We start from the raw sequence: 90,216 nt of genomic DNA, 5'->3' as shown, positions 1-90,216 counted from the left end.
CCCCCCCGCCCCCTCCCCTCGACTAGGCCCCCGCCCCCCCACTCCCCCCCCCCCCCCCCCCCCCCCCCCCCCCCCCCCCCCCCCCCCCCCGCGCTGGGGGCCCCCCCCGCCACTACCTCTCCAATGGCCGCCGCCAGGGCAACTATTGGACCGTCGGCGACGTCCGCAACGCGCCGGGTCGCTCGATGTTCGTTCGTCTGCGGCCATCCCCGAAGGGACCGCCAGGCAAATGGACCGACGCCGCTACCGGCGAGCATGGCGACCTGCTCGATGTCATTCGCGAATCCCTCGGACTGGTCAACTTCCGGGACGTCGCCGACGAGGCGCGTGTGTTTCTCGCTATGCCAGATGCCATGCCACCCCGACCGGCCAAGCCGATCACGCAGGTCCCCATTGGATCTCCGGAAGCGGCTAGCCGACTGGTCGCCATGTCGAAGCCCATTATCGGCACCCTCGTGGAAACGTATTTGCGTGGACGTAGCATTACGACTTTGTACGACACCGGATCGTTGCGGTTCCATCCGCGCTGCTACTACCGGCCCGACGATCATGGACCGACCGAGACCTGGCCGGCGATGATTGCCGCCGTTACCAATCTGGATGGACATCTGACTGGCGCTCACCGCACCTGGCTCGCACCGGACGGCGCCGGCAAGGCACCCGTCGACACGCCGCGTCGGGCAATGGGTGACCTTCTCGGTAACGCCGTCCGCTTCGGCGTACCCGGCAGCGTCATGGCGGCAGGCGAAGGCATCGAGACGACGCTATCGCTCAGATGCGCCTTGCCCGACATGGCGATGGCTGCGGCACTCTCGGCAGCCCATCTTGCCGCCATCCTGTTCCCTCGGAACCTGCGGCGGCTCTATGTCATCCGCGACAACGATCCGGCCGGTGACGGTGCCAGAGACAGCCTGATGGAGCGCGCGACGGACGCCGGAATCGAGGCGATCGTGCTGTCGCCAGAGAGGGAGGACTTCAACGACGACCTCCACCATTTCGGACTTGCCGCCTTCCGTGCCTCGATTGCGGACCAGCTCATGCGCAAAGATCGCATCCGCTATCTGACACAGGCGGCATGAGCCGTGAGGGGAAGCGCGCAGCGCACCGTGCCGGCTGCACCGCATGGATGAGTGACCCGCCGGCAGAGAGCCGCGACCCGGCCTTCGAGAGGGCGATCGGGCCCGCGAACTGGCCGGCCAGGCAATGGCGGCGGCCGACTATTTTCCGGCGGCGCGCGACTGCTCGCGAATGGCAGCGATTGGTCGCGGCGCCTTTCCATCGCGATGCAAAATAGCCGGCCGCCGCCATCCTCCGCTGCGCTCCGGCCCTCCGCTTCGCTGCGGGTGTCGGGCCAACCCGCCCGTGGGCTCTCGTCGCCATGAAGGCCGCGAGGGTCGCGGTCAAACCGACGGGAGCATCCCATGGCCGAGCACGACGACACCGAACCGCACCACGCCGCTTCGCCGACCGATCACATCCTCACCGAGCTCCAGCTCTATGGCTGGCGCCCATTTGCTGACGAGCCCGATCCGCGACCGCTCCCCGGTGGTGACCACGTGGCCGGAGCCGTGGCCGACATCTTTGACGCCCTCATCGCCACCCTGGCCGACACGCGCCTCGAACCCGACCTCGATGACCTCCTCTGGTCCGTCACCAATGTCTTCCACCGCGCCGTGCTGCGGATCGAGCGGCAACTGGACGACAACGAGCAGGCCCAGCGCCGCCTGCAGCGCGAAAAGGACGGCACCGAGATCAAGGCGGTCGAAATGGAGAACCTCACCGCCCAGGGCCAGACCATGATCGAACGGCGCGACGCCTTCGAGTTGATGCGTGACCAGGCCGCCGACCACTACGATCAGCAGACCGGCTCGGCGTGGCGACCGCGCGCGGGGTCGATGGTCAACCACCATCATCTCACCGCCGCAATGATCGATAGCCGCGACTTCCTCGCAGCCAGGCGGTGCGCCAAAACCGAGGTCATGTTGCCCGCCGGCCCCAAGATCGCCTTCTCCGGCGGCGATGCCGCCGATCACGAGCTGATCTGGGCAAAGCTCGACCAAATCCGCGCCAAGCACCCCGATATGGTGCTGATGCACGGCGGATCACCGAAAGGGGCCGAAACGATCGCCGCCCGCTGGGCCGATCATCGGAAGGTGCCGCAGGTCGCCTTCAAGCCCGACTGGAGCAAACATGCCAAGGCCGCTCCCTTTAAGCGCAACGACCAGATGTTGGCGGTCATGCCGATCGGCGTCATCATCTTTCCGGGCACCGGCATTCAGGAGAACCTCGCCGACAAGGCCCGCAAGCTTGGCATTCCGGTCTATCGGCTCGGCAACGGCGGCGCGTAAGCGCCGCCGGTACCTACCGGCCTAACAAATACCCGGGTAGGCATGGCATGCTTCAAGCCATGTCGCTCGTATCCTTTCCCCAAAGTTTCACGCCGGACATCGCGCTCGCCGACACCTTCTTGCGCAATGCCGCCGCGCATCTCGATGGTGCTGACTGGGCGGCGGATCGAGGCACGCACAATGCGGCCCTTCACGCCGTCGCCATCGCCATTGAATTGCTCCTGAAGTCGCATCTCCTCAGAACAGCGACCAATGATCGCTGGAACCGCCGCCATATCAGGCACGATCTCGACAAGGCGGCTCGTTACGCCGAGAGAGCTGGATTGGGCCTGCCACCACAACTGCACAGCGTCATCGCCCAGCTTCATCCTCATTTTCAGCGTGGCGACTTCCAACGGGACCCAGCGTGTTCATGGCCGTCCGGTTTCTCGCTTGACGCCCGCCACATCGCGCGGCGGCTTGCTCAGACTCTCATGGAACATCAGCGTCGCGCCAACGACGCCCGCTGCTCCTGACTTGAAGATGACCGCACCCCGCGATCCATTGCGCTGATCCTTGGTCCTGCCGACGGCCTGAAGCCATCAACCCGCAAGGGGTCGGACTACGCGAAGCGTGCCGCCGCTGCGGCTTCACCTTCGCGGTGATTGCGGCCATCGGCCGAACACATCGGGCGCCTGTCAGCGGGGGAGGGTCCTCCGCTTCAAGCAGGAGCCGGGTCGATGTCCTTCGCCGACGCACATGCATTCGCCTTCAGCCTCGCCGCCACTCTCATGGTCACCATCGTCATCTTTCGTGCCGGCGACGGCACTCTCTCGGTCGTGCCGGCAAACGAGTATGACGGCGATGACACCGCCATCATCGGCGAAATCGACCCGTTCGCTCCTTGACGGGGGAACATTGCCGCTGGCGAAACAGATCTTCGAGTTTTCGCCAGTGGTTTTCGTTGCTATGCTCTGCACTGCGCCGAGGTGGTGGTGGAAGGCGCAATCGCCAGAGCTATTTCTCTCGGAGACACCACCATGATCATCCTCGGCATTCTCCTTTGCATCGCGGCCATCGGCATCTTGTGCTGGTTGCTCTTCACGCTTGCTATCTTCGCCCTCCCGTTGTTCGTCGGCGTCAGCGCAGGTACGTGGGCATTCAACACCGGCGCCGGCTGGCTTGGCGCGATCCTCGTCGGCATCCTCGCAGCCGGGTTGACGCTCGGCGTCGGCCAAATGTTCCTCGGCGTTGTTCGTCCTACGTGGGCGAAGCTGGCGATCACGCTGGTCTTCGTCGCGCCTGCGATCGTTGCCGGCTACCATGCCACCCATGGCTTCGCGAAGCACATGATACCTTCGGAGATCTGGCAGATCGCCTTTTCCGTCATTGGCGCGACCGCCGTCGGCATCACGGCATATCTCCGGGTCGCGGGCATGACAGCCGCCGACCAATCCGGCAGGGACGTGGTTCGAGCCTAGACCCGCGTGAGCGAGGCGGGTGGACCAGACCGACGAAGGCCCGGCCTCCTCATTATCGGTGGTTGGAGCAAATCGGGCTAGATGCCAAGCATCGAGCAACGGCCACGTGCGGCGCGGCCTCGTTTGTGGCCTTGAACTCTGTTCGGTCGATGCTGCAAGGCAGGTCCGGCCATTCGGTGGCAGGACGGCAGCGCGACCGGTGACGGGGGCGTTGCAGGTGCACCGCATCTGGTGCCTGGAATGCGTGGGCGATGCCAATGAAGCTCGTAGCGATCCGCTGGCGGCGCATTGGACGCCAACGTCTCCGTTGCCAATCCGTCCCAAGAGCGCTCCAAACGGCCTCTTCAATGGGCTGATCTGGCCGAAGGACGGCTGAAGCCTCGACCGCCTAGGCCGCAACGGCGCGTCCGACTTTCTTCCCCTGCCGGCGCCCACCCCATTGCCGCAAGCGGATGGGGACCCCGAGCGCCGCCATTCCTCGCGAGACAAGAAAGCCGTTCCTGCGCCGTCCTCCGCGTTGCTCCGGTCGCAAGCGATGCGTCGTCGGTCGCCTCCGGCCACCCGATCGCCATCGAGGCCGCATGGTGCGGGCTCGGAACAGAAAACGGAGACTTACAATGGCTACCATCGGCACCTTCAAGAAGTCCGCCTCGAACGAATTCACCGGCGAAATCGTCACCCTCAGCGTCCAGGCCAAGAACGTGCGCATCGTCCCAGACATCCGCGCCACTGGCGAGAACGCTCCCAGCCACCGGGTGCTGGTCGGCCGCGCCGAGATCGGCGCCGCATGGTCGAAGACCTCCAACGAGGGCCGCGACTACCTCGGTCTCAAGCTCGACGATCCGAGCTTCAACGCCCCGATCTACGCCAACCTCTTCGACGACGAGGAAGGTGAGGGTTTCTCGCTCATCTGGTCCCGCCCGAGCGCGCGGCGAGGCGACTGAGGACCCGCGCAGGCCCCGGCCGGAAGGCCGGGGCCTTCTTCCGCGGACGGTCCGGTTCGATTCACCCAAGCCGAGAGCGATGCCGAAACCGCATCGCCTGATGCTTATCAGCTATCCTCCGTCGGCGCTGTTGTTTCTATAAAATGCTTTCACTCTGTGAAGACGAGGCAAGCGATGATCGAGCCGTTTGACGAAACCGCGCCGACCAGTGACGAACTCACCGAATACGATCGGGAACACGTCAAGCTCTATATGCGCCTGCTTGACGCCGCCGACGACGGCGCGGACTGGCGCGAGGTGGTCGAAATCCTCTTCGGCATTGATCTGACGAAGGAGCCACAACGCGCCCGGCGCATCCATGACAGCCATCTGGCGCGAGCGCGCTGGATGGCGCGTGCAGGCTACCGTTATCTCTTGCGTCGACCCGGCAACTAGCACCACAGCGCCTGTGGTTTCGCGGGTGATGCCGAAGTGGCATCACCCGATGCCCGGCAAGGGTCTTCCGCCAATCGCTACAACCCGGAATCGTTTGGAGGCGGGGTCTACGCGTTTTTTGCGAGGAGCTCTTGGATGAGGCCGGATACGTCGCATTGGCGAGACAATGACAGCTACGATTATTTCGATACTTTACCCATCGAAGGGCTCGCCTGGGAGTGTCTGAGGCGTCACGAACCCTATCAACGGCACTACCAAGCGCTCCTGACCACAAGAGCTGAAAACGCACCCTTCCACCCTGAGGCACAGCGGCAGTGGGGGTTGCGATTTTCCGGCCAGGCCGGATTTGTCCGCCTTGGCGCAGGACGTTCTGTGGTCGCCTGACGTCGACCCAGCTGTGGTTTCTCTCGTGCCGGCGCCGGAATTCCTGTCGTCCTTGCGATCGGCGCCTTTGACCGGCCTGGGCGTGCTCCACGACAGCCCGGAAGGACGCCACACTGTCCATAGTGCAGGTGTCGTCACTCAACTTCTCCTTCTGCCCGGTAGTGAGCCGCACGGCCATCTGGCGGCGTTGATCCCCTTGGATGCAGAAACGTTGGGACGGATCGAAGCACTCACCCGTTTCTGGCGTTCCTTGCAGGGGCGCCCCACACCTTCGGACACGCGGATGACCCCGCAGCAGCGCCGCCGCTTTCGACTGATGATACAGGCCGCTGACGGCCACTCGAATGGCGCTAGCTACCGCGACATTGCGATCGCCCTTTACGGGTTTAAGCGCGTCGCCGCCGATCCTTGGAAAACCTCCGCGCTGCGCGATGCGGTGATCGGTCTCGTCGAAGGCGCCACCGCCATGATCGGCGGCGGCTATTTGCAAATCCTGCGTCATCGCCGTCGATCCTAGCGGGTCTGGCCGCGCAAAAGGGGTGGAGTTTTAGCCCCCCTCAACTTCCCCATCCCTGACGAAGCTTACTCTCCGCCACCGTGGTCTCCGTCCACCGCTGAACGCCAGCGGCTGCCCAAAACCCCACGGAGGCTCGACCCATGCGACCCGATATCGCCGTTTTGCCGCCGCGCTTCCTGCGCACCAAGGAAGCCGCGGATTTCCTCAGCCTGTCCGCCCGCACGCTCGAAAAGCACCGGACCTATGGCACTGGTCCTTCCTACCGCAAGCTCGGCGGCCGTGTCGTCTATGCCGTCGACGATCTTCAGGCCTGGGCCGAACGCGGCGCCGTCACCTCTACATCCGATCCGCGTGGGTCGGTCCTGCCCGCCAAGCGGCACACACCGGTGCCGCCGGCGCATGGCGGACGATACGCACGCTGACCGCGCGCGGATTTCCAAATGGTGGCGCGAAACCAATCCCTTTCGGAGCGCGGGCAGCTCGACCTGTTCCAGGCGCTGCCTGGCGAATTCGCCCCACGAGACGCGCAGGATCTCATGGCCTATCCATTCTTCTCCCTTTCCAAGACCCATCGCATCACCCCGATCGATTTTGCCGCCGGCAACGTCACGATCCGGGTCGAAGCCGTACCCGATCATGGCATGGCAACCATCTGGGATGCCGACATCCTGATCTGGGCCGCGAGCCAGATCGTCGAGGCGCGCGACGCCGGCCTTCGCACCTCGCGCCTGATGGCCGCCACTCCCTATGAGATCCTCATGTTCGTTGGCCGCGGCAAGAGCCTTCGCGACTATCAGCGCCTGAAGGCGGCGCTTGACCGGCTTCAGTCGACCACCGTCTCGACGACCATCCGTCAGCCCGCCGAAGGCCGGCGTCACCGCTTTTCATGGATCAATGAGTGGCAGGAGCGCATCGACCGCCATGGTAAACCCGCGGGGATCGAGTTGATCGTTCCCGACTGGTTCTACCAGGCGGTCCTCGATGATGCGCTCGTGCTGACGATTGATCGCACCTATTTCGACCTGACTGGCGGGCTGGAGCGCTGGCTCTATCGGCTGGTGCGCAAGCATGGCGGACGCCAGCGCGACGGCTGGCGCTTCGACTTCCGTCACCTTCACCAGAAATCCGGCAGCCTGTCGCCCTACAAGCGCTTTGCCTTCGAGCTGCGCGACATCATCCGCCGCCAGCCGCTGCCCGGCTACACCCTTGCGCTGGAAGTGGAGATTGGCGGCCGGGTTCTGCTTGCCTTCGAGCGGATCGGCTCCTGTGGAAAGCCTGTGGACGGCCTCGTGCTATCGGGAACCGGACCTATCGTGCCATCGGGAACCGCAGGCTCGTGCTATCAGGAACCCAAACGGGGCCTAACCTCCAGAAAGCAAAACCGAAATCGCGCCCTTAACTTAGAATCTAACCAAGATTCTAACTTTGAAGAGCGCGCGCGCAATGTGCAGAGGCTCATCCGACGAACCAGCGACGCACTCAGCATAGACACCGACAAGACCTCGAATGGGCCATCGGTTTCTGGCGGCAGCAGCACGGCAACCATCGGCTCCGAAGTCCCGAATCCGCCTCTTGATCCGCGCCCGGGAGCCACCCGATGATCGCCGCACTGCTCAATCAAAAGAGCCGTGTCGGCAAGGCAACTTTGACGCTGCATCTCGCCGGTGAATTGACCTCCAAGGGAAATCAGTTCGCGACCTTGGTCGTGCGCCCGACCACCGACATGACGACTCAGGAGCGCGACCGCATCGCCGCCTTCGAGCACGACGTCATCGTCGCCAACACTCGGCGCGAGATGCTCGTCCCAGCAACATTAGGAGAACCCTCATGACTGGCATCGCGGCTCCCCGCATGCGCGGCACGTTCCCGGCCACGCACCACGCTACCGACAATCTCATCCATGTCGAACTGACCTGGGTCGAGAAGAGGATTGAGAACTGGATACGGTTCGGCACGCACGCCCACGAACAGATCGTCGATCGTCGCCGGCGCATCCTGTCCTATCGTCCCGGCGCGGTCTTCGCCTTCGTGCGCTGGGCGGCGAACGATTTTGGAACGATCATCTCACGTGTCGACATCGTGCGTGCGGTCGCGTCTGGCGAACACTATCAGACACTGCCCTTCGTGCGCCCCGGAGGCGACATCCTCCTGAAGGTCGAGAGCTGGCCCAAGGTCGAACGCGTGCTGCAGGCGATCGATGCCATCCAGCGCCTCGACATCGAGCCTGAGTTGGTGTCGCCCGATCATTGGCGGCACATCCACAACCGGATAACCGCCGGCCACGCGCCGCGCCGCTACACACTCGACCAACATCGCGCGTTCCTGCTGCGCAAGAGGACCGAGCCGTGACGCGCGCCGGGATCATCCTCGCTAGCGTTCTCGCAACCATGGGCGTCGGTTATCCCGGCCTCACTTCGATGCCCACGAAGCTCATCTGGAATGCGTCAGCTAGCGCACCGATCGGCTTCTACACGATCGACTTCGACGGACCCTTCGAGGTCACCGATCTTGTCGCCGTCGACGCGCCCGAACCACTCGCGGCGTTCCTCGCCGATCGCCATTATCTGCCGAAGGGCGCGCCGCTCTTGAAGCACATCCTTGGCATGTCCGGGCAACGTGTCTGTCGCTCGAACCTCACCATCACTGTCGATGGTATCGAGGCGGGCGTGGCGTTGAAGCGTGATCGGGCCGGCCGCGACCTGCCGGTCTGGCAGGGCTGCCGCCGCATCGCGAGCGACGAAGTGTTCCTGATGAACCGGCAGGTCCGCGACAGCCTCGACGGACGCTACTTCGGCCTCCTTCCCACCAGCCAGATCATCGGACGCGCCGTCCCACTGTGGACAGACGAGGACGGCAACGGCCGCTTCGAATGGCGCGCGCCAACGCGGTGAGCGCGCGACCGGCGGCGCGCGTCGTGCCGCCAGCCCTCATCACCGCACCACTCCAAAACAGGAGCCTGACATGCAGCAGATCGGAGAATTCACGCGCCAGAAGACTGGCTATAGCGGGCGCATCCACACGCTCAGCCTCAACCTCGATGTCGCCATTGTGGCGGCAGAGGCGAGCGATACGGAGAATGCGCCTGACTACCGCGTTCACGCCGGAAGCGAGGACGGTCCCGAGATCGGCGCGGGCTGGAAACGCTCCAGCGAAAAGGCCGGAGACTATCTCTCGATCCAGCTCGACGACCCGACCTTCGCGCAGCCGATACGCGCGAACCTCTTTCGCAACGGCGACGACAAGACGTCCTGGTCGCTGCACTGGTCGCGCCCGCGCGATCGCAGCGAGAAGGATTGAACGATGCGCGCTCGCCGTCCGTCGACGAGCCATCGCGGTGCGCCCGGGCCGCTTCGTGCTGCCCGGCGCATCGCTCTGCTCCTCCTTTGCGGCCTGTCCATCGCGACCGTCATGCCGGCGGCGACAGTGGCGCAGGACTTGGGCGTCCCACGGTCGTCCCAACGCGATCCGTTTGGCGTGCATATCACAGAAGCCTCGCACCGCTTCGGCGTTCCGACCGCGTTGATACGCGCCATCATGCGCAAGGAGAGTGCGGGCGATGTGCGCGCTGTGTCCAGCGCAGGCGCCCGCGGCTTGATGCAGATCATGCCCGGCACATGGGATGATCTGCGTGCCCGCTGGTCGCTCGGCCACGATCCGTTCGATGCCCGGGACAACATCCTGGCAGGAACTGCGTACCTGCGCGAACTGCACGATCGCTTCGGCTCACCGGGGTTTCTGGCCGCCTACAACGCTGGACCCGCACGCTACGAAGCCTACCTCGCTGGGCGTCCGTTACCGGACGAGACCCGCGCCTATGTCGCGACGCTCGCCCCGCTGATCGGTGAAAGCGAGGGTATGCGCCCTTTCGCCGTTACGTCTGTCGAGGCCATTCCGTGGAATCATGCCTCGCTCTTTGCAGGCCAGCCGAGTCGCCAACAGGCTGTCGCTCTCGTGCCGACCGAGCGACCACCAAATGACGTGATCTCCGCACGCACCACGCGGGATATCTCTGCCATCGTGCCGCTGTCCGAAGGCCTCTTCGTGGCGTGGTCAGACGAAGGGATCCGGCCATGAGCGCGCCTGGGCGTTTTCGCGCAACCGCAAGCTCCAGCGCACCGTGGCGTGAAGGGAGGCGGAAGGTGCGCAGGACAACCGGAAGATGGCGAGATAAAAGGCCGCGAGGTGCGGCGTCGATCGGTTGTGTTGTTTCAAGAGGTTATGCAGTATTTCCGCGAGGTGCGAAGGTTTCGCGCACCTCGCCGAAACACCGTTTTCCCCGTGATTTCCGTGCCTTGGCTCGATGTGCGGGGTCTTCGCTATGACCAGCGAGGATGGCTTCCGAATCCGGCCTGGACGTATCCGCTCGCCCAGTGCCCAGCGCGCCAGGCCCTTCATCGCGCAGGCGCTTGCCGCCGCCCAGAAGGCCGGCGCCCGCATCTCTCGCTCCGGCCGGATCAGTGCGGGCAATCGCTCGACGTTCGGGCGTGGCCGCTCGGCGAGCGTGCGCGCCAATCGTCTCCTCACCGGCCGCTCTCGCGCCGTGATCATCAAGACACGGCTGGTGCATCATCACGCGCGCGCCGCGCCGCTTGCCGCCCATCTCACCTATCTGCGCCGCGAGGGCGTCACCCGTGACGGGGAGAAGGCAAGGCTGTTCGGGCCGGAGACCGGTGAGGTGGATGGGGGTGCTTTCGCCGAGTGGTGCGGCGATGATCGCCACCACTTTCGCTTCATCGTCTCGCCGGAAGATGCTGTAGACATGGCGGACCTCAAAGCCTTCGCCCGCGATCTAATGGGCCAGATGGAAAAGGACCTCGGCACAAAGCTCGATTGGGCCGGCGTCGATCACTGGAACACCGACAACCCGCACCTTCACATCATCCTGCGCGGTCGCACTGATGACGGGCAGGATCTCGTGATCTCCCGCGATTACATCAAGGAGGGAATGCGCGCCCGCGCCGCCGATCTCGTTACCCAGGAACTCGGCCCGCGCACAGATCTCGACATCCGCCGCAATCTGCAGCGCCAGGTCGAGGCCGAACGCTGGACCCAGCTTGACCGGCAGCTTGTTCGCGATGGCCGCGACACAGGCGTTGTCGATCTTGCGTCCCCGACGAACGCCCAGCCCGACGAGTATCACGTGCTGAAGGTCGGGCGGGTGCGCAAGCTCCAAACCCTCGGCCTTGCCGAACAGGTCGGCCCGGGCCAGTGGATCATCGACGACAAGGCCGAGGCGACGCTGCGCGAGCTTGGCGAACGCGGTGACATCATCAAGCGGATGCACCGCGCCCTGACCGAAAAGGGCATCGAGCGCGGCTCGGCGACCTATGTGCTGGCGGCGGAGCGCCTCGACACACCGATCGTGGGTCGGCTGGTCGACCGCGGTCTCGATGATGAGCTGAAGGGCAGCGCCTACGCCGTGGTCGATGGCACCGACGGTCGCACACATCACATCAAGCTGTCCGATCTCGATGCCGCCGGCGACAGCGCTCCGGGTTCGATCGTCGAGCTGCGCAAGTTCCATGACGCGCAGGGACATTCGCGCGCAGCACTTGCCGTCCGTTCCGATCTCGATATTGAGCGGCAGGTTTCCGCCGCCGGCGCGACCTGGCTTGACCGTCAGAATATCGCCCGCGAACCGATTGCGCTGTCGGAAGGCGGCTTCGGCGCCGAGGTGCGGCAGGCAATGCAGCGCCGCGCCGACCACCTCGTCGAACAGGGCCTCGGCGAGCGGCAGGGCCAACGCATCAGCTTTACGCGCAATCTGATCGACACGCTGCGTCGCCGCGAGTTGGAGGCGCTCAGTGAAAAGCTCTCGGCCGAAACCGGCCAGCCTTTCAACCGCACCCGCGGCGGCGAATATGTCACGGGTTCCTACCGGCAGCGCTTCACGCTCGCGTCGGGCCGCTTCGCCATGATCGATGACGGCCTGGGTTTCCAGCTGGTGCCTTGGACGCCGTCTCTCGAAAAGCATCTTGGCCGCCACGTCTCTGGCGTTGCTCGCAATGACGGCGGCATCGACTGGAGCTTCGGCCGCAAGCGAGGCCTCGGCCTCTAACCTCACGTTGAAGAAAGGACCGTGACTATGTCCGCCACCAAGATTCTCTGGGGCCAGATCCTCGCGGTCTTGATGATCGTGCTGATCACCACCTGGAGCGCGACACAATGGGTGGCCTGGCGCCTGGATTTCCAGCCCGAGCTCGGCAGGCCATGGTTCCATGTCCTGGGTTTTCCGTTCTACCTTCCGCCGTCCTTCTTCTGGTGGTGGTATGGCTTCGATGCTTACGCGCCGTCGATCTTCGTGGAGGGAGCCTTTATCGCGGCGTCGGGCGGTTTCGCGTCCGTCGCCGTCGCCATCGGCATGTCGGTATGGCGGGCTCGCGAGGCCAAGAAGGTCGAGACCTACGGCTCCGCCCGGTGGGCAGACAAGCAGGAGGTCAAGGCATCTGGCCTTCTCGGCTCCGATGGAGTGGTGCTTGGGCGGTTTGACGGCGCCTATCTGCGCCACGACGGACCGGAGCACGTGCTGTGCTTCGCGCCCACACGTTCGGGCAAGGGTGTCGGCCTCGTCGTCCCGTCACTGCTGACCTGGCCGGGCTCAGCCGTCGTTCACGATATCAAGGGCGAGAATTGGCAGCTCACCGCGGGCTTCCGCGCCAGGCATGGCCGTGTCTTGCTGTTCGATCCAACCAATTCGAGATCCTCGTCCTACAACCCGCTGCTTGAGGTGCGTCGCGGCGAATGGGAGGTCCGCGATGTTCAAAACATCGCCGATATCCTGGTCGATCCTGAAGGCTCGCTCGAGCGGCGAAATCATTGGGAGAAAACCAGCCATGCCCTTCTGGTCGGCGCGATCCTGCATGTCCTCTACGCCGAGCACGACAAGACGCTTGCCGGCGTTGCCGGTTTCCTCTCCGATCCAAAGCGTCCGATCGAATCGACGCTGTCCGCGATGATGAAAACTGCGCATCTGGGTGAAGCGGGTCCGCACCCGGTCATCGCCAGCGCCGCGCGGGAGCTCTTGAACAAATCAGACAACGAGCGCTCGGGCGTGCTGTCCACCGCCATGTCGTTCCTCGGCCTCTATCGCGATCCTGTCGTGGCCGAGGTCACGCGCCGCTGCGACTGGCGCATCACCGACCTTGTCGACGACGACCATCCGACGACACTCTACCTCGTCGTACCGCCGTCCGACATCAACCGGACCAAGCCGCTCATTCGCCTGATCCTCAATCAGATCGGTCGCCGCTTGACTGAAGATCTGCAGGTGAGGGCCAAAGGGCACCGGCTGCTCCTGATGCTCGACGAGTTCCCGGCGCTTGGCCGCCTCGACTTTTTTGAGTCGGCGCTCGCCTTCATGGCCGGCTACGGCCTGAAAAGCTTCCTGATCGCTCAATCCCTCAATCAGATCGAGAGGGCGTACGGCGCCAACAATTCGATCCTCGACAACTGCCATGTCCGGGTAAGCTTTGCCACCAATGACGAGCGCACCGCCAAGCGCGTGTCCGACGCTCTGGGAACAGCAACCGAGATGAGGGCCATGAGGAACTATGCCGGCCACCGGCTGTCGCCGTGGCTCGGTCATCTCATGGTGTCCCGTTCGGAGACGGCTCGTCCGCTGCTCACACCTGGTGAGGTGATGCAACTCGCGTCCACCGACGAGATTGTCATGGTTTCGGGTGCGCCGCCGATCCGCGCCAAAAAGGCGCGCTATCATGAGGATGCTCGCTTCCGGGAGCGTATCCTGCCGCCGCCGGTGCTTACGGCGGCGGCGGAGGAGGGGAGGCCCGACGACTGGACCAGACTGCCTCTGCCTTCCCGTCCGGAGATTGCCGAAGCCATGTCGGCGCCGTCGGCCACGGATGACGACACGACTGATTCCGAGCGTCGTCGGCAACCCGAGCTTAGTCGCGTCGAGCAGGTCGTGAAGCCTTCGACCGAGAACGAATTCGAGATCGATCACCTGGATGACGTGGAGGACGAGGTTGCCCGCAACCGTCGACTGACGCGCCTGATGCAGGGCATTGCGCGGCAGGCGTCGCTCGACCCCGGCGACGGCGTGGATATGTGAGGCTCCCATGATAAAGGCACCCCGCAAACAACGTCTGTCCGTCTATCTCGATCCGAAGGTCATGAGCAGGCTGGCCGAACATGCGGCGCGACGAGATCTTTCACGATCACTCGTTGCCGAGGCGGCCATCGAGTCGTTCCTCTCGCCCGATGCCGCCGAGCGCCAGGAGGCGGCGATCACCAAGCGGCTCGATCAACTCGATCGCCGAATGGCACGCCAGGAGCGCGATCTCGGGATTGCCGTGGAGACGCTCGCTGTTTTCGTCCGCTTCTGGCTGGCGACAACACCAGCGTTGCCCGAGCCCGCGGCACAGGCAGCCCACGCCAAGGCTGGCGAGCGCTATGATGCCTTCGTCACCGCGCTCGGCCGGCGCCTGGCGAGAGGTCCAAAGCTTCGGCAGGAGATCTCCGAGGACATCGATGGCGGTCTGGACACAAACCAGCCCGGCACGCCCGCGCGCTAAATGGACTGGCGGACCGAGATTTCGCAAGCATCAATATGTAAAATATATCAAAGCGTTGGAACGATATGTTGTCATGGAACGCGATTTGCCAACCTGTCGGGTTTGGCAGACGAGAACTAGACAGCCGCAGGGTGGGGTCGCTGATACCGGAACCATGTTGGGCGCGAAATCCGCAAATTAAGATCCGTGATTGCATGAGGGACCACCCCTTCATGAGCTTCTATGATCACTTGGAAAAAACAGCCGTCTGAGCCGAATCAGTTCTTTTTCAGGGGCTGAACGGTGTCAGGATTTTCGTTGAAAATTATAGTCTGTATGCTATAAAGCAAAGGGCGAATGAGAAACCAAAAGCCCACGATATGGATGGGGTCGTCGAAGGACGACCTGCGCGAGTTTCCGGTCGAGGTTCGCCGGTTGATGGGTGTCGCAATCAACGACGCCCAGAATGGTGAGGAGCACCCGGCTGTCAAAGCCCTGAAAGGGTTTGGGGGCCGCAGCATCCTTGAGGTGGTCGACGACTTCGACGGAGATACCTACCGGGCCGTCTACACAATCCGTTTCGCTGGTGTCATCTACGTGCTTCATTGCTTCCAGAAGAAGTCGAAGAAGGGCAGGGAGACGCCCAAGCACGAAATCGATCTCGTCACAGTGCGATTGAAGGCGGCCGAGGCGCATTATCGCGAAAACTATGGGAAAGGAACAAATTCATGACAGAAGATATTACCGCCGAAGTGAGCAGCGGCAACGTGTTTGCGGACCTCGGCTTTGACAATCCCGAAGAGGAATTGCTCAAGGCCAAGCTGGCCCGCGAGATCCGCGCCATTATCAAGCGCCGGCGCCTGACCCAGGCGAAGTCGGCTGAACTGCTTGGAATGAAACAGCCCGACGTCTCCGCGATCGCCACCGGACGCACCGGTAAGTTTTCAATAGACAGGCTGGTTCGCTGTTTGGACCGGCTCGACTACAAGGTTGACGTGGTGGTTCGCCACAAGCCTCGACGGTCAACTCGTGCTGAAGCCGCTTGATCAGACGGCTTTGCCGACGAGCGGACAATTAATTTTCCAGGTTTGGATGGGCGCCACCGCGACCAGGACGGTAGGATAAGAAAGCACGGGAACACGAACGTGGACACCCTTCGTCAGACCTAAGCGGTCATCTTAATCTCCCACCTGTGATAAGGGATACTGACCCGGGACTCCGGCCCGCGGGCGGGCTAGAGGTGCGCGGCAAGCTCGCGTTTCAGTGCTTGGATTGCATCTGCGAAATTCCTGCGTATCCTGCTTTTGCGCATGTGAGCATAAGGTGGCGCCTGGCGCCCTGTTTGGCCACCACACTAAGAACCACCGTCGGGATGGCGACCGACAGGCTGATGTCACGGAACGCCACTCCAAGAAGGATGATCCTCTCATGGATTCCAATGCCATCATTACGTCCCTGCCAGTCGCCGGGGCTGACCGATTTGTGCTGATTGAGGCCGCTAACGCCGCGTTCGAGGCCGTCATTGAGCGGATTGAACCGAACAACGAGGAGCTGACCCGAAGCCTTTGGGATGCCGGCGATTACATCGACAATAGCCTGTTCACAGACCTCAAACTGCCGATGCCACGGGACGAGGTTGCGTATTATATCGATGTATTCCTGGTACATCATGTCATTGGTCTGGCGGTTGAGGCAGACAGAGAGGCCGCCGAACCGCAGCCTTGAACGCCGCAAGGCGATAATCAGCTCAGACCTTGTCAGTTGCGGCCGCGTCAGCCTGTTGCACCGTTCTTAAGGATGGCGCGATCAAAAAGGTAACCTTTACCGCCACCTCTTCGAGGGTGGCGGTAAGCCGGTTGATCTGCGAGGTGGTTGCCGCCAGTTCCGGGCCGTAGCGGGTGACGAGATATTCCCGGTTCTGGCTGAGGGACTGAAGATGATTGGCGGTTTTCGCGCGAAGGCGCAGCCCCACTTCCAGGGCGCGCTCCGTACGCTCCGCCAAGTTGTGCTGCATCTTCCGGATTTGATTGGGATTGTGCCCGCGGTGGAGCAAAAGCGCGGTCAGATAGAGTTCGATCGCGTGGATGGCGGAGAGTCTGAACGGCGCCCGAGTAAGCGGCTTGCCTGATCGGCCGAGCTGAAGGAGCAGGGCTGCCGCCTTGCGGTACTCTTCGGCCAGTTCATGGATCTGCTGCGGGGAGGCCAGCTCTCCCGGATAGTTGGGTTCTGTCATCACCATTTACGCAATGTAGAGGGTTACCGGTTGCGGTAGTAAGCATCTCACGCCAACCCAACATCAGCAAATGTTGTCCTAGCTCAGCGCTCTCTGGAACGGATGTGCCTCAAGGTCGTCAGCTTTGATTGCCAGGCGGCACCGCCGATCTCCTGTATTTGCACGCTACGCCACTATGCCTCGACATAGGTGTTGAAACCACTCGAGATGTGGCTCTCTTAATCATCCCCGTCCGGGGATCGCTCATGTCCCCCGGATCGAAACGGGGACAGGATGGCAGCTTCCCATCACAATTCAGAAGGTCTGGCGCGCGGCGCACGCATGTTGCGCACTGCGCTCGGACCTGCGATCGCGAGCTATCTCGACGACGCGGGCGTCGTTGAAGTGATGCTCAACCCCGATGGGCGCTTGTGGATCGACCGGTTGTCCGACGGGTTGTCCTACACAGGAGAGCGTCTATCGGCGGCGGACGGCGAGCGCATCGTTCGACTCGTCGCTCATCATGTCGGTGCCGAAGTCCATGCCAGCGCCCCACGCGTCTCGGCCGAGCTGCCCGAGACGGGGGAGCGGTTCGAAGGGCTTCTTCCTCCCGTCGTCGCGGCGCCCGCCTTCGCGATCCGCAAGCCCGCCGTCGCCATCTTCACCCTCGAAGATTATGTCGCGACCGGAATCATGTCGGCGCAACAGGCGGACGCGCTGCGCGAGGGCGTTGCCACCCGCGCGAACATCCTCATTGCAGGCGGAACATCCACCGGCAAGACGACGCTGATCAACGCGCTGCTCGCTGAAGTGGCCAAGACCGCCGATCGCGTCGTGATCATCGAGGATACGCGGGAACTGCAATGCGCCGCGCCGAATCTCGTGGCGATGCGCACGAAAGACGGCGTCGCATCGCTCTCCGATCTCGTTCGTTCATCGCTGCGCCTGCGCCCCGACCGCATTCCGGTCGGCGAAGTGCGCGGAGCCGAGGCGCTCGAGCTGCTCAAGGCCTGGGGCACCGGCCACCCCGGCGGCCTCGGCACGATCCACGCCGGCAGCGCCATCGGCGCGCTCCGGCGGATGGAGCAACTCATCCAGGAAGCCGTCGTCACCGTCCCCCGCGCGCTGATCGCCGAAACGATCGACCTGGTTGCCGTCCTTTCCGGCCGCGGCTCCGCGCGCCGGCTGTCCGAACTCGCCCGCGTCGATGGCCTTCGCCCGAACGGTGATTACCGGGTCGCGCAAGCCGTCATCGAGGGCGACGAGAGCCCGACCTTGCTCATCCAAAGCCACGAAGGAGAAAATCCGTGATCCAACGCCTGCGCCTCGCGCGCCATCGCCTCGCCATGACCGTTTCCGTTCCCACGCTCATCCTGGTGATGGCCGCGCCCGCTTATGCCTCCGGCTCATCGATGCCGTGGGAACAGCCGCTGCAACAGATCCTGCAGTCGATCGAAGGCCCGGTCGCCAAGATCATGGCGGTGATCATTATCATCGTCACGGGCCTGACGCTGGCCTTCGGCGACACGTCGGGCGGCTTCCGCCGGCTCATCCAGATCGTGTTCGGCCTGTCCATCGCTTTCGCGGCGTCGAGCTTCTTCCTGTCGTTCTTCTCGTTCGGCGGCGGAGCGCTGGTCTGATGGCGGGCGCTGTCGAACAGGGCGGCCCAATGCCGGATTATACAGCAGTGCCGGGTTATACGGTCCTCGTGCACCGCGCGCTGACCGAGCCGATCCTGCTCGGCGGCGCCCCGCGCGCCATCGCCATCATGAACGGGACGCTCGCAGGCGCCGTGGGGCTGGGGTTGCGTCTGTGGCTCGTCGGTATCGCCATCTGGGCGATCTGCCATGTTGCCGCCGTCTGGGCGGCCAAGCGCGATCCGCTTTTCGCCGACGTCGTTCGCCGGCACCTGCGCATCCCGGCGCATCTCACGGTCTAAGCGAGGTCGCATCTATGATGAACCTTTCCGAATATCGCAATCGTAGCAGCCGGCTCGCCGACTTCCTGCCCTGGGCGGCATTGGTCGGCCCTGGAATCGTTCTCAACAAGGACGGCAGCTTCCAGCGTACCGCGCGCTTTCGCGGTCCTGATCTCGACAGCGCCGTCCCGGCCGAACTGGTTGCCGTCGCCGGCCGGCTCAACAATGCCTTCCGCCGTCTCGGCTCCGGCTGGGCGATCTTCGTCGAGGCGCAGCGCCATGCCTCGACCAGTTACCCCGACAGCCACTTTCCGGATGCGGCCTCAATGCTGGTCGATGCGGAACGAAAGGCGGGATTCGAGGAGGCTGGCGCGCATTTCGAGTCCAGCTACTTCCTGACGCTCACCTATCTCGCGCCCGCCGAAGACAGTGCGCGTGCGGAAAGCTGGCTCTACGAAGGGCGCCAGAAGAAGGGCCTGGACCCCAATGAGGTACTGACCGGGTTCGCCGATCGCAGCGACCGCGTCCTGCGCCTTGTCGAAGCCTTCATGCCGGAGTGCCGCTGGCTCGATGACTCCGAGACATTGACTTACCTGCATGGCTGCGTCTCGACCAATCGTCACCGTGTCCGCGTTCCCGAAACGCCGATGTATCTCGATGCCATGCTGGCCGACCAGCCACTGACCGGCGGGCTTGAGCCGCGGCTTGGCGCATCGCATCTGCGCGTTCTCACGGTCACGGGGTTCCCGACCGCTACCACGCCGGGTCTGCTCGACGAACTGAACCGGCTGGCCTTCCCGTATCGCTGGTCGACACGCGCGATCCTGCTCGACAAGACCGATGCGACCAGGCTGCTGACAAAGATCCGGCGTCAATGGTTCGCCAAGCGCAAATCGGTCGCGGCGATCCTCAAGGAGGTGATGACCAACGAGGCGTCCGTCCTCGTCGACACCGACGCCGCAAACAAGGCCGCCGATGCCGACATGGCGCTGCAGGAGCTCGGCGCCGACTATGCCGGCATGGCCTATGTCACCGCGACGGTGACGGTGTGGGACGATGATCCCGGAACCGCCGACGAAAAACTACGCATGGTCGAAAAGGCCATCCAGGGCCGCGATTTCACGGCGATCATCGAAACCATCAACGCCGTCGACGCCTGGCTCGGCAGCCTGCCGGGTCATGTCTACGCCAATGTCCGTCAACCTCCCATCTCCACTCTCAATCTCGCCCACATCATCCCGCTTTCCGCTGTGTGGGCGGGCGAGGTGCGGGACGAGCATTTTGCAGCGCCCCCTCTGCTCTTCGGCAAGACCGAAGGCTCGACCCCGTTCCGGCTTTCGCTTCACGTCGGCGACGTCGGCCATACGCTGGTCGTCGGCCCAACCGGCGCCGGCAAGTCCGTGCTGCTGGCGCTGATGGCGCTCCAGTTCCGCCGCTATGCGGGGTCACAGGTTTTCGCCTTCGATTTCGGCGGTTCGATCCGCGCGGCCGCACTCGCCATGGGCGGCGACTGGCATGATCTCGGCGGCGATCTCAGCGATGGGGCAATCGACAGCGTCAGCCTTCAGCCGTTAGCGCGTGTTCATGATGTCCCCGAACGCGCCTGGGCCGCCGACTGGATCGTGGCGATCCTGACGCGTGAGAATGTGACGATCACGCCTGAGATCAAGGAGCATATCTGGACGGCGTTGAGCTCTCTGGCGTCCGCGCCTGTCGAGGAGCGTACCATGACCGGTCTGGTCGTCCTGCTGCAATCAAACGATCTCAAGCAGGCATTGCGCCCCTATTGCGTCGGAGGTCCCTATGGCCGCCTGCTCGATGCGGAGCGCGAGCATCTCGGATCGGCGTCGGTCCAGGCATTCGAAACCGAAGGGCTGATCGGAACGGGTGCTGCGCCCGCGGTCTTGTCCTATCTTTTCCATCGCGTCGAGGACCGGCTCGATGGCTCGCCAACCCTTCTCATCATCGACGAAGGCTGGCTTGCGCTGGACGATGAGGGCTTTGCCGGCCAGCTCCGCGAATGGCTGAAGACGCTGCGCAAGAAGAACGCCAGCGTCATCTTCGCCACGCAGTCGCTCAGCGACATCGATGGTTCGGCGGTCGCGCCTGCGATTATCGAGAGTTGCCAGACCCGGCTTCTGCTGCCCAACGAGCGCGCCATCGAGCCACAGATCACGGCGATCTATCGTCGCTTCGGCCTCAACGACCGGCAGATCGAGATCATCGCGCGGGCGATGCCGAAGCGCGACTATTACTGCCAGTCCCGTCGCGGCAACCGGCTGTTCGAGCTCGGTCTGTCGGATGTGGCGCTCGCACTCTGCGCTGTATCCGCCAAGACCGACCAGGCCGCGATCGCCCACATCCTCGCTGAGCACGGCCGCGACGGTTTCCTCGCAGCCTGGCTGACCCACCGCAATTTGCGATGGGCGGCTGAACTCGTTCCCACCCTGACCAGCCCCGCACTCACCAACAAGGAGAAGTCCCCATGAAAATGCGCCATTCACTTGCCGTGCGGCTCGCTGCTGCCCTGCTTGTCGCTCCCGCCGCGCTCTCGCCCATGCTGGCAACACCCGCACAGGCCTTGATCGTTTTCGATCCCTCGAACTATTCGCAAAACGTCCTGACGGCAGCGCGCTCGCTCGAACAGATCACCAACCAGATCACCTCGCTTCAGAACCAGGCGCAGATGCTCATCAACCAGGCCCGCAATCTCGCAAGCCTGCCGTTCTCCTCCCTGCAACAGCTCCAGCAGTCCGTGCAGCGTACGCAGCAATTGCTCGGTCAAGCGCAGAACGTTGCCTACGACGTGCAGCAGATCGATCAGGCCTTCCAGCAGAAATACGGCAACGTCTCGCTGTCGGCTTCGGACCAGCAACTTGTCGCCGACGCGCGCTCGCGATGGGGCAACACGGTTGGTGGCCTTCAGGATGCCATGCGTGTGCAGGCGGGAGTCGTCGGCAACATCGACACCAATCGCAGTGAGATGTCGGCGCTGGTCGGCCAGAGCCAGGGTGCGACCGGCGCGCTTCAGGCAGCACAGGCCGGCAACCAGCTCCTCGCGCTTCAGGCTCAGCAGCTCGCCGATCTCACCGCTGTCGTCGCCGCGAACGGTCGGGCGCAGGCATTGCAATCGGCCGAGCAGGCCACCGCCGCCGACCAGGGCCGGGAGCAGCGCCGCCGCTTCCTGACGCAGGGCTCGGGCTACCAGCCCGGCAGTGCGCAGATGTTCTATGGCAAGAATTGAGGTCCGCGCGATGGAAGGCAAGCTCCTAGCTCGCATCGGCGCAGTCGTCTTCATCGCGGTCGCTTTGACAGTGACCGCAATCGAGATGAGCAGAAAGGACGATGAGCCTGACGCCCTGGCGACAGGGGACCGTTCCATCGCGCCACAAGATCCGCTCGCGGCCGAATTGCGCCGCTGTTCCGGGATCGGCGAGGCCGGTCCTCGCGATCCCGGTTGTCTGAAAGCGTGGGCAGACAGTCGGCGCCGGTTTCTCGGTCAACGTGACTCGGCAACCGCGCCTGCTCCGGTGGCGCCGACAACGCTGTTTCCGAATGTGCCGGCGTCAGCCGACCGGAAAGAAGGGGAGTCGACGGATGTGACCGCTCCGGCGATGCAGGTCGAGCCGCCCCGGCCGGAGATTCACTGACATGGGCGGTATGGGCGTCATCGACCATTTCCTCGAAGTCTTCACGCGCTACATCGACAGCGGCTTCGGCCTGCTCGGCGGCGAGGTCGGCTTCATCGCCACAACCCTGATCGTCATCGACGTGACGTTGGCTGCGCTCTTCTGGTCCTGGGGTGCGGACGACGACATCATGGCGCGCCTCGTCAAGAAGACCCTGTTCGTCGGCGTCTTCGCCTATCTCATCTCCAACTGGAACAATCTCGCCCGCATCGTCTTCGAGAGCTTCGCCGGGCTTGGCCTGAAGGCCTCGGGTACGGGTTTTACCGTCAACGATCTCATGCGCCCGGGCAAGGTGGCGCAGACCGGGCTCGATGCCGGCCGGCCGTTGCTGGACTCGATCTCGAACCTGATGGGCTATTGGGCCTTCTTCGAGAATTTCATCCAGATCGCCTGCATGTTCTTCGCCTGGGCGCTGGTGCTGCTCGCCTTCTTCATCCTGGCAATCCAGCTCTTCGTCACCTTGATCGAGTTCAAGCTGACGACGCTCGCCGGTTTCGTGCTGATACCCTTCGGTCTGTTCGGCAAGTCTGCCTTCATGGCCGAGCGGGTGCTCGGCAACGTCATCTCGTCCGGCATCAAGGTGCTGGTGCTCGCCGTCATCATCGGCATTGGCTCGACCCTTTTCTCCGAGTTCACCTCGGGATTCGGCGGGACCACGCCGTCGATCGACGACGCCATGGCGATCGTGCTGGCCGCGCTGTCGCTGCTCGGCCTTGGGATCTTTGGACCCGGCATTGCCAACGGTCTCGTCTCCGGCGGTCCGCAGCTCGGCGCGGGTGCGGCGGTCGGCACCGGGCTTGCCGCCGGCGGCATGGCAGCAGTGGGCGCGGCGGCCGCCGGTGCCGTCGTGTCCGGCGGCGCGGCTGTCAGCGGCGGTGCTGCGGCGGCGGCCCGTGGCGGTGCCGCCACCGCGGGCAGGGCATCCACAGGCTACGGCCTCGGCGCCGCCGGACAGTCAGGCTTTTCCAGCGTTGCATCCGGGCTCGGCGGTGTCATCAGCGCCGGTGCCCAAGGTGCCATCTCACCGCTCAAGCGCGCGGCCAATAATGCGGCAGGCAGCATGAAGCAGAGCTACCAGTCCGGCGCTCGCGCTGCCTTCGAGACGACGGGCGGATCATCCACCGCCGGCACAATCGGCGCGAACGCTGCCGAAGCCGACTCCGCTCCCGGCGCGTCCTCCGCAACCGAAAGTCAGCCCGCCTGGGCGAAGCGCATGAAGCGCTCGCAACAGATGACCCATGGCGTCCAGGCCGCCGCTCACGCCGTTCGCAGTGGCGACAGCCATGGCAGCGGCTCCTCGATCAACCTCTCTGAAAGCGACTGAGCATGTTCAAACGACCGTCCACGCACTACGGCAAATCCCCACAACCCGAGACGCCCTACCAGCGCGCTGCCCAGGTCTGGGACGAGCGCATCGGTTCGGCTCGCGTGCAGGCGCGCAATTGGCGCACCATGGCCTTCGGTTGCCTGGCGCTCGCCGCCGGCTTCTCCGCCGCGCTCGTCTGGCAATCCGCCAACGGGTCGATCGTGCCCTGGGTTGTGCAGGTCGATCGTCTCGGGCAGGCGCAGGCTGTGGGGCATGCGATCGCCGACTATCAGCCGAATGATCCGCAGATTGCCTTCTACCTGGCGCACTTCATCGAACAGGTGAGGTCTATCCCCGCCGATCCGGTCATCGTGCGGCAGAACTGGCTGCGCGCCTACGACTTCGCGACGCAGGGCGGGGCGCTGGCTCTCAACGACTATGCGCGCGCCAATGACCCGTTCACCAAGGTCGGCAAACAGCAGATCGCCATCGACGTGTCGTCGGTTATCCGTGCATCGCCGTCGAGCTTCCGCATCGCCTGGGTCGAACGCCGCTATCAGGATGGCTCACTCGCTTCCACGGAGCGCTGGTCCGCCATTCTCACCATTGTCGTCCAGCCCCCGCGCGACGCCGACACGCTGAGGAAGAATCCGCTTGGCATCTACATCAACGCCATCAACTGGTCGAAGGAGCTTGGACAATGACGCCCGCACTCTACAAAGCCGTCCCTCGGGGGTGTCCGGCTTTCCTCATCCATGCAATGCCGGCCTTCCGCAAAATGGCCTTTCCAGGACTTCTGCTTTGCATGTCGGCGCTTGCAGGCTGTGCCACCAGGCAGAAGCCGCCGGAGATTTCCTATGACGATCCGGTCCCGGCCGTGCAGGCCTTCGATCCGCCCCCGCCCGTCAAGGTGGTAGAGCTGTCAAGGCCGCTGCCGCTTCCCGGCCAGTTGAAGCCGGTGGGCAAGGACGCAAAGCCCGAGCCGGAACCAACCGATCCGGCCGCGCGCGTGAACCTGGCCAATGCTGCCGCGCGCGTCCAGCCGGTCCGCAACGGCTTCATCAACTCGATGCAGGTCTATCCGTTCGTCGATGGCGCGCTCTTTCAGGTCTATGCATCGCCGGGGCAGATCACCGACATCGCGCTCCAGCCCGGCGAGCAGCTCGTCGGCTCCGGTCCCGTCGCCGCCGGCGACACCGTGCGCTGGATCATCGGCGATACCGAGAGCGGTACGGGCAGCGCCAAGCAGGTCCACATCCTCGTCAAGCCGACGCGCGCCGATCTTCTCACCAATCTCGTCATCAATACCGATCGGCGTACCTATCACATGGAACTGCGCTCGACGCCGTCGACCTATATGGCGTCGGTTTCCTGGCAATACCCGCAGGACCAACTCATCGCATTGCGCAGGCAGAACCAGCAGGCTGAGGCTGCACAGCCGGTCTCGACAGGCATCGATCTTTCTCGCGTCAATTTCCGCTACGAGGTGACTGGCGATCGCGCACCGTGGCGGCCGTTGCGCGCCTTCGACGATGGCAAGCAGGTGTTCATCGAGTTCCCGCGGGGCATCGGCCAGGGCGAGATGCCGCCGCTCTTCGTGGTCGGGCCGGAAGGCGACACGTCCGAGCTGGTCAACTATCGCGTGCGCGGCAACTACATGATCGTCGACCGGCTGTTTGCCGCCGCCGAGTTGCGCTTCGGCGCCGGCAAGAACCAGCAACGCATCCGCATCTCCCGCACCGATGGGGTGCGGAGCAGTCGATTTTCATGGATGCGTGGCCCTGGTGAGACCCCGCCGGCGACGAACCTCCGAACAGACAGGGGAGGGCCGTCATCATGAGCGACAGATTGGATCCCGGGAAGGAAGAAGGCCTGGGGCCGATTAATGACGCGGAAAGGGCGGAGTCAGCCGAAGATGACGCCCGGCCGTTGACAGGCGAGCCGGCCGCAGCCATGCGGCTGCGCGCCGAGCCGCCGCGCGTGACGCGTCTGTCCCGAAAGGCGCTAACCGGCTTGGGGCTAGTCGCAAGCCTCGCTGTCGGCGGTGCGTTGATCTACGCTCTGCAGAACCGTCAACAAGGCCAGGGTCAGGAGCTGTATTCAACCGACAATCGTTCGACACCCGATGGGCTTGCCGGCCTGCCTAAGGACTATACGGGCGTTCCGAAGCTTGGCCCACCGCTTCCCGGCGATCTCGGCCGTCCGATCCTCAACGCGCAAAATGGCGGCCCCGCGCCATCGACAGGCGCCGTTGGACCGGACCCGGAGCAGCAGCGCCGGGAGCAGGAACTGGAAGCGGCAAGGACCGCGCGTCTGTTCGCGTCCACGCAAACGCGGCCCGCAAGTGACACGGCGGCCGCTCAGCCTGGAACAGGCACGACAGCCACCTCGGCACAGACCGATCTCGCCAGCCTTGGTCTCGCGCCGCAGCCAGCGCCGCCCTCGGTGCAGGACCGGCAGCTTGCGTTCCTCGATCAGCCTCCGGACAAGCGCACCGTCTCCCCGGATCGTGTTGCGGCGCCGCCGTCGAAGAACGTCCTGCAAGCGGGCGCCGTCATCGCAGCCGCGCTCATCACCGGCATTCGCTCCGATCTGCCGGGTCAGATCACCGCGCAGGTGACAGAGAATGTCTATGACAGCCCCACCGGCCACATCCTTCTCATTCCGCAGGGGACGCGCCTCATCGGCCAGTATGACAATGGCGTCGGCTTCGGCCAGCGTCGCGTGTTGCTGGTATGGACCAGACTGGTTTTTCCAGACGGCCGCTCCATCGTTCTGGAACGTGAGCCTGGAACGGACGCGGAAGGCTATGCTGGCCTCGAGGATGGCGTCGACTATCACTGGGGCGAGTTGTTTAAGGCTGCCGCGCTCTCCACGGTTCTGAGCATCGGCGCGCAGGCAGGCTCATCAGGCCAGGAGAGCGACATCGTGCGCGCTCTGCGCCAGGGTGCGTCCGACAGCATCAGCCAGACAGGCCAGCAGATCGTCCAGCGACAGCTGAACATAGCGCCGACACTCACCATCCGACCGGGATACCCCGTGCGCGTCATCGTCACGCGCGATCTCGTGCTCGAACCTTACGGAGGCTGAAATGGCGAAGCTGAAACTGGGGCCAATTGCCGACGACAAGCCGGTCAAGGTCATGGTGGAGCTTCCCGCGGCATTGCACCGTGACCTGACCGCTTATGCCGAGATACTCGGCCGCGAAGCGGGGCAACGGCCCGCCGATGCGCCGCGCCTCATCGTCGCGATGTTGGAGCGGTTCATTGCGACGGATCGGGGCTTTGCCAGGGCAAAGCGTTCGGAGGGTGGTTGAGGGCCGGACGACCGAAGTCGAACCGCGTTAGTCGCGCCTCCCAGTCATGGCGTGACGTCAGAAATCGCGCCGCGGCGTTCCGTATGTCCGGCATTCACAGGGGTAGCCCCGGGTCGCGTTGCTGTCGCCATGTTTCTTGCGGTCCCAACCAGCCGCAGAAGCGCACGCTTTGGGTTCGATTCCAGCCACACTGCCTTGATCGAACTGAGGCTGCTCTGGCCACTGATCGGTTTCCACACCGTGGCGTCGATGGCGACTGTCCTGGCAAAACCCTCGCCCGCCAGAGTCACGCCTTGACCGAGTTGCACCTTGAGGATGACCGTTGCTTCGCTGGCGCGACATATCTGGACAGTGGGGCCACCATTCGCAGCGATATGCTCCAGCAAACGCAGATCCCGGGAGGATCCGCCTGAAACCAGCAGACACGTACCTGCAAGATCTGCCCATGTAACCGCAGCCCTTTCAGCAAGCGGATGGTAACAGGGCAGGAGAACGAACAAGCGCTCGTGCGCAAATATCTCGCTACGGCATAAAGCGGCGTTCTCAAGCCCATGCGTGAAGACGATGTCAAGGCGCCGGCGGCGTATTGCCGCCAGGCACTGTTCGAGTGGAACGTCTTCGATTGCGACGCACACATCCGGATGCAGACGGCCAAAACGATCGATGAGACGTGCCACGAATGTGCGCCCCATCTGGCCGCATAACCCTATCCTGACCGTTTTGGCATCCTGGTGACCGCGACTACCTCCGGCCAGGGCATCCTGCAAGCCTTCATAATGAGCCCGGACGAGATCGACCCAGGCCCGGCCCGCCTCGGTCAGCCGAACGCCATGGGCGTCGCGGTCAAACAACTGCATGTCCAGCAATTGCTCGAGAGCAACGATGTTGCGGCTGACACAGGATTCCCTCACTTTGAGAACTCTTGCGGCCTGCCTCAGGCTACCATGGTCGACAGCTGCGAAGACATGGTCCAAACGGCGGAACGTGTTGTCGACCTGTCTCAAGGCGCAGGAGCCTATTCCTGCGCGGCGGGGACCCTAACGGGCAGGCTCGGATACAAGCTCGTTTCGTAGACGTACTCGTGCGGAATGGCTGGAGTGGCCATCTGGGAGAGGTATCGGTTTAGATTTTCCTCGCTATTGCTTGCCGCGAGGCTACAGAAATTTCCGCTGTTCCACGTCATGGAGCAGTAGCTGAAATGCGCGCGTATTGCGTCAGCCATCTCTGCCAAGGTCACCTCATTGCCGAACATCGTATCCAGAACGAGGGTCTGCTTCTTCTCGATTTCTTCTGGGGGAAAATAGCGCGCCTTGAAGCCAAAATCCTTCTGGTATTCGCGACGCCTGTAGTCCGGCTCCTCGGTTGCCCGGAACTTCTCGACGAAGACGAAGATTCCGTCCGGCTTGAGGTGCTGGGTCACGAACTCGATCTGTCCCGTTCTGTTGGGCGAGTACATCTGGAAGGTCGTATCTTCGAGAATGATATCGAACCCGTGCGCGAAATTTGCCAGTCGCGGATCCGAGCCCAGGACGTCCTTGGTCAACTTATGGAAGGGGCCGATGAAGAAGTCGGCGTGCAGTGGTTGGCCATAGGCCATGAAGCATTTGTAATTCTCCGCGTTCGGGCTGCACGACAGCGAGCGTACCTTTCCATCGGACAGTTCCGACAGTGTTCTCGCCATCGTGCCTTCCGCTGTTCCAAGGCTGTATAGCGCAAGCGGAGCGCCACGGTGCCGTGCGTATTTCAGCACTGCGTGGGCCATCCGGCACTCTTCCTCCAATCTGTAAGGAATGCTGCCGTGATAGTGCTGGTCGAAAAAACCCTGTCGTGCCGCATGCAGGCTGACCAGGTCGCGCAGCAGGTCATCGCTCGGCAGAAGGCGGGCGTCGGCGACGGGCTTGCGGATTGGCATTCCGCTCTTGCCAGCGGCGGTCGCGGCGAAAAAGCCGGCTAGTCCGTTGATCCGTGGGCCATGGTCGCACTCTGCCAGAAAGTCGTCGAGTCCACGCATCGCAGTATGCCTCCAGCACCGTTCCATTGGTGAGATGCCGATACGTCGATGGGGGAAATTCCACTAAGATAAGTGTGGTCTAATATTTCACCGGTCTCAAGTATTGGCTAAGCCAACTGGTATGGCTGCCGGATACAGGCGGCTTTCACTCGTTTGCCATTTTTTCGCTAAAGTCACATCTTCTACCAATCCAGAGTTATTTGCGTGTTGTTCAGCAACCCATGGTTCGCCACATCATGCGGCGACTGGCCACTCGCCAGTAAGGAGGCTGTGGATACGTGAATACTCTTGCCCTCGACCCGACCCAGAATCGCCGGTCACGGCACCAATCGCTTGACCACAAGTATGAGAGTTGGGGGAACGTGCGGGCGGACGTGGTCAAAAGAACCGGGCTTGAGCGCCAGGAGACAAGACTCCTCCAGCCAAACCATGTGTTCTTGATGAACCTGAAGGGCACGGCGTGCCGCGGAGAAGACATTGTGGACGGGCGCCGGATTGCCTTTTTGCCGCGCCGGGCCGGTTCGACAATCTTCATGCCCGCCGGCAGTGATTGGAATGGGTGGGACGAGGGGGACGCGACCGCTTCCTACCTCCTGGTCTCCATTGAAAAAGGGTTCGCCGACGACGTTTTCACGGGAATGGCTCGCCATCGCGCGGCAGTGCTGCCGCCTTCGATCGGATTTCGGGACGGCACTGTAGAGTTGGCGTTGCACAGGATTGCCTTGGAGCTCAAACAGCCTGACCCCATCAGCGCAACGATGGTGGAGTGCCAGGCCACGCAATTGCTCGGACAAATGTTCAGGTTGAACGGCGTCCATAAGGAACCGGCAAAAGGCGGTCTGTCATCGTTCGATCTCAAGCGCGCGGTGGGAATGATCGAGGCGTTGTCGGACGTCAGACCTACGCTCGCCGATCTGGCAAAAGAAATTGGGGTTAGCCGTTTCCATTTCTGGAGGGCTTTCAAGCAGTCGACAGGCATGACGCCGCACGCATTCATTGCGCAGCGACGGTTGGAGCAGTCCGCGGACATGCTGCGATTGACCAATCTGTCGGCGACGGAAATCGCGATGGAATGTGGTTTCGGCAGCTCGAGCCATTTCACGACCGCCTTTAAGCGGGCTTTCGGCTACGGCCCCACGGAATTTCGTCGTAAGTGCAGAATCTAGGTCGCCGCCTGTCGGTTCTCAGCAAGTATCGGAAATCCCCAACATCACAGTAAAGCAGGCTTGGCGGAAGAAGGTATCCATCGGCGGTCAGCCCGGATACGCCGCTCATGTCAAACCTGATTCGAATTCATCATGGCAAAGGACGGCCCACCCGGGCCAAAACCTGCCTCGGATTCCTGGCCAGCACGCTATCGGCGGCTGTTGCCCGAAACGGCTACTACGTCGCATCCGCCTGGATTCTCGTCGGGCGAGGGTACGGAACTGCCGGCGTGGCGACGTTCCTTGCGATCGCAAGCTTTGTCGAATTCATCGCGAGCCCTTTGGCCGGCGTAGCGGCGGATCGATTTGACAGGCGATGCTTGAACGTTGCGGCAGACCTCAGCCGCTTCCTCGTTATGCTGGCTACCGCTTGCGCGCTCCTCTACATGGACGTGTTTCTGATCATCTGCCTGTCAGCGGCCCTCTTTTCGTTTTGCGACCGTGTCGCGCTAACGAGCTCTCAATCAATGATCCCCGTGATCGCTGACGGCCGCGATCTTGTAGCCACGAATTCCGCCGTCTTCTTCGTCATGCAGTTCGGCAACCTCGGCGCAGCTCTGCTTGCAGGGCCGTTGTTGCATGAACGCTCCCCAGCCCTGCCATTCACCGTTCTTGCTGCCTTCTTCCTGTTTTCAGCGGGCTGCCTGACCATGATGCGGCTGGAACCGGTTTCGCGCGATGTCCGCATCGCCAGAAACTCTGCAGCGCAAATCGATCCGAGCCTGCGTCGTCTCATTGTCGTCTACGCGCTTCTCTACACGAGCGCGGTGCTTGTCAGCGTCATGGGATCTAGCTTCGTCTTCCAGGAGCAGAAGGGTACCGCCGTGGACTTCGGCTACCTCGAGGCTGCATGGTCGGCGGGCTCACTGATCGGCGCGGTCTCTCTATTCCGGATTGAAAGAGCGATGAGTACCCACGCGCGGCATCTCATGCTTTTGGGCTTAACGGCGCTGGTCCTCATGGCGCTGACATCTCTGCGCACGCCTTGGACAGTGATCCTTTTTGCAGCGCTCGGATTTCTATACAATCTTGGACGCGTCAGCGTTGAAGTCACATTGCAGTCGCGTGTGTCGGTTTATCTGTTGGGCCGGGCAAAAGGCATTATGCACAGTGTGGCAGTGGCGCTCGGATTAATCGTCTTCGGCGTCGCCGCCGCTGTAGGAGATCGAGCATTTCCTTCGACGATTTTCTTCAGCTTCGGAGTGGTGCTCCTCATCAGTATTTCGTCTTTGAGCGTCGGTGTAATTCAGACACAAGAAAAAGGTGAATCGTGAGGTGGAAGAGCTAACAGCAGGCGTAGATGCGAAACAGGCAGTCCTGGGGTCGCTGACGGCACTCTACCCCTGGATGAGCCCATACCATTCCCGGCCGATCCGCGATTATGCGTTTCGCCTGTTCGAGGCGCCAGCTTCCAGGTCCGTACCAGAAACCCGGTTTCGCGCCTTCACCAAACTCCTCGACATCATCAGGAAGGCGGCGACACGAAACGGGTTGTCTGCCGATACCGCCTCGGAAATCTGCAGGGATTTCGAAAGGAGCCGCGTGTTGCAGACAGGCCCCCATTTGTTTCTCCTCATGGAGCCGGAAGCCTATTACACGCATATCTTCAGCCTCCTTGGTCTCTCGGCGCATGGTTGTTCGACCTATGTTTCCTACGCCGTTTCAACGGTGAACCTTGTTGAAAAGCCACGGAAGGGGCCAGGCTGGCTCACCGTTGGCGGGACGCCGGTCAACGTCTTTGGTCTAAGCCGAAGCCGGATGATCGGATACAGCCTGCTAGCCGGGCCGGGACCCTATAGGTTCGAGTTGTTGCCGACGGAGCCAAACACTGGGGGAGACGCGCTCACGCTGCTTCGTAGCTTTCTGCCGAAGACGCAATTCGAGCGGCCCGCGCACGCCATCAAGGCAGCCAATCTCAAGCTTTGGCCAAAAATGTTCGGAGGCCGCTTTGCCTTCCTGCAGATCGACGACGAGGATATCGCCGACTTGGTGGCCGACCATCTGTCGGACGAAAATTCCTGGCTACGCATGAGACTGCTGGAAGAACCGAAATTCGCCTCCAATATCCTTGCCGGTCTCGACGGGCTTGCGTCCGGCCCCTGGAGTGGCTGGCTCGCGCGCGGTACTGATTTCTTCTGGTTGTATGAAAATGGAAAACGCCTTCCGCTGCGCCTGGTCGCCGGAGAACTCATCGATCCTGCGACCGGTATGAAGGTGGCCTATTTCACAGCCCCCGACATCCTCGAGCGGCTGGCAAACCGCAGCCTTGTCCCGAATCTCCTGCTGATGTTTCTGGTTTTGTCGATCCTACCCGGCGTGCGCGCGCTTGGAGGCAGCTATCAGCCGATCTACTATCCCCTGATGCGCTACGTCATCTGCCGGGCGCTTGAGGCCGCAGGTGTGGATGAAGATCTTCGGCAGGCTCTCGCAAACGATGACGTACCGGGTGCTTGGGGACATCGGGTAATTGAGTGTGATGATGATCCGCTCGAGCTATTCCTAAATGGCAGGAACGGCGGATCGAGTAATCTTATCGACCGTCTGGGCGACATTTCCTTCGCCGAGGCATGTGGAAGCATGAAAGGCTTCGTGACTGACCCGTCGTGGCATGACCTTCACAGCCGGCTGCGGCAGGGGTTGGTTACGCCGGCCGACGAGGAATGGGCCTTTTCGTGAAATGTTTTATACGCTTCCAGCGCATGTGTACGCCGGATTGCGAATGGCTGCTTCGCGCCTCAAGTCAGCCATCGAGAAAAACTCCGTCGGACCTTGAAAGCGGACATCTATTGAGACCGCCAGAGATAGTCATTGCACTAAACTCCGGCGATATCCGAATGAAAGCGCTCACAAGCCAAAGTTGACACTAGTCGAATCCACATCCCAATCGGATTCGATTTCATCCCGATCCTTAACCCCGATAGCGTCTCAAAGGATCGCCGTAGATGTTCATGGCGAGTGACTTGGCCGGTTCTGCGCCGAGCATCTTCGCAACATACTGGTTGGCGAGAAAGTTTGCTATCGCCAGGGGCTTACCTGCCATCCAATTGTCTAGGAATGTCGGCAGCCATTGGTATGTCACGACGGAATCGAGTGGCCAGGGTGAAGCCACGACCGCGGAACAGCCCTGATCGAGAATTGCTTTCGCCAGACCTGTTGTCGTGACGGCATCCGGAACCTTATCCGCGCGCCCGCCGCTGCAAATGAACAGAACGACGACTCCCACGTTGCGGAGCGCTGCGGCAAGCTCTCTGCCTGTCGCGATAAGGTTGCCCTCATCACTCACCCGTTGAAAAAATCTTCCATCGAGACCAAGACCACCGTGAGCTGTGACGATTACCAGCTCGGATTCGGCAAGATCGCCGGGAATCTCAGCTCCGGTATCGAGTTCAATGCCGTGCTTGTTCAGTGTCTCGCTTACCCGTGTCGCTATCGCGACGAATGTCTGACCAAGTCTCTCCTCTTGCGAGATCCATGCGGTCATTCGGCCGCTCGTTTTGGGGGGATTGTCGCGAGCGGCCTTGAGCCAGGACAGGGAGGGTGCCGAAGCCATCGGCCTGCTTTGACCCGCGAACTCGTCATTGACCCGGATGATGTTGCTAGGAAGTTGTTGCAACTCGGCGTCGGAGACGATCAGCACTGGACCTTCAGGCAAGGCGCTTAGACGAAGCTGCTCCGTGGTTATGTAGAACAGATTTTGCGTCTTCTCGTCGATCCCGTACGTGAACGGGAACTCGTCTTTCCACCTCCGAAAGTCAGCCACCGAGAAGATGTCGGTGGGTTCACTCACAACGCTCTCACGTCCATCCACCCAATCAACCCGCGTCAACCGCTGTTCGGAGTCAATTCCGAGCAGCACTACCGACATACCTTCTGACGATAGGTTTCTGGCGATGTCAGCCGCGTCTCCGATTTTCTGCAGCGCAGGGAGCGGCTTGGATGTGACTTGCCAACCCGGCGGTGGGATGGCTCTGTCGGCCAGCATTTCAATGGCGAAGGCCGATATTGTTGCATCACTCCTCGCAGCCTTCGACGCCAGCAGACGGTGCGCCGCCATCGCGGTGAAACGCGCGTCAAATCCGCCATCATCGGCATAGCGCGCGCTCTCGATGTTTCGGTGCAGTTTGAGAATCCCGTCAGCATCCGGTTCGCTTGATGAGAAGGTGCGAGCCAATTCCGCAACCGGACCGCTAGCCTTTTCCAGTAGCTGGTTGAAGACATCGAAGCTGAGTTTAGGAACATCCACATTCGCCAAGCGCGACCAGAGGATCAGCTGGCCAAGCAAGATCGTGGCGGGATCAACAGCATCGCGATGATCAACCGCTTCCTGCGCACCTTGTGTCGCGCGATCGAGGAGGGTGGGGAGCTTTGAATTCAGGTCCTCACTAGTTCTTGTCGCTTCGGCGACGTCGATGGAGAGCGACATGAAGCGATGTCGATGCGCGTTTGCTTCCCCCAACTCCATGCGCTCCAGGATTTCTCCGCCCTTGGCGTGAATTTGACGGGCGATGGCGACGAGACCGAGGTCCCTCAACAGGCGTACAAGGCCGTTCGTCTCATGCCAGGCTTCCTCGCCGCTCACAGCGGTGTCACCCGCCGCAGCGCATGCGAAAGCAATCAGACTTTCAAGTCTGTTACCCAGCCGTTGATGGATATCCGCCACGGCGAACCAGCTTACACGCATGCGCGCCGGAGAATCCCCACCCATTCGCAAAACCTGTTCGGCCAGGTCGCGGGCGAGCTAAACGCGCCCGGCCGTGGCGAAAGCGCCCGCCGCAACGCGGATCATGGGAAGGTCGTGGTCGCGTGTTTCCGTGTACGGGTTCATTCCGATGCCAAGGCCGAGCCACATCATCATTTGATTGATGTCGGCATCGTCACGAATGCCGCCGCTCAAATGCTGGATCATTCGCATGATGGCGGGCGCCATATCATCAGCGGGTTCGGTTAGCAGCTCTTTCGGAAGCACAATCCTTTCAAGCGCAATCGGCGCTTCCTTCGAAAGCCATTTGAACGCCTCTTTGATTGCGCCCAGCTTCGCGGAAAGCTCTTCGGCGGAGTATCCTTCCCTATGCCCGCTATCAACGAGGTCAAGCGGCCGTCTCATGAAGTCGAGGGCTATTGTCGCGACCAGAGCAACGCCCAAGGTTCCCGTGACGTCGAGCGAAAGCACGTGGGCCAAGCGCGTGCGCGTATGCGCGTCGGTCGTATTTCGAGCTAGATACTCAATAACCTTGGCGATCGCTGATTTGAGTTGTTCGGCAGGTACCCGGAGCTGTCCGGTTGCATCGCGATCCAAGGCCAGATTCTCGACGATGCTAAGAACCAGTCGCGCGGTGATCGGCGAATCAATCGCCCGCCGCGTCGCAATCTCCAGCGCATGCATCGGCAATTGTCGTCGCTGCGCGTCGCGGGTCAGGATCGCATTGACCTGTTGAAGTTGATCCTCATAGCGTTTCGACAAACTCGCTTCGATTCCGGCGTAGTCGGGGACACCTTGTTTCGGCAGCAATGCAGAAAGTTCCTTGAAAAGGTCGCGCGTCCGCGTCTCCCCTTGGCGCTCGGCCAATGCGGCGAGACCGTCATAATCCCCCGCGCGGCCCAAAAGTCGCCAGTTTCTTCCCACAAGCACAGAATGGTCCGGGAACAGTTTTTCAAGACGCGCCGCTGCTCGCGCTTCGATCTCTGGCTCCGAAATATTGGAGGCGGTGTCAACGGCCAGGGCAAGCCCCTCGACATTGCTCATCGTATCGATGGCCGGTCTGAGAAATCGCGCCGCCAAGAAGGTCGCGCCGGCATCCGATGCGATGCGGGCCAACTTGGTCAGGACAAGCGGCGCGCTCGAATTAATCGGGAACCTCTCTATTTCCTCGAGCGCTTGGCCGTGCAAGCCACCGCGATGAAACACCTGAATGCGCAGGAACGTTTTTTCGTCCGCCCCCGAAGTCAGCTCGTCGATGTCTCGTATGACAATCCCGATACGTCCCGAGGCAAGAAGCTGATCCCAGCGATCGAGGTGGTCGCCAAGGATTGCGTCCATGTCACCCACCATTTCACCTGCCACGAAGCCTACATCGTCCAGCGATTTCAGGATTTCAATATTTGCAGGCCGTCTGGGTACTAGCTCGCCCGTGTCGAGCACGACGTAGGCATTTCTCCCGCGTGTGGCAGCCAGCACTTCCGCGCACAGGGAATGAACCTGTGGCACCCAAAAATCCTCGCGCAGGCTCGGCTTGTCTGGTTCCAACTTGCCATCGGCGTTTCTAAAGACAGCCGCGTCATGAATAATGATCGCGCTTTTCTCCGGAACGTCCTTGACCTCGGCTATGACCGAGGCCGACCGAAGGTCGGACAATTCGATGAACCGGAATCGCTCACTCGCTTGTGCAGAGGCAGGCGGGCGTAATTCGCCTTTTGCCACCCCGTCGTTCAGCTTCGCCTCCAGGCGTTTCAGTTCAGACGCCGAACCCGGCGGCGCTATGACCACTATCTGGCTGAGCGGTGATTGTCCGCCATCGACGTGGAAAGAAAGAAGAAGGAGTATGAGCTCTCCGACACGGGCAGGTATCGAACCGCCGCCGATGCAGAATATATCGCCTCCGCCAAAACCCAAGTAGTTCTCGCGATAGTACGCCTCCAGGGTTAAGCCGGCGGATTCGGTCTTCTCTCGATCTGGTTCTTGCTCTGCCATTCCCACCCGTTTCCTTCACCCTGTGCATGACGATTGTGCGCCGTCCAGTTGTAGAGCTGCAAGTCATTCAAGGGGTATGCTATTTTCCGGATTCTTCCCCAATGACACACACACCGAGTACGCCCGAGTACGCGCAAGTCGTGTGCTGTAATACAGCACCGCCTTGGCAGGGAGCCCGCTGCGCGCTCCCGTGCACCCTCCGGCCGTGGCGCCTGATCCGGCATCGAACCGGAAAATGCGCCATCAAGCGTATCGCAGCTTGACCACTCGCCGGACTTGGAGACTTCCCTCTCCACGGGCACCTATCCATGGACGAACGGATGTCCGTTCGATCGCCAGCTAAGGGAGCCTTCACGCTCCCCAAGCATCCCCATGATCGGCGTCTTGCCGCTGAACCACGCGCCGGGAGATTTCGCTCTCCCGGCACCCATCGAGGCCCGGACGCCATTCGGAGTCTTATCGATGGTGCGCGGTGGGCTTGCCAGAATCCGCACACCAATCGACTTGGCCGCCGCGTATCCAGAAATGCGCGTGCGACCCCGCCATCTGCCAGACGGACGGTTGAATGGTCGGCCGGTCGGCCCAATCGCGCGTGAGCCGCCAATGCGGTCGCCGACTGGTCATCAAAGAAAGCTGGATGACCTCCATCGGGTCGGCCGGACAAAGGAAATACGCCCATTTCATATGTCCGCCGCTCGTCACGACATAAACGCGCCCCGGCTTCATGGCGCTCTCGTCGGGATGATCGCTCACGATAAGGACCGTGAAATCGGGCCTGCGCGCGAGGCCTAACGCGACGAGGAGCCAGAGCAAGATTGAGCGAAGCATCACCATCTCACCCCGCCCGGCCTAGGAACGGATCTTCATCGCCTCGTCCCCAGATCGCCGATGAGGAGCAAACTGGGCAGCCCTCGCGGGGGCGATGACCGGGATGCCGGTCTTCTCCGAGATGAAATTTACGCACGCGATTGGCGGCAGATCCTCCCGCGCCCCGGAAACCTTGCAGCCGGTGGATCATCTCGTTCACCGCCATGCAGGCAAGTTCCGTCGTGAACGTGACGACCGCCGGTGCGGGATTTCCTTCGCCGGCGACATACGCCTCGATCTTGCGACGCTCGTACTCCTCGGGATTGGTACGGCGAAGCGCCTCCGCGCTGGCGATCACTGGCCGGATTACATCCCGGCAGATCAGGCAGGTATGGCCTGGAAAGAGAACGCTCACGCGGCCATCGAGCGCGTGGATCGTCGGTATGTCATCGTCGCCGACATCGATGGACAGCCCCATGTCGATGACGGGTATAAGATAATAGTAGGCGAGGCGGTTCAGAAACAGCCTGCCATCGTGATCGTCAGTGGCGCCGAAAATGACATCGCACGATCTGAGAGCGTCGCGGCATCCAGGATCACCGACCCAGGCTTCCATGGGGATAACCCGAACGCCAAGCGCCATCCGCGCGATTTCGCGCGCGACAACCTCGACCTTTGGCGTCATCGCATCCGCGTCGGCTTGTGTCGAGCCGTGCAACCTGTTCAGGTTCGTGCGATCAACGATGTCGTTGTCGATCAGTACGATTTGACCGACGCCAAGGCGCGCGAGCAGCATGGCGGTGGCGCTTCCGGTTCCGCCGCAGCCGACGACGCCGACCCGCATGGAACGCAAGTCGGCGTTCAGCGCGTTGCCGAACGCGAGCGCCTGGCGCTGGAAGGCGGTGGGAGTTTCGCCTTTTCCTCTGCCCGGATAATGAAATCCCATCCTATCGCCGATCACGCGTATCGATCTTAGAGGGACGAAGGCACCCGGCGTGGGGGCCAGCCACATACGTCCCGCGAACTTCCCGTCAGTCGTCAACAGCAAACTGAAGAATCTCGATTGCGATCCGTTCCGATTGACGGCGATACGCATAAGGTCGGGCTCGTTCGCGTCGTCTTGCTCCGAGAACCAGTCCATCCCCGCCGGATGATTGTGAATGATCCCGACCACGTATCCTTCCGCCTCCGCCTCCTTGAGAAGGCGAACGAAGGAGGCGGTCTGCCATGAGATGATCATGGGTGTTGATTCAATGATATGCTCGTCTGGAACGGGAACAATCCTTACGACAAGCATCCGTTCATGCGCCTCGCCATCCCACGGATCGCGCCGGACCCGCGAAGGCCGGCACACCACGTAGGCGGCATGTTCGTGACCGTTTGGCCGGAGCAGGTGATCGTGCAATTCGCGCGAATGCGTCTCCGTCATAGTGAGGCTGAACGTCGTCATGCCGCCCTCGCCAACGCGTCCTCGACGCGCTTGAGCATCGTCCAGATGCCGTCGATGCCGGGGCGCCATTCGCTGTTGTGACGCGACCAGCGCTGCCAGTTCTGCCCCTTGAACATCACCGGCTGATCCGCCGCGTTCGGATATTTTCCGGCTGGAACGAGCCGGACCCAGGGCATGAGATGGAACATATCAGGGGCCACGTCCGGATAGGCCGGTGGCAGTATGATGAGAATGTCAGCCACCGGCGCGTCGAAACGTCCCGACGGCAACGGAACGGATTTTAGGATGATGGCTTTCTGCCCGCCATCTTGCACTTCCTCGAAGGTAACGCTCTTCGATTCCAGATATTCACGATCGGGCGAGGGCAGAAAGCTCATGGGTCAGCCCTCCGTCGTCGTCTTCTTGCCGGTGAAGAACTTTTCGGTGCCCCTCTCGCGCAGATCGACCTTGCGTTCGTCCGCCACGAGAACATCCTCGGGGCCGGGCACGTCCTGCCACGCGTCGAACGTGGCCTGATCGACGCCGGCGAGCCGCTTGATCTCGGATCCCGTGATGAATGGCTCGTGCCAATCATGCGGCCGGCGATCGACGATGATTTTGTAGGTCTCCTTCTTTTTCTCCTCGGACATGACGTTGCTCCTTTCTAAGGGCTGGTTGGTTCGTTCAGTTCTTTGGGGGATAGGGGTCGTTGCCGTGGCTGTCGCGCTCCCGGATGCGGCCATCGCGGCCATGCACGAGCAACTCGCTATTCTGGTTGCGCGCGACATCACGGGCGCGATCGATCGCCTCGCGCTGCGTGTCATGAAGCGACGAGGCACGGTCCGACCCGGCCGGCTTCACGGCCCAGCCGCGAGGGTGAGGGACAACATGCTGGTTGCGGTTCTTGGTCATCATCAATCTCCTTTCCGGTGAGCGACGCTTATCCGCCGATCTGCTAAAAAGCGTAGTCTCAGACATGCCGCCGAGTCAAGTGGCATGTCGAAGCTGTCCACGGACGTCTAGCGGGCTTTGTCGAACAGCGAGGGGCCGGCGCTTGCGGGCCCAAGGATTCCAAGCTTTAGGAGTCGGATGCGAGCGGCATCGCCCGATACTTGAAAGGCACTCTTGAGGATCTCGATCAGAGCGCGACCGTGCGCATCATACTGGCCGATGACGCCAAAAAGCCCGTGCGATTCGCAGTAGGCGCGGACGATCGCGCGGACGCGGCTGAGCGGCATGAGCAGCGCGCCGCAGACATAGCCCGCCTGCCATTCCATCCAATCCGTCTGCGCCGCGTCAAGCATACGGTCGCGATAACATATCTGTATGTTGGCATTGGGATTGCGCCGGAGCAGGTCCGGCCCAGGCGGTTCCGCCTCCCAAAGATAGGCATGGAACCGAACATGACCGTATTCATGAGCAAGCGTCGTCCGGAGCCGGTTCTCCCGATGCTCGTCCAGTTGCAATTTGTCGGAAATCAGCACGCGCGGCTTACGCCCCGGCTGAAAGATCGTGGCGCCTTCGACATTCGCCCCGTACCTGGAAAGATCGGCATAGGCATCGAGCGATTCCGTATCGCGTTCTATCAAGATAGTCAGGTCTTCCGTCGAAACCGGAAACTCCGCCCTGCCATGACGACCCTTGAGAAACGTCGCGATAATGGTCTCGCACTCCCGGTCCAACTCCTCCGGCTTGTAGTGCGGCCGCTGCGAGAAGCGTCCAGTCTTGTCGGCGACATATTTGACCATCGAAGCTAACCGCCCTTTCCCCTTCCGGGTCCGCCGCGAAATGCGACCATGAGATCGGACACTTGTTTCTGGGAAAGTCCCTTGTCGCGAACGTCGCTCGGAAACCGCCCCGCGAGATAGTATAGCCAGTCTTGGTTTATCCCGAGCGCTTCGGCGAATTGTTGCACCATTCTGTCCGAGGAAGGGCTGCGCCGATCGTGCTCAATGTCGTTAAGATATTGAGGCGAGATGGCATCGCCATCCTCGCGCAAAACCCGTGACGCAAGGTCCTTCAAGCTCCACCCCTTTGCCTTTCGGGCTTCGGCTATTGCTCCGCCAAAGGTCTTGTCGTCCGACGCCATCATACTTCCTTTCGTAACGCTAATACGCTGATTAGCGTAACGTCGTTCTTGAATCTGGTCAAGTTTGTGGACTGTCGATCTATGAGTCCGCTATCGAAGATCCGAGACCCCAAGCTTTCGGCGGCGGGTTCAACCGATCGCTGCAACACACTCAGCGACCTTCTCGCAAGCTGCCGTCAGTTTATGGTGGCACTGTTGGCTGTATCATTGGCGAAGGGGTATGTGATTGCTTTGCCGTTCAGAATGGCTACTAGCTTGCCGGACGCTCGGCTAATCGCCCATGCCGGAATCGCTGATGAGAGCCTCTAATGACCCCGCACGAATTCCTCATGAAATGGCGCAATGTCGAGTTGAAGGAACGCTCCGCCTCGCAGAGCCATTTCAACGATCTGTGCGCGCTTTTAGGAGTGCTTGATCCGGTCTCCGCCGATCCCACCGGAGAATGGTTCACCTTCGAGAAGGGCGCGAGTAAGACAAGCGGCGGTGAAGGCTGGGCCGATGTATGGCGTAGGGGGCATTTTGGCTGGGAGTATAAGGGTCGGCATGCCAATCTCGACAAGGCATATAACCAGCTGCTGCAATATTCGGTCGCGCTGGAAAATCCGCCGCTTCTGATCGTATCCGACATGGCCCGGATAATCATCCGGACCAACTGGACCAATAGCGTACAGGAGAAGCACGAATTCGCGCTCGATGATCTGATTGATGGCGCCGTGCGAGACCGGCTGAAAGCGGTTTTCCTCGATCCTGATACCTTCAAACCGAAAAAGTCTCGGCAGGAATTGACCGAGGAAACCGCCGGAGAATTTGCGGAGCTGGCGCAGCGCTTGCGGGACCGTGGCCACGAAGCGCATCAGGTAGCGCATTTCGTCATCCAACTGGTATTCTGCATGTTCGCGGAGGATGTCGGCTTGCTGCCCGACAATCTGTTCACGAAAATGCTGGAGGTGAGCCGGAACAACCCGACGGAATTAGCCGAAAATGCGTCGACTCTGTTTGGCGCGATGGCACACAAAGGTGGCAAGGTCGGCTTCACGGTGATCGATTGGTTTAACGGCGGCCTCTTCAAGGACAACCATGTCCTACCGGTGACCGCCGATGACATCGTCAAATTGCTCGTGGCTGCCGGACGTGACTGGTCGCAGATCGACCCATCACTTCTCGGTACGCTGTTCGAGCGTGGGCTGGATCCCGCCAAACGCAGCCAGTTGGGCGCGCATTATACCGACCGTGACAAGATCATGATGATCATCCGGCCGACGATCATCGAACCACTCGAAGCCGAATGGGCTGAGGCGCTGGCGAAGATGACCGCGCTGGTCGAGTACGCCCCACGTCAGACGAAAGACAAGCTGTTACGAGGCTCAGACCTTGCTAAACGCACAAGGGCAATCACTGAAGCGGAAACAATCCACAACGCTTTCATTGAGCGACTGGCGAACTTCCGTATACTCGATCCCGCTTGCGGTTCGGGCAACTTCCTGTACGTCGCGCTGCGGTCGCTCAAGGACATAGAGCATCGCGCCAATCTCGACGCCGAAGCTCTCGGCCTCCCACGCGGCTTTCCGCGTGTAGGACCAGAATGCGTGCTTGGAATTGAACTCAACCCCTATGCAGCGGAATTGGCGCGCGTTTCAGTCTGGATTGGCGAAATTCAGTGGATGCGGCGCAATGGCTTCGACGCTGCGAAGAACCCGATCTTGCGGCCCTTGGAGACAATCGAGTGTCGAGACGCGCTCGTAGATTATGATCCCGAACGGGGCGATTGGGTGGAGTCGGTGTGGCCAATGGTAGATGTGATCGTTGGCAATCCGCCGTTTCTCGGCGGGAAAAGCATGAGGCGTAACCTCGGGGACAAGGCCACCGAAACTATCCGTCGTGTCTATTCCGGGAGGATCGCTCCATTCTCTGACCTAGTTTGCTACTGGTTTGAGAAGTCGCGCGCGATGATTGTCGAGGGGAGACTGCGCCGTTGCGGCTTGGTCTCTACAAAGGCAATCGCAAAGAACGCCAATCTTCCAGTGTTAATACGATTGAGCGCTGACACTAGAATCGTTGATGCTTGGCAGAATGAGCCGTGGGTGGTTAACGGGGCAGCGGTCAGGGTGTCCGTTGTCTGCTTTGCTGGCAAAGATGAGCCTATCGGGCGCATCAGCCTAAATGGATCTCAAGTCGAGCGCATCAACCCGAATCTTACCTCTGGTCTTAATACAAGCAGCGTCAAACGACTTGGGCAAAATACTGGTTCGGTCTTTATCGGCGTGCAACTTAGCGGACCTCTCACCGTCACTCGTGAGCAGGCGGCGACATGGTTGAAATCGCCGACGAACCCCAACGGAAGGCGCAATTCGGAGATTCTTTCAGCTTATGCCTCAACCGACGACGTCGTTGGTCGTCCCACGGAAGAGTTTCTCATCGATTTCCCTGTAGGGATTAACAAAACGTCGGCAAGCGAATTCGAGCTGCCCTTCGAATACCTTCACCGCGCGCAATATGATCCCCACAGGGATGGGGAGCCAGTCAGCTTTACAAACTACCGCGCCTCTACATCCGGTCAAAACCCCTCCTGGTGGGAACCTCACAGATCGCGGCCAGCAATGAGGGCAGCCCTTCGGACGGTTGGAAGCTACTTGGTCACGGCCGAGACTACGGAGCACCGAGTGTTTCGGTTCCTTCCCTCGACTATGATTCCAGATAAGACTCTTTATGCCTTCCCGTATGCAGGTTTGACTGGATTTGGTATTTTGCAAAGCTATATTCACGAAGCGTGGTCCACATATTTTGGCAATCGCATCGGTGCTGGAAATCAGCGTCGATACAATGCCTCGTTTGTTTACCTGACCTTCCCTTTCCCCGAAGGGCTGACCCCTGATATCCCCCCTGCCAATTATGCGGATGACCCTCGCGCACATGCGATCACGACGGCGGCTTCACGACTTGATGAATTGCGCGAGAACTGGCTCAATCCAGCCGACCTGATCGTGCGCGAGCCGGACGTCGTGCCCGGCTACCCCGACCGCATCCTGCCGAGGGACGAGCGCGCTGCGAAGGAACTGAAGCAACGCACCTTGACCGACCTCTACAACGCACGGCCCCAGTGGTTGGCGAACGCTCACGCCGAACTCGATGAGGTGGTGGCCGAAGCTTATGGCTGGGGCGACGACTGGCGCGCCGGGTTGCTGACCGACGAAGAAATAGTGGCCCGCCTGTTTGGCCTCAATCAACAACGCTCTTCCGCACCATCAATCTGAATTGAATGTCAGCTTTCCGATCTGATCACCTAAACCTGCCGGTCCGCAAACGGCCCAAAGGCTGCCGGGCGGCAATGCGCCTCATATCGGCGGTTCGGACCCTCTTTGCCTTCGCATAAAAGCGGACGGTCGCGGGCAAAGCGGATGGCGGTAATGCAACCCTTTTTCAGCCATCACAAGGCGCCAGTCGATCTCAAAAAAGTGGTCGTTCATGTGGGGCCTATTCAAGGGCGCAACCCCAAAAGGGAAGTAGGTTCGGCTCGCTGCCTTATCGGTTAGTTTCTCGCAGCCGAACTTCTGCGCCGTTACGACAGGGCGCCCATCTCTTTCGGTTCCCGAGCCGCTTGCCCCAGGTGCGAGAAAAGCCCGAAGCTCCGCTCCGGGAGTATTTTACTTGCCGAAATCCAGTCATAACATGTGCCGCAGAGGTAGATTCGGGGGACGGCATGTATCTGTGTGGTGAAGGCATTGATGAGATACTGATAGAACTGTACCCGATCCTTCTCGCGGAGGGAGCCGCGAATGTCGGCACCCGCGGCCAAATGCGAGAAAGGCTTGGGGTGTCGTTCCGAATGACTAACCCCAGAGCTCGGATCAGTCGATCACAGGACCGTGGCAAGCCTTTCAGCGCCTTGGGGGAACTGCTTTGGTATCTCGGAGGCCTCGATACTCTCGAGTTCATCAAGGAATACATCCCGGATTACGCCAAGGATGCCGAAGATGGCATCCTCGCTGGCGCCTACGGTCCGCGGATCCATGCGATGCGCGGAAGCATCAACCAGCTTGAGAATGTCACCAGGCTTCTGAAAGAGAAATCCACGTCCAAGCGCGCTGTGATCCAACTTTACGATGCTGCGGACATCGCGGTCCATCACGAGGAGATTCCGTGCACGACTGCACTGCAATTCGTAGCGCGCGACGGCCGTCTTCACATGTCCACCACGATGCGGTCGAACGACGCGTACAAGGGCCTGCCGCATGACGTGTTCTGCTTCACTATGCTCCAGGAGATGATGGCAACTCGCCTTGACCTCGATCCGGGGGATTACCTTCACTACGCCACCAGCATGCACGTTTACGACGGCTCGATCGAGCCGATGAAGAATTACGTGAATGAAGGACATCAGAAGACCGTGCAAATGCCCGCGATGCCTTCCGGAGACGCATTCTCGATTACCGACGCCCTGTTGCAGGCTGAGGGGGAGATCCGGGCAGAAAAGAAAATTCGGGCCGAAGACTTTGCGAGAGAACCATATTGGGCTGACATCATTCGCCTTCTCCAGGTGTTCTGGGCTACTAAACGGCGGGGTGCACCAGGATTCGAAGGTCTCGACGAGTTGAAGGCCGAGTTTCATGACGAGGTTTATCGAACATATCTCGAGCGAAGGCTGAAGACCCGAGTCCTGCGAGATACCAAAACAAATGGAGCTGCCTGAAATGTGGCCGACCAGGCAGCTGCAGCATGCGCAGATCTCTAGCGCCCTTCAGACCTTCTCCGCCAGCGTTCGTAATCTACCAGGTGCCTCGGGGAACCTAGCGCGCGACACACTCGCGATGCAGCTCGTCGCGAGCCTAAGACGCGAAGATTACTACAGGCGAGTACAGGAAAGGCCCGTCACTGCTAGGAGAGCAGATCCCAATTCGGGCACGTTCGATGCCGAGCGCGCGGTTGCATATCATATGCAGAACGGCAACGTTGAAGAGGCCGCATGGCTTGTGTTCCTCATGACGCATTTCGCTCGACCTGCGTCTTCCGGATGGCTTCGACTGCAGCAGGTATACGGCCGCCTCGGGGCTGGGGTGTGGGACTGGCAGACTGTTTCGAACAACCCACAGGCAATGATCTCATGGCTCGCCGCGAATTGGATGAACATCGGGGGAAAATTCGGCAATCACCGTAAGTACGAGAGTCTGCGGCCGAATTCCAACAGGAGCTTCGGCGACGTCCTGCTCAGCTACGTCGGTTGGATAGGGCCCACGGGACATCAAGCGTTCTTCGCTGCAAAGATCCAGCAAACAGGCAACAATCCCGCAACGATCTTCGATGCTCTTTATCGGAGCATGAGCGTGAAGACCTTTGGGCGCCTTGCGAAGTTCGATTACCTTGCGCTGATCGGGCGATACGGTATCGCTCCGATCGAGCCAGGATCCGCCTACTTCAAGGGCGCCACGGGTCCCGCTTCCGGCGCACGCCTCCTGTTCACAGGTTCACGCACTGGCGCGGCGACGGAAGCTCAGCTTCAGAGCTGGGTGGATGAGTTGGATGCACACCTTCACGTAGGAATGGCCGTGATGGAGGATGCCTTGTGCAACTGGCAGAAGACCCCGACCGCATTCGTCCACTTCAAAGGATAGCGATCCTAGACGGTGGCGGGATTGATCTGCCTCCAGTCCCACGTACGCTTAAGATAGTTCAACTTGTCGGGCTCCAGCATTCCACGGTGCTGCATCTGTCCGACGGTTAGGCCTGGAGCCACTCCAATCGAAACGCTGAAGCGAACGATGTCGTCTCGTTTCGGCCTGACGCGTTCGAATTCGGACTCCCGAAGGGCAGGAATGACGCATTCCGCCGCAAACTCGTTGGCCTCGTTTTCCCGATCTGCGTCCCCCGGTAGAGCATCATCGTCAACGAAGGTGTTCGCCTTATGGAGCACCAGGTGTCCGATCTCATGGAAAACCGTGAACCAGAACTGATCATCCCGCTTGTAGCGGAAGCTCAGCAGGAGCATTGCCTTGTCGGGATCGACCATTCGTATCGCGCCGCTGGCGCGGCAGCCATCGGGAGCCTTGACGACTACAAGCGCAACACCCGCTTCCGCGCAGAGCGTCCTCAACCTCGGTAGAAAGAGCTGAGGATGGCGGATCATAGAAAGCCTTCGGATGTCCCGCAGCCGATCCATCAGATTCCCGGAATTCCAGGCACGTGTCTGGATCATGTCGGCCTCAAGTTCGCCGCGCCGGAGCCACAGAAGAGTGGCATCTTCCTTTGACGCGAATGCCTTGGAGGTACGATAGTCCGTTTCGCCTACCAGGCGCCCATATCGACCCGTCCACGATTCTGCGTCCGGAACGTTGTAGAACACCAATCTCTTGCGGATTTCGGCCGCACGGCGCTCTAGGGATAGCTTGCCACGCGCCTTCTGGCCCGGAGCGGGGAGGCGCAGCAGCAGATCCTCATGTCCACTTTCTCGGACTTGAACCACAGCACGATCGACCGCTGTATCGAAGTTCTCCTGCCGCTTCAGCCAGAATTTCGCCGTCGCTCCCAGGACCGCCGACAGCGTCGAAGCGGAAGACTCGTCGATCTGCCGCGATCCGTTTATGAGGCTGCGGACAGCATCAAGCCCATCCTCGAAGCGCTCGGCAAGGTCGTGCGCGGAAATGTTGCGTCGTTGCATGATTGCGCGGATCGAGTCGCCAGGTTTCGAAAACCAGTTGGCTGTAGAGTGCTCATCGATCATCGTACTTCCGATATGGCTGTCAGCTTCACGAATTCAACACTGGCCCAGTCAATCCGTCCATCGTTCGTCAGTGTGACGTTCTGATCCACGCTCACGAAGGTTGCGGTGTAGCTCGAACCGATGGCGACTTTAAAGCTCTCATCGTCATTGATGGTCACGTTTCCCCCAAGGATCTCATGCCACCCCTGAACATTCTCGAAAGCTTCCGCATCCGCAAGCTCGGTGACCAGGCGATCTGCATATGTTCTACCAAACCGTTGTTCCGCCACGTCCCGGTTGAGGCAACAATGCTTTAGGTCGGCCGTCCCATACGAAATCTGCATCCGCGAATCAGCGTCCGCTCGCGAAATACTGAATGGCGAGGCTTGCGCCATCCTGATCGGCCAAGACTACCTTCATTGAGGACGAGCCGATCCCTGAGGTTTGTCCGCTTGCTTGGCGCGGATACGACCAATGCGGGACCAGTTCCTGCCCAGTTCCTGTTCGGCGGCCTCATTCATGTCGACGCTGGTGGCGTTGCAGAGGGCTGCGAGCGTAACGAGGACGCCCCCAACTTCTTGGCGCACGTCACCTTTCGCCCTACCGAACACGTACTCCACCAATTCGAGTGCCTCCTCCTTTGTGCAGGAGTTCGCCTGAGCGAGTTCGAGCGCCTCTTCAAGGAAGCGATGATTGCGCTCCTGTACATCGAGGTGCGCCGACGTCGGAAAGCACGCGACAATCCATTGCCACACGCGGTGTTGAAACGAGCCTGAAGGCATGTCCACTCCCAGAGGTTACCCTAAGAAGACACTGAGTCTGAGGTAGATTCAAGTTTCAGGGGAACAACGAAGCCGGCTGGACAATAAAGGTTGTGCATAAAAGCCGTGACTTTTTCTTGCGGCCGGCCTCGTTCTCTTCCAACAGAAAATCAATCTCGTCACGATGCCGTCAGACGGATGCCGGATGACAGCTTCTCGCCAATAGTAATCGAAAAGCGGACAGACCGCTCGGCCCTTTTCGGTCGTTCAATATCACCTATACGTTTGGCCGCACCTGGCGCAAAGCGGCCGGAAGTCGCTGTCAGATTTGGACGATCGCTCGAAGCTGGGCGTTCGGCGTTCGCTATTGCCGTTTGGCCAAGCGCACGCCAGCGCCACCGCCGTTTTCCGAAATGAACTCGATGCCCGCCCTTTCAAGGGCACCACGGATCGCGTTCCGATTTGCTATGGTGATCGGTGGGACGCCATCCGCAGCTTCTGCGCGCCTAACTGTGGCCACTCCCACGCTCGCCGCATCGGCCAAATCTTCGGCACTCCAACGTATCAACCCTCGCGCTCCTCTGATCTGGGCGCCGATAATTTCTTTCATATCATCTAATTTCAAGTTGATCACTTATGGCTCACATGATATGAAATCACTCACTTAAGCCTTTCTGCGCCAAAGCTCATAGGGGCAGGGGCTCACGTATGGACTCGGCTGAGGGACGTGCGTCGGCAGTCATCCCGGCCTGACTATAGCCAAGCTTTAGGGAACTCGGATTATCGCTGATTCCGACAATACCACGACTTTGCCTCTCGTCACCCGCAGGAGGGTACTTGTGGCAAATTCAATTGCAAAAACCTGTCTTTCAGCCAACGGGACATTCAAACCAAAGGATCTAAGAGCCGAACACCTTCACCCTTTTGACCAGCAGACAAGAATTCGACACCTGCTTTTATCAGAGCCGCCTCAATGGCCTGCAGAGTGCTGATCCGGGAATCTACCTTGCCATTTTCCAACCGGGCAAGCGCATTTAGCGATACAATTGCCTTGTCAGCCAGCTCCTGCTGCGACCAACCAAGCAAAGCCCGAGCGGCTCGAATCTGTCGTGGACTGACCATGAGTCCACAATCGGCAGGCAGATTTTCTTTGCCACCTATAGGGTTATTTTGCACCCTATAAGGTATATTAAATGGCGAAGTGACCTGCCGATAACATCGGTGCGAAGAGCCCGGAGCGTACGCGACAGACCCTCTATCCGTTGACTAGTGGAGCATCGAAAGGCCTTGTTGAAGCCGCAACGCTCCGTCCTCTTTCGGACGGAGCCGAAGCTAAATATCGATAGTGACCCTCATCCCGCCGATCAGCACGTCGGCAGGCAGATTGCGACGGTTCGCGTCCAATCAGATGTCTCGCAAGCCCAACTTGCCCGATCCATCGGCATCAGCTTCCAGCAGCTCCAGAAATACGAGAATGCGAGAAACCGTGTGAGCGCGTCGATGCTCTACGAGATCGCTACGTCGCTGAACGTTCCCGTCAGCCGCTTCTTCGACGGCCTGCCGGGAAACGATGAGAAGACCTGCGTCGAGGCGCGGCCCCTGCCGGTCGATGAGCGCCTGGATTTCATCGCCAGCGCGGAGGGTCGGCGCCTGATCGAGGGGCTAGTGAATCTTCCGCCGCGTGTGCGCGGGCGCGTCTCGTCCCTGATCTCAGCGTTAGGGGAGGAGTTGGCATTGCTCGACGCGAAACGCGACAATGAAACGGCCGGCGAAGCCGCGCCGGCCGAACACAAGACGGCCTGACGGCCGGCGGCTTGTCAGCCGAATTTTCGGGCAGCGGGCAGGGCGATGCGGCCGCAAGCCGAGGACACTTCGATTTCGACGCCGAACGCCCGCGAGCGGGTCGCGAAACCCTCGAGGATGTCTCTCGCCGCGCTTCCAGTGACGGCGACTGGTACCAATCTGCCCGTTGCTGATCCGAGAGACTGAGCTTCCGCGCCGATTACGACGGGCAGGAGATTTATTTCTGCGAGGTTTCCGCCAGCATCATAGCGGCACGCGGCGATGATGCTTTGCCAGACTTCCGGTGGATCCCATTCGGTTTCGTCTGGGTGGACGTGGAAGAGAAAGTTTCCGAGGCCGTAGAAGATCGGCGAGCCCTTATAGATTTCCACGGCCTGCAGCACCGGCGCGCCGTGGCTCACGAACAGGTTCGCGCCGGCGTCGACGCACATCCGGGCAAAGGTCTGAACCCAGCGCGGTACGTCCTGCCAACCTGGTTCCCAATGATGGTGGTGCAGATAGGCAATGACGAAATCGCCTTGTGCCGCCGCGAGCCGGATGGCGGACAGATGGACACTCGCGCTCCGCTGGTCGACTTCGATCAGACGGCCGAAATCGGCGGCTTGCGTGAACACGGTGCCGTAGAAATTAATCTCCGTGTCGGCCGACACCTCTACCGGGTCCTCCGGTTGCGCATAGTTGGCCAGTTCAAAGGGGGAGCTTTGCAAATGAGCGCCCAGCCTTGCCAGCCTGCGGAAATGTTCGTCCGGGACCCCCATCTTGCGAACGGTGTTCAGACGATTGACGCCGGGCCGAGCCGGCCGGAAGGCCGTGCGGTCTTCGGCATACATGTTGGCCGGGCCGGGGCCTGCATCCATTGCAAGAAGCGCGACCTCGCGCGCACCCAGCCGGCGGCGACCCGGGTTCCTCGCTTCCGTCTCGTCGGCCCCGATGCCGGCGTGGAGGACGCCGCGCGCCTTCACTTCCTCAAGCGTCGAGAGGATACCGCCGGCGGCGAGATCGAAGGCGTGGTTGTTTGCGAGCGCAAGCGCGTTGAAACCGATCGCCTGCAATGCGTCGAGCACTTCAGCCCTGGAATATCCGAAGTATTTGCCCTTGGTCGGCCACCCGCCATGCTTGCCGAGGATCGTCGACTCGAAGTTGGTGAAGACGACGTCGCCTTGGCGCAGGAAGTCCGTAACCGCGATGAAGCGTTCGTCTTTGAGGTCACGGATGTCGTGCTTGATCAGGGATTGGCCGGTAACGACCGCGCAGAACTGGTCTTTCATGGGGCTCGCCTTGAAGGAGGGGAGGGCGCTGACGTTCCGGCCAGCGCCGCGTCAATGTTGAAGTCGGGTGCCGCCTATTGCGAGACGGCCGGTGAGATATCGCTTTTGAACCATTTCAGGCTCAGCGCCTTGATCGTTCCATCCTTGGTGGCCGCGTCGATGGCCCCGTTGAACTTGGCGAGAAGTTCGGCATCGTCCTTGCGCATGCCGGCGCCGACGCCCGGCCCCCAGAGCCCACCCTTCAGTTCCGGCCCGAAAAACACCGCATCCGAACCGGAAGGCGTCTCCAGAAAATCCCGCCAGGTGAAGTAGTCGGCGAGACCGCCGTCGATGCGACCCGCGGCTAGATCGAGCTTCATGTTGTCCAGGCTGTCATAGCTGCGGATGGTCACGACATCGCCCAGGATTTCCTTCACGACGGCTTCCGAATTTGACGAGCGCAGGGCCCCGATCGCCTTGCCGGCGAGTGTCGATCTGAGGCGTTCGATGGTCGCCTTCTCTTTGTCCCCGATGGTGGAAAGGTTGACCTTTTCCTTGGTGTCGCCGGCGTCGAGACCCAGGTCCTTGCGCACCACGAACTGGTTGAAGCCGGTGCCGTAGGGGATCGAGAACGCGATCGACTGCTTGCGTTTTTCCGTGATCGCCATCCCGGACATGATGACGTCGAACTTGCCGACAAGCAGTGCCGGGATGATCCCGTCCCAATCCTGCGGGACGAAGGTACATTTGATCTGGATGCGACGGCATAGCTCCTGTCCAACATCGATATCGTAACCGTAGAGTTGACCGTTGGCGTCAGTGCCATCCCAGGGCGGCGAGGCGCCTTCAGTGGCGATCGAAATGACGCGCTCGCTTTCGGCGCCGGCGGGGAATGCCGACATCAGGGATGCAATAGAAACAGCAATAGCTAGGGGTATGCGCATGATGCACCTCTTCGTTGGTTTGGATGGAAAGGGGAGCCCAGAACCTGCGGCGTCAGGGCAGGGGCGTCGTGATCTCTGGGTCAGGTAGGGCGGAGCGCACTCGCGCCTTCCGTCGACGCACCGGATGGCCGTCGGTCGAAAGCCATCGCTCCAGCAACTGGATCGCTTTCACCGCGATCGAGGTGAGCGATAGGTAGATCGCTCCGGCGACGATGAAGATCTCGTACGGCGCGAACGTGGTCGACACCATCTGTCTCGCCATGCCGGTGATCTCGAGCAGCGTCACGGTGCTCGCGAGCGACGAGCCCTTGATCATCCCGACGATCTCGTTGCCGTAGGCTGGGAGCGATATCCTGAAAGCGATCGGGAAGGTGACCAGGCGAGCGATCTGGAAGCGTTTCAAGCCGAGAGACGTGGCCGCCTCGGTGACACCCTTAGGCACGGACTGGAGACCGCGGCACAGGATCTCGGTGGTGTGTGCCGCGCTGTTCAGCGAAAATGTCAGAAGGGCGCACCAGAAAGGATCCCGCAGGATCACCCAGAAGATGCTGGCTCGCACCGCCTCGATCTGAGCGAGGCCGTAGTAGAGCAGAAAGAGCTGAACGAGCATCGGCGTCCCGCGGATCACATAGGTGTATGCGAGCACCGAGAGCGAGAAGCCGGGGCGTCCAAACGCGCGGATGAAGGCCAGCGGCACGGACAGAAGAAATCCGGCCGTCAGCGACAAGATCGTCAGGGTCAATGTGAGACCGACTCCCGAAGGTAGGACAACCATTGCGTCAAACATCAAGCCGAGGTTCATGGTTCGCTCCCTCCTACCCGCCGAGTGCCGGATAGCGCCGCTCAGCCAGCCGGATCGACAGCAGCGTGACGGTGGTCAGCGAGAGATAGAGAACGGAGGCCGCAAGGTAGAAAGTTAAGGGTGCGCGCAAGGATCCGGCCCCTAGATACGCAACGCGCATGATGTCGGTCAGGCCGACGATCGAAACCAGCGCGGTATCCTTGAAGAGCGAAATCCAGAGATTGCCATAGGCCGGCAGCGCCAGCCGCAGCATCTGCGGCCCGATGATGAACACCCAGCGCTGCCAGGCGTTCAGCCCAAGCGACTTTGCCGCTTCGGTTTGACCCGCTGGCACTGCCGCAATCGCGCCGCGAAACACTTCGGTCGCATAACCGCTAAAAACGACCGAGAGCGCCATAACCCCTGCGCTGAATGCGTTCACCTCCACATACCGGCCGGCGATCTTGCTGGCGAGCGTGGTTCCGCCGAAGTAGATGAGCAGGATAATGAGAAGTTCTGGTACACCACGGACGACCGTGGTGTAGGCCGTCACAACACGGTTGAGGCGCGGTTGTGCAGTGCCCTTCGAAATGGCCAAAAGCAGCCCAAATGCCGTACCCAAGCAGCCGCTGACAAGGGCCAGGCTTATGGTCACGGTGAGTGCGACAACAAACTGATTAGTAAAACCACCCATGGGGCGCTTTCCTCGACTCGCAATTACCGCTGGATACGCCGGTCTTTATCGCCAAGACCAAGCCGTATAACCCAAGGTTGCGAATTGTTATATTTGTGATTTGGAGTTAATTTGAGATATTGGCTAATTCTAGCGCCTGAAATTACACACTCAATCTATAATTTTTATTATTTTATCTATAACGCACCGTTATATACTGAGGCGGTTCGTTGCTCCCCAGGTTGGCGTTGTCTGCTTCCCGGGTGGCGTTATCAGGGAAAGGAGCGCAGGGAATGGAGTTGCTGCAGAGCGACCTAAAACTGCGGCAGCTGAAAGTCTTCCGGGAAGTTTTGCGGGCCGGTTCGACAAGGCGAGCGGCGGCAGCGCTCGGGATAAGCCAGCCTGCCGTCAGTCAACATGTGAAGCAACTCGAGAACACGCTCGGCATCACACTCTTCAAGAGATCAGCCAACCGCATCGTCCCCTTGCAGGAAGCATGGGTACTCCTGCGAAACGTGGAACTTGCCCTGACGTCCCTGGATCGGCTGGAAGCGTCGATCTTCGCGATGAAAAATGATGAAAAGCAGCGAATCGCGATTGCCGCGCCTTCTGTTTTCGGGTTCGTGACCTTGCCCAAGGTGGTGGCGATTATCCACTCAAAGACCGCCTCGAATGTCCGGTCGATTTCGGGTAGCTACGAGCAGATCGGCGAGCACATCCTGGCCGGGCGGGCGGATCTCGGAATCTCGAGATTGCCCCTGGATCCACGCCTGTTTGAATGGACGCCGCTTGGGTCAGCCCGCAACGTCTGCATCTTTCATCCCGACCACCGCTTTTCAAAACAGACCTGTATCGAGGCTCACGACCTGGCAGGCGAAACGATCGTCGATATCGATCCCCAGTTCGCCGCCCACCAAATGAACTTCAATGCGTTGCGCTTCGCCGGCGTCGAGCCAGACATACTGGTGGAATTCGACTGCAACGGTCACGAAGCCGGATACGTTTCGGCTGGCCTAGGTATTTCGATAACCAACGAGATCATCGCGCGTGAGTACGCTGCGTTTCACTTGGGAATAAGGCCAGTGGAGCCGTCCGCGCTCTACCACTACGTTGCGATTTGGCAGAAGGGCCGGACCTTTTCCAGCGCATTGAATGTCTCGCTCGAGGCGATCATCGCTGCGTTTTCCACGGAGCCGCCTGCGGTTTCCTTAGGAAGCGCCAATTTATTGGCGGTCGGCTAGGCTGCCCTCGCAGTTCGGATCGTGTGCAGGGTTTCCGGCTGAGATGTGTATATCAACGCAACATCTTCCAATCCTTGCGACCCGTGACAACATCGCTCAATCCATCCTGGATTCGTCGTTGTCCTCCCAGCAACGGCGGATGTCTGGCAAAGTGGTATTAGCCGATTGCTTGCCGCAACTCCGTATGTGGCGGTGTCTGTTGAAGCCTCGCCGCGATCACATGAAGTTGCTCCGGCCTCAAGTGGGTATAGCGGCGGAGCATCTTCCAATCCTTGTGCCCGGTGACCATGGCGACCTGCTCGATGGTGAAGCCAGCTTCAAACAGGCGGCTTGTGCCTTCGTGACGCAGGTCGTGGAAGTGCAGGTCCTCGACCTTAAGTTCATGACAGGCACGTCGGAAGGCGGTTCCGGCCGACTTCCCATTGTAGGGGAAGATGCGTCCCTTTCCCTCAGTGGAGAAACGCTGCTCTTCGAGGATCGCGCGGGCGTCGTAACCACTCACATCGAGGAGCGGGATACGCATGTGATTGCCCTTTTTGTGGCGTGGGTCCTTGCGATCTCGTATCAGCAGGGTGTTGTTGCGGTCGTTCAGGTCCTCCCACGTGGCGTTGCAGATTTCCCCGAGCCGCATGGCGGTGGCGATCGCAAAGCGGATGATCTTGTCGACGGGGATAATCTGGAAGTTGTTTTCTCTGAAGTACCGGATCAGGGCCTCTATCTCGCCAAGTGTCGGCCGCCGATCGCGTTCGTTGCCCTTGCCAACAAGACCCAAGCGGGCGAGGGCGACACGACCAAGTTCCACCGGCTCCGCTGAATAAGGCAGTCCATGCACAGCCGCGCCGTGCACCAGCAATGTCCGGATGTATCCGATGTCTATTCCAACGGTGACAGGTCCGGCGCCTTCCTCGGCTCGTTCCTTGCCGAACTTTATGACCTGTTCGCGACTGAGATCCGCGATGTTGAGCCTTCCGAGCCTGGCTCGTAGCAGGTCCAGGCTGAATGCCTTCGAACGCCCGATCAACTTGCCAACTTCCGTCATATCGGCGATATGCAGGTCGATCAGGTCGGAGACCGTTTTGATCCCGTCCTTGTGCCTGGGAGCAGGCTTCTGACCCAGGTCGATTTCTCGCTCAATTCGGCGCGCCCACATCTCGGCGTCCTTGCGGAGCGAGAAGCTGGTGCTGAGGTAGTGGCCCTTGCAGCGAACCTGCACACGCCACTTGCCGGAAGCCAACTTGTTGATGGATGCCATGGGTGGTCTCTTTTTCGTGCACGCTGTGTGCACAGGGAGGGGTACAAAATGCGAAAACTGACGGATATCGTGTCGTACAAACGGCGAACGTGTGCACGTTTTAAGGCCCTGAAAATACGAGAAAAAGCGTGATAAATCAAGCCCATAGGATTTCCGTTGCGCCTATGATGGATTGGACGGACCGGCACTGCCGGTTCTTCCATCGCCAGCTGACGCGCGAGGCGCTGCTCTACACCGAGATGGTGGTGGCCGATGCGGTCATACACGGCGCACGCGAGCGGCTGCTCGGCTTCGACGACAGCGAACATCCGGTGGCTCTGCAGCTCGGCGGCGCCGATCCTGGAAAGCTGGCCGAGGCGGCGCGCATCGGCGAGGCCTTCGGCTATGATGAAATCAACCTCAATGTCGGCTGTCCGTCCGACCGCGTCCAGTCGGGCACCTTCGGCGCCTGCCTGATGAAGGCGCCCGTGCTCGTCGCGGATTGCGTCGCGGCGATGAAGGCGGCGGTGAAAATACCGGTTACCGTCAAATGCCGCATCGGCGTCGATGAGCAGGATCCGGAACCGGCACTCGATTCGTTGGCCGACGGTGTTTTCGCGGCCGGCGCAGACGCGCTGTGGGTGCACGCCCGCAAGGCCTGGTTGGAAGGACTGAGCCCAAAGGAAAATCGCGACATCCCACCGCTCGACTATGGCCGCGTCTATCGGCTGAAAGCCAGAAAGAAAAACAAATTCATCGGCATCAACGGCGGCATTCAATCTCTCGCAGAGGCGCTGACGCATCTCGACCATGTCGATGGCGCCATGCTCGGCCGCGCCGCCTATCACACGCCAGGGATACTGACCGGCATCGATGCCGCGTTTTACGGCAGCACAGCTGAGCCGTTCGATTTTGCCGCACTGATCGATGCGATGGCGGACTACGCGGCACGCCATATCGAGCAGGGCGGCCGGCTGGGGCATGTCACCCGGCACATGGTCGGGCTGTTTCACGGCCTGCCCGGTGCACGCCGCTACCGGCAGATCCTTTCCATCGAGGCGACCAAGCAGGGTGCCGGACCGCAGGTGCTCAAGGCGGCTTTCGCAGAGGTCGATTTCGGCAGGACCGCAGAGGCGGCCTGAGGAAAAACTTAATCCCGCAACACCATGCGGTCACCGCGTACGTCGAAGCCCGATAGCGAGCCGATGAAATTCATGCCGAGCAGGCTCTGGCCGAGCGTGCCGGGTGCGGCGATCATGATGGGCATGTCCTTGCGCACGATGCCGCCGATCGACAGTTCATCGGTTCGCACGGCGGCGGCGCGTGTCATGCCGTTGGCGGTAGAGATCGGTATGGTGAAGCGGAGAGCCGCCGAATTGAACCCGACCGCCAGCGCGTCCTCGGCGGTCAGCACGGTGCTGGTCGCGCCGGTGTCGACAACCGTCAGGATTGGCGTGCCGTTGATCGTGACGCGCGCTTCGAAATGGCCGCTGCCGGCCTTGTCCAGGGTGACGGTGGCATGGCCTTCTTCCACACCCAGCGCCAGCGGACTGCCGGGAACAAGGCCGGCGGTGATGCGGCTGGCGAAATCCTGCAACTCATAGCGGTACTGATAGCCGGCGATCAGCGCCAGCACAATGGCAGCCCAGGCGCCGAGGCTGCGTGCCATGGTGCCTAACGGCCTGCCCGATCTGAGCAGGCCGGCACCGACGAGCGCCGCTAAAGCGCCAAGCCAGATCAGCTGGCTGAAGTTGTAATTCTCAATGCCGAATGTACTGCCGGCGGAATCGTTGAGCATGAGCAGGAGTACACCCGCCCCGATCGCGACGATCAGAATCCACAATAGTCGGTTCATCTCTGCGGCCGGTTCACGAGAGGGCGTCGCGTTCGCGTGCCATGCGGCTGCGACGGGTTTCCCGGCGGGGGCGTCGCTCGACCGTTTCCAGCCTTGCCGGCAGCTCGGCCATGACGCTGCGGCGGGTTTGTGGGGTCATGTCGATCCAGGCGGCGATTTCCTCGCGCGTGCGCCCGCAACCGAAACAGAAGCCGGTTTTCATATCGATCGAGCAGACCAGGATGCACGGGGATTCAATGGCCGTCATAAGGATTTCCTTGGCTAGCCTCCACATGGTGCAACGACAAAGTCAATGCAAGCCCTCCGGGATGCGCCGCCAACGAATGCTTTCGCGTCAATACCGCCAAGTTGTACCGGGCCTGGAGGTTGTGCCGGCTTGAGGTTGTGCCGGCTGGCCAAGGCGGCTATGCCGCTCACCAATTCATACGGACGATCGCCATCGACATGACCAGCGCGCTGCCTTTCGACGATTTTCGCGACCTCCTGGTGAGCCTGCCGCCGCCAGATATGGCGGCCAAGGCCCGCGTGCGCCAGTTGTTTGCCAAGGCAGACAAGCCCGAAGGCTCGCTCGGCCGCATCGAGGACATCGCCGCCTGGCTCGCCGGCTGGAGCGGTCGCGCGCCGCCGGCGGTGACGCGGCCATTGGTGGCGATCTTTGCCGGCAATCATGGCGTTACCCGCCACGGCATTTCGCCGCGCCCCGCCGCCGCCACGGCAAATGCAGTCGAGCTCTGCGCCGCAGGCGGTGCAGCAATCAACCAGATCTGCATCGCTCATGATCTCGGCTTGAAGGTGTTCGATCTGGCTCTGCACATCCCGACGGCCGACATCACCGAGGATGCGGCACTGGACGAGCGCGGTTGCGCCGCCACCATGGCCTTCGGCATGGAAGCGATTGCCGGTGGCACCGACCTGCTTTGCCTTGGCGACCTCGGCGTCGGCAATTCGACTGTCGCCGCGGCTCTTTGCACGGCACTTTTCGGCGGCAGCGGCGCCGACTGGATCGGCCCTGGATCGGGGGCCGACGCGGCAATGCAGAGGCGCAAGGCGGAGGTGGTCGATGCCGCGATCACGTTTCACGGCGCGAGCCTCAAGGACCCGCTGGAAGCGCTGCGCCGGGTCGGCGGACGGGAATTCGCAGCGATCTGCGGCGCCATTCTGGCGGCGCGGATGCAGAAGATCCCGGTGCTGCTCGATGGATTCACGGCGACTGCGGCCGCTGGTGTCCTACATACCGCCAACCCCGCCGCGCTCGATCATTGTCTCCTCGCAAGCCTGTCGCCGGAGCCTGGCCATGCCAAGGCCGCCGAGCGCCTCGGCCTTCGCGCACTGCTCGATCTGGGCGTCAGCCAAGGCGAAGGGGTAGGGGCGGCTCTTGCCGCCGGCCTGGTCAAGGCGGCCGCGTTGACCAGTTCAGGCATGGCGGCGGCAGTCCGCGGCTAGGCATTCAGCGCCGGCGCGAAGCAACCGCCTTGGTCGGCAGCGCCGGCAGTTCCTCCATCACCCGGCTCAGCGGGAAGATGGCGATCGCCTCGGTGCCTTCGCGTAGCTTGGAATGGAGCTGGAATTCGCCGCCATGCATGGCCAGCAGGCCTTGCACGATCGGCAGGCCAAGCCCGGTGCCCTGTTCGGCGCTCTTGATGGCGATCGAGCCCTGGCCGAAGGCCGAGAGCACGATCGGAATCTCGTCTTCCGGTATGCCCGGCCCATTGTCCTTGACGGAGAGATATTGCCCGCCGCCCGCCGTCCAGCCGACGCGCACGCGGATTTCGCCGCCGGTCGCGGTGAACTTGATGGCATTGGACAAGAGGTTGAGCGCAATCTGCCGCACCGCGCGTTCGTCGGCGAACAGGCGCGGCAAGGCGTTTTCGAAATCCTGGACGATGCGGATGTCCTTGTTGCGCGCCTTCAGCTCCATCATGTGGCAGCAATCCTCGACGACGGAGAGCAGCATCATCGGCTCCTCGTTGAGCTGGTAGCGGCCCGCTTCGATGCGCGACAAATCGAGAATTTCGTTGATCAGGTCGAGCAGATGCTGTCCGGAGTCATGCACGTCACGGGCATAGTCGCGATAGGTCGGGTTGCTCATCGGGCCGAGCACCTCGTTGGCCATCACTTCGGAAAAGCCGAGAATGGCGTTGAGCGGTGTGCGCAGTTCGTGGCTCATCGAGGCCAGGAAACGCGATTTCGCCAGATTGGCGTCTTCCGCCCGCCGCCGTGCCTCGTCCGACATCGATTTCGCCGTCTCCAATTCGGCGATCAGCGCATCCTTTTCGGAGCGGAACGAAAGCAGCATCAGCGAGGAACGGTTGAGCTGGCGCGCCACATAGGCGAAGAAAGGCAGCGACGCGATCAGCAAACCGGCCATGATCACTTCGACCGGCATCCATAATTTTGCGCTGGCATAGGCATAGATGGCGGCCGGGAGGGCGAAGGTCGCCAACAGCGCGCCGCGCAGGGACGATGCCAGGATCGCGGTTGCCGACATGGCGAGCAGCAGCACCACCGCCTTGGCGACCTGGAACTGATCGATTTGGCAAGTTTCGCAGCCGAGCCATGCGAACCAGGCCCAGCCAAGCCCGCAAAGAAAATGGCCGATCAGGAAATCCCTATGCGTCTCCAGCGGGTTGAGCTCGGACGCTTGAGTGACGCGTCTCGCCATGAATGCAACGATGGTATAGCAGATGAATGTGAACAGCGCCCAGACGCCGATCTCCTTGCCGATGCCCGCGAACAAGCCTGCCGCGGCCGTTGCCAGAACGAGCAGCGGGATGACGATCACGCCGCCGGTCATCGAAAGCGCGTGGAGTTTCAAAAGCTCGCGGTCGAAGTCGGGATTTCCGGCTTGCTGCGAAAGACGGTCGCGCGTCTTGCGCACCGCGCGCGCGACATCGCTGTTGCGATGGCGTTTCCTGCGGTCCACAATAAACTTGTCCGCCGTGGTCGAGCGTTGCAGGGGCATGAAGTCTTCAATTTACGCGGGCAGCAATTTCAATTCGTTAAGCTACGTTCGAATGATTAACCAACGGTTTGCCATATGAGCCGTTCGTGGTCGCGATGGCCGCGCCAGCGATACTATGCGCCGCGTCCGCGAAGCCTGTGGCGCCGACTAATGGACTATGGGCTGACACTCATCGTGCTCGGCCTGCTGATCCTCCTGGCGGCGCGCCTCGACCGGGTGGAGACGCGCAAGACGGAGGGCGCGGCCATCGTCAACGACGGCGATAGCATCACCCTCGGCAGCGAGCGTATCCGCATGCGTGGCATCGACGCCCCGGAATATTCGCAGATCTGCCGGAAGGACGGTGCCGATTATCCCTGCGGCAAGCTCGCGCGGCAGTCCCTGGTGCGGCTGATAGCCGGCAAAGCCGTCTCCTGCAGCGGCTGGCAGCGCGACCGCTACGGCAGGCTGCTCGGCGACTGCAAGGTCGGCGGCAAGGATCTCAACCGCGCGCAGGTCGAGGCCGGCTGGGCGGTCGCCTTTGGCGATTTCGAGACCGAGGAAGCTGCTGCGCGCGCGGGCAAAGCCGGCATCTGGGCCGGAACTTTCGACGAGCCGAAGAACTGGCGCGAGAGCCACGGCCACGAGCTGGTCGAAAGAAAGCACGGCACCTTGGCGTCGATCGGCGATGCCTTGCGCGAAATTTTTCGCTTCTGGTGAGCTGTGCCTATAGTTCGTCGGGACGGACGAGGAGGATAGAGATGAAGCTGTTCGACGGCGGGCGGGCGCCCAATCCACGTCGGGTTCGGATTTTTCTGGCCGAAAAGGGACTTCTGGTTCCGCTGGTGCCGGTCGACATGGGCGCGCTGGAGCACAAAGAGCAGCCGGTCAGCTCGCGCAATCCGCTGAAGCGTCTGCCGGTGCTCGAGCTCGACGATGGCACCATCATCACCGAATCCGTCGCAATCTGTCGTTACTTCGAGGAACTGCACCCCGAGCCGGCTTTGTTCGGGCGTGGCGCGCTCGGCAAGGCGATCGTCGAGATGTGGCAAAGGCGTGTGGAGTTCAATCTGTTCGGCTGTGTCGCCGCGGCGTTCCGGCATATCCACCCCGCAATGAGGGAATGGGAGATCCCGCAAATCCCCGAATGGGGTGAGGCCAACAAGCCGAAGGCGATCGAATTCCTGAGATTTCTGGACACTGAGCTCGCCGGCAGGGAATTCGTCGCCGGTGATGCCTATTCGATCGCCGACATCACCGGGCTGGTCGCCATCGACTTCATGAAGCCGGCTCGCATCAAGGTACCCGAAGAGTGCACCAACGTGCTGCGCTGGTATCGAGAAATCTCCAGCCGGCCGAGTGCAGCCGCCTGACAATGAGTTCCGAATGAGCGAAGAGCTGGAAGCCCTGGCGGCGAGGGTACGCGCCTGCCGCATCTGCGTCGATAGGCCGGCCGGCAGGCCGTTGCCGCACCAACCGCGGCCCGTGCTCAGGCCATCTTCGAGCGCCCGTATCCTGATTGCCAGCCAGGCGCCGGGTACCAAGGTCCACGTGTCAGGCATGCCGTTCACCGACGCCTCCGGCGACCGACTGCGAAGCTGGCTAGGCGTCGGCAGCGAGGAATTCTATGACACGGACAAGTTTGCCATCGTGCCAATGGGCTTTTGCTTTCCAGGTCAGGACGCCAAGGGCGCCGACCTGCCGCCGCGCCGCGAATGTGCGCCGGCATGGCGCACATCGCTGATGGCGCTGATGCCGCAAGTCGATATGGTGCTGACGATCGGCATCTACGCGCAAAGCTGGCATATGGGCGCGGCGCGCCGTCCCTCGCTGACGGAAACGGTCATGGATTGGCGTGCCATCTGGGCGGCGGCGACCGACCCGAAAGTCCTGCCGCTGCCGCACCCGTCCTGGCGCAACACCGGCTGGCTGAAGCGCAATCCATGGTTTGAAATGGATTTGCTGCCCTTTCTGAGATCGGAAATCCGCTATCGCCTCGGCTAGGCATTCGGCAAGAAATCACTCGCTTTTGCGCTATTCAACAGAATTTCTTTCTTGTAATAGGCTTGAGCAAGAGAGAATATGGTAATCCATTCCTCGAAGCGCGTCGCGCATGAGGGGACGCGCGTTAAATTCTTGTTTTTATGCATGTCGTTGTGCCAAGGCCGCTGCGCACTTTGGACGACTTGCATCAGGGGAGCACCCAATGGACCGCCTCGATAGAAAAATCCTCCGCCTCCTTCAGGAGGATGCGACGCTTGCAGTCGCCGACGTCGCCAAGAAGGTGGGCCTGTCGACGACGCCGTGCTGGCGGCGCATCCAGAAGCTCGAGGAAGAGGGCGTCATCAAGCGGCGTGTCGCCATCCTCGATCATGAAAAGGTCAATGTGCGGGTCACCGTGTTCGTCTCGATCCGCACCAATTCGCACAGCCATGAATGGCTGCGGCGCTTTTCGGAAGTTATCCAGGAATTTCCCGAAGTGGTCGAATTCTACCGCATGAGCGGCGACGTCGACTATCTCTTGCGCGTCGTGGTGCCCGACATCGCCGCCTACGACGCCTTCTACAAGCGGCTGATCGCCAAGATCGAGATCCGCGACGTGTCGTCTTCCTTCGCCATGGAGCAGATCAAATACACGACCGAGATGCCGCTGGATTACATGGTGCTCGACAAGGAGTCTGGCGCCAACGCTGCCTGAGATTCTTCTGCTTAGTTCTTCTTTTTGTTGAGGAAAGTCCAGGGCGAGTTGACCGGCAGCGTGATCGTGTCCGGCACGGTGTCGACGTCGACCACCTCGGCCTTGCGCACAGTGTAGCCCGACTGGATGACGCTTACACCGTCAAGGATAAAAAGCTGACTCTTCTCCATGCCGGGCTGCAATGCGCCGGTTACCGAAACCGGCTGGTAGGCCTCAGACATCCGGTAGGGTTGGGCAGGCGTAACGAGGACGATCTGGTTGGGCGGCGGCGTCGGCATATGGCTGCAGGCTCCCGTCCAGGGCACCAGCAGGAATTGATAGACGAGATCGCCGTCGCGATCGACCGGCAGTGCATAGCCCGCGAGTTGTACGGTCTTGTCCTGCAAGTTGAGTGACAGCGTCTCGCCATGATCCGGCATTTCGGCCGCGATCATCGGCAGCCCGACGCTTTCGGCGGCTGCCTGGCTCGCCGGGCGCAGATCCTTCCAGAAAATATGCATCGTCCCGGCGCAAGCGTTGCCTGCGACAACAGACGCGAACACTGCGGCTGCAAGCGTCGCGCCTGACTTGAGACGGTTTTTCATTCCTGCTCCACTTGCTGAGCCTTGATCTGCGGCCTATGCCAGCAAGTAAAGCTGCCGCTGTCGCCAAGGTCAACGTTCAAGCCGCATCACATGCCGGCGCGAGCCGGTCATGCCGATCTCGCGAAAGCCGCGTGCGGCGAACATGTCCCGAAAACCCATAAAGCTGTAGCTCGGCGACGCCTGGTCGACCGGATAGGCCTCGATCGTCGTGGCGCCTTTGGCAAAGGCGTGATCGATGGCTGCATCAAGCAATGCGCTCGCCAGCCCGCCGCCGCGCAACGCTCTAGGCACAAAGAAGCAGACGATCGACCAGATCCCCGCCTCGCGGTCGTCCTGCTGCCGTGACAGCTTGCGGTAGGTCTCGCGCGGCGCGACCGAGCACCAGCCGACGGTCCGGCCATCGTTCTGGGCGACAATGCCGACCGGCGTGCCGGCGTCGATCAGCGCCATCATCGCGCGTTTCTTCTCGACGTTCTCGACATGCTCGCGGCGGTCGAGATTGCGCCAAGCCATACACCAGCAGTATTTCGGCCCGCCGGGTTGCTCGAACAGGTTTTCGAAATCGGCGCGCGTCGATTGCGTCACCTCCGTGAAGCGCACTTCGCTCAGGTCAAGCTTTTCTGGTGGCGAGCCGTTCGAGCGTCTTGGCATCGGAAAGTTCCTTCACGGCGTCCTTGCCGATCCAGCGTGCAGTCTTGTCCGTCGAGGCTGCCAGTTTTTGCGCCAGGGCAAGGGCAGGGCCGTGCAAATTCATCGATCGCTTGCCGATCGAACGAAGTGCCCAGTTCACAGCCTTCTTCACAAAGTTGCGGCCGTCGGTCGCATGCGCGTCGATGATCGACAGAAATTCGAGGAAGGTCGTCTCGGGTTCCTTCTTCCGGTGAACCACCGACCAGGCCATCATCGCAAAAGCCGTGCGCCGAACGAATTCCCGTTCGTCGACCGCGAATTCGGCGATCAATTCCTTCCAGCAATCCGAATCGACAAAGAGGTCGGAGACCCCGTCGACGATATCCCAGGAATCGAAAGTCGCCGCCCATCGTCTTGCATCCGCGGCGGAGAACCGCTCCGGATCGGCTGTCACGGAAGCAATGAACTGCGCCTCCATGATGCCTGTCTGCCAAAGCTCGAAGGCACGCTCATGGTTGCGCTTGATTTTCTTGGCAATCTGCCGCTGCACGCCATGCGAGATACCGAGCGCACGTTCGATCTTGATGCCGTAGCGCAGCATGCCAAGGCGATTTTCCTCCGAGCCAATCGAGCGCAGATGAGCGACGATTTCGTCGGCGCTGGATTGAGGCGAAAGCTCGGCCACGGCGAACCTACTTCTCCAGCCTTGCCAGCAGCGAGGACGTGTCCCAGCGCTTGCCGCCCATCGCCTGCACGTCCTTGTAGAACTGGTCGACAAGTGCCGTCACCGGCAGTTTGGCGCCGTTGCGGTCGGCCTCGGCAAGGCAGATGCCAAGATCCTTGCGCATCCAGTCGATGGCGAAGCCGAAATCATATTTGCCGGCATTCATTGTCTTGTGGCGGTTCTCCATCTGCCAGGAACCAGCGGCGCCCTTGGAAATCACCTCGATGACCTTTTCGATGTCGAGCCCGGCCTGCTTGCCGAAATGGATGCCCTCGGCCAGGCCCTGAACGAGGCCGGCGATGCAGATCTGGTTGATCATCTTGGTGAGCTGGCCAGCCCCGGCCGATCCCATCAATCCGACCATGCGGGCATAAGCATCTACGACCGGTTTGGCCCTGTCGAAGGCGTCGGGCTCGCCGCCGACCATCACGGTCAGCATGCCGTTCTCGGCGCCTGCCTGACCGCCGGAGACCGGGGCGTCGAGGAACGCAAACCCGAGCGCTTGCGCCTGCTGCGCCAGTTCGCGCGCGACCTCGGCCGATGCCGTGGTGTTGTCGACGAAGACGGCGCCTTTCTTCATGGAATTGAAGGCGCCTCCGGCGCCGGTCGTTACCGAGCGCAGATCGTCGTCATTGCCGACGCAGGAAAAGACGAAGTCCTTGCCCTCGGCCGCCTCCGCTGGCGTCGCAGCGAAGCTGCCGCCATGCTGGGCAATCCACTGCTCGGCCTTGGCCCTGGTGCGGTTGTAGACGGTGACGTCGTGACCACCCTTGTTCTTGAGATGCCCGGCCATCGGATAGCCCATGACGCCAAGACCGAGAAATGCCACCGAAGCCATGTTTTCGAATCCCTTAGAAGCCTGCTTTGCGGTCTTCTTACCGGATCAGGCAAGGCGATGGGAGTCAGCGGTGCAGATGGATGGTGATGCGGCGTTCGATCCACTCGACGCCGTGGCGCAATGTTTCGACGATGATCAGATAGATGATCGCCGCCCAGATATACGACTGAAAGTCGAAGGTGCGCGCATAGGTGAGCCGGGTTATGCCCATCAAATCGTAGACCGTGATGATGGCGACGATTGCCGAGCCCTTGATCATCAGGATGATCTCGTTGCCATAGGGGCGCAGCGCCACAATCAGCGCCTGCGGCAGGATGATTTTCCACATCGTCTGCAGTTTGTGCAGGCCGAGCGAGGCGGCACCTTCCCATTGGCCCCTCGGCACGCTCTCGATCGCGCCACGCAAAATCTCGGCCTGGTACGCGGCCGTATTCAGCGAAAAGGCGAAGATCGCGCAGTTGAACGCCTCGCGGAAGAAGCCCCACAGGCCGACCATCTCGAGCTCCGGCCGGAAGGAGCCCAACCCGTAGTAGACCAGAAAGGTCTGCGCCAACAGCGGCGTGCCGCGAAAGAAATAGACATAGGCATAGGCGAACCCCGAAAGGATCGGGTTCTTCGACATGCGTGCATAGGCGATCGGCACAGACAGGATCGCACCAAGCACAATCGAGATGGCAACCAGCAACAGGGTGATGCCGAGGCCGGATATGTAACCGGGTGCATATTTCTGGAAGAACTCCGGGTTCCACGCAGCGACCAGGTAGACAACCATGCCAATGCCGAGTGCGATCCACAGGCCGACCAGAACATGGCCGAGGATGCGTTGGCGCGACCAGCCGCGTGCGGGCGGCGGCGGCCGGTCGACCTTCAGCGTGTCGGTGGCCAGGCTCATCTCTTGACCTCGCTGCCGCCGACCGCTCGTTCGATCGCATTGATGCCGAAGGAGGAGACGATCGCCAGCAGGAGATAAATCAGGCCGGCAAAACCATAAAACAGGAAGGCATGCTTGGTGACGCGAGCGGCAACCCCACTCTGCCGGAGGATCTCGTTGAGGCCGACTGCCGAGACGAGGGCGGTGTCCTTGAGCAGGATAAGCCAGAGATTTGCAAGTCCGGGCAACGCTATGCGGATCAACTGCGGCAGCACGATCAGCCGCATCGTCTGGCCGCTGGACAGGCCAACTGAATAGCCTCCCTCATATTGCCCTTTTGGAATCGCGCGGAACGCGGATAAAAACACCTCGCTGGAATAAGAGGAAAAAATGAAGCACAGCGCGATCATGCCGGCGACGAAGCTGTTGACGTCGGCGGACGTTCCGGGGCTCACTAGCCGGACAATGTACTGCAGGATCAATGGGATGCCGAAGAAGATCAGAAACAGTGTGAGCAGCTCGGGTATTCCGCGAAAAATCGTGGTGTAGATGTTCCCGGCCAGTCTCAGCGAGGGCTCTTCCGACTGTTTGGCCAGCGCCACGAAAAAGCCGAGCGTCAGCCCGAAGGGCAGAGTGGCCAGCGCAAGACATACCGTGACAAACACACCCGCGGCGATGTCGTCGAGCCAGCCTTCGGGTCCCCAACTGAGAAGCGTCAGTGCGCTCTGCATCCGCCTGCCTGTTCTCCTTAAAGCTTTTTGAGACCCAAACCGCGTCACCCCTCGTGCGCGGCATCCTTATAAGAACGGCGGGAATCTCCCGCCGTTCACGTCGTCCTATGTCGGTCGATCAGGACTCGCCGCCATAGACGTCGAATTTGAAGTACTTGTCGTTGATTTCCTTGTACTTTCCGTTCGCGCGGATGGCGTCGATCGCCGCATTGAACTGGTTGACCAGATCGGTCTCGCCCTTGCGCACGGCAATGCCGGCGCCCGGACCGTGGATTTCGATAACCGGCTGGATTGTGCCGACCAGCTTGCAGCAGGCACCGTCCGGCGAATCCAGCCATTGCTGCAGCACGACGACGTCGTCATTGGCGGCATCGAGCCTGCCATTGGCCAGATCGAGCTGGTATTCCTGCGCGGTCGGATACGGCTTGACGGTGCTGTCGGTATAAGTCTTGGTCGAATAGTTGAAATGCGTGGTGGACGCTTGCACGCCGATCGTCTTGCCGGCCAAATCTTCCTTAGTGACACCCTTGATGTCAGTGTCCTTGGGCGCGGCGATCGCCGGCGGCGTATTGTAATATTTGTGGGTGAAGTCGACCTTCTCGGCGCGTTCCGGCGTGATCGACATCGACGCGACGATGGCGTCGAACTTGCCTGCCTGAAGGGCTGGAATGATGCCGTCCCAGTCCTGCGCGACAAAGGTGCACTTCACCTTCATCTCGTCGCAGAGCGCCTTGGCAATGTCGATATCGAAGCCTACGAGCTGGCCGTCGGCGGTGAGGTTGTTGAATGGGGGATAGGCTCCCTCGGTGCCGATCCTCAAGGTTTTTTCCTGGGCCTGGGCAACGCCAAGCGTCAGCAGCGCAGCCGATGCGGCGAGCGCGATACGCAGTGCAATACGCATAATGGTCCTCTCTGTTGGTCCCGGCCGTCGTTCCCGAACGGCTCTGTGGGCGGTGCTTTTGACCGCCCGCTGGCGCGATACTCCCATTCTTTCCCAAGAAAAAGCAACTGCAAAACCGTCGCTTGAGGGAAGGTCATGGTCAGAAAGCGATGACGCTGGGTCAGACGCCTAAATTGGAAAGTAAGTGGGCGGAAACTGTCTTCTGCCGCATCTTCAGCGCGACAGGCCGGTGGCGCGCTCGATGAAGTCAGCTATCGAATTCGTGTCGTCGAGATCGAAGGCCGGCAGGTCTACGCCGACAATGGGGAAGTCGGAGGCGATGGCGACAATGTGTGGATCGCCTGCCGAGAGTGGTGTCCGGTCCTTGGCCTCGAGCCGTCGCGTCTCGATTTTCTTGTGCGCCTCGCGCTTGTAACCCTCGACCAGCACGATATCGGAGGGTGTCAGCCGTGACAGGATCGCGTCTAGCGTCGGCTCGTCCTCGCCGCGCAATTCGTGCATCAGCGCCCAGCGCCTGCCCGACACGACCGCGACCTCCATCGCTCCCGCCTGCCGGTGGCGAAAGCTGTCCGCTCCGGGTTTGTCGATGTCGAAATCATGATGGGCGTGTTTTACCGTCGACACTTTCCAGCCGCGCCGGACGAGTTCGGCCACCAGCTTTTCGGTCAATGTCGTCTTGCCGGAGTTCTTCCAGCCGGTGATGCCGAAGATACGTCTTTTCATGGCCCGATGCTCTGCAACAGATGCGCGGCCTGGGCAAGGTCGTCGGGAGTGTTGATGTTGAAGAACGGATCGATCTCGGCCCCGCCGGATTTCAGGATGGGAAATTCCACCTCGACAAAACCGTGCCGGTCGATGAACGCCGCAACGCGCCGGTTGTCTTCCTCGACGAGAAATTGTCGCAAGGCCTGATCTAACCCTAGCGGCCAGAGTGCAAAGGTCGGATGTCGTTTGCCGCCGGAACAGGCGACCGCGATAGAGCCCGGGCGTGCATAGGCTGCTGCGAGCAGCCGCTCGACCATGTCCCTGGGCAGGAAAGGCGTATCGCCGGCAGCCGTGACCAGCGCCTGGCAAGTCGTGTCGGAAGCCCATTCGAGACCGGTCAGGATCCCGGCAAGCGGCCCGGCATAACCTTTGACGGTATCGGCAAGCACCGGAAGCCCCGTCGCGGCAAACCGTGCTGGATCGCCATTGGCGCTAAGCGCAAGCGGTCCGACCTGTGGGCCAAGGCGCGAAACGACACGGTCGAGCAGAGTACCGTCGCCAAGCGCAAGCAGGGTCTTGTCGCCGCCGCCCATCCGGCTCGACCGGCCGCCGGCCAGAATGATCCCTGCGATATGTCGGCCCATCGTTTGCTGCCTAGACCCAATGACCAAAATCCAGTTTTCAAATCAGACGGTCGTCGACGGTCACGCCTATATGCCGTCCGGCGCCATGTCCGGTCCAGCGCTTTCGGCAGCCGTCTTTTGCCGGCCGACGATCCGTTCGCGGTAGAGTGCATAGAGGCCTGACGCGATGATGATCGTGGCACCGAGGATCATCGGCAGATCGGGGACATCGCCGAAGACTGTGAAGCCAAGCAGGATCGACCAGAGCAGGGCGGTGTAGCGGAACGGCGCGATGAAGGAGATATCGCCCACCCGCATGGCCGTGATGATGAACTGGTAGCCGATGAGCACAAGCACCGCCGCCAGCGCCAGGAACGCCGTGCTTTTTCCTGTCATGGGCGTCCAGCCGCCCATCGGCGAAAGCAGTGCCGCGCCCAGAACTGTCATGGCAAGCGCGGTAGCGGTCGACACCAGCAATGTCGGAATTGCCTGCCGTATCCGCTTGGTGGCGAGATCGCGCACCGCACAGCATGCGACGCTGGCCAGCGCCAGCAGAGAAAAGACGCTGAACCCTTCGAAGCCCGGCCGCACGATGATCAGCACGCCGGCAAAACCGACGGCAATAGCCAGCCAGCGCCGCCAGCCGACGCCCTCGTTGAACACAAGCGCGGCGCCCATCGTCACCGCCAGCGGCAGCGCCTGCAGCACGGCGGAGACATTGGCGATCGGAAGATCTGCCAGAGCAACCAGGAACGACACGGTGGCGCCGGCCTCGCTGGCGACGCGCAGCGCAACTGTCGGCTGCAGCATCGAACCTGGCCGGGCAAGCGCGCCGCGTTGCCACGCAAGCAGGCCAACGAAAAGCGAAGCGAAGGCGCCGCGGATCAGCATGACCTGCGCCATGTTCATCGATTCCGACGAGAATTTGGTGATAGCGTCGTTGAGGGTGAAGCCAGCCATGGCCACCATCATGAACAACGCGCCGCGCAGATTTAGCGAAAGAGGCAAGGCGATTACCGGGTGAGTCCTGCAGCAAGCGTCTAGCAGGCACCCGCAAAACAGCAACGTCAAAGGCTGGGCCACAGCCTTTCTGTGGCCCGTGACATCTGCCGCGCAAGAGCGGCAGGACTTATTTGGGCGTCAGTACCTCGGTGCCGTTGCCTTCCTTGCCGGCAATCGTCCACAGGCCATGCAGCGAGCCGTCTTCCTGCATTTTGTAGACGACAAGGCCAACCGCCTTGCCCATGACATAGCCGGCGGAGAAGGCATCGTCGTTCCGCATGCAGATACCGTCCGAGGACGAGCCGCCTGTCTCCCAATGGATCGTGCAGGTCGTCTCGCTGGTCAGCGTGATCGTCGCGTCGCCACCATAGGACGACCCATCGAAGTTGGTGCCGGCCACGGCATAGGTGCCGCCGATCGACTGGGCCGCCGCGGGTAGGGCCGCGAGGTTGAGCAATGCAAGAGAAAGAATGAGTTTGCGCATATCGTATTCCCCCACTGGGCGAAGAACCGCTCCAGAGCAGAGGCTAGGCCCGAATGGGCTTGCGGTAAATCCGGTGACCGTTTGCGGACAAGACCTTTTCTGGGTGTGATCCCGAAAAGGTGCCGTTCTAAAGGATGGGTTCGCAGGGCAAATCGATCACACTGCGGCTCGACGAAAATTTTTCGACGAGATCAAATTTGCTCGGCAAGATTCATCAAATTGGTCATTGTAGGCTTCTGATCTTGTCTGGGGAGGTGGTCCATGATGAATGCACGAGGCAATGCGGACAGGCTTGGCACAGGCAGCAGGCGGCACGTTTCGTCGGCTTTCCGGTTCTCTTCTGCACTGGCGGTTATCCTCATGGCGATAGCGCCTGCGTTCGCCGAGAACGACGCTTCGGCGTCGGCAGTCGAACGGATGTCCACGCCGGGTCACGAAGCGGATGAGCTCGCTCGCCGCGTCGGGAAATGGACCGTCGTCAACACGATCTGGCCAACGCCCGGCGTCCAGCCGATCGTGATGACCGGGCTGGTGGCCGAGCGCACGATGATCGGCCCCTTCATGCAGGAGGTGATGCGCCCGGCGCCCGGGTCGAAAGTCCCAGACTTCCAGCGGATAGCCTATTTGAGCTATGACCGGGTGGAGGGCCGCTGGAAGTATGTCTCCATGGACACCCGTTTCCCGGCAGGGATCATGCCCGCCTGGAGTTTTGGTGGCGGGGAGGACGGCAAGATTTCACTGCTGTTCGAGCCGCTTGGTTTTGTCGGGTTCGGCCCCGAGGTCGAAGGGCGGTTCACGGCCTCCGATTTCATCATTTCCAGGGACGGCGACAATCACGAAGTGGCCGAGCAGCATTTCCTCCAGGCCAATGGCAGCGGCAAGAAATGGCTTGCCGTACGATACGACTACACGCGTCAACAACCGTGACTCGCTAGCAAAAACAATAGGCTGCGAATAAGTTCTGACGTCGCCTGATGCTCACGGTCCCCTGAGGCTGCCGGCGATGGCTCCGACGAGCGGGTCGTATTTCGATTTCAGGGCTGGCGGGTAGTCGATCCAGACCGTGCGGATGACACCGTCTTTTCCGAACAGGCGGCGTTCGTAGAAGATGTTCCCGCCTTTGATGCCCGACAGCACCGCCCAGTCCTTGCCGGTCTTGCTGTAGGCGAGCTTGTAGCCAGGTTCCTTGCTGGCTCTCTCAGCGGAGACGAAGGCTGTCGGGGTGTCATCATCGATATTGAGGATACCTGAACAGATCAGGCTGGCGCCATCGGCAGTGAGCCATTGTTGTCCATCGCCATTGTCCGGCTCGGGCTGGCGAAGAGTGAAGATTTCATCCGGAAAGGTGCAGACGGTGCCGAAGCGCTTGTTCGTGTAGGTAGATGGCGCGGCGACTGCCATGGTCCCCGCCATCACTCCGAAAAACGTCAGGACTGCAAGAAACCGCTGCACGCCTTGCCTCGCGCCGATACCAAGGCGATTATTCTTGCACGAAATCGGCGAAAAATCAGCCGCCGGTGACGCTCATATGCCGCGACACCGACGGACGGTTGGTGCGGCGATCGATGATGAAGTCATGCCCTTTCGGCTTGCGGCCGATTGCTTCGTCGATGGCATCGGCGACCAGCTCGTTGCCTTCCGACGCACGCAGCGGCGCGCGCAGGTCGGCGGCATCTTCCTGGCCGAGGCACATGTAAAGGGTGCCGGTGCAGGTCAGCCGGACCCGGTTGCAGCTTTCGCAGAAATTATGCGTCATCGGCGTGATGAAGCCCAGCCGTCCGCCGGTCTCGGCGACTTGGACATAGCGGGCCGGGCCACCGGTCTTGTAGGGAATGTCGCTTAGCGTGAACTGGCGTTCGAGAGCCGCGCGCAGCAGCGACAGCGGCAAATACTGGTCGGTGCGGTCGGCGTCGATCTCGCCCATCGGCATGGTTTCGATGACCGTCAGATCCATGCCGCGGCCATGCGCCCAGCGCAGCATTTCCGGCAATTCGGCGTCATTGAAGTCCTTCAAGGCCACCGCATTGAGCTTTACCTTCAGCCCCGCCGCCTGCGCGGCGTCGATGCCGTCCATGACCTTGTCCAGATTGCCCCAGCGGGTGATCTGGCGGAATTTGTCGGCATCCAGCGTATCCAGCGAGACGTTAATGCGCTTGACGCCGCAGTCGGCGAGCTCGGCGGCAAAGCGTGAAAGCTGCGAGCCGTTGGTGGTCAGCGTCAGCTCTTCCAGCGCACTGCTCTCGAGATGCCGAGAAAGCTGACGCACCAGATGCATGATGTTCTTGCGTACCAGCGGTTCTCCGCCGGTGAGGCGGAGCTTGCGTACACCCTTTTCGATGAAGACCGCGCAGAGCCGGTCGAGCTCTTCCAGCGACAGCAGGTCCTTCTTGGGCAGGAACGTCATGTCCTCGGCCATGCAATAGGTGCAGCGAAAATCGCAACGGTCGGTGACCGACACGCGCAGGTAGGTGATCGTGCGACCGAAAGGATCGATCATATCCATGCTTATGCGCTTCCCGTGGCCGTGAACGGCTTCGTTATATATGGCTATGTGATACGAGCCAACTTGCCATTCAAGATAGAAGCTCGTGATCTTCGGTAACATTCCGGCGCCGACAGATTATGTCGGAAGTTTCGATGCGGCCTTTTCCCTCGACACGAAGCGGCGTAGGGAAGGGTGGTTCTCCGCAGGATCCACCACATGACAGCGCCGAAGGAACTCAGGGTCTCGAAGGATCGCAAGCTGCTTTCCGTGACCTTTCCAGGCCATCAGCCGTTCGAATTGCCGGCCGAGTTGCTGCGCGTCGCCTCGCCGTCGGCCGAGGTGCAGGGCCATTCGTCCGAACAGCGCGTCACCGTTCCCGGCAAGCGCAATGTAGCGATCCTGAAGATCGAGCCGGTCGGCAATTATGCCGTGCGCATCACCTTCGACGATTTCCACGACACCGGCATCTTCACCTGGAATTACCTGCATACGCTGGGTCATGAGAAGGATGCACGCTGGGCCGCCTATCTCGCCGAGTTGGAAGAGAAGGGGCTGAGTCGCGACCGCTGAATGGATCCTGCAGGACTCTCCGGTCAACGCAGGATCGCCAGTATCTCGCTGGTGTCGTAATAAAACGGCGTGCCTTCGATCAGCCGGTCATCCTCGAAGCGCAAGACTTCGGCAAACGGCTGTTTGATGGTTGCACCAGTGGCTCGCGATGTCAGCGAAAGCGTGCAGCTCATGAACACCATGTAATCGTTTTGGGCGGTTTGAAGGTTCTCCACCGCCACGTCGCTCCTGATTTCCCGCATCTTGCGGAAAAGGGCGCCAACGCCGTCGAGGCCGTTCCAGTCACCGGCATAGGGCAGGGACTGCGGCTCATGCACGACAATCTCGGCATGAAATGCGCTGGCAAGCACATCGAGGCTCTCCGACCCTGATTGCAGGAAACGCATTTCAACATTGAACATGTTTTCAATAAGTTCCATGGCGGAGCGTCGCCGGCCGAGCGGTTTATCCATTTTTCGGTCTCCGTATCCGTTGGCACGATCATGCAGGTAATGCGGTTTGCCCTTGTTTACGTTGCCTCGACACCCGTTTCCTGATGACCGACAAAAGGACATCGTGTCGTGAAAACGTCATGCGTCTGGGGTAGCGCCGGCAAAGGTTTGGAGACGAAAACATGTCCGTGATCACCACCATCGAACAACTCGAAGCGCTCTATGGCCTGCCTGGCGAGGCGTCGGTGATCAAGGAGCTCGACCGGCTGATTCCCGAATACGCAGCCTTCATCGAAGCTTCGCCGTTTGCTGCGCTCGCAACCTGCGGGCCTGAAGGGCTGGACTGCTCGCCGCGCGGCGACCTCGCCGGCTTCGTCCGCATCCACGATCCGAAAACGCTGATGATGCCCGACCGGCGCGGCAACAACCGTGCCGATTCGCTAACGAACATCCTTCGCGATCCGCGCGTCGCGCTCCTGTTCCTGGTGCCGGGTTCCGGCACGACGCTGCGCGTCAATGGCCGCGCCCACATCACCACCGATACCGGGCTCTGCGCCTCGTTCGCCGTCGAGGGCAAGCCGGCGCGCTCGGTGACGATCGTCGAGGTCGATGCGGTCTATTTCCAGTGCGCCCGCGCCATCCACCGGTCGGAACTGTGGAATCCGGCAAGGCATGTCGACCCGAAATCGCTGCCGACCCCCGGCCAAATCCTGGAAATCACCAGCCGCAAGAACATCGACGGCGAGGTCTACGACAAGGAATGGCCGGAGCGCGCGAAAAAATCGATGTGGTGAAGAAATTTGGTGGTGAGGGAATTTGGTGGTGAAGCCGTCAGGCGGTCTTCAACACCTCGGCAACCTTGCGCATCTGTTCGCCGATCATGTCGCATTGTTCCGGCGTCGACTGGCTCATCGCCTTTTCGATCAGCGTCATGTGGACCTTCAGCGCCTTCATCAGCAGTGCCTCGCCGGCCTCGGTCAACGTCAGCCGCAGCACGCGCTTGTCCTTCTCGTCGCCCTCGCGGCGCAGCAGGCCGCGGGTCTCCAACTGCGGCAAAAGCATGGTGATGTTGGAGCGGCCGACCAGCAGGCGGCGAGCGAGGTCGTGCTGCGACATGCCTGGATGGCGGTAGAGGTTCATCAGCACGTCGAGCTGCGCCGGCTTCAGGTCGAGCGGCGCCAGCTTCACCGCCAGGGTGCGTTCCACCACGTGGCAGGCACGCGCCACCGCGACCCAGTTGCGAAAACGCGGGTTGTCCCAGGGCAGGTCTTGCTTAATGTTCATGTTTGAACTATTATGTTCATGCTTGAACCAATGGATGGATCGCCACTATGGCATCATTTGGACTGAAGGTCATCCGCGGCACGTTCGGCGTGGCCGAGCATGTGGCGCCGCGACTCACCGGGCGTGCCGCATTCGAGCTGTTCTGCCGCACGCCGCACGAAAAGAGCTTGAGCCAAGGTGAGCGCCGCGCAATCGATCGCGCCGCCGATTTCATGACCCAAGCGCGCCATCACCGGCTAAAGACCAGAACCGGCTGCGTCATGGTGCATGAATTCCGGCCCGAGCCGGGCAGGGCAACTGCCGGCACCGTGCTCGTCATCCATGGTTGGCGTTCGCGCACCGAATACATGCGCACATTGATCGAAGCCTATCGCGATGCCGGCTACAAGGTGGTCTCGCTCGACCTGCCGGGCCACGGCCAGTCGCAGGGCCGCCGGCTTACCCTGGTCAGTGCGGTCGATGCGACACGGGTTGCCGGCGAATGGTTCGGGCCGTTTGCCGCCATCGTCGGCCATTCCTTTGGTGGTGCCGTTGCCGCCAATGCCGTCGCTGGTTCGATCAGGAACATCCCGCGATTGGCGGCCGGGCGACTGGTGCTTATCGCCGCGCCGAGCTCCCTGCCAGCGATCTTTGCTGATTTCAGCCGCATGCTGAATGTCGGCTCGCGCTCGCAGGTCGCCATGGCCGACCGGGTCGAGCGCATCGCCGGCCGGCCGTTGCACGAGTTCACCGGCGACCGCCAACTGGCAAGCACGCCGCTGCCGACGCTGGTGATCCACGCGCCGGACGACCGCGAAGTGTCCGCCGATCATGCAAGGCTCTATGCGCGCGCGGGAGACCATGTGCGGCTGTACTGGGCCGACGGGCTCGGCCACCGCCGCATTCTCGCCGACAAGGGTGTGGTGGAGCGTGCCGTTGGCTTCGTTGCGGGCAGGCTGGAGCCGTCTCTGTAGTGATCTGAATGTCTGTTCTTGTCTGCCGGGGATCGTCACGCCGCCCCGGTGCCGGCCATCGCTATCCAAGCCGCCATTGCCCCGGCCACCGTCTCCAGAAGAGCCGAGCGCGACGCGCCGTCGCGCGCCTGGATCGACATGCCGTGCTGCACGGTCGCATAGAAGGTCGCGGCCGTGCCGCAGTCGAAATCGGCCGGCAACTCCCCCTCGGCCACGCCACGCTCGAGCCGTCTCAGCAAGGCTTCGCGGTTTTCGGCGCGGCGACGGCGAAGATCATCGCAGATGGCACCACAGCTTGAATCCTGGTGCAAAGCGCCGAGCGCGATCAGGCAGCCTTGCGGGCGACCGGTCTGCGAATACGCCTTGGCTGTCTGCCGCAGGAACCACTCGATCGCCTGGCGCGCAGTCGGCGCCTTTTCCAGCGCGGACCAGATCTCGGTTCCCTCGACCCGCGTGTAAAGCTCGGTTGCCTCGAGAAACAGCGCTTCCTTGCTGCCGAAGGCGGCATAGAGGCTGGGTGAGTTGATGCCCATTGCAGCGGTCAGGTCGCTTATCGACGCGCCCTCATAACCCTTGGCCCAAAACACTTCCATCGCACGCCGCAAGGCGGCGGCTCGATCGAAGGTGCGGGGGCGGCCTCGTTCCGGCATGGCATCCCTTCTGTATTGATCGATACATAATTCAGTTGACGTGGTTCAGCAAGGCTGACAGATATTTATGTATCAATCACTACAAAATGGAGAAGCAAATGTCATCCAGAGGCTTGAACGGCAAGGCCGCCCTGGTCACCGGCGGCAGCCGCGGCATTGGTGCGGCGATCGCAAGAAGGCTCGCGGCCGACGGCGCAGGCGTGGCGATCACCTATGTTAATGGCGAGGAAGGGGCGCGTGCGGTGGTCAGGGAAATCGAGGCGGCCGGCGGCCGGGCCTTTGCCATCAAGGCCGACAATCGCGATGCTGGGGCGATCGAGGCGGCAGTCGATGAGGCAGCAAAAGCCTTCGGACGGCTCGACATCCTGGTCAATAGCGCCGGCGTCTGGCGCGCTGCGCCGATCGATGTCCTGTCGCTTGCCGATTTCGATGAGACAATGGAGGTCGCCGCCAAGGCGGCGGCAGCGCATATGGGCGAGGGTGGCCGGATCATCTCGATCGGCAGCAATCTGGCCGAGCGTGCCACCGACGCCGGCCTGAGCGCCTATTCGGCCAGCAAGGCTGCCTTGGTTGGCCTGACCAAGGCCTTTGCACGCGATCTCGGTCCGCGCGGCATCACCGCCAATGTCGTCCATCCGGGGTCGACGGATACCGACATGAATCCGGCAACCGGCCCGCACGCCGAGCATCAGCGCCAGAAGATGGCGATGCCTCGCTTCGGCACGGCCGACGAGATCGCCGGCATGGTCGCTTGGCTTGCCGGTCCCGAAGGGCGCTTCGTGACAGGCGCGGCATTAACCATCGACGGCGGCGCCAACGCTTGAGGCTTGGCTCACGGGCACTACCATTGGTCGGGGGCGATGGCGGATTGGCTTGACCCGTCACGATGTTGTGAAACCGTTCTGCAACAGACGTTCCGAAATTTATGGAAGCTTAACGAAATCAGTATGAATCAGTGTAGTCACGCCTTACATCCGCCATGCGGTGGGCGAGACCGTGAAAGCGGTGCGGAACGGGATCCGGTTCAACCGGAGCGGGTGATCCATGAAACTCCTTGGAAATAAAGCAACCGTGCTGCCGTTTGCGGTGGCCGCGGCAATGCTGGCCTTCGGGGCGCCGAAGGCTGAAGCGCAGGGGTTCTTCGATATGCTTTTCGGCGGCGGCGTCAAACACGCACCGCCGAAAGGTAACTTTCCGCCGCCACCGTCAAAATACAAGCCGAAGCCCAAGGCGCCGGCCGCTTCCGGTGGTGGGGGCGGTGGTGGTGCGCAAATCAGCAGCCCGTCCTATTATACCTACAAGAGCGATCCGCTGGTGCGCGTCGATTTTTCGGCACTGTCGGCAACGCCTGAACCGGCAACGCCTCAGGATGCTGCATTCGAGCCGGCGGCCACCGGGGCTGCATTCCGCGAAGCCATTGCCGGGCTCGACGGCTATGACCTCTACGCCGAGAAGGACATCGCCAAGGCGCTGATCGCCTATTACTCGGCCAATCCGGATTTCATCTGGGTGACGGGAACCAGTCCCGGCAGCCGCGCCCAGGATGCGGTGCGGGTGCTGGGCGAGGCCGCGAGCTACGGCCTGACGCCCGCCGACTACACCGTCGAAGTTCCGGCAGCAGGCGCATCGGCGGGCAATGCCGATGAACGCCTGAAAGAGCTGGTCCGCTTCGAGATGGCGCTGTCGGCGCGTGTCCTGCGCTACGCCCGTGACGCACAAAGCGGCCGCGTCGATCCCAACCGCATGACCGGCTACTACGATTTTCCGCCGAAGCCGCTCGACATGGAAGGGGTGCTGAAGACACTGGCCCATACCCAGCAAGTGCGCACCTACCTCGAATCGCGGCATCCACAGAACGCCGAGTATCAGGCGCTGCGCGTCGAACTGGAAGCGCTCCAGGCCAGCGCCGAAGACGAAATCACCATCGATCCCAATCTGCTGTTGAAACCGGGGCAGACCAGCCCCGAGCTGCCGAAGCTTTTGACAAAGATCGCGCGCAATCTCGATGACGAGATGGGCGGCGCCTATGGCGAGGTCCTGGCGAGGCTCGCCACCAGCCAGGTCTACGATCCGGAGCTGGTGCCGGTGATCAAGGCGGTGCAGAAACGGGCCGGCATGAAAGGCGACGGCGTCATCGGCCCGCGTACCGTCGCATCGTTGACCGGAACGTCCAAGGCCGACAAAATTCAGAAGGTTCGGGTTGCGCTCGAAGAGTTGCGCTGGCTGCCTTCCGACCTCGGCAGCCCGCGCGTCTTCATCAACCAGCCGGCTTTCACCGCGAGCTATATCGACGACGGCGAGGAGAAGCTGAAGACCCGCGCCGTCGTTGGCAGGCCCACCAACCAGACTGCTTTCTTCTATGACCAGATCGAGCAGGTCGATTTCCATCCCTATTGGGGCGTGCCGCAGTCGATCCTGGTCAACGAGATGTTGCCGCGGCTGCGCCGGGATCCTGGCTACCTCGACCGCGCCGGCTATGAGGTGGTCAATGCCCGCGGCAAGCGCATTCCCTCCTCCTCGGTCAATTGGGGCGCCTACGGCGCAAAGATACCTTACGGCGTGCGCCAGCTGCCGAGCGAGGCCAATGCGCTGGGCGAGCTGAAGATACTGTTCCCCAACAAGCATGCAATCTACATGCACGATACGCCGCAGAAGTCGTTTTTCCAGCGCGACGTGCGCGCGCTCAGCCATGGCTGCGTTCGCTTGCAGGATCCGCGCGGCATGGCGGCTGCCGTTCTCGGCACCTCGGTCGACTACATCGAGGACAGACTGAAACACGGACATTCGACCGAAGACGTGACACGCAAGATCCCGGTCTATGTCGCCTATTTCACCGCATGGCCGGACCTGTCCGGCACCGTCGAATATTTCAACGACGTCTACGGCCGCGACACACGGCTGCAGCAGGCGCTCGACAGCACCGAAGCGGTGCGTTCGCCGGCTAGCTGAGATACGGTTCTAGCGCTGAAACAGCGGACGCCGGAAGCCGGCGTCGCGCCCGGCGATCAGCCAATAGACTAGGCCGGCAACAATGCCTGCCGCGGCAATGATACCGATATCGGCCCAACGCTCCGGGTTCGTGTCGTCTGGTACACTGGGCCAGATCAAGGCGAAGCCGCCAACCGCGGCCGCGGCGCCGAAGATCATATGCAGCCAAAAACTGCGCAGCGAGAAAAACTCGGCAATCAGTGCGAAGATCAGTGTCTGCAGGGCGGTCAGCACGATCGTCAGAAAATAGATGAACATACCAAGCGGCGGCACCAGAAGCACCGCGACGGGCGTGACACCCATGACGTCGAAATAGTTCGGCGCATTTGGCAGCGAGCTCAGCCCGCCATAGATCGCCGCCACCGCGATCAAGCCCACCAATACCGCAACGAAATAACCGGCGAGCATCATCAGAACGCGCTTCAATAGGTGCTTCGCCGTCGCCATGCCCACCCCCGCGCGCAATGATAGCACCCAGTCAGCCATCAAAGTCATATCTACGCAAGGGTGTGCCGAAGGCCGGGGGCCTTCGAGGCGCGCCACTCTTTAGAATCTGGACCGTTGGCGGACAGCTTCATTTCGGCGCGGTTGTCACCGGATCATAGGTGATTTCGACTTTGGCCTTGTCGTTCGTGTAATAAATGACGGTGTAGGCGCCGCTGTCCCAATCGATTTCCTTGATGTAGCGGAAGTCGTCGCGCTGCTCGACTTTAGCAATGATTTCCGACAGCTTCTTGGCATTCTGCGGCGGCACCGGATTTTCGTCCGCGGCAAAGGCCGATCCGCCGACAAGCAGCACGGCGGCCGCCAAAACAAGTCTGGACATGGCTTTCCCTCACATCTCGATCAGTAGAAACTCGTTTCCATGCAGGTTTGTTCCGGGATCGCGGAGCGTTGCGCTACAGGGAGACGTCGTCCGTACCTGATTTATGGCCGCCGAAAGAACACGGCGACTGCTTAAAATCATGATGCGTCGTCTCAACATCGCGGCCATAATAGTGCCGGTGGTCATTCGGGGGTCTACATGCAAACGCGTCATGCCATCATATTTGTACTTTTCACACTTTCCATCCTGGCCATTTCGATGCCTGTGCAGAAAGCCGCAGCGCTGGAACCTGAGCGCTATACAGTCTATTGCGCCGACGACCGTATCGAGGTTTCGTTCTGGGATATCGAGCAGATGAAGGTGCGGGCCGGCTCCAACGTTTGCCAGTTCCAGAGCTATACGAGCTACAGCAGCGCTTTGAATTTTGCCCAAAAGAATTTTGGCGGCGAGGGGGCTACCTGCAGCTGCTAGCCGCTCTGGCTTGGCTTGAATTGATTCAGGAAAGCAGATGGTGGGCGATGCAGGGATTGAACCTGCGACCCCACCCGTGTGAAGGGTGTGCTCTCCCGCTGAGCTAATCGCCCGCTCGTTGCCCGAAGGCCAAGCGCGCCGCGATATAAGGGAGGCCGGCCTGCGAAGTCAACCACTTGTCGGTCGGCATCTGCGGTCCGCCTGATGCCCGGCTTCAGCCTTCTGCCGAGGCCATCAGTCCTTGTACCAGGTCGAGCGTCAGAGAATCGAAATGCGAGATTACCGCCGACGGTTCGAACTCTCGCACATGGCGGTCGGTGTAGCCGAAATCGACTGCCACCACCGGAATCCCGGCGGCTTTCGCCGTGTCGATGTCGGTCTGCGAATCACCGACCATCAGTGCACGGTGCGGGTCGCCGCCGGCGCGCGCGATGGTCTGCGTGAGATGGCGCGGGTCGGGCTTGCGGAACGGAAAACTGTCCTGACCGCAGATCGCCGCGAAATGCCTGGTCAGGCCGAGCGCCTCGATCAATGCCACCGAATTGGCCTCGTATTTATTGGTGCAGATGGCCAGCAGGTAACCGGCTGCCTCGAACCGTGCGATCGCCTCGGGGACGCCGGGGTAGGGGCGCGATTTGCCGGGGATGTTGACGGTGTAATGGTCCAGAAACAGCTTGAGCAGGCGGTCGTGCTCCTCCACTGCCAGCGACCTATGCTGCGCTGCGTGAGCGCGCTCGATCATCACCCGGCCGCCATGGCCGACGAAGCGCTTGAAGCCGGCTTCGTCGACGGCCGCGAGCTGGCTGGCGGCAAGGCTGTGGTTGAGACTGTCGAGCAGGTCCGGCGCCGTGTCGATCAGCGTCCCGTCGAGGTCGAACACGATGATCGGTCGGGTCATGGCCTGTCCTGTGACGATTTGATTGCCGGCAGGCGATAGCCGCTGCGGCCCGTTCAGGCAAGCCGGCTTATCCACCGCGGGCAAGGTCCTTTGACCAGCCCGGCAAAAATGCTACGAGCGCCAAAACAAATCTTGGGACCCGGCATGGATGCGAGGCAATTGAAGGTTGAGGCCGCGTGGGCAGCGCTTGCCCATGTCACGGATGGCATGCGGCTCGGTATCGGCACCGGCACGACAGCGGACGAGTTCGTGCGGCTGCTCGCCGACAAGGTCGCCACTGGCCTGACGGTCATCGGCGTGCCGACCTCGGAGCGCACCGCCGTCCTTTGCAACGAGCTTGGTGTGCCTCTGTCGACCCTCGAGGAAACGCCCGAGCTCGACCTCACCATCGACGGCGCCGACGAGATCGATCCGGCGCTGACGTTGGTCAAGGGCGGCGGCGGCGCGCTACTGCGCGAAAAGATCGTCGCGGCGGCCTCCGCCCGCATGATCGTCATCGCCGACAGCTCCAAGATGGTCGAGATGATCGGCCGTTTTCCGCTGCCCATCGAAGTCAACCGGTTTGGCCTGCGCGCCACCGAAATTGCGGTCGGCGCGGCGGCTGCAAACCTTGGCCTTTCCGGCCCTGTTACATTGAGGATGACGGGGAGCCAGCCATTTGTTACAGACGGCGGCCATTTTATCCTCGATGCATCTTTTGGCCGCATTCCGGATACAAGAGCGCTTTCGAATGCTCTCCACGCCATTCCGGGCGTGGTCGAGCATGGTCTTTTCATCGGGCTGGCATCAACGGCCATCATAGCCGGCGGCGACGGCATCCAAACCGTCCATGCCGCCCGAAAATCAGGGAGTTTTACCGATCATGATGTTGCATAACCGGGTTGGCCGCTTTTTTGCTATTCTGGCGGCCTCGGCCGTTTTCGCGTTTTCGTCGCCTGCGTCTTCGCAGGACGTCACCGATGCGCATTTGAAGGCGGCGCGCGCCGCCGTCGCGGCGATCCATGCGACGGATACGTTCGACAGCATCCTGCCGCAAGCGGCCGCGGCACTGGAGCAGCAGCTGATCCAGAAGAACCCGGACATGCAGGAACTGATCGCCAAGACGATCAACGAGAAGGCGATGGCCTTGGCATCGCGCCGCGCCGACCTGGAAAAGGAAGCGGCGCTCGCCTATGCAAAGGTGTTCTCGGAAAAGGAACTCAATGAAATCGCCGCCTTCTACAATTCCGATTCCGGCAAGAAACTGCTCGACAACGGCCCGATCGTGACACGCGAACTGGTGAAGGCTGCCGAGATCTGGCAGAACGGCCTGGCTCGCGATCTCGCCCAGCAGGTCGGCGAGACCCTGGGTGCAGCGGCGAATGCCAAGGCGCCGGCTGCACCTGCCGACGGTACCGCTCCGGCCGATGGCGCAGCTCCCGCGGACGCTACACCGAATTGATCGCGGACTTCCGAGCCGCCTGACCGCCACTGGACCAGAAAGCCCGGCAAGTCCGGGCTTTTCTTTTGATAGTCGGCAGCCTACCTGTCTCGGTGTTTGAGGGGCAAGGAGTTCAGCCATGGCCGGTTACGACTACGATCTTTTCGTCATCGGCGGCGGCTCCGGCGGGGTGAGGGCGGCGCGCGTCGCGGCCGCACTCGGCAAGCGTGTCGGCATTGCCGAGGAATACCGCTATGGCGGCACCTGCGTGATCCGCGGATGCGTGCCGAAGAAGCTATATGTCTACGCCTCGCAATTCCCCGAGCATTTCGCCGACGCCGCCGGCTATGGCTGGACGGTGCCTGAGGCGCGTTTCGACTGGCAAAAGCTGGTCGCCAACAAGGACCGGGAAATCAGCCGGCTGGAGGCCATCTACAAGAAGAACGTGCAGGGCGCCGGCGGCGAGGTCTTTCATTCGCGCGCCACCCTGGTCGATCCGCATGTGGTGCATCTTCTCGGTGAGGATCGCACCGTTACCGCCGACCAAATCCTGATCGCTACCGGCGGGCGCCCGGCGCCGCATCCGGCATTGCCCGGCCATGAGCACTGCATCTTTTCCAACGAAGCCTTCGATCTAAAGGAGTTGCCGAAGGCAATCATGATCGAGGGCGGCGGCTATATCGCCGTCGAATTCGCCAATATCTTTCACGGCCTTGGCGTCGACACCACGCTGGTCTACCGCGGCAAGGAGATCCTCAGCCGCTTCGACATGGACCTCAGACGCTTGCTGCACGACACGATGGAAAAGAAGGGGATAAAAATCCTCTGCCACGCCGTGTCCGAGTGGGTCAGGAAGCGCCCTGACGGCCGGCTCGACGCCCTTGTCACCGGCGGCACGGTGCTGACGGTCGACCAGGTCATGCTCGCCATCGGCCGCGTTCCCAATACCGAGAACATGGGCCTGGAAGGCGTCGGCATCGAGATGACCAAAACCGGGGCAATCCACGTCGACGAATACTCCCGCACGAACATCGACAACATCTGGGCGATCGGTGACGTCACCCACCGCGTGCAATTGACGCCGGTGGCAATCCACGAGGCGATGTGCTTCGTCGAGACCGCCTTCAAGGACAATCCGACGGCGCCCGACCATGACACGATCGCTACCGCAGTCTTTTCGCAGCCCGAGATCGGCACGGTCGGCCTGTCGGAGGATGAGGCGGCAAAACGCTTCTCGGATCTCGAAATCTACCGCGCCACCTTCCGGCCGATGCGGCACACACTTTCCGGCCGCGATGAAAAGATGCTGATGAAGCTGGTCGTCGACGGCGCCTCGAAAAAGGTCCTCGGCGCCCACATCCTCGGGCCGGATGCCGGCGAAATGGCGCAGCTTCTCGGCATACCGCTGAAGGCGGGGCTGACCAAGGATGATTTCGATCGTACCATGGCGGTGCATCCGACCGCGGCGGAAGAACTCGTCACCATGTACAAGCCGACTTACCGGGTGAGAGATGGTGAGCGCGTCTGACGCGACGAGAATCCATCGCGGCAACGAGATTGCCGCGATGGAGGTGCGTGAGTTTTTTACAGCAGCGTTCCGCGCAGGATTACCAGCGCAACCGAAAAATAAATCACCAGCCCGGTGACGTCGACCAGCGTGGCGACGAACGGAGCCGATGCGCTGGCCGGGTCGAAGCCGATGCGCTTCAGGGCGAACGGCAGCATCGATCCAGACAGCGAGCCGAAGGTGACGATGCCAACCAGCGTGGCGCCGATCGTCATTGCGATCAGCGGCCAATGGGGGCCGTAGTCGTAGAAGCCGAGATACTGCCAGAGCGCGATGCGGCAGACGCCGACCACGCCAAGGATCGAGCCAAGCACCAGGCCGGTGGGCAGCTCGCGCAATGCAACCCGCCACCAGTCGCCGAGGCCGATTTCGCGCAGCGCCAGCGCCCGGATGACGAGCGAGGTCGCCTGCGAGCCGGAATTGCCGCCGGAGCTCATGATCAATGGAATGAACAGGGTCAGCACGATCGCCTTTTCCAGCTCGCCCTCGTAGCTCTGCATCGCGTTGGCGGTCAGCATCTCGCTGATAAACAGCGCGCACAGCCAGCCGGCGCGTTTCTGGATCATCGCCAGAAAGCCCATCTTCATATAGGGCTCGTCGAGAGCCTCCATGCCGCCGAAACGATGCACGTCCTCGGTCGTTTCCGAGATCATCGTGTCGATGATGTCGTCGATGGTGACGATGCCGAGGAGCTTGCCGTTGTCCACGACCGGAACGGCGAGCAGATCATATTTCGAGATCAATTGAGCAACCTTTTCACTATCGGTCAGCGGTGAAACGGTGATAGGCGCACGATCCGGCGCTATTGCCATGATCAGCTCGTCGGGCTCGCCAGCGATCAGTCGACGCAGGCTGGTCGAGCGCAACAGGACATGCGTTTGTGGATCGACGATGTAGATCGCGTAGACGGTTTCGCGCGTCCGCTCCACCTTGCGGATATAATCCAGCGTGCGGGCCACGCTCCAGTCCGGCGGCACGCTGACATATTCGGTCGTCATGAGCGAGGCGGCGCTGCCCTCGGGATAGCCGAGAATGGCAAGCAGCGTCGCGCGCAGCGGTGGCGCTAGGCCACCAAGCAGTTCGGAACGAGCCGGCTCGTTCAGATCGCGCAGTATGTCGGCGGCGCGGTCGACCGACATGGCGGCAAGCAGTCTGCCTGCCTTGATGCGGGGCAGCGCCTCGACCAGTTCGGATGCGCCGTTGAGCTTCGGCTGGTCGAAGATCTCGACCAGCCGCTCGAACGGCACTTCGCAAAGCAGCTCCGATGCCGTCTCACGGGGCTCCTGGTTCAAGGCCTCGACGATATCGGCGATGTGTTCGTTGGCAAGTACGCGGGCGATCGCGATAGCGTCGCCGCCCGCAACGGGGGAAAACTCGTTCATGGCTCACTCCTTGCCGTCCGGCAGGACGTGAGCCGGCCAGGTCACGTCAAGCTGACGGCGGTTGCGTTCGACTGTGACTGTCGCCAGGCATGGCGCGGTGACCTTTCTGCTCGCGGGTTCGGGTAGGGATCTCTGCGAGCCGGCGCAACTTAGGAGCGCGCCTTGCCGAGTCAATCGCGAGAGCGGGTTAAAACGGCGGCAGACCGATTGGATCGCGAGACTGTGATCGGGCTAGGTGGCAGGCTGGCCGGCAACGACAGTGGCGTCGCGGCTATCTCTGCTTCAGCCGGCGGGGAAAGCGCAGCCACTTGTCCTCGGCCGGCCGCGTCGGCTGCGTGAGGATGGTGGTGAGCTCGACTGGCAAGCTCGGAACCAGCGGCTTCTTGGTGGCGACGCCGTCGGCGATCGCAACCACGCTGTGGTAGAATTCGGTGCCCGCGAGCGATCTCGGCGGCGTCGCCTCATGCATGATCGAGATCACAGTTGCATCAGGGCAATTGTCCTTGATCGCCTGGTGGAAGGCGATCCGTCCATCGGGGTCGAGCGCGCCAGTGGCTTCATCGAGGAACAGCAATCCCGGCTGCTGCAGCACGATGCGGGCGACAACCAGCTTCTGTTTCTGCCCACCCGAGAGAACCTGATCCCAGATCTTTCCTTCACGTCTCTCATCGGCCAAATGCTCGATGAAATCGCCGAGGCCGGCCTTGTGCAGGGCGGATGCGACCTGCGCGTCGGCGAAATCGTGCTCGGAACCGGGCAGGCAGACCAGTTGCTTCAGTGAAACCTGCTGCAGCTTCACCTCCTGGGCGGCGTAGAAACTCCTGACCCCTTCCGGGAAGACAATCGTACCGCGCCCGTAAGGCCACAGGCCGTTGATCGCCTTGATCAGCGAGGTCTTGCCGCAACCGGATTCGCCCTTGAGGAACGTCCATTCGCCACGCCGGAAGCGCAAATTCGCGGCACTCAGGAAGGGCGTTGCGTCCTCGCCCTGATGCGCCAGTTCGAGCTTCTGGATGGTCAGGCCGAAGACCGGGTTCTGACGATCGTAGCGGAAGTCGGACCGGCCGGTCAGGCTGTAGAATTCCTGCGGATGCTGGACGTTTTCGATCGCCTGCGCCAATTCGACGACGCGCTGGCTGTTGGCGCGCAAGGTGGCGATCTCCGGCATCACATGGATGAACCACGAACAGTTGCTGATCAGCTTATTGACCTGCTCGGAGGCCGTTAAATAACCCTTGAGGTCGAGACCGTTGTGGATGAAGGGTACTAGCCCAGGCCCGTAAGCGACAATGCGGGCGCCGATGAAATTATAGATCAGCTCGAACGAGGCGTAGCCGGTATTGACGATGTTCAGTCTGGCCCAGGTACGGTCAATGTCGACATAACGCTGGCTGTGCACAGTCTTCTGCACATTCTCGCCTTGCGATGCGGCGACATGAAAACTGCGGCGCAGGAACGTGATCAACTCGCTGCGGTAATTGCCTTCGGCCTGCTGCATTCTGACGTTTAGCCACTCCAGCATTCGGCCGAGTTTCACCGCGATCCAGGTGTTGAACGGCACATAGACAGCGATTGCCAGGAGAGCAAGGACGGCGCTGCCGTAGCTGCCGAGAAACTCCAGCCCTTTCACCTCGACAGAGTTTTTCAGCAATTCGCCGCCGAGAAAGTAGAACGATGTGAAGACGCTTAGCACACCCATAGCAAGCCCGATGGCCCCGCCGGTCATGGCCTTGATGGATTCCTGCACGCGCTGGTCGATGTTGTCGGGGGCTGCGTGGCCGGAAGAACCATGCTGGGCATGGAAATGCGTATGGTTGGTGTCGAGCAGCGCCTCGTTGAAGCGGCTGTCCACCCAGCCACGCCATTTGCGATGCAATGTCTTGGAAACAAGGTTGCGAATGCCAGCAATACCCACGTCCTTGAGCACGACCAGCAGCACGAGCAAACCGGCGTTGGTCAGTATTGTCTTAAGTGGCGTGGTATTCGCGGCATCGTGGAAAAAAGCGATCGAAGTCTGCAGCTCTGCCAAGGCCACAGTAAACCAGACGTCGGCCTTGCTGG

100 protein-coding genes, 1 tRNA gene and 3 pseudogenes (1 of these 104 cut by a window edge) are annotated in these 90,216 nt (G+C 61.3%); 56 read left to right on the top strand and 48 right to left on the bottom strand.

The window, feature by feature from the left end; all coding sequences use genetic code 11:
• Positions 1–107: 107 nt before the first annotated feature.
• Positions 108–1,079, top strand: a pseudogene (locus NKH70_RS23595) (DUF7146 domain-containing protein); the annotation flags it as partial.
• Positions 1,080–1,421: 342 nt separating this feature from the next.
• Entirely contained in the window at positions 1,422–2,348 is a 927-nt protein-coding gene (locus NKH70_RS23590; RefSeq protein ID WP_353026169.1) for a DUF2493 domain-containing protein, read from the top strand.
• Here the strand turns inward: NKH70_RS23590 and NKH70_RS23585 are convergent.
• Positions 2,321–2,716, bottom strand: a complete 396-nt coding sequence (locus tag NKH70_RS23585) for a hypothetical protein (protein ID WP_353026167.1) — start codon at positions 2,714–2,716, stop codon at positions 2,321–2,323. The genes NKH70_RS23590 and NKH70_RS23585 overlap by 28 nt on opposite strands.
• 351 nt (positions 2,717–3,067) lie before the next feature.
• Between NKH70_RS23585 and NKH70_RS23580 the strand changes: the two genes are divergently transcribed.
• From NKH70_RS23580 to NKH70_RS23490, 19 genes are all read left to right on the top strand, one after another.
• The gene (locus NKH70_RS23580) at positions 3,068–3,235 is read left to right on the top strand and encodes a hypothetical protein (RefSeq protein ID WP_008877981.1); all 168 of its coding nucleotides are present in this window, start codon (positions 3,068–3,070) and stop codon (positions 3,233–3,235) included.
• A 132-nt stretch (positions 3,236–3,367) separates the two neighbouring features.
• Positions 3,368–3,808: a hypothetical protein gene (locus tag NKH70_RS23575; RefSeq protein ID WP_353026166.1), complete on the top strand. Its 441-nt coding sequence runs from the start codon at positions 3,368–3,370 to the stop codon at positions 3,806–3,808.
• Positions 3,809–4,425: 617 nt separating this feature from the next.
• On the top strand, positions 4,426–4,752 hold the full coding sequence (locus NKH70_RS23570) for a DUF736 domain-containing protein (RefSeq protein WP_352946795.1): 327 nt from the start codon (positions 4,426–4,428) through the stop codon (positions 4,750–4,752).
• 174 nt (positions 4,753–4,926) lie between these two features.
• The gene (locus tag NKH70_RS23565) at positions 4,927–5,187 is read left to right on the top strand and encodes a DNA -binding domain-containing protein (protein ID WP_352946792.1); all 261 of its coding nucleotides are present in this window, start codon (positions 4,927–4,929) and stop codon (positions 5,185–5,187) included.
• Positions 5,188–5,322: 135 nt separating this feature from the next.
• A complete protein-coding gene (locus NKH70_RS23560; protein ID WP_353026164.1) occupies positions 5,323–5,571 on the top strand; it encodes a transcriptional regulator domain-containing protein in 249 nt (82 codons plus the stop codon).
• Positions 5,543–6,088, top strand: a complete 546-nt coding sequence (locus NKH70_RS23555; protein WP_353026162.1) for a DUF2285 domain-containing protein — start codon at positions 5,543–5,545, stop codon at positions 6,086–6,088. Before NKH70_RS23560 ends, NKH70_RS23555 begins: the two co-directional genes overlap by 29 nt.
• Before the next feature lie 140 nt (positions 6,089–6,228).
• Entirely contained in the window at positions 6,229–6,510 is a 282-nt protein-coding gene (locus NKH70_RS23550; RefSeq protein WP_353026161.1) for a helix-turn-helix transcriptional regulator, read from the top strand.
• An 18-nt stretch (positions 6,511–6,528) separates the two neighbouring features.
• Positions 6,529–7,689: a replication initiator protein A gene (locus NKH70_RS23545; protein ID WP_353026159.1), complete on the top strand. Its 1,161-nt coding sequence runs from the start codon at positions 6,529–6,531 to the stop codon at positions 7,687–7,689.
• Entirely contained in the window at positions 7,686–7,919 is a 234-nt protein-coding gene (locus tag NKH70_RS23540; RefSeq protein ID WP_352946779.1) for a hypothetical protein, read from the top strand. The genes NKH70_RS23545 and NKH70_RS23540 overlap by 4 nt, the downstream gene beginning before the upstream one ends.
• Complete coding sequence (locus NKH70_RS23535; protein ID WP_353026158.1) at positions 7,916–8,437, top strand: DUF2840 domain-containing protein; 522 nt, start codon at positions 7,916–7,918, stop codon at positions 8,435–8,437. The genes NKH70_RS23540 and NKH70_RS23535 overlap by 4 nt, the downstream gene beginning before the upstream one ends.
• On the top strand, positions 8,434–8,979 hold the full coding sequence (locus NKH70_RS23530; protein WP_353026156.1) for a S26 family signal peptidase: 546 nt from the start codon (positions 8,434–8,436) through the stop codon (positions 8,977–8,979). The genes NKH70_RS23535 and NKH70_RS23530 overlap by 4 nt, the downstream gene beginning before the upstream one ends.
• Positions 8,980–9,049: 70 nt before the next feature.
• Positions 9,050–9,385 carry a DUF736 domain-containing protein gene (locus NKH70_RS23525; RefSeq protein WP_353026155.1) on the top strand — a complete coding sequence of 112 codons (336 nt, stop codon included), beginning with the start codon at positions 9,050–9,052 and terminating at the stop codon, positions 9,383–9,385.
• A 3-nt stretch (positions 9,386–9,388) separates the two neighbouring features.
• Complete coding sequence (locus NKH70_RS23520; RefSeq protein ID WP_353026153.1) at positions 9,389–10,162, top strand: lytic transglycosylase domain-containing protein; 774 nt, start codon at positions 9,389–9,391, stop codon at positions 10,160–10,162.
• A 244-nt stretch (positions 10,163–10,406) separates the two neighbouring features.
• A complete protein-coding gene (locus tag NKH70_RS23515; protein ID WP_353026152.1) occupies positions 10,407–12,146 on the top strand; it encodes a relaxase/mobilization nuclease domain-containing protein in 1,740 nt (579 codons plus the stop codon).
• 27 nt (positions 12,147–12,173) lie between these two features.
• A complete protein-coding gene (locus NKH70_RS23510; protein ID WP_353026151.1) occupies positions 12,174–14,159 on the top strand; it encodes a conjugal transfer protein TraG in 1,986 nt (661 codons plus the stop codon).
• Between the two features lie 7 nt (positions 14,160–14,166).
• Positions 14,167–14,622, top strand: coding sequence for a ribbon-helix-helix protein, CopG family (locus NKH70_RS23505; protein ID WP_353026150.1), 456 nt, complete (start codon positions 14,167–14,169; stop codon positions 14,620–14,622).
• A 336-nt stretch (positions 14,623–14,958) separates the two neighbouring features.
• Positions 14,959–15,333, top strand: coding sequence for a type II toxin-antitoxin system RelE/ParE family toxin (locus NKH70_RS23500; RefSeq protein WP_353026148.1), 375 nt, complete (start codon positions 14,959–14,961; stop codon positions 15,331–15,333).
• Positions 15,330–15,647 carry a helix-turn-helix domain-containing protein gene (locus NKH70_RS23495; protein WP_006338687.1) on the top strand — a complete coding sequence of 106 codons (318 nt, stop codon included), beginning with the start codon at positions 15,330–15,332 and terminating at the stop codon, positions 15,645–15,647. The genes NKH70_RS23500 and NKH70_RS23495 overlap by 4 nt, the downstream gene beginning before the upstream one ends.
• 382 nt (positions 15,648–16,029) lie before the next feature.
• The gene (locus NKH70_RS23490; RefSeq protein WP_353026147.1) at positions 16,030–16,326 is read left to right on the top strand and encodes a hypothetical protein; all 297 of its coding nucleotides are present in this window, start codon (positions 16,030–16,032) and stop codon (positions 16,324–16,326) included.
• A gap of 22 nt (positions 16,327–16,348) precedes the next feature.
• Here the strand turns inward: NKH70_RS23490 and NKH70_RS23485 are convergent, their stop codons facing one another.
• Entirely contained in the window at positions 16,349–16,834 is a 486-nt protein-coding gene (locus NKH70_RS23485; RefSeq protein WP_352791374.1) for a hypothetical protein, read from the bottom strand.
• Between the two features lie 273 nt (positions 16,835–17,107).
• Between NKH70_RS23485 and trbB the strand changes: the two genes are divergently transcribed.
• The 11 genes from trbB to NKH70_RS23430 are packed head-to-tail and all read left to right on the top strand — an operon-like array spanning position 17,108 to position 27,042.
• On the top strand, positions 17,108–18,124 hold the full coding sequence (gene trbB, locus NKH70_RS23480) for a P-type conjugative transfer ATPase TrbB (RefSeq protein ID WP_353026145.1): 1,017 nt from the start codon (positions 17,108–17,110) through the stop codon (positions 18,122–18,124).
• 35 nt (positions 18,125–18,159) lie between these two features.
• Positions 18,160–18,453 carry a TrbC/VirB2 family type IV secretion system protein gene (locus NKH70_RS23475; protein ID WP_245466354.1) on the top strand — a complete coding sequence of 98 codons (294 nt, stop codon included), beginning with the start codon at positions 18,160–18,162 and terminating at the stop codon, positions 18,451–18,453.
• The gene (locus NKH70_RS23470) at positions 18,453–18,752 is read left to right on the top strand and encodes a VirB3 family type IV secretion system protein (RefSeq protein ID WP_353026144.1); all 300 of its coding nucleotides are present in this window, start codon (positions 18,453–18,455) and stop codon (positions 18,750–18,752) included. The genes NKH70_RS23475 and NKH70_RS23470 overlap by 1 nt, the downstream gene beginning before the upstream one ends.
• A gap of 14 nt (positions 18,753–18,766) precedes the next feature.
• Positions 18,767–21,220, top strand: a complete 2,454-nt coding sequence (trbE, locus tag NKH70_RS23465; RefSeq protein WP_353026142.1) for a conjugal transfer protein TrbE — start codon at positions 18,767–18,769, stop codon at positions 21,218–21,220.
• The gene (gene trbJ, locus NKH70_RS23460) at positions 21,217–21,975 is read left to right on the top strand and encodes a P-type conjugative transfer protein TrbJ (protein WP_353026141.1); all 759 of its coding nucleotides are present in this window, start codon (positions 21,217–21,219) and stop codon (positions 21,973–21,975) included. Before trbE ends, trbJ begins: the two co-directional genes overlap by 4 nt.
• Before the next feature lie 10 nt (positions 21,976–21,985).
• A complete protein-coding gene (trbK-alt, locus tag NKH70_RS23455) occupies positions 21,986–22,381 on the top strand; it encodes a putative entry exclusion protein TrbK-alt (protein ID WP_353026139.1) in 396 nt (131 codons plus the stop codon).
• Between the two features lies 1 nt (position 22,382).
• A complete protein-coding gene (trbL, locus tag NKH70_RS23450; protein ID WP_353026138.1) occupies positions 22,383–23,744 on the top strand; it encodes a P-type conjugative transfer protein TrbL in 1,362 nt (453 codons plus the stop codon).
• A gap of 2 nt (positions 23,745–23,746) precedes the next feature.
• Entirely contained in the window at positions 23,747–24,430 is a 684-nt protein-coding gene (trbF, locus tag NKH70_RS23445) for a conjugal transfer protein TrbF (RefSeq protein WP_353026136.1), read from the top strand.
• Positions 24,427–25,566 (top strand): P-type conjugative transfer protein TrbG, encoded by a 1,140-nt coding sequence (gene trbG / locus NKH70_RS23440; protein ID WP_353026134.1) that lies wholly within the window; start codon positions 24,427–24,429, stop codon positions 25,564–25,566. Before trbF ends, trbG begins: the two co-directional genes overlap by 4 nt.
• Positions 25,563–26,816, top strand: a complete 1,254-nt coding sequence (locus NKH70_RS23435; RefSeq protein ID WP_353026132.1) for a TraB/TrbI/VirB10 family type IV secretion system protein — start codon at positions 25,563–25,565, stop codon at positions 26,814–26,816. The genes trbG and NKH70_RS23435 overlap by 4 nt, the downstream gene beginning before the upstream one ends.
• Position 26,817: 1 nt before the next feature.
• The gene (locus NKH70_RS23430; RefSeq protein ID WP_023673788.1) at positions 26,818–27,042 is read left to right on the top strand and encodes a DUF2274 domain-containing protein; all 225 of its coding nucleotides are present in this window, start codon (positions 26,818–26,820) and stop codon (positions 27,040–27,042) included.
• A gap of 44 nt (positions 27,043–27,086) precedes the next feature.
• Here the strand turns inward: NKH70_RS23430 and NKH70_RS23425 are convergent, their stop codons facing one another.
• Positions 27,087–28,046, bottom strand: a complete 960-nt coding sequence (locus NKH70_RS23425; RefSeq protein ID WP_353026130.1) for a LysR family transcriptional regulator — start codon at positions 28,044–28,046, stop codon at positions 27,087–27,089.
• A gap of 11 nt (positions 28,047–28,057) precedes the next feature.
• Positions 28,058–29,053: a class I SAM-dependent methyltransferase gene (locus NKH70_RS23420; RefSeq protein WP_353026128.1), complete on the bottom strand. Its 996-nt coding sequence runs from the start codon at positions 29,051–29,053 to the stop codon at positions 28,058–28,060.
• A 278-nt stretch (positions 29,054–29,331) separates the two neighbouring features.
• Between NKH70_RS23420 and NKH70_RS23415 the strand changes: the two genes are divergently transcribed.
• The 3 genes from NKH70_RS23415 (at position 29,332) to NKH70_RS23405 (ending at position 32,934) form a co-directional block, all read left to right on the top strand.
• Positions 29,332–30,219: a helix-turn-helix transcriptional regulator gene (locus NKH70_RS23415; protein ID WP_353026126.1), complete on the top strand. Its 888-nt coding sequence runs from the start codon at positions 29,332–29,334 to the stop codon at positions 30,217–30,219.
• 107 nt (positions 30,220–30,326) lie between these two features.
• Positions 30,327–31,532, top strand: a complete 1,206-nt coding sequence (locus NKH70_RS23410) for an MFS transporter (protein WP_353026124.1) — start codon at positions 30,327–30,329, stop codon at positions 31,530–31,532.
• Between the two features lies 1 nt (position 31,533).
• Entirely contained in the window at positions 31,534–32,934 is a 1,401-nt protein-coding gene (locus NKH70_RS23405; protein WP_353026122.1) for a hypothetical protein, read from the top strand.
• Positions 32,935–33,166: 232 nt separating this feature from the next.
• On the opposite strand, the gene NKH70_RS23400 is transcribed toward NKH70_RS23405, so the two are convergent.
• The 9 genes from NKH70_RS23400 to NKH70_RS23360 all read right to left on the bottom strand — a co-directional run bounded on the left by NKH70_RS23400 (position 33,167) and on the right by NKH70_RS23360 (position 41,271).
• Entirely contained in the window at positions 33,167–34,939 is a 1,773-nt protein-coding gene (locus NKH70_RS23400; protein WP_353026121.1) for a CHAT domain-containing protein, read from the bottom strand.
• Between the two features lie 57 nt (positions 34,940–34,996).
• Positions 34,997–36,946 (bottom strand): hypothetical protein, encoded by a 1,950-nt coding sequence (locus tag NKH70_RS23395; RefSeq protein ID WP_353026120.1) that lies wholly within the window; start codon positions 36,944–36,946, stop codon positions 34,997–34,999.
• Positions 36,947–37,402: 456 nt separating this feature from the next.
• Complete coding sequence (locus NKH70_RS23390) at positions 37,403–37,780, bottom strand: ubiquitination-like system serine protease family protein (RefSeq protein ID WP_353026119.1); 378 nt, start codon at positions 37,778–37,780, stop codon at positions 37,403–37,405.
• A 1-nt stretch (position 37,781) separates the two neighbouring features.
• A complete protein-coding gene (locus NKH70_RS23385) occupies positions 37,782–39,203 on the bottom strand; it encodes a ThiF family adenylyltransferase (RefSeq protein WP_353026118.1) in 1,422 nt (473 codons plus the stop codon).
• The gene (locus NKH70_RS23380) at positions 39,200–39,580 is read right to left on the bottom strand and encodes an E2/UBC family protein (protein ID WP_353026116.1); all 381 of its coding nucleotides are present in this window, start codon (positions 39,578–39,580) and stop codon (positions 39,200–39,202) included. Before NKH70_RS23380 ends, NKH70_RS23385 begins: the two co-directional genes overlap by 4 nt.
• 3 nt (positions 39,581–39,583) lie before the next feature.
• Complete coding sequence (locus NKH70_RS23375; RefSeq protein WP_353026115.1) at positions 39,584–39,832, bottom strand: multiubiquitin domain-containing protein; 249 nt, start codon at positions 39,830–39,832, stop codon at positions 39,584–39,586.
• A 34-nt stretch (positions 39,833–39,866) separates the two neighbouring features.
• Complete coding sequence (locus tag NKH70_RS23370) at positions 39,867–40,094, bottom strand: DUF2188 domain-containing protein (protein ID WP_353026114.1); 228 nt, start codon at positions 40,092–40,094, stop codon at positions 39,867–39,869.
• A 107-nt stretch (positions 40,095–40,201) separates the two neighbouring features.
• Positions 40,202–40,930, bottom strand: coding sequence for an ImmA/IrrE family metallo-endopeptidase (locus NKH70_RS23365; protein WP_353026113.1), 729 nt, complete (start codon positions 40,928–40,930; stop codon positions 40,202–40,204).
• A gap of 5 nt (positions 40,931–40,935) precedes the next feature.
• Positions 40,936–41,271, bottom strand: coding sequence for a helix-turn-helix domain-containing protein (locus tag NKH70_RS23360; RefSeq protein WP_353026112.1), 336 nt, complete (start codon positions 41,269–41,271; stop codon positions 40,936–40,938).
• 308 nt (positions 41,272–41,579) lie between these two features.
• Here NKH70_RS23360 and NKH70_RS23355 point away from each other — a divergent pair, with 308 nt between their 5' ends.
• From NKH70_RS23355 to NKH70_RS23345, 3 genes are all read left to right on the top strand, one after another.
• Complete coding sequence (locus NKH70_RS23355) at positions 41,580–44,522, top strand: class I SAM-dependent DNA methyltransferase (protein WP_353026110.1); 2,943 nt, start codon at positions 41,580–41,582, stop codon at positions 44,520–44,522.
• 446 nt (positions 44,523–44,968) lie between these two features.
• A complete protein-coding gene (locus tag NKH70_RS23350) occupies positions 44,969–45,958 on the top strand; it encodes a thymidylate synthase (RefSeq protein WP_353026109.1) in 990 nt (329 codons plus the stop codon).
• A complete protein-coding gene (locus tag NKH70_RS23345; RefSeq protein ID WP_353026108.1) occupies positions 45,945–46,877 on the top strand; it encodes an alpha-glutamyl/putrescinyl thymine pyrophosphorylase clade 3 protein in 933 nt (310 codons plus the stop codon). Before NKH70_RS23350 ends, NKH70_RS23345 begins: the two co-directional genes overlap by 14 nt.
• 5 nt (positions 46,878–46,882) lie before the next feature.
• Here the strand turns inward: NKH70_RS23345 and NKH70_RS23340 are convergent, their stop codons facing one another.
• From NKH70_RS23340 to NKH70_RS23320, 5 genes are all read right to left on the bottom strand, one after another.
• Positions 46,883–47,983, bottom strand: a complete 1,101-nt coding sequence (locus NKH70_RS23340) for an ImmA/IrrE family metallo-endopeptidase (protein WP_353026107.1) — start codon at positions 47,981–47,983, stop codon at positions 46,883–46,885.
• A complete protein-coding gene (locus NKH70_RS23335) occupies positions 47,980–48,357 on the bottom strand; it encodes a hypothetical protein (RefSeq protein WP_353026105.1) in 378 nt (125 codons plus the stop codon). The genes NKH70_RS23340 and NKH70_RS23335 overlap by 4 nt, the downstream gene beginning before the upstream one ends.
• 21 nt (positions 48,358–48,378) lie before the next feature.
• A complete protein-coding gene (locus tag NKH70_RS23330; protein WP_353026103.1) occupies positions 48,379–48,744 on the bottom strand; it encodes a hypothetical protein in 366 nt (121 codons plus the stop codon).
• Positions 48,745–49,087: 343 nt separating this feature from the next.
• Positions 49,088–49,333, bottom strand: coding sequence for a transcriptional regulator (locus NKH70_RS23325; protein WP_353026175.1), 246 nt, complete (start codon positions 49,331–49,333; stop codon positions 49,088–49,090).
• A gap of 275 nt (positions 49,334–49,608) precedes the next feature.
• Positions 49,609–49,845: a helix-turn-helix domain-containing protein gene (locus NKH70_RS23320; RefSeq protein WP_224685811.1), complete on the bottom strand. Its 237-nt coding sequence runs from the start codon at positions 49,843–49,845 to the stop codon at positions 49,609–49,611.
• 168 nt (positions 49,846–50,013) lie between these two features.
• Here NKH70_RS23320 and NKH70_RS23315 point away from each other — a divergent pair, with 168 nt between their 5' ends.
• Entirely contained in the window at positions 50,014–50,526 is a 513-nt protein-coding gene (locus NKH70_RS23315) for a helix-turn-helix domain-containing protein (RefSeq protein ID WP_353026100.1), read from the top strand.
• Positions 50,527–50,540: 14 nt separating this feature from the next.
• On the opposite strand, the gene NKH70_RS23310 is transcribed toward NKH70_RS23315, so the two are convergent.
• The 4 genes from NKH70_RS23310 to NKH70_RS23295 form a co-directional block, all read right to left on the bottom strand.
• Positions 50,541–51,794 carry a CapA family protein gene (locus NKH70_RS23310; RefSeq protein WP_353026098.1) on the bottom strand — a complete coding sequence of 418 codons (1,254 nt, stop codon included), beginning with the start codon at positions 51,792–51,794 and terminating at the stop codon, positions 50,541–50,543.
• 74 nt (positions 51,795–51,868) lie between these two features.
• Complete coding sequence (locus tag NKH70_RS23305; RefSeq protein ID WP_353026096.1) at positions 51,869–52,717, bottom strand: transporter substrate-binding domain-containing protein; 849 nt, start codon at positions 52,715–52,717, stop codon at positions 51,869–51,871.
• A gap of 52 nt (positions 52,718–52,769) precedes the next feature.
• Positions 52,770–53,519, bottom strand: a complete 750-nt coding sequence (locus NKH70_RS23300; protein WP_502908389.1) for an ABC transporter permease — start codon at positions 53,517–53,519, stop codon at positions 52,770–52,772.
• Between the two features lie 13 nt (positions 53,520–53,532).
• Positions 53,533–54,192: an ABC transporter permease gene (locus tag NKH70_RS23295; protein WP_353026094.1), complete on the bottom strand. Its 660-nt coding sequence runs from the start codon at positions 54,190–54,192 to the stop codon at positions 53,533–53,535.
• A gap of 272 nt (positions 54,193–54,464) precedes the next feature.
• Here NKH70_RS23295 and NKH70_RS23290 point away from each other — a divergent pair, with 272 nt between their 5' ends.
• A complete protein-coding gene (locus NKH70_RS23290) occupies positions 54,465–55,412 on the top strand; it encodes a LysR family transcriptional regulator (RefSeq protein WP_353026093.1) in 948 nt (315 codons plus the stop codon).
• Between the two features lie 157 nt (positions 55,413–55,569).
• Here the strand turns inward: NKH70_RS23290 and NKH70_RS23285 are convergent, their stop codons facing one another.
• On the bottom strand, positions 55,570–56,664 hold the full coding sequence (locus NKH70_RS23285) for a site-specific integrase (RefSeq protein WP_353026091.1): 1,095 nt from the start codon (positions 56,662–56,664) through the stop codon (positions 55,570–55,572).
• A 128-nt stretch (positions 56,665–56,792) separates the two neighbouring features.
• Between NKH70_RS23285 and dusA the strand changes: the two genes are divergently transcribed.
• Positions 56,793–57,785 (top strand): tRNA dihydrouridine(20/20a) synthase DusA, encoded by a 993-nt coding sequence (gene dusA / locus NKH70_RS23280; protein ID WP_353026090.1) that lies wholly within the window; start codon positions 56,793–56,795, stop codon positions 57,783–57,785.
• An 8-nt stretch (positions 57,786–57,793) separates the two neighbouring features.
• Here dusA and NKH70_RS23275 read toward each other — a convergent pair whose 3' ends face one another.
• Both NKH70_RS23275 and NKH70_RS23270 read right to left on the bottom strand, forming a co-directional pair.
• Positions 57,794–58,498: a TIGR02281 family clan AA aspartic protease gene (locus NKH70_RS23275; protein WP_352977200.1), complete on the bottom strand. Its 705-nt coding sequence runs from the start codon at positions 58,496–58,498 to the stop codon at positions 57,794–57,796.
• A gap of 13 nt (positions 58,499–58,511) precedes the next feature.
• Positions 58,512–58,745 (bottom strand): DUF1289 domain-containing protein, encoded by a 234-nt coding sequence (locus tag NKH70_RS23270; RefSeq protein ID WP_031193575.1) that lies wholly within the window; start codon positions 58,743–58,745, stop codon positions 58,512–58,514.
• A gap of 197 nt (positions 58,746–58,942) precedes the next feature.
• On the opposite strand from NKH70_RS23270, the gene NKH70_RS23265 reads away from it, so the two are divergent.
• Positions 58,943–59,941 carry a nicotinate-nucleotide--dimethylbenzimidazole phosphoribosyltransferase gene (locus NKH70_RS23265; protein ID WP_352977248.1) on the top strand — a complete coding sequence of 333 codons (999 nt, stop codon included), beginning with the start codon at positions 58,943–58,945 and terminating at the stop codon, positions 59,939–59,941.
• A 4-nt stretch (positions 59,942–59,945) separates the two neighbouring features.
• Here the strand turns inward: NKH70_RS23265 and NKH70_RS23260 are convergent, their stop codons facing one another.
• Positions 59,946–61,460, bottom strand: coding sequence for a sensor histidine kinase (locus NKH70_RS23260; protein ID WP_352977201.1), 1,515 nt, complete (start codon positions 61,458–61,460; stop codon positions 59,946–59,948).
• A 75-nt stretch (positions 61,461–61,535) separates the two neighbouring features.
• Between NKH70_RS23260 and NKH70_RS23255 the strand changes: the two genes are divergently transcribed.
• From NKH70_RS23255 to NKH70_RS23240, 4 genes and pseudogenes are all read left to right on the top strand, one after another.
• Entirely contained in the window at positions 61,536–62,159 is a 624-nt protein-coding gene (locus tag NKH70_RS23255) for a thermonuclease family protein (RefSeq protein ID WP_352466227.1), read from the top strand.
• Between the two features lie 41 nt (positions 62,160–62,200).
• Entirely contained in the window at positions 62,201–62,812 is a 612-nt protein-coding gene (locus NKH70_RS23250) for a glutathione S-transferase (protein WP_352977202.1), read from the top strand.
• Positions 62,752–63,443 (top strand): annotated as a pseudogene (locus NKH70_RS23245) (uracil-DNA glycosylase family protein). The gene NKH70_RS23250 and the pseudogene NKH70_RS23245 overlap by 61 nt, the downstream one beginning before the upstream one ends.
• 202 nt (positions 63,444–63,645) lie before the next feature.
• The gene (locus NKH70_RS23240; RefSeq protein ID WP_006333679.1) at positions 63,646–64,137 is read left to right on the top strand and encodes an Lrp/AsnC family transcriptional regulator; all 492 of its coding nucleotides are present in this window, start codon (positions 63,646–63,648) and stop codon (positions 64,135–64,137) included.
• 11 nt (positions 64,138–64,148) lie between these two features.
• Here the strand turns inward: NKH70_RS23240 and NKH70_RS23235 are convergent, their stop codons facing one another.
• From NKH70_RS23235 to NKH70_RS23185, 11 genes and pseudogenes are all read right to left on the bottom strand, one after another.
• Positions 64,149–64,721, bottom strand: coding sequence for a DUF3299 domain-containing protein (locus NKH70_RS23235; protein WP_352466225.1), 573 nt, complete (start codon positions 64,719–64,721; stop codon positions 64,149–64,151).
• A gap of 69 nt (positions 64,722–64,790) precedes the next feature.
• Entirely contained in the window at positions 64,791–65,372 is a 582-nt protein-coding gene (locus tag NKH70_RS23230) for a GNAT family N-acetyltransferase (RefSeq protein ID WP_352491299.1), read from the bottom strand.
• The gene (locus NKH70_RS23225) at positions 65,332–66,036 is read right to left on the bottom strand and encodes a DNA alkylation repair protein (protein WP_352719448.1); all 705 of its coding nucleotides are present in this window, start codon (positions 66,034–66,036) and stop codon (positions 65,332–65,334) included. Before NKH70_RS23225 ends, NKH70_RS23230 begins: the two co-directional genes overlap by 41 nt.
• Before the next feature lie 7 nt (positions 66,037–66,043).
• Positions 66,044–66,919: pseudogene (locus NKH70_RS23220) on the bottom strand (NAD(P)-dependent oxidoreductase); the annotation flags it as partial.
• A 58-nt stretch (positions 66,920–66,977) separates the two neighbouring features.
• Entirely contained in the window at positions 66,978–67,805 is an 828-nt protein-coding gene (locus NKH70_RS23215) for an ABC transporter permease (protein WP_352502421.1), read from the bottom strand.
• Positions 67,802–68,515 carry an ABC transporter permease gene (locus NKH70_RS23210; RefSeq protein ID WP_023675013.1) on the bottom strand — a complete coding sequence of 238 codons (714 nt, stop codon included), beginning with the start codon at positions 68,513–68,515 and terminating at the stop codon, positions 67,802–67,804. Before NKH70_RS23210 ends, NKH70_RS23215 begins: the two co-directional genes overlap by 4 nt.
• Before the next feature lie 118 nt (positions 68,516–68,633).
• Positions 68,634–69,416, bottom strand: coding sequence for an ABC transporter substrate-binding protein (locus NKH70_RS23205; RefSeq protein WP_292653573.1), 783 nt, complete (start codon positions 69,414–69,416; stop codon positions 68,634–68,636).
• Between the two features lie 213 nt (positions 69,417–69,629).
• Positions 69,630–70,139, bottom strand: coding sequence for a molybdopterin-guanine dinucleotide biosynthesis protein B (gene mobB / locus NKH70_RS23200; RefSeq protein WP_352977204.1), 510 nt, complete (start codon positions 70,137–70,139; stop codon positions 69,630–69,632).
• The gene (gene mobA / locus NKH70_RS23195; RefSeq protein WP_352719451.1) at positions 70,136–70,765 is read right to left on the bottom strand and encodes a molybdenum cofactor guanylyltransferase MobA; all 630 of its coding nucleotides are present in this window, start codon (positions 70,763–70,765) and stop codon (positions 70,136–70,138) included. The genes mobB and mobA overlap by 4 nt, the downstream gene beginning before the upstream one ends.
• Before the next feature lie 66 nt (positions 70,766–70,831).
• Positions 70,832–71,752, bottom strand: coding sequence for a DMT family transporter (locus NKH70_RS23190; protein WP_353026089.1), 921 nt, complete (start codon positions 71,750–71,752; stop codon positions 70,832–70,834).
• A gap of 121 nt (positions 71,753–71,873) precedes the next feature.
• A complete protein-coding gene (locus tag NKH70_RS23185; RefSeq protein WP_352719453.1) occupies positions 71,874–72,230 on the bottom strand; it encodes a hypothetical protein in 357 nt (118 codons plus the stop codon).
• 261 nt (positions 72,231–72,491) lie between these two features.
• Here NKH70_RS23185 and NKH70_RS23180 point away from each other — a divergent pair, with 261 nt between their 5' ends.
• A complete protein-coding gene (locus NKH70_RS23180) occupies positions 72,492–73,157 on the top strand; it encodes a hypothetical protein (RefSeq protein ID WP_352719454.1) in 666 nt (221 codons plus the stop codon).
• Between the two features lie 51 nt (positions 73,158–73,208).
• Here NKH70_RS23180 and NKH70_RS23175 read toward each other — a convergent pair whose 3' ends face one another.
• Together NKH70_RS23175 and moaA are read right to left on the bottom strand one after the other, a co-directional pair.
• Positions 73,209–73,631, bottom strand: a complete 423-nt coding sequence (locus tag NKH70_RS23175) for a hypothetical protein (RefSeq protein WP_352977205.1) — start codon at positions 73,629–73,631, stop codon at positions 73,209–73,211.
• Positions 73,632–73,737: 106 nt separating this feature from the next.
• Positions 73,738–74,733 carry a GTP 3',8-cyclase MoaA gene (moaA, locus tag NKH70_RS23170; protein ID WP_352977206.1) on the bottom strand — a complete coding sequence of 332 codons (996 nt, stop codon included), beginning with the start codon at positions 74,731–74,733 and terminating at the stop codon, positions 73,738–73,740.
• A 198-nt stretch (positions 74,734–74,931) separates the two neighbouring features.
• Between moaA and NKH70_RS23165 the strand changes: the two genes are divergently transcribed.
• Complete coding sequence (locus tag NKH70_RS23165; protein ID WP_352977207.1) at positions 74,932–75,285, top strand: gamma-butyrobetaine hydroxylase family protein; 354 nt, start codon at positions 74,932–74,934, stop codon at positions 75,283–75,285.
• A gap of 23 nt (positions 75,286–75,308) precedes the next feature.
• Here the strand turns inward: NKH70_RS23165 and NKH70_RS23160 are convergent, their stop codons facing one another.
• On the bottom strand, positions 75,309–75,737 hold the full coding sequence (locus NKH70_RS23160; RefSeq protein ID WP_352977208.1) for a nuclear transport factor 2 family protein: 429 nt from the start codon (positions 75,735–75,737) through the stop codon (positions 75,309–75,311).
• Positions 75,738–75,898: 161 nt separating this feature from the next.
• Here NKH70_RS23160 and NKH70_RS23155 point away from each other — a divergent pair, with 161 nt between their 5' ends.
• Positions 75,899–76,510 carry a pyridoxamine 5'-phosphate oxidase family protein gene (locus tag NKH70_RS23155; protein WP_352977209.1) on the top strand — a complete coding sequence of 204 codons (612 nt, stop codon included), beginning with the start codon at positions 75,899–75,901 and terminating at the stop codon, positions 76,508–76,510.
• A gap of 37 nt (positions 76,511–76,547) precedes the next feature.
• Here the strand turns inward: NKH70_RS23155 and NKH70_RS23150 are convergent, their stop codons facing one another.
• Positions 76,548–77,000: a MarR family winged helix-turn-helix transcriptional regulator gene (locus NKH70_RS23150; RefSeq protein ID WP_353026087.1), complete on the bottom strand. Its 453-nt coding sequence runs from the start codon at positions 76,998–77,000 to the stop codon at positions 76,548–76,550.
• Between the two features lie 47 nt (positions 77,001–77,047).
• Here NKH70_RS23150 and NKH70_RS23145 point away from each other — a divergent pair, with 47 nt between their 5' ends.
• Complete coding sequence (locus tag NKH70_RS23145; RefSeq protein ID WP_352977210.1) at positions 77,048–77,953, top strand: alpha/beta hydrolase; 906 nt, start codon at positions 77,048–77,050, stop codon at positions 77,951–77,953.
• Between the two features lie 35 nt (positions 77,954–77,988).
• On the opposite strand, the gene NKH70_RS23140 is transcribed toward NKH70_RS23145, so the two are convergent.
• Positions 77,989–78,603 (bottom strand): TetR/AcrR family transcriptional regulator, encoded by a 615-nt coding sequence (locus NKH70_RS23140; protein WP_352466210.1) that lies wholly within the window; start codon positions 78,601–78,603, stop codon positions 77,989–77,991.
• Positions 78,604–78,701: 98 nt separating this feature from the next.
• Between NKH70_RS23140 and NKH70_RS23135 the strand changes: the two genes are divergently transcribed.
• Together NKH70_RS23135 and NKH70_RS23130 are read left to right on the top strand one after the other, a co-directional pair.
• A complete protein-coding gene (locus NKH70_RS23135) occupies positions 78,702–79,427 on the top strand; it encodes an SDR family oxidoreductase (protein WP_352977211.1) in 726 nt (241 codons plus the stop codon).
• Positions 79,428–79,647: 220 nt separating this feature from the next.
• The gene (locus NKH70_RS23130; RefSeq protein WP_352977212.1) at positions 79,648–81,552 is read left to right on the top strand and encodes a L,D-transpeptidase family protein; all 1,905 of its coding nucleotides are present in this window, start codon (positions 79,648–79,650) and stop codon (positions 81,550–81,552) included.
• Between the two features lie 9 nt (positions 81,553–81,561).
• Here NKH70_RS23130 and NKH70_RS23125 read toward each other — a convergent pair whose 3' ends face one another.
• Both NKH70_RS23125 and NKH70_RS23120 read right to left on the bottom strand, forming a co-directional pair.
• A complete protein-coding gene (locus NKH70_RS23125; protein ID WP_352977213.1) occupies positions 81,562–82,038 on the bottom strand; it encodes a hypothetical protein in 477 nt (158 codons plus the stop codon).
• Between the two features lie 127 nt (positions 82,039–82,165).
• On the bottom strand, positions 82,166–82,417 hold the full coding sequence (locus NKH70_RS23120; RefSeq protein WP_292653589.1) for a PepSY domain-containing protein: 252 nt from the start codon (positions 82,415–82,417) through the stop codon (positions 82,166–82,168).
• Between the two features lie 258 nt (positions 82,418–82,675).
• Here NKH70_RS23120 and NKH70_RS23115 point away from each other — a divergent pair, with 258 nt between their 5' ends.
• Positions 82,676–82,888, top strand: coding sequence for a hypothetical protein (locus NKH70_RS23115; RefSeq protein ID WP_352466207.1), 213 nt, complete (start codon positions 82,676–82,678; stop codon positions 82,886–82,888).
• 38 nt (positions 82,889–82,926) lie between these two features.
• On the opposite strand, the gene NKH70_RS23110 is transcribed toward NKH70_RS23115, so the two are convergent.
• Positions 82,927–83,001, bottom strand: a tRNA-Val gene (locus tag NKH70_RS23110).
• 101 nt (positions 83,002–83,102) lie between these two features.
• The gene (locus NKH70_RS23105) at positions 83,103–83,786 is read right to left on the bottom strand and encodes a phosphoglycolate phosphatase (protein ID WP_352719463.1); all 684 of its coding nucleotides are present in this window, start codon (positions 83,784–83,786) and stop codon (positions 83,103–83,105) included.
• A 144-nt stretch (positions 83,787–83,930) separates the two neighbouring features.
• Here NKH70_RS23105 and rpiA point away from each other — a divergent pair, with 144 nt between their 5' ends.
• From rpiA to gor, 3 genes are all read left to right on the top strand, one after another.
• Positions 83,931–84,662: a ribose-5-phosphate isomerase RpiA gene (rpiA, locus tag NKH70_RS23100; RefSeq protein WP_353026084.1), complete on the top strand. Its 732-nt coding sequence runs from the start codon at positions 83,931–83,933 to the stop codon at positions 84,660–84,662.
• A complete protein-coding gene (locus NKH70_RS23095; protein WP_352568635.1) occupies positions 84,649–85,227 on the top strand; it encodes a DUF2059 domain-containing protein in 579 nt (192 codons plus the stop codon). Before rpiA ends, NKH70_RS23095 begins: the two co-directional genes overlap by 14 nt.
• Positions 85,228–85,345: 118 nt before the next feature.
• Positions 85,346–86,734 (top strand): glutathione-disulfide reductase, encoded by a 1,389-nt coding sequence (gor, locus tag NKH70_RS23090; protein WP_352977216.1) that lies wholly within the window; start codon positions 85,346–85,348, stop codon positions 86,732–86,734.
• A 56-nt stretch (positions 86,735–86,790) separates the two neighbouring features.
• Here gor and mgtE read toward each other — a convergent pair whose 3' ends face one another.
• Positions 86,791–88,155 (bottom strand): magnesium transporter, encoded by a 1,365-nt coding sequence (mgtE, locus tag NKH70_RS23085; protein WP_352977217.1) that lies wholly within the window; start codon positions 88,153–88,155, stop codon positions 86,791–86,793.
• A gap of 271 nt (positions 88,156–88,426) precedes the next feature.
• Positions 88,427–90,216 carry the 3' portion of an ABC transporter ATP-binding protein/permease gene (locus tag NKH70_RS23080; protein WP_352719467.1) on the bottom strand. The gene runs 100 nt beyond the window's last position, so the window shows 1,790 of its 1,890 coding nt (coding positions 101–1,890); its start codon lies beyond the right edge, outside the window; it ends in the stop codon at positions 88,427–88,429.

The sequence above is a fragment of the Mesorhizobium sp. M0991 genome (assembly GCF_040318915.1).
GTDB lineage: Bacteria > Pseudomonadota > Alphaproteobacteria > Rhizobiales > Rhizobiaceae > Mesorhizobium.
Note: the sequence above shows the minus strand (reverse complement) of the source record. Positions and strands in the feature narration are given on the sequence as shown.

Bases quoted from the DNA above. Each gene is read 5' to 3' on its own strand.
- NKH70_RS23590 (WP_353026169.1), top strand. From the start codon at position 1,422: ATGGCCGAGCACGACGACACCGAACCGCACCACGCCGCTTCGCCGACC.
- NKH70_RS23585 (WP_353026167.1), bottom strand. From the start codon at position 2,716: ATGAAGCTGGGCGATGACGCTGTGCAGTTGTGGTGGCAGGCCCAATCC.
- NKH70_RS23580 (WP_008877981.1), top strand. From the start codon at position 3,068: ATGTCCTTCGCCGACGCACATGCATTCGCCTTCAGCCTCGCCGCCACT.
- NKH70_RS23575 (WP_353026166.1), top strand. From the start codon at position 3,368: ATGATCATCCTCGGCATTCTCCTTTGCATCGCGGCCATCGGCATCTTG.
- NKH70_RS23570 (WP_352946795.1), top strand. From the start codon at position 4,426: ATGGCTACCATCGGCACCTTCAAGAAGTCCGCCTCGAACGAATTCACC.
- NKH70_RS23565 (WP_352946792.1), top strand. From the start codon at position 4,927: ATGATCGAGCCGTTTGACGAAACCGCGCCGACCAGTGACGAACTCACC.
- NKH70_RS23560 (WP_353026164.1), top strand. From the start codon at position 5,323: ATGAGGCCGGATACGTCGCATTGGCGAGACAATGACAGCTACGATTAT.
- NKH70_RS23550 (WP_353026161.1), top strand. From the start codon at position 6,229: ATGCGACCCGATATCGCCGTTTTGCCGCCGCGCTTCCTGCGCACCAAG.
- NKH70_RS23545 (WP_353026159.1), top strand. From the start codon at position 6,529: ATGGTGGCGCGAAACCAATCCCTTTCGGAGCGCGGGCAGCTCGACCTG.
- NKH70_RS23540 (WP_352946779.1), top strand. From the start codon at position 7,686: ATGATCGCCGCACTGCTCAATCAAAAGAGCCGTGTCGGCAAGGCAACT.
- NKH70_RS23535 (WP_353026158.1), top strand. From the start codon at position 7,916: ATGACTGGCATCGCGGCTCCCCGCATGCGCGGCACGTTCCCGGCCACG.
- NKH70_RS23525 (WP_353026155.1), top strand. From the start codon at position 9,050: ATGCAGCAGATCGGAGAATTCACGCGCCAGAAGACTGGCTATAGCGGG.
- NKH70_RS23520 (WP_353026153.1), top strand. From the start codon at position 9,389: ATGCGCGCTCGCCGTCCGTCGACGAGCCATCGCGGTGCGCCCGGGCCG.
- NKH70_RS23515 (WP_353026152.1), top strand. From the start codon at position 10,407: ATGACCAGCGAGGATGGCTTCCGAATCCGGCCTGGACGTATCCGCTCG.
- NKH70_RS23510 (WP_353026151.1), top strand. From the start codon at position 12,174: ATGTCCGCCACCAAGATTCTCTGGGGCCAGATCCTCGCGGTCTTGATG.
- NKH70_RS23505 (WP_353026150.1), top strand. From the start codon at position 14,167: ATGATAAAGGCACCCCGCAAACAACGTCTGTCCGTCTATCTCGATCCG.
- NKH70_RS23500 (WP_353026148.1), top strand. From the start codon at position 14,959: ATGAGAAACCAAAAGCCCACGATATGGATGGGGTCGTCGAAGGACGAC.
- NKH70_RS23495 (WP_006338687.1), top strand. From the start codon at position 15,330: ATGACAGAAGATATTACCGCCGAAGTGAGCAGCGGCAACGTGTTTGCG.
- NKH70_RS23490 (WP_353026147.1), top strand. From the start codon at position 16,030: ATGGATTCCAATGCCATCATTACGTCCCTGCCAGTCGCCGGGGCTGAC.
- NKH70_RS23485 (WP_352791374.1), bottom strand. From the start codon at position 16,834: ATGACAGAACCCAACTATCCGGGAGAGCTGGCCTCCCCGCAGCAGATC.
- trbB (WP_353026145.1), top strand. From the start codon at position 17,108: ATGGCAGCTTCCCATCACAATTCAGAAGGTCTGGCGCGCGGCGCACGC.
- NKH70_RS23475 (WP_245466354.1), top strand. From the start codon at position 18,160: ATGACCGTTTCCGTTCCCACGCTCATCCTGGTGATGGCCGCGCCCGCT.
- NKH70_RS23470 (WP_353026144.1), top strand. From the start codon at position 18,453: ATGGCGGGCGCTGTCGAACAGGGCGGCCCAATGCCGGATTATACAGCA.
- trbE (WP_353026142.1), top strand. From the start codon at position 18,767: ATGATGAACCTTTCCGAATATCGCAATCGTAGCAGCCGGCTCGCCGAC.
- trbJ (WP_353026141.1), top strand. From the start codon at position 21,217: ATGAAAATGCGCCATTCACTTGCCGTGCGGCTCGCTGCTGCCCTGCTT.
- trbK-alt (WP_353026139.1), top strand. From the start codon at position 21,986: ATGGAAGGCAAGCTCCTAGCTCGCATCGGCGCAGTCGTCTTCATCGCG.
- trbL (WP_353026138.1), top strand. From the start codon at position 22,383: ATGGGCGGTATGGGCGTCATCGACCATTTCCTCGAAGTCTTCACGCGC.
- trbF (WP_353026136.1), top strand. From the start codon at position 23,747: ATGTTCAAACGACCGTCCACGCACTACGGCAAATCCCCACAACCCGAG.
- trbG (WP_353026134.1), top strand. From the start codon at position 24,427: ATGACGCCCGCACTCTACAAAGCCGTCCCTCGGGGGTGTCCGGCTTTC.
- NKH70_RS23435 (WP_353026132.1), top strand. From the start codon at position 25,563: ATGAGCGACAGATTGGATCCCGGGAAGGAAGAAGGCCTGGGGCCGATT.
- NKH70_RS23430 (WP_023673788.1), top strand. From the start codon at position 26,818: ATGGCGAAGCTGAAACTGGGGCCAATTGCCGACGACAAGCCGGTCAAG.
- NKH70_RS23420 (WP_353026128.1), bottom strand. From the start codon at position 29,053: ATGCGTGGACTCGACGACTTTCTGGCAGAGTGCGACCATGGCCCACGG.
- NKH70_RS23410 (WP_353026124.1), top strand. From the start codon at position 30,327: ATGTCAAACCTGATTCGAATTCATCATGGCAAAGGACGGCCCACCCGG.
- NKH70_RS23400 (WP_353026121.1), bottom strand. From the start codon at position 34,939: ATGCGTGTAAGCTGGTTCGCCGTGGCGGATATCCATCAACGGCTGGGT.
- NKH70_RS23395 (WP_353026120.1), bottom strand. From the start codon at position 36,946: ATGGCAGAGCAAGAACCAGATCGAGAGAAGACCGAATCCGCCGGCTTA.
- NKH70_RS23390 (WP_353026119.1), bottom strand. From the start codon at position 37,780: ATGGTGATGCTTCGCTCAATCTTGCTCTGGCTCCTCGTCGCGTTAGGC.
- NKH70_RS23385 (WP_353026118.1), bottom strand. From the start codon at position 39,203: ATGACGACGTTCAGCCTCACTATGACGGAGACGCATTCGCGCGAATTG.
- NKH70_RS23380 (WP_353026116.1), bottom strand. From the start codon at position 39,580: ATGAGCTTTCTGCCCTCGCCCGATCGTGAATATCTGGAATCGAAGAGC.
- NKH70_RS23375 (WP_353026115.1), bottom strand. From the start codon at position 39,832: ATGTCCGAGGAGAAAAAGAAGGAGACCTACAAAATCATCGTCGATCGC.
- NKH70_RS23370 (WP_353026114.1), bottom strand. From the start codon at position 40,094: ATGACCAAGAACCGCAACCAGCATGTTGTCCCTCACCCTCGCGGCTGG.
- NKH70_RS23365 (WP_353026113.1), bottom strand. From the start codon at position 40,930: ATGGTCAAATATGTCGCCGACAAGACTGGACGCTTCTCGCAGCGGCCG.
- NKH70_RS23360 (WP_353026112.1), bottom strand. From the start codon at position 41,271: ATGGCGTCGGACGACAAGACCTTTGGCGGAGCAATAGCCGAAGCCCGA.
- NKH70_RS23355 (WP_353026110.1), top strand. From the start codon at position 41,580: ATGACCCCGCACGAATTCCTCATGAAATGGCGCAATGTCGAGTTGAAG.
- NKH70_RS23350 (WP_353026109.1), top strand. From the start codon at position 44,969: ATGTATCTGTGTGGTGAAGGCATTGATGAGATACTGATAGAACTGTAC.
- NKH70_RS23345 (WP_353026108.1), top strand. From the start codon at position 45,945: ATGGAGCTGCCTGAAATGTGGCCGACCAGGCAGCTGCAGCATGCGCAG.
- NKH70_RS23340 (WP_353026107.1), bottom strand. From the start codon at position 47,983: ATGATCGATGAGCACTCTACAGCCAACTGGTTTTCGAAACCTGGCGAC.
- NKH70_RS23335 (WP_353026105.1), bottom strand. From the start codon at position 48,357: ATGGCGCAAGCCTCGCCATTCAGTATTTCGCGAGCGGACGCTGATTCG.
- NKH70_RS23330 (WP_353026103.1), bottom strand. From the start codon at position 48,744: ATGCCTTCAGGCTCGTTTCAACACCGCGTGTGGCAATGGATTGTCGCG.
- NKH70_RS23325 (WP_353026175.1), bottom strand. From the start codon at position 49,333: ATGAAAGAAATTATCGGCGCCCAGATCAGAGGAGCGCGAGGGTTGATA.
- NKH70_RS23320 (WP_224685811.1), bottom strand. From the start codon at position 49,845: ATGGTCAGTCCACGACAGATTCGAGCCGCTCGGGCTTTGCTTGGTTGG.
- NKH70_RS23310 (WP_353026098.1), bottom strand. From the start codon at position 51,794: ATGAAAGACCAGTTCTGCGCGGTCGTTACCGGCCAATCCCTGATCAAG.
- NKH70_RS23305 (WP_353026096.1), bottom strand. From the start codon at position 52,717: ATGCGCATACCCCTAGCTATTGCTGTTTCTATTGCATCCCTGATGTCG.
- NKH70_RS23300 (WP_502908389.1), bottom strand. From the start codon at position 53,519: ATGAACCTCGGCTTGATGTTTGACGCAATGGTTGTCCTACCTTCGGGA.
- NKH70_RS23295 (WP_353026094.1), bottom strand. From the start codon at position 54,192: ATGGGTGGTTTTACTAATCAGTTTGTTGTCGCACTCACCGTGACCATA.
- NKH70_RS23290 (WP_353026093.1), top strand. From the start codon at position 54,465: ATGGAGTTGCTGCAGAGCGACCTAAAACTGCGGCAGCTGAAAGTCTTC.
- NKH70_RS23285 (WP_353026091.1), bottom strand. From the start codon at position 56,664: ATGGCATCCATCAACAAGTTGGCTTCCGGCAAGTGGCGTGTGCAGGTT.
- NKH70_RS23275 (WP_352977200.1), bottom strand. From the start codon at position 58,498: ATGAACCGACTATTGTGGATTCTGATCGTCGCGATCGGGGCGGGTGTA.
- NKH70_RS23270 (WP_031193575.1), bottom strand. From the start codon at position 58,745: ATGACGGCCATTGAATCCCCGTGCATCCTGGTCTGCTCGATCGATATG.
- NKH70_RS23265 (WP_352977248.1), top strand. From the start codon at position 58,943: ATGACCAGCGCGCTGCCTTTCGACGATTTTCGCGACCTCCTGGTGAGC.
- NKH70_RS23260 (WP_352977201.1), bottom strand. From the start codon at position 61,460: ATGCCCCTGCAACGCTCGACCACGGCGGACAAGTTTATTGTGGACCGC.
- NKH70_RS23255 (WP_352466227.1), top strand. From the start codon at position 61,536: ATGAGCCGTTCGTGGTCGCGATGGCCGCGCCAGCGATACTATGCGCCG.
- NKH70_RS23250 (WP_352977202.1), top strand. From the start codon at position 62,201: ATGAAGCTGTTCGACGGCGGGCGGGCGCCCAATCCACGTCGGGTTCGG.
- NKH70_RS23240 (WP_006333679.1), top strand. From the start codon at position 63,646: ATGGACCGCCTCGATAGAAAAATCCTCCGCCTCCTTCAGGAGGATGCG.
- NKH70_RS23235 (WP_352466225.1), bottom strand. From the start codon at position 64,721: ATGAAAAACCGTCTCAAGTCAGGCGCGACGCTTGCAGCCGCAGTGTTC.
- NKH70_RS23230 (WP_352491299.1), bottom strand. From the start codon at position 65,372: ATGCCAAGACGCTCGAACGGCTCGCCACCAGAAAAGCTTGACCTGAGC.
- NKH70_RS23215 (WP_352502421.1), bottom strand. From the start codon at position 67,805: ATGAGCCTGGCCACCGACACGCTGAAGGTCGACCGGCCGCCGCCGCCC.
- NKH70_RS23210 (WP_023675013.1), bottom strand. From the start codon at position 68,515: ATGCAGAGCGCACTGACGCTTCTCAGTTGGGGACCCGAAGGCTGGCTC.
- NKH70_RS23205 (WP_292653573.1), bottom strand. From the start codon at position 69,416: ATGCGTATTGCACTGCGTATCGCGCTCGCCGCATCGGCTGCGCTGCTG.
- mobB (WP_352977204.1), bottom strand. From the start codon at position 70,139: ATGAAAAGACGTATCTTCGGCATCACCGGCTGGAAGAACTCCGGCAAG.
- mobA (WP_352719451.1), bottom strand. From the start codon at position 70,765: ATGGGCCGACATATCGCAGGGATCATTCTGGCCGGCGGCCGGTCGAGC.
- NKH70_RS23185 (WP_352719453.1), bottom strand. From the start codon at position 72,230: ATGCGCAAACTCATTCTTTCTCTTGCATTGCTCAACCTCGCGGCCCTA.
- NKH70_RS23180 (WP_352719454.1), top strand. From the start codon at position 72,492: ATGATGAATGCACGAGGCAATGCGGACAGGCTTGGCACAGGCAGCAGG.
- NKH70_RS23175 (WP_352977205.1), bottom strand. From the start codon at position 73,631: ATGGCAGTCGCCGCGCCATCTACCTACACGAACAAGCGCTTCGGCACC.
- moaA (WP_352977206.1), bottom strand. From the start codon at position 74,733: ATGGATATGATCGATCCTTTCGGTCGCACGATCACCTACCTGCGCGTG.
- NKH70_RS23165 (WP_352977207.1), top strand. From the start codon at position 74,932: ATGACAGCGCCGAAGGAACTCAGGGTCTCGAAGGATCGCAAGCTGCTT.
- NKH70_RS23160 (WP_352977208.1), bottom strand. From the start codon at position 75,737: ATGGATAAACCGCTCGGCCGGCGACGCTCCGCCATGGAACTTATTGAA.
- NKH70_RS23155 (WP_352977209.1), top strand. From the start codon at position 75,899: ATGTCCGTGATCACCACCATCGAACAACTCGAAGCGCTCTATGGCCTG.
- NKH70_RS23150 (WP_353026087.1), bottom strand. From the start codon at position 77,000: ATGAACATTAAGCAAGACCTGCCCTGGGACAACCCGCGTTTTCGCAAC.
- NKH70_RS23145 (WP_352977210.1), top strand. From the start codon at position 77,048: ATGGCATCATTTGGACTGAAGGTCATCCGCGGCACGTTCGGCGTGGCC.
- NKH70_RS23140 (WP_352466210.1), bottom strand. From the start codon at position 78,603: ATGCCGGAACGAGGCCGCCCCCGCACCTTCGATCGAGCCGCCGCCTTG.
- NKH70_RS23135 (WP_352977211.1), top strand. From the start codon at position 78,702: ATGTCATCCAGAGGCTTGAACGGCAAGGCCGCCCTGGTCACCGGCGGC.
- NKH70_RS23130 (WP_352977212.1), top strand. From the start codon at position 79,648: ATGAAACTCCTTGGAAATAAAGCAACCGTGCTGCCGTTTGCGGTGGCC.
- NKH70_RS23125 (WP_352977213.1), bottom strand. From the start codon at position 82,038: ATGGCGACGGCGAAGCACCTATTGAAGCGCGTTCTGATGATGCTCGCC.
- NKH70_RS23120 (WP_292653589.1), bottom strand. From the start codon at position 82,417: ATGTCCAGACTTGTTTTGGCGGCCGCCGTGCTGCTTGTCGGCGGATCG.
- NKH70_RS23115 (WP_352466207.1), top strand. From the start codon at position 82,676: ATGCCTGTGCAGAAAGCCGCAGCGCTGGAACCTGAGCGCTATACAGTC.
- NKH70_RS23105 (WP_352719463.1), bottom strand. From the start codon at position 83,786: ATGACCCGACCGATCATCGTGTTCGACCTCGACGGGACGCTGATCGAC.
- rpiA (WP_353026084.1), top strand. From the start codon at position 83,931: ATGGATGCGAGGCAATTGAAGGTTGAGGCCGCGTGGGCAGCGCTTGCC.
- NKH70_RS23095 (WP_352568635.1), top strand. From the start codon at position 84,649: ATGATGTTGCATAACCGGGTTGGCCGCTTTTTTGCTATTCTGGCGGCC.
- gor (WP_352977216.1), top strand. From the start codon at position 85,346: ATGGCCGGTTACGACTACGATCTTTTCGTCATCGGCGGCGGCTCCGGC.
- mgtE (WP_352977217.1), bottom strand. From the start codon at position 88,155: ATGAACGAGTTTTCCCCCGTTGCGGGCGGCGACGCTATCGCGATCGCC.